The following is a 112,499-nucleotide window of genomic DNA, read 5'->3' on the forward strand; positions in this document are numbered from 1 at the left end:
CTCGTCCACGACGCCCACAACCCCAGCCCCACCACCGCGTTCGCCCTCTCCCGCCTCGCCGACGCCGACACCCTCCACCACACCCCCATCGGCGTACTGCGCAGCGTCGAAAGACCCGTCTACGACACCCTCATGTCCGACCAACTCGACACCGCCATCGAACAACACGGCAAGGGAGACCTCAGTACCCTCCTCGCCGGCAACGACACCTGGACCGTGATCGGCTGATCCGCCGTCACTCCTGATCGCCGGGGCCCGGAACCGACTGGTTCCGGGCTTCGTCGTATGCCGCACGCGCCGACTCGACCTCGTCCACCTGCCGCTCGGACCAGCGGGCCAGCGCCCAGACCTGGTCGGCGGCCTCCTTGCCGAGCGGGGTGAGCGAGTAGTCCACGCGGGGCGGGATCACCGGCTTCGCGTCCCGGTGCACGAAACCGTCGCGCTCCAGCGTCTGGAGGGTCTGGGCCAGCATCTTCTCGCTGACGCCCCCGACCTCGCGGCGCAGTTCGCTGAACCGGTAGGAGCGTTCCAGCAGGACGGCCAGCACGAGCACGCCCCACCGGCTGGTGATGTGTTCCAGGACCAGCCGCGAGGGGCAGTTCTGCTGGTTGACGTCCGGGCGCCTGCCGCCCACTTCGTCCAGGATGCTTACCTTCATGCCAGTACCTTACTTCAAAGTGGGTACTTTCCTACAGTTAGTACCGCCCCTATGGTGAGTGTCGTTCCCCACGCATCAGCACCACCAGGAGAGACCCCCATGAGCATCGTCGTCACCGGAGCCACCGGACAACTCGGCCGCCTCGTCATCGAGCAGCTGCTCACCACGGTCCCGGCGGACCGGATCGCCGCCGTCGTCCGCAGCAAGGAGAAGGCCGCCCCCCTCGCCGCCCGCGGCATCGAGATCCGGATCGCCGACTACGACCGGCCCGAGACCCTCGCCGACGCCTTCCGGGCCGGCGACCGGGTACTGCTGGTCTCCGGCAGCGAGATCGGCCGGCGGGTGGCGCAGCACACCGCCGTGATCGCCGCCGCCAGGGCGGCGGGCGTCGCGCAGCTCGCGTACACCGGTGTGCTGGGCGGCCCGGACGCGGACTTCCAGCTGGCTGCCGAGCACAAGGTGACGGAGCAGCTGATCCTCGACTCGGAACTCCCGTACACCTTCCTGCGCAACGGCTGGTACACCGAGAACTACACGGCGAACCTCGGGCCCGTCCTGGAGCACGGGGCCGTCGTCGCCAATGCGGGTGACGGCCGCATCGCCTCCGCCTCGCGCGACGACCTCGCCGCCGCCGCGGCGGCCGTACTGACCGGCGAGGGCCACCTCGGTGCCGCGTACGAGCTGGGCGGCGACGTCGCCTGGTCCCTGGCCGAGTACGCCGCCGTGGTCGCCGCCGCGACCGGCAAGGAGATCACGTACACGAACGTGCCCGCCGCCACGCACCGGGAGATCCTCGTGGGTGCCGGGCTGCCCGAGGGCCTCGCGGCGATCCTCGTCGACGTCGACGAGGCGATCGGGCGCGGACTCCTCGCCGGTACCAGCGGTGACCTGGCCCGTCTGATCGGCCGGCCGACGACTCCGCTCGCCGTGACGGTGGCGGCCGCGGTCTCCGCCGGGTGACGGCCGACGGTAGCCGTGTCACGAGCGTTTCCGTGAGACGGCTATGACACAGGGCCTTTCCGGCGCTACCGTCGTGCAGTCGGCCGCTCGCCGACGCAGGAGCGCCGGGAGGGCCCGTGGAGGGGAAGAACGAACAGCGGGCAGGCCTGCTGTACGGAATCGGCGCGTACGGGATGTGGGGCCTCGTGCCCCTGTTCTGGCCGCTGTTGCAGCCGTCCGGAGCGATGGAGATCCTCGCCCACCGGATGGTCTGGTCGCTGGGTGTCGTGGGCATCGCGCTGCTCGCCCTGCGCCGGTGGGCCTGGATCGGCGCACTGCTCAGGCAGCCCGCGAAGGTCGGCCTCATAGCGATTGCCGCGACGGTCATCTCCGTCAACTGGGGCATCTACATCTGGTCCGTCAACAACGGCCACGTCGTCGAGGCGTCGCTCGGCTACTTCATCAATCCGCTGGTCACGATCGCCATGGGTGTCCTGCTGCTCGGTGAGCGGCTGCGGCCCGTGCAGTGGACCGCGGTGGCGACCGGTTTCGCCGCGGTGCTGGTCCTGGCGATCGGCTACGGGCAGCCGCCCTGGGTCTCGCTGGCCCTGGCCTTCTCCTTCGCGACGTACGGCCTGGTGAAGAAGAAGGTCAACATGGGCGGCCTGGAATCGCTGGCCGCCGAGACCGCTGTGCTGTTCGTGCCCGCGCTCTCGTTCCTCCTGTGGCTCGCCGCGCGGGGCGACACGACGTTCCTGGCCGGAGGCGCGGGACACGGGGCCCTCCTCGCCGCGACGGGCCTCGTGACGGCGATCCCGCTCGTCTGCTTCGGTGCGGCGGCGATCCGGGTGCCGCTGTCCGTGCTCGGTCTGCTGCAGTACCTGGCGCCGGTCTTCCAGTTCGGGCTCGGCATCCTGTACTTCCACGAGGCGATGCCGCCCGAGCGGTGGGCCGGATTCGCTCTGGTCTGGGTGGCGCTCATGCTGCTGACCTGGGACGCGCTGCGGACGGCACGACGGACACGGGCCGAGGCGCTGCGCCTGGCCGTCCTGGCCGCGGAGGCCGGGGCGCCGGTGGGCACGAGTGCCGCTCCGGCCCCGGACGCGGTGCCCGGCACGACGCCGGGGACATCTGCCGCCGGTACGGATTCGGGTGCGGCGGCCGCGGAACGGGCACCGGCCTCCTGACCGGGTGGGCCAGGTGGATCCGGTACCCGCGCCGCTCCGCCGCGCCGGGCCGGGTCAGGCCCCGACTTCTTCGGTGGCCCTCGGCTCCCCTGCGAACTCCGGTGCGGCGGCTCCGTCCGCAGGGCCGGCCTTCCGCCTCCCCGCACGCAGGCCGTACGCCGTGATCAGCGCGCCCAGCACCACCATCACCACCGGCACCACCAGTGCCGCACGGAAGGCCGTCAGCGTGGCGGCGGCCGATCCGTCCGTTCCGGCCGAGACGGCGCCGTACACCGCGGTCACGGCCGAGATGCCGACCGCCGAGCCGAACTGCGTCGAGGTGTGCAGCAGTCCTCCCGCCAGCCCCTGCTCGGCGTCGGGCACGCCGTCGGTCGCGGCGATCGACAATGGACCGTACGCCAGCGCGAAGGCGGTTCCGGTGAGGATCAGGGTCGGGAACATCGCGAGGTACGTCCAGTCGAGCCCGATCGGCAGGAACAGCCCGTACGAGGCGATGGCGAGCACGAAACCGCCCAGGATCACCCGTGCGTTGCCGAAGCGGTCGACCAGGCGCGGGGTCAGGGTCGGGGCCAGGACCGCGTCGACACCCATCACCACGAGGGCCAGCGCGGTCTGCAGCGAGGACCAGCCGCGCAGCTCCTGGAGGTACAGGGTCACCACGAACTGGAAGCCGAAGAAGGAGCCCACGAAGAGGAGCGCCCCGAGGTCGGCGCGGATCATGGACGCCCTGCGCAGCATCGCGAGCCTGACGAGCGGGGCGGACGCCCGTCGTTCGATCAGGACGAAGAGCCCGGCCAGGAGCAGTCCGGCCGCGAAGACACCGGCCGGCAGCGCCCAGCCCTCGGCCGCGTGCTCCAGGCGCACGATCGCGAAGGCCAGGAGCAGCATCGCGCCCGCCGCCGCCGCGGCCCCCGGCAGGTCGAAGCCGCCGGTGCGCTCGGGCCTGGGCTCGACGGGGACCGTACGGACGGCCGCGAGCAGGATTCCCGCGGCGAGCAGCACGGGCGCGAAGAACACCCAGCGCCAGCCGAGCTGGGTGAGGAGACCGCCGATGACCAGTCCGAGCGAGAAGCCGCCGGCCGCTGTGCCGGCGAAGACCAGCAGGGCCTTGTTGCGCTGCGGCCCCTCCTCGTACGACGTGGTGATCAGCGACATGGCCGCGGGGGTCATGAAGGCGGCGGCGACGCCGGTGACGAAGCGGGCCACGATCAGCATCCAGCCTTCGGTGGCCAGGCCCCCGAGTCCGGAGAAGAGCAGGAACACGGTGAGCCAGACGAGGAACATCCGGCGTCTGCCGAGCAGGTCGGCCGCGCGGCCACCGAGGAGGGTGAAGCCGGCGTAGCCGAGGACGTAGGCGCTCATCACCCATGCCGCGGTGCCTGTCGACAGGTCCAGATCGGCCCTGATGGACGGGACGGCCACGGCGAGCATGGCGACGTCGATGCCCTCCAGGAAGATCGTGCCGCACAGGACGAGCAGCAGGGCCCAGGCGCGGGCGGACAGTGCGGGTGCGGTGCGTGCGGCGACAGACACAGGAATCCCCTTGTCGTGGTCCGGAGTACTGCGAAGCCCCGAGGGCGTGGAGCGGCACGGGACAGGTGCGGTTACGAACAGGAGGGTCGGTTCCCTCTTGTAACCACGAGAATCGTGCGCCACCATGAGGCTTCATGGAAGAAGGCACTTCGAAGTCACCGAGGCACCCTGAAGGCACCGTGACCACGCTCCCGCCGGAGCCGCATACGGCGGCAGGCGATCCCGACCCCTTCCAGTGGGACACCCGCGAGGGCTGCGAGGTGCGGCAGATCCTGGACCGGGTCGCCGACAAGTGGTCCCTGCTGGTGATCGCACTGCTCGACCGCCGCAAGCTCCGCTTCACCCAGCTGAAGCGGGAGATCGACGGCATCAGCCAGCGGATGCTGACCGTCACCCTGCGCCAGCTGGAGCGCGACGGACTCATCGAGCGGACGGTCCACCCGGTGGTACCGCCCAAGGTGGAGTACGAGCTCACACCTCTCGGCGGCACGCTGCACACCACGATCCGCACCCTGGTGACCTGGACCGAGGAGCACCAGGACGAGATCGCGGCAGCCCGAGCGGGCTACGACGCACGCGTCGCCCTGGAGTAACGCCAGGAGTCCTCCGTCCCGATCATGGCGTCGGACCGGGTGGGTGTGGCATGCATGGTGGACGGCACACGCAAAGGCTGATTGAGTGCCCGGGATGGGGACGATTCTGGGGGACATGAGGCACGTTCAGTGGCATGAGCTGCGCCATGCGGGCGGCTCCGCCTCCCAAGTCCCCGGCATGCTGTCGCGGATCGCCTGGGGCGACAGCGAGTCCGCCGAGGACGCGCTGAGCGACCTGGGTCAGTGGATCGGCGCTCTGGCCGTCTTCGACTCGACGGTCGCCACGGTGCCGTTCCTGTGGGAGCTCGCCGCGACGCAGTCGGTGAAGGACCGCGTCGGTGTGCTCGGACTGCTGCAGACGATCCTCGCCCACGGGCACACGCACCACCCGGAGTGGACGAGGGACGCCCACCTGGCCGTCCTGGCGGGCCGGACGACGGCCCTGCGGCTCACCGGCGACGGAGATCCAGCGGTCCGCGAGTCCGCCCAGGAGCTGCTGACCGCGCTCGACCGGCACGTCTGCAGGACCTGCCCGCCCGAGTAGGACCGGTCAGCCGAGCGCGGTCGCGACCCGGTCCATCACGTGCTGCCAGTGGGCGCGCCGCTCCTCGCGTTCCTCCGCGCTCGCCAGACGCTCCTCGTGGAAGCGGAGTACCGCCTTGTCCTGCGGGCTGGGCGACACCGTGACCTGGACCGTCGTGGAACCATGGGTCAGCCGGATGCGGTTGCCCGGGTGGTAGCTGCGGATCTCACCCTCGACCCCGCCGGCCGTGCGGTACGGGGCACCCTTCTCGGTGGGCAGCGGTGACGCGGAGCCGAGCCACAGGGCCACGCCCTCGTCGCCGGCGATGAACTCCCAGACGGCCGAAGCGGTCCTGGGCAGGGTCCTGGAAACGCCGATCTCCCACCCGGCGTCCTGTGTGAGTCCGGTCGGCATCATGCCTCTCCCTTCACTCCCCGGCGTCGCCGGGTTCCGTCTGACGGGCGCGGTGCGCCCGTACCTTGTGGCGGTTTCCGCAGCGGCCCATCGCGCACCAGCGCCGCCTTCCGGGGCGGGAGGTGTCGACGAAGTGCAGGGCGCACCCGTGGGCCTCGCACTCCCGGATCCGGGAGGCGTACGGCCCCGTGAACAGCTCCACGGCGTCCCGGGCGACCGTCGACAGGAGTGCCGTGCCGGTTGCCCCCGGGGCCCACTCCCGGCTGCCGCCGGCCGTCATCAGGGCCGCCAGCGGGGGCTCGGCGGCGGCCGCGTTCACCACGTCCGTGTCGGCCGGTGCGAGGGCCAGGCCCTTCGCGCGGGCCTGGGTCATCCGCCAGAGCGCCCCGCGCAGTCCATGGGCGCGGGCCAGTTCCGCCTCGCCGACCAGGAGCACCAGGCCGCCGGGCAGCCGGCTCTCACCGGCCCACCGGACCAGGTCGGCGGGCTCGTGCAGCGTTTCGTAGTGCCAGGGCACGCCACCCGGATCACTGGTGAGCAGCAGCTCCAGGCACAGGGCGCCCGGATCGAACCGGTACGAACGGCCCTGCCGCGTACGGAGGATCAGCCCCGGTTCCGGCGTGCCTGTTGCCGACGCAGTCATGTAACCACTATAAACGGTTTCCATGACCCTGCACTGGAAAGTCGTCATCGATGCCCAGGACCCACATGCCCAGGCCGACTTCTGGGCCGAGACGCTGGGGTACGCGGTGGAGGACCACAGCGCCCTGATCGAGGAACTGCTCGGTTTCGGGTCGGTGGACGAGTCCCTCACGACCGAGTCGCACGGGCGCCGGGCCTGGCGCGACCTCGCCGCCGTGCGGCACCCCGACGAACCCTTCGAGGAGAAGAGCGGCATGGGCCTCGGGCGCCGGCTGCTCTTCCAGCGCGTTCCGGAGCCGAAGACGGTGAAGAACCGCCTCCACCTGGACGTGCACACGCCCCCGGGACAGCGCGAGGCGGAGGTGGAACGGCTGGTGGGGCTGGGCGCGGGCGTGCTGCGCACCGTCGACGAACCCTCCGGGTCCTGGCAGGTGCTCGTCGACCCGGAAGGCAACGAATTCTGCGTCCAGTGAGGGAGCTGACCGTCCGCGCAGGTCAGCGGGGTACGGCCGGAAGCCGATCTCCCTAGGCTGACCCCCATGCTGACGCCACCCGCCTACACCCTTGTCGCCACGGATCTGGACGGCACCCTCCTGCGCCCCGACGACACCGTGAGCCCTCGCTCCCGGGCCGCCCTCGCCCGCGCCGCATCCGCCGGTGCGCGGCATCTGATCGTCACGGGCCGCCCGGTGCCGGGCATACGCGGCCTGCTCGCGGACCTGGGCTACGAAGGCCTCGTGGTCTGCGGGCAGGGCACACAGGTGTACGACGCCGGGTCGGCCCGCATGCTGAGCTCGGTGACGCTCGACCGGGAGCTCGCCGACACCGCACTCGGCAAGATCGAGGCGGAGGTCGGACCGGTCTTCGCCGCGGTGGACCAGGACGGCACCGAAGGCCGGACCCTGATCGAGCCGGGCTACCGCATGCCCCACCCCTCGCTCCCCGCACAGCGGGCGCAGCGCCGCGGCGAGCTGTGGGCTGCACCGATCATCAAGGTCCTGGTGCGTCACGCGGAGCTGACGGACGACGAGCTGGCCGCGGCCGCCCGTGGGGTCGTGGGGAATCTGGCGACCGTCACGATGGCGGGGCCGGGCACGGTGGAGCTGGCTCCGTACGGCGTGGACAAGGGCACGGGGCTCGCGCTGGCGGCCGAGGCGCTGGGCTGTGACACCGCCGGCGCGGTGGCGTTCGGCGACATGCCCAACGACCTGCCGATGTTCCGTCGTTCGGGCCACCGCGTGGCGATGGCCAACGCCCACGCCGAGCTGAAGGCGGCGGCGGACGAGGTGACCCTGTCGAACCAGGACGACGGCGTCGCGGCCGTCCTGGAGCGGTTGTTCGGCTGAGCTTCCCTTCGAGCTTCCCTTCGGATGAGCGCCGATTGCATGCGCATGCATATAATGCAGACGCAGGTAACAGTCGCACGCAGTCGACCGGGGGTCCATCATGGCCACGCGCAGCTTCCTCTTCCTGCTCGGCAGCAGCCGCGCCGGCGGCAACACCGAGACGCTCGCCCGGCTCGCCGCCGAGCAGCTCCCGGCCGACGCCGAACAGCGCTGGCTGCACCTGCGGGACCTGCCGCTGCCGGATTTCGAGGACCTGCGGCACGCGGACGGCGAGCACCTGCCCCCGACCGGGCACGCCGCGACCCTGCTGGAGGCCACGCTCGCCGCCACCGACGTGGTCATCGCCTCACCGCTGTACTGGTACTCGGTCTCCACCTCCACCAAGCGCTACCTGGACCACTGGTCGGGCTGGCTGAGGCTGCCCGACGCCGACTTCGAGCAGCGGATGGCCGGCAAGACCCTGTGGGGGATCACGGCACTCGCGGACGCGGATCCGGCCGTCGCCGAGCCGCTGACGGGGACGCTGAGGATCTCCGGTCGGTACCTGGGGATGCGGTGGGGCGGGGTGCTGCTGGGCAACGGCAGCGGGCCCGGTGACGTCCTGTCCGACACCGCGGCGCTGACCCGGGCCAAGACCTTCTTCAGCTGACGCGATCCGGACCGGGCCCCTCGGCTTCCGGACCCTCGGGGCCGGGACCGCCCGGCACCACCCCCTCCGCGCCGCCGCCTGCCGCACCGGCCTGTCCCGCCGCACTCCCGGCGCCCAGCGACCGCAGGACGTGGGCCACCAGTGCGGCGACCGTCGCGTCGTCCTGTGGCGGCTTGCGCAGCACATGGCGGTAGTAGACGGGGCCGTAGAGCATTTCCACGGCCAGCGGCAGATCGGCGTCGGCCGGAACCTGCCCCTGTTCCTGGGCGCTGCGCAGCCGCCCCACGGCCCGCTCGAAACGCGGGTCGACCAGCTGCTCCCTGACCGCCACCGCGAGGGCGTCGTCATGGTGCATCTCGGAGAGGATCCCGGCGTAGGCGGGGCCGTACGGCGGCGAGGACAGCAGCTTCACCGCGCTGTTGATGTGGGTCCGGAGATCGGCCGCGATGTCACCGGTGTCGACGAACGGCGTCGCACCGACGAGCGCCTCGGTGAAGGCTTCGAGGAGCACCGCGCTCTTCGACGGCCACCAGCGGTAGATCGTCTTCTTGCTCACCCCGGCGCGGGCGGCGATGGCCTCGACGGTGACCCGCCCGTACCCCTTCTCCGTGCACAGCTCCAGAGCCGCGTCCAGAGTCGCCCGTCGTGATCGCTCACTGCGGCGCAGGGAACTCGGCGATGTGATCATTCGGTGAGCATAGGGGGATTCGGTCCACTGCTTGTTGACAGCCCGTCGCCAGAAGTCGAACAATGACCTGGAAGAAACGGAACGTACCGTGTCGCGACGTTCCGTGCTTCTCACCGTTCGTGCCGTTTGCGCCGCGACGAGCCGATCGGGGGACGGCTCGACCGGCCGACGGCGCGGACGGTCCCCGGTGAGCCGCCTTCAGACAGTGATGTCCTTCGTGGTGAATCGCGCCCAGGCCGCCGACCCGAACACCGCCGCGTACGCCCCCTGCAGCCCGAGGTTCCTGGCCATCTCGTCCCAGTAGACGGGGTCGCGCAGCAGGTCCGTGAAGGACATCCAGTAGTGCGGGAACAGATACGGGTGGATCCCGTCCAGCTGCGGCATCGCATCCAGGATCTGAACGGTGATCAGCACCCCCACGGTGGCCGCCATCGCCGCGATCCCGCTGTTGGTGAGCGTCGAGACGAACAGGCCGAGTGCCGCGAACCCCGTCAGTGACACCGCCACCGCCACCGCGATCAGGCCGGCCCGCACGAGTCCTTCGCCGAAGCCGATCCGGGTCCCCGAGATCGTCGTGACCTCGCCGACGGGGAAGAGCAGCGCACCCACCGCGAGTGCTGATGCCGCCACGACCAGCGTCGCGACCAGGCAGAACGCCAGCACCGACGCGTACTTCGCGAGCAGCAGCCGGGTCCGGCCCGCCGGGGCGACCAGAAGGTAACGCAGGGTGCCGCCGCTCGCCTCACCCGCGACGGAGTCGCCGGCGACGACCCCGACCGCCATCGGGAGGAAGACGGGGAGCGTCGCGGACAGGGCCGCGAAGACCAGGAAGAGGCCGTTGTTGGTGACCTGGGCGAGGAACGCGGGCCCGCCGCCCCCGCCGCCGGGGCCCGACGAGGAGCCGTCGCTCGTCTCGATCCTGACGGCGATCCCGATGAGCACGGGTACGGCCGCCAGCACACCGAGCAGGGCCAGGGTGCGCCGGCGGCGCAGTGCGATGCCGAGTTCGGAGCGGAGGATCCCCAGCGTCCACAGCGGGCGCGGTGCGCGGGGCGCGGCCGCCGTGGTGAGTTCAGCCTGCGACATCGAATCCCTCTCCGGTGAGTGCGACGAAGGCGTCTTCGAGGGAGGCCCGTTCGACGCCGAAGGACCGTACACGGACTCCGCCGCGCACCAGGGCGGCGTTGAGGTCCGCCAGTTCGACCTCGCCCGGCGGCACGTCCGCGGTGACCCGGTCGCCGTCGCTCAGGAGACCTCCCACCCCGTGCTCCCGGAGGATGCGGGCGGCGGCGCCCGGGTCGGGAGTGGTGACGGAGAGCCGGCCGCGGGCGCCCGCCGCGAGGTCGGCGACAGGGCCCTGCGTGAGGAGCCGCCCGCGGGCCATCACCGCGGCATGCGTACAGACCTGTTCGATCTCGTCGAGCAGGTGGGAGGAGAGGAAGACGGTGGTGCCCTCGGCCGCGAGCTCGCGGATCAGGGAGCGGATCTCCCGCATGCCCTGCGGATCGAGACCGTTGGTCGGCTCGTCCAGGACGAGCAGTCTGCGGGGCTGGAGCAGCGCGGCGGCGAGCCCGAGGCGCTGCTTCATGCCGAGCGAGTACGCCTTGGCCTTCTTGCCGGCCGCGGCGCCGAGGCCGACCCGGTCCAGGGCACTGTCGACGCGGGCGCGGCGGGTGCGCGGATCGGCCGACGGGTCGACGGAGTCGTACCGCCGGAGGTTGTCACGGCCGCTCAGGAACCCGTACGGCGCGGGCCCTTCGATCAGGGCGCCGACCTGCGGCAGCACGGTGCGGGAGGCGGCGGGCATGGGTCTGCCGAGGACGTGTGCGGTGCCCGACGTCGGGTCGATGAGGCCCATGAGCATCCGGATGGTGGTGGTCTTGCCCGAGCCGTTGGGACCGAGGAAGCCGAAGACGCTGCCGCCGGGGACGCTGAGGTCGAGACCGTCCACGGCGAGCTGGCCACCGCGGTAGCGCTTGGTGAGGCCGCGGGTCTCGATCACCGGGGCCGGCCCCGGTCCGGCACCCGCCTCCACCGTCCCGGCCGCTGTGTCGGTCATGCGCACTCCCGGTCCTTCCCGCTCGCCGCCGTGGGGCTGCCGTCCGTGAACGGGCCGCCCCGCCGTACGGAGCGTACGGCGGGGCGGCGCGCAGGGCGTGTACTACTTGGCGGTGTTGGCCACCTTCACCAGCGCGTCCTTGGTGACCGCGCCGACGTAGACCTTGCCGTCGTCCGTCACCAGGGCGTTGACCAGGCGCGTCTTGAAGACCGTGCCCGAGCCGAAGTCGCCGGTGACCTTGTCGCCGAGGGCGTCCAGGAACTGCATGGCACCCTCCGGTACGTCACCGGATCCGGAGCCTTCCGTGGGAAGTCCCGCGAGGCCCTTGCCGCCGGGGGTGTCGATCACGGCGACGGCGTTCCAGCCCTCGCCGATGACGTTGAGGCCCTTGAAGCCCTCCAGCTCCGCAAGGTCCTCCGGAACCTTGTCCGCCTTGGCGTTCTTCTCCGCCTCGGCCTGCAGCTCGTCGGCCTCGGTCACCTTCGCGCCCTTGGGCGGGGTGAAGGAGAAGGAGGACGCGTCGGGCTTGCTGAAGTCGACCTTCGTGAAGCCGGCGTCGATCGCGGCCTTGCCGCCACTGCTGGGCGACAGGGTGAACTTCAGCGGTACGCCGTTCTCGGCGTCCACCGCGATCCGGATGGAGCCGATCGTCGAACCGGACTGCTTGGGCTTGATCAGCAGCTGGTACGCGTCGCGCCCCGCCACCTGCGCCGTGCCGTCGACCGTGACCGACGTGGTGTCACCCACGGCGGCGAGTGCTTCCTCGGCCAGCTCCTTCGGCGTGGCCGGGACGCCGGCGGGTGCCTTGTGCTCCTTGGCCTTCCCGCCCGCGCGGTCGCCCTGCCCGTCCTGCGCGTGGTACGCCTCGTCGGACTCGCTGTCGTACGCCCAGACGTCGTCCCCGTTGTGGACGATGCTGTACTCGGAGGCCTCGCCGAGGATCGACAGGCGCTGCTTGTCGGGGCCGTCGGCCGCCACCCGCAGCGTGTGCGTCCCGGAGGCGAGCTCCATCAGCTTCGCTTCCGGCGCGGCGCTCGAGGTGCTCTCGCCCCCCTTGTCCGTACCGGTCGCGCCCTGGGCGAAGGATTCCGCGAGTCCGCCGAAGGACGGGATGCCGAGGTCGGTGCTGACCTTCACCGTGCCGGAGAGCTGCTCCTCGTCCGATGCGGCGATCTTCTCGATGAGTTCCTGCGCGGTGATCTTCGGCAGCTCCGGGTCCCCGGAGCTCGCGAGCGCCGGGACGAGTCCGATCGTCGCTGCGGCCACCCCCGCCACTGCGACGGGAACGATGTAGCGTGCGGCCTTCCTGCGGCCCACGACAGTGCCCGTGGCCTCGCCGTTGGTCTCTGCGCTGTCGTTCGGTGCCATGTGTGCCCTACCTCCGTGGTCGGCGGCTTCCGTCCGGTTGCACTCTGTCCACTCCCTGCCGCCATTCTCACCCGATGTGGTCAGGAGTGGTTGTTCTCCATCTGACCAAATCGGGCGCCGGCATGCGTCAGCCCGCGGGAGCAACTGCGCCTACCCCTCCGGTATGACACCGAGGGGTCCTGGGTCCGCCATCCAGTAGGGGTCGGGCCGGGTCCGGCGTCAGCCCGCGCGGTGCACCACGGCGTCGCAGAGCTCTTCGAGCGCGGCCTTCGCGTAGCACTCGGGCAGCGGAGCCAGGGTCGCCCGCGCCTCCTGTGCGTAGCGGACGGTGTCCCGCCGCGCCTGCTCCAGCGCGGGGTGGGCGCGCAGCCTGCCCAGTGCCTCCGCGAGCCGGTCGTCGTCGCCGAGGTCGCCGTCAAGGAGCGCGACGAGCTCCACGTCGTCCGGCTTGCCGTCGGCCGCCGCCTGCGCGCGCAGATGGAGCACCGGGAGGGTGGGGATGCCTTCGCGCAGGTCCGTGCCGGGCGTCTTGCCCGACTCGTGGGAGTCGGAGGCGATGTCGAGTACGTCGTCGGCGAGCTGGAAGGCGATGCCGAGCCGCTCACCGTACTGGGTGAGGATGTCCACGACCGATTCGTCCGCGCCGGCCATCATGGCGCCGAACCGTCCGGAGACGGCGACCAGTGAGCCGGTCTTGCCGCCGAGCACGTCCATGTAGTGGTCGACCGGGTCACGGCCGTCGCGCGGGCCCGCGGTCTCCAGGATCTGGCCGGTGACCAGCCGTTCGAACGCCTCCGCCTGGATGCGTACGGCCTCGGGTCCGAGGTCGGCCAGGATGTGCGAGGCGCGGGCGAAGAGGAAGTCGCCCGTCAGGACGGCGACGGAGTTGCCCCAGCGGGTGTTCGCGCTGTCCACCCCGCGGCGTACGTCCGCCTCGTCCATCACGTCGTCGTGGTACAGCGTCGCCAGGTGCGTCAGTTCGACGACCACGGCCGAGGGAACGACCCCCGGCGCGTCCGGGTCACCGAACTGGGACGCCAGCATCACCAGCAGCGGACGGAACCGCTTGCCCCCCGCGCTCACGAGGTGCTGCGCGGCCTCCGTGATGAACGGGACCTCGCTCTTGGTGGCATCCAGCAGCCCCGCCTCGACAGCGGCCAAACCGGTCTGGACATCGGCCTCAAGAGCCTGGTCCCGCACGCGCAGTCCGAACGGCCCGACGACGGTCACGAGGGGATCTCCTGTCTGCTGACGATCACACGGAATGTCGATGTGTCGCTGTCCTCACTCAACTCAGCGTATCCGGTCGCCTTTGGATCAACGTGGGCGCCTTCCCGCCATCGCCGGTATGTTCGGGATCAGGTCATACGATCAGGAGTTGCCGCTTTGTCCCACACCGCGACCGACGTCGAGCCGGCCCAGCCGCCGCCCGGGGACGACCACGCCTTCTTCGGCCATCCGCGGGGTCTGATGACCCTGTCCGGGCTGGAGGTCTGGGAGCGGTTCTCGTTCCTCGGGATGCAGGCCATCCTGGTCCTCTTCTTCGCCGACACGGTCGCGAACGGCGGCATGGGCATGAACCCGGGCACCGCCGCCTCGGTGTCCGCCGCCTACGGCACGCTGGTCTATCTGGTGTCCGTCGCGGGCGGCTGGCTGGCCGACCGGATCCTCGGTTCGTACCGCGCCGTCCTGTACGGCGGCATCCTCATCGCGTGCGGCCACTACGCGATGGCCGTGCCGACCGCCACGATGACGTGGGTGGGCCTCGGCCTGATCAGCGCGGGAACGGGCCTGCTCAAGCCGAACGTGGCCTCCATGGTCGGCAAGCTCTACGCCACCGAGGACCAGCGCCGCGACGCCGGGTTCGCCCTGTACTACATGGCCATCAACATCGGCGCCTTCGCCGGTCCGCTGGTCACCGGCTGGCTCGGCGAGCACGCGAGCTGGCACTGGGGCTTCTCGGCCGCCGCGTTCGGCATGACGCTCGGCCTCATCCAGTACGTGCTGGGCCGGCGTCATCTGGCCGGGCGGAAGCGCGCGGCGGAGTACGCCCTGGCGCCCGGTCCCATGCGCCGCGCGGTGCTGACGATCGCGGCCGGAGTCGTCGTGGTCGCCCTGGTGGCGACGGCCCTCGCGCTGTCCGGGTGGCTGACCATGGACCGCTTCGTCGACGTGCTCACCCTGGTGTCGGTGATCACGCCCGTCGTGTACTTCGTGGTGATGTTCCGGAGCCCCCGGGTGACCCCGGAGGAACGCGGCAGGCTGCGGCCGTACGTGGTGCTCTTCCTGGCGTCCGTCGTCTTCAACTTCATCCTCTTCCAGGCGTACTCGACGATGATGCTGCTCGCCTCGACCAACGCCCGTACGGAAATCTTCGGCTTCCACTTCCCGGCGAGCTGGTACGCCTCCGCGCTGGGCGCCTTCGAGGTCGCCCTGGCGCCCGTCGTGGCGGCGGTCTGGGCCCGGATGGGTCCGCGCCAGCCGCACGCCTCGAACAAGATCGCTTTCGGGGTGATCCTCGGCGGTCTGTCGTTCCTCCTGATGGTCCTGCCGACTTCCGGGCACGCCGACGACACCTACCGGATGGCCGCCTGGTGGATCGTCGGCTCCTACCTGCTCCTCGGACTCGGCGACGTCCTGCTGGAGACCTCCGGCATGTCGGCCACCACGAAGCTCGCCCCGAAGGCGTACGCCAGCCAGACGATGGCGTTGTGGTTCCTGTCCCTGGCCCTCGCCAACGGCATCCAGGCACAGATCGTGAAGCTGTACGGCGAGGTCTCCAACCCCGCCTACTTCGGTGTCAATGGCGCAATCGCGGTGGCGGCCGGTGTGGCCGTCCTCGCCGCCGCTCCCTGGCTCAAGCGCACCATGCACCCCGTCCACTGAGGGACCGCCATGCAGATCCGCACCGAATTCCCGTACGAGACGACCCACGAGGACCTCTACATCCCGCTGTCGGACGGCACCCAGCTGTACGCGCGGATCTGGCGGCCGGTCACCGACGAACCGGTGCCCGCGCTGCTGGAGTACCTGCCCTACCGGCTGAGCGACTGGACGGCCCCGCGCGACTGGCAGCGCCACCCCTGGTACGCGGGCCACGGCTACGCCTCCGTACGGGTCGATGTGCGCGGGCACGGCAACAGCGAGGGCATGCCGGGCGACGAGTACGACGCGACGGAGCTCGCCGACGGGGTGGCCGTCGTGCACTGGCTCGCCCAGCAGGAGTGGTGCTCGGGCCGGGTGGGCATGTTCGGCATCTCCTGGGGCGGCTTCAACTCCCTCCAGATCGCCGCCCTGGCGCCGGAGCCCCTGAAGGCGGTCGTCACCGTCTGCTCGGCGGACGACCGCTACGACAACGACGTGCACTACATGGGCGGCTCCGTCCTCGCCGTCGACATGCACGCCTGGGCCGCCACCATGCTGGCCTTCGTCTCCCGTCCGCCCGACCCGGCGGACGTCGGCGACGACTGGAGGGACATGTGGCTGAAGCGGCTCGAGGCCGTCGATCCGTTCATCCACACGTGGCTGGCGCACCAGACCCGTGACGACTACTGGAAGCACGGCAGCGTCTGCGAGGACTACGGCGCCGTCAAGGCCCACGTCCTCGCGGTCGGCGGCTGGCACGACCCGTACCGCGACACCGTCCTGCGGCTCGTCGAGCATCTGGACCCGGCGAAGGTGCGCGGGCTGATCGGCCCCTGGTCGCACCAGTACCCGGACCGGGGGCTGCCTCCGGGGCCCGCGATCGGCTTCCTGCAGGAGACCCTGCGCTGGTGGGACCAGCACCTCAAGGACAAGGACACCGGGGTGATGAACGAGCCCCTGCTGAGGTCCTGGATCAGCGGTTCACACCCTCCCGCGACGGTCTACGAGACGCTTCCCGGCCGCTGGGTCGGCGACGCGGACTGGCCGTCGGAGAACGTCGCGCCGGTGGCGTACGCCCTCCAGGGCGGCCCGCAGACCGTCCGCTCGCCGCAGCAGACCGGGCTGGACGCGGGCCGCTTCTTCCCCTTCGGCAACGACGCCGACCTGCCGCCCGACCAGCGCGGCGAGGACGCCAGGTCGGTGTGCTTCGAGTTCCCCGTCCAGGAGGCTCCCATCGAGATCCTCGGCCGGCCCCGGGTGAAGCTCCGCATCCGGATGGACGTGCCGCGCGGCCAGGCGATCGCCCGGCTCTGCGATGTGGCCCCGGACGGCGCCTCGACCCTGGTCACCCGGGGCGTGCTGAACCTGGCGGCACGCCACGGGCGCGACCGGTCGGAGGACTGGCCCGTCGGGGAGACCGAGGACGTGACCTTCGAGCTGAACGGCATCGGGCACACGTTCCCGCCCGGCCACCGGATCAGGCTCGCCGTCTCGTCCTCGTACTGGCCGTGGATCTGGCCTCAGGCCGGCTCGGACGGCTTCACGCTCGACGCGGACGGCAGCCTCGTCGAACTCCCGGTGCGCAGGCACACCGAGGACCCGGCGATCAGCTTCGGCGAACCGGAGCAGGCGGAGCCGCTCGGTGTCGTCTTTCCGGTCACGCTCGACGAGGAGCGCCCGGAGCGTCTGGTGGTCCGTGACGTGGCCAAGGGCGAATGGCGCCTCGAGGTCGACCCGCGCTACGGCGGTACGCGTGTCTACCCGGACGGGCTGGAGTTCACCGAGGACGCGGTCGAGACGTACACGATCCGCGAGGACGACCCGCTCTCGGCCGCCGCCCGTTCGGACTGGAAGATCCGGCTGCACCGGCCGGAGATGTCCTGGGACGTGAGGATCGAGTCGCGTTCGGAGACGAGCGCGGACGACGACGACTTCATCACGTCCAACGAGGTGGTGTGCAGGGACGGCGACGAGATCGTCTTCCACCGGACCTGGGAGAAGAGGATCCCGCGCACGGCGGGATGAAGGCGACGGCCATACAGGAGTACGACGGAACTTTCCGGGCATTACGCATAGTTGAGACACTGCCGCCGGGTGCCACCGCCGACGTAACGTGTCCCCCAAGCGACCTGGAAAGCGAGGCAGCAACAGATGCCCGAGAGCAGCCCGCTCGATCTGGCCGAGGGCGACCCCTTCGGTCCGCACAACCTTCCGTACGGAGTGTTCTCCACCCCCGAACACCCGGACGACCGCAGGGTCGGCGTCCGCATCGGCGCCCATGTGCTGGACGCCGGGGCAGCCGCGCACGCGCTCGGCTCCCCGTACGCCCAGCTGCTCGCCAGGCCCAGCCTGATGCCGCTCCTCGCGGCAGGCCGCACCGCCTGGCGGGACGTGCGCCGCGCGCTCACCGCCTGGGTCACGGTCCCGGCGCACCGCCCGGACATAGAGCCCCTGCTCCACCCGGTGGACACGGTGACGATGCACCTGCCGTACGAGGTCGCGGACTACGTCGACTTCTACGCCAGCGAGCACCACGCCACCAACGTCGGGCGGATCTTCCGGCCCGACGGTGCAGCCCTCACCCCCAACTGGAAGCACCTGCCGATCGGTTACCACGGGCGGGCCGGCACGGTCGTCGTCTCCGGTACCGAGGTGGTGCGTCCCTCCGGTCAGCGCAAGGCGCCCACCGACCCGGCCCCCGTCTTCGGCCCTTCGGTGAAGCTGGACATCGAGGCCGAGGTCGGTTTCGTCGTCGGCGTCCCCTCGCAGCAGGGCGCCCCGGTCGCGCTCGCCGACTTCCGCGAGCACGTGTTCGGTCTCTGCCTGCTCAACGACTGGTCGGCGCGGGACATCCAGGCCTGGGAGTACGTGCCGCTCGGCCCGTTCCTCGGCAAGTCCTTCGCCACCTCCGTATCGGCGTGGGTGACCCCGCTGGAGGCCCTGGACGCGGCCCGGACCGCTCCGCCCGCCCGGGACTTCGAGCTGCTCCCCTATCTGGACGACGCGGACGACGAGGAGCCCGGCGGCTTCGACATCCGGATCTCGGTCGGGATCAACGGACATCCGGTCTCCGAGCCGCCGTTCTCCTCCATGTACTGGACGGCGGCGCAGCAGCTGGCCCAGATGACGGTGAACGGCGCCTCGCTGCGCACGGGTGACCTGTACGGCTCCGGAACCGTCAGCGGTGCCGAGCCCGGCGAGCGCGGCTCCCTGCTCGAACTCACCTGGAACGGCCGCGACCCGCTGGACCTGCCCGAGGGCAAGCGGACGTTCCTGGAGGACGGCGACACGGTCACCCTGACCGCGTGGGCCCCCGGGCCGCACGGCACGCGTGTCGGCCTCGGCGAGGTCACCGGCCGGATCGTGCCCGCCGCGTGAACGACCGGCCGACGCTCCCCGAGGAACTGCTGCTGCTCGCGCTGGACCCCGTGCGCGGCAAGCCGCTGTGCCGGGGCAGGTCCCTGGAGTACGGCCTGGCCGGGGCCGTCCTGGCCGAGCTGGAGCTCCAGGGGCGGATCACCGAGGAGCGCGGCCGGGTGCATGTGGCGAATCCGCTGGACCCGCCGGACCCGCTGCTCGCGGTGTTCCTGCGCAGCCTGCCGGCGCCGGCCAAGAGCCGGTTCGGCGGGGGCGTGCCGGCCAGGGGCTGGGTCCGGCATGCCGGGCGGCAGGCCGAGGGCCTCTATCTCGACGCGCTGGTGCAGCGCGGCATCCTGCGCAGGGAGACCCGCCGCTTCCTCGGCCTGCTGCCCTACCACCGCCACCTCCCCGGCCCCGGAGGCCTGTCGGCGCACATACGGGAACACTTCGCGGCGGCCTGCGGGGCGGGCTTCCCCGACCGCCGCGACAGGCTGCTGGCGGCTCTCGCCGCGGCGGTCGAGCTGCCGTCGGCGGTCAGGCAGGGCGACCGGCGGACCCGTTCGGCCGTGCGGGCGCTGGCCCGCGAGGAGTGGCCGGCCCTGGCGGTGCACCGCAACGTGCGTCAGGACAAAGCCGGCCGGAACGGCGGCGGAGGCATCAGCGGGGGTGGAGGCGGGGGCGGGGGCGGCGACTGACGCCCCGGGTGTCCGAGTAGTGGTCGTCCCGGGTGGCAGATCTTCGTCTCCCTGGAGGAAAACCACAGGTCACGGCCTTGCGTCCCGTGGCTCGAAGTGGCGCAACACTGCGGCAACACCATCGCGGGGACCCCGTCGGTATGGTCCAGCGCATGCCAGCCGATCGTATCCGTGAGCACACCGTGCCCGTCGCCGCCGCCCGCCGGCGCCGGCTGCGCGCGGACCATGCCCGGCTGCTGGCCGACCTGCTGCGCCACCAGGTGCGCACAGGCGGCTTTCCCGGCGGCGTACTGCCGTTCGAGGACACCATCGGGGCCGACTACCGCGTCTCCCGCAACACCGTCCGCCAGGCGCTGGACCTGCTGCGCGCGGAAGGGCTGGTGGAACGCCAGCCCGGCGTCGGCACCGTCGTCGTCAGCGAGAAGTACTCGCACGGCCTGGACCGGCTCCAAGGTCTGGCCGAGACCCTGCACGAGCACGGCCGGGTCACCAACGAGGTCCGCACCGTCGGCCCCGTGCCCGCCCCCGGACCCGTCGCGCGGCGGCTCGGGATCGCCGAGCACACCGACGTCCTCTACATCGAGCGGCGCCGGCTGCTGAACGGCCTGCCGCTGTCCCTCGACCTCACGTACATCCCGATGGACATCGGCGCCGGGCTGCTGGGCTGCGACCTGGAGAACACCGATGTCTTCCGGCTGCTGGAATCCCTGACGGGCCAGGCGCTCGGCACGGCCGAGATCACCCTGGAGGCCGTCAACGCCGACGCGCACTCCGCCGCCGTCCTGGAGACCCCGCACGGCGCCGCCGTCCTGATGCTGGAACGCCTCACCCATCTCTGTGACGGGCGGCCCGTGGACCTGGAGTTCATCCGGTTCCGCGGTGACCGCATCACCATGAGCGGCCTGCTGCACAGGTCCGACTGAGACCCCTTCCTCCCCTTCTTTCCTGGAGACCGCCATGCCTCTGGCGCCCCAGCGGGCCGACGTGCCCGTGACCATCGACGAGTCGAAGTGCATCGACGGCTGCACCCTCTGCGTCGACATGTGTCCTCTCGACTCCCTGGCCATCAACCCGGACAGCGGCAAGGCGTTCATGCACGTCGACGAGTGCTGGTACTGCGGCCCGTGCGCGGCCCGGTGTCCCACCGACGCCGTCACGGTCAACATGCCCTACCTCCTCCGGTGAAAGGCCCCTCCTCCCATGCTGCGACGCACGGTAATCCGCGCCGGCGCCCTGCTCACCGCCGCCACTCTCGTCCCGCTCACCGCGGGCTGCGGCGGCGAAGCGAGCGCGGGTGACAGCGACACGGTCACGGTGACCGTCGGCTATCAGTCCAGGACCATCAACACCGTCACCGCGGGCACCCTCCTGCGCTCGCTCGGCTACTTCGAGGACGAGCTGCGGGCCCGCGGAGAACGGGACGGCGTCACGTACAGGGTGAAGTGGCAGGACTACGCGACCGGCGCGCCGATCACCGCGCAGATGACCGCGGGAAAGATCGACATCGGCTCGATGGGTGACTTCCCGCTGCTGATCAACGCGGCCCGCGGCAAGCAGCTGAACCGCCCCACCAAGCTCGTCTCGGTCACCGGGTACAACCTGCGCGGCGGCCTCAACACCGTGGTGACCGCCCCCGGTTCGGACCTCGACTCGCTGGAGGACCTGCGCGGCAAGAAGGTCTCCACGAGTGTCGGGTCGGCCGCCGACGGAACGCTCGTACGCGCCCTCCAGCAGGCAGGAATCGATCCGGAGAAGGACATCCGCAAGCTCAACCAGCAGCCTGCTGTGGGCGCTTCGGCGCTCCAGGCCGGCAGCGCGGACGCCCTCTCGCAGTTCGTGGCCTGGCCCGGGCTGCTGGCCTTCCAGGGCCGGGCGAAGGCCCTCTACGACGGGGCGGAGCTCAATCTCCCGACCTTCCACGGGGTCACCGTCCGTGAGGAGTTCGCGAAGAAGCGGCCCGCCGTGCTGGAGGACTTCCTGCGGGCGCAGGGCCGGGCGACCGACTATCTGCACGACCACCCGGTGGCGTCGTCCGAGTCGGTCGCGAAGGCCACCGGACTGCCGGCCGAGGTCGTGCACCTCTACAACGGCTCCCAAGGCATCGCGACGTTCGACACCACCGTGAAACCGGCGCTGGTCGCGGCGCTCGAGAAGGACGTCCCCGTCCTGCGCTCGGCGAAGCTGGTCGGCGATGTGGACGTGGACGCCTTCGTCGACGAGCAGTACGTGAAGCGGGTGTACGGCTCCGCCTACGCGAAGGCGCGGGCGGCCGGTCCGCCCGCCGCACGCGGCGGTGAGGTCTGGCTGAAGGGCAAGGACACCACGTCGGCGTTCGCCACCCCCGTCGAGGTCCTGCGGTTCGCCGCCGCGCACCCGGGGCAGGTCCGCGCCGCGTACGTCCCCGACGCGACGACCGGGACACTGTGGTTCGCGGACCGGGCGGTCTGGGTGTCCCAGGGCGACGCCTTGCGGCCGTACGTCACCGGATCCGCGGCCCGCGCCGACGTCGCCGCGCACCCCGGCGCACGGATCGTCCCGTACGCCACCGCGCTCGACCGGGCCAGCGCCTCATGAGCGGCCGGTGGTCGATCGTGCTGCGGGCCCTGTCGCTGGTGGCCGCCCTGGGCATCTGGCAACTGCTGACCGCCTTCGACATCAACCTGTGGCTGCGCTTCGAGCAGTTCCCGACGGTGATCGATGTGGCGCGCGCCTTCGGCGGCCGGCTCGGCAGCGACGCGTACTGGCAGGACCTCACCGACAGCCTGACCCGGATCATCACCGGCTTCGCCCTGGCCGCCGTCCTGGGCATCACGGTCGGCACGGCCGTCGCCCGCTCCCGGCTGGCCTCCGATCTGCTGGGCCCGGTCCTCGAAGTGATCCGCCCGGTCCCGGCCATCGCGCTGGTGCCGGTGGCGATCCTGCTCTTCCCCAGCAACGAGCAGGGAATCGTCTTCATCACGTGCACCGCCGCGTTCTTCCCGGTCATGGTCTCCACCCGGCACGCGGTGCGCGCCCTCACACCGGTGTGGGAGGAGACCGTCCTGACGATGGGCGGCGGCCGGTGGCGGATCCTCGGCTCCGTCGTCCTGCCCGGCGCGCTCCCCGGCATCCTGGGCGGGCTCTCCGTCGGCATCGGGGTGTCGTGGATCTGTGTGATCTCCGCCGAGATGATCTCCGGCGAGTACGGGGTGGGGTACCGCACCTGGCAGGACTACACGGTCGTCGACTACCCGGGCGTCTTCGTCGGCATGGCCACGATCGGCCTGCTCGGCTGGATCACCTCGACGGCGGTGGAACTGCTGGGCCGCCGGCTCACACGGTGGCTGCCGCGTACGGAGAACCGTCCCCCGTCCCCCGTACGGCACCGGCCCCGGGCCGTACCCCCGCCGGCTGCCGTGCCGGCCCCCCTGGCGAAGGAGCGGGTGCACCCGTGACCACCACCACGTCCCCGGGCGTCCGGCTCACCTTGCGCGGCGCCGTGCTCGGCCGGGTGGGAGCACCCGTCCTGGAGCACATCGACCTCGATGTCGTACCCGGTGAGATCCTCGCCGTCGTCGGCCCGTCCGGCTGCGGCAAGTCCACCCTCCTGCGCACCCTCGCCGGGCTGCTGCCCGCGCTCGGCGGCGAGGTCACCCAGGACGGCGAGGCGATCACCGCACCGCACGCCGAGCGTGCCCTCGTCTTCCAGGACGACGCGCTGCTGCCGTGGCGCACGGTGCGTGCCAATGTCGAACTGCCCCTCGCCATCCGGGGCGTGGGCCGCGCCGAGCGCAGGCGGCGGGCCGAGTCCTGGCTCGCCCGGGTCGGCCTGGACGGCCACGGGGCGAAGCTTCCGCACCGCATCTCGGGCGGCCAGCGTCAGCGTGTGCAGCTGGCCCGCGCGCTGGCGGCCGACCCGCGCGCGGTCCTGATGGACGAGCCCTTCGGCGCGCTCGACGCCCAGACCAGGGCAGGAATGCAGCAGCTGCTCGTCGACGTCCTGCACGGCACGGGCGCCACGGTCGTCTTCGTCACGCACGACGTGGACGAGGCGCTGTTCCTCGGCGACCGGGTGGCGCTGCTGCCCACCGGGCGCGTCCTGGACGTACCGCGTCCGCGCGAGCGCGCCGCGCATTCCGACCCGGCGACCGTCGCGCTGCGCCGCGAGGTCCTCGAATCGCTCACTCCCACCCACTGAAAGGCATGACCGTGCAGATCCCCGCCCTCGCCGACGCCGAGGAACTCTCCTGCGACGTACTGGTCGTCGGGGGCGGCACGGCCGGCACCATGGCGGCCCTCACCGCCGCGGAGCACGGCGCGTCCGTCGTGCTGCTGGAGAAGGCGCACGTCCGGCACTCGGGCGCCCTCGCCATGGGCATGGACGGCGTCAACAACGCCGTGATCCCGGGCCGGGCCGAACCCGACGACTACGTGGCCGAGATCACCCGTGCCAACGACGGCATCGTCGACCAGTCCACCGTCCGCCGGACCGCGGAGCTCGGCTTCCCGATGGTGCAGCGGCTGGAGTCGTACGGGGTGAAGTTCGAGAAGGACGAGCACGGGGAGTACGCCGTCCGCCAGGTGCACCGCTCCGGTGCGTACGTGCTGCCGATGCCCGAGGGCAAGGACGTCAAGAAGGTCCTGTACCGGCAGTTGCGGCGCCGCGAGATGCGGGAGCGGATCCGGATCGAGAACCGGGTGATGCCGGTCCGGATCCTCACCGGTGACGACGGCCGGGCGATCGGGGCGGCGGGCTTCAACACCCGTACGGGAGCGTTCGTCACGGTCCGCGCCGGCGCCGTCGTCCTGGCCACCGGGCCGTGCGGACGGCTCGGACTGCCGGCGTCCGGCTACCTCTACGGGACGTACGAGAACCCGACCAACGCCGGGGACGGCTATGCCATGGCGTACCACGCGGGCGCCGAGCTGACCGGGATCGAGTGCTTCCAGATCAACCCGCTGATCAAGGACTACAACGGTCCGGCCTGCGCCTACGTCGCCAATCCGTTCGGCGGCTACCAGGTGAACCGGCACGGCGAACGCTTCGTCGACTCCGACTACTGGTCGGGGCAGATGATGGCCGAGTTCGCGGCGGAGGTCGCCTCCGACCGGGGGCCGGTGTACCTGAAGCTGAGCCACCTCCCCGAGGAGTCCGTCAGCGCGCTGGAGGGCATCCTGCACACCACGGAACGGCCCACTCGCGGCACGTTCCACGCGAACCGGGGCCACGACTACCGCACCCACGACATCGAGATGCACATCTCCGAGATCGGCCTGTGCGGCGGCCATTCGGCCTCCGGCGTCCGGGTCGACGACCACGCCCGCACGACGGTGCCGCGCCTGTACGCCGCCGGGGACCTGGCCTGCGTCCCGCACAACTACATGATCGGCGCGTTCGTCTTCGGTGACCTCGCCGGCGCCGATGCCTCGCAGTTCACGGCGTACGAGGGCGAACTGCCCGCCGAGCAGCTGCGCGAGGCGCACGAACTGATCTACCGGCCGCTGCACAACCCCGAGGGGCCGCCGCAGCCGCAGGTCGAGTACAAGCTGCGCCGCTTCGTGAACGACTACGTGGCCCCGCCCAAGTCGGGAGCGCGGCTCTCGCTCGCGCTGGAGGCGTTCGAGCGGATGCGGACCGACATCGCGGAGATGGGCGCGACGACCCCGCACGAGCTGATGCGGTGCGCCGAGGTGAGCTTCATCCGGGACTGCGCGGAGATGGCGGCGCGCTCCTCCCTGGCCCGCACGGAGTCCCGCTGGGGCCTGTACCACGAGCGTACGGACCATCCCGAGCGGGACGACGCGGACTGGTTCCACCACCTGGACCTGCGCAAGTCCGCTTCGGGCGCGATGGAGTTCACGGCCCGGCCGGTGGCTCCCTACCTCGTGCCCGTGGAGGGCTTCGCCCCGGTGGGCGGGGCCTCGCGCGAGATCGGCGAAGTGGCGGCGGAGCAGGTGGCCACGGCGGGCCGGCGGGACGTGGCCCCGTCGTCCGGCGCCCGGTCCGATGGGGCCGCTGCGGCCTCCGCCGCTGTCCCGGCGCCTTCCGGCCCGTCCCCCCGGATCCTGGAACTCCTCGCGCTCGCCGACGACCAGCCGGACCTGCCGGTACTCGCCCCGTACCTGGCCGACGCGGACCCGGCGGTCCGGCGGGCGGCCGTGGCCGCCCTCACCGAGTCGACGCCGAAGGGCGCCGGTCCGGCGCTGGCCGGGACGCTCGCCGACCCGGCACCGTCGGTGCGGGCGGCGGCCGCCGCCTCCCTGCGGGAGCTGGTCGAGGTGCTGCCTGCCGAACCGGCCCTGCGCGCACCGCTGGTGACGGCACTCGGCTCGGACGACCCCGTCGTACGGGCCACCGCGCTGGACACCCTGCGGGCGCTGCGGCTGGGGGACGCGGACCTGTACGCGCGCACGCTCGGCGACCCGGTCATCGACGTGCGGCTGCACACCGTCCGGGCTCTCGTCTCGGTGGACGCGGTGGAGGTCCTGGCGTCGGCCGCGGCAGATCCGTCGCGCGAGGTCCGGGTGGCCGTGGCGAAGGGGCTGGCCGCCACGCACTCCCCCGCCCCGGAGCCGCTCACCCCGCTGCTGGAGGACGGGGACGCGCTGGTCCGCGCCGCCGCCCTGTCCGCGCTGGCGGCGACGGGGTGCCCTGCGCCGTACGCCGCGAGGGCGACCGAGGCCCTGGTGGATCCTGCCTGGCAGGTCCGCGCGGGAGCGGCGACGGCGCTCTCCTCGGCGGACCCGGATGCCGCGGTCACCCCGCTGGCCGGGGCCCTGGGCGACCCGAACGCCGACGTGCGGAAGGCGGCGGTGCTGGCGCTGCTCCACCACACGGCCCACGACGCGGCCCGGGAGGCCCTGGCCGGAGTCCTCACCGACCCGGACGCGGACGTGCGCGCCTACGCGGCGAGGGGTGCGGTGGTCAATGACGCGTGAGTCGTGCACACGTGCGGGTGGGCTTGATCCGGTTGTCGGCGGATGCTGGACGAGCCCAGCCCGTCAGCCCGCGAGACTCCTTCGTGTGACTCCTCCCCGCCCTGAAGGGCGGGGCTTCTCGTTATGCCGTGTTGGCGTTGCGACGGACCAGCCCGGCCCGTAGAACGTTGAGTGCCCCGACGAGGTCGGCGTGCGCGGCGTGGCCGCAGCCGACGCAGTGGAACTTCTCCTGTGTGGGCCGGTTCTCCTTCGTGGTGTGCCCGCATTTGGGACACCGCCGGGAGGTGTTGCGGGGGTCCACGGCCATCACTTCCCGCCCGGCACTCTCAGCCTTTGCGTTCAGGATCGTTAGGAACACCCCCCATCCGGCATCAGCGATCGAACGGTTCAACCCGGCCTTGGCCGCTGCCCCGTTGGACAGAAACACGCCCGGACTATCAGGGTCGGGCCTCGGTGCGGGAGCCTTGCTCATGTTGCGGATCTTCAGGTCTTCGTGCGCGATGAAGTCATGCTCACGAACCAGCGTCAACGCGGTCTTGTGTGCGTGGTCGAGCCGTCGTCGCCGCACGTTGCCGTGCAGAGCCGCAACCTTCTCCACCGCCCGCTGATGGTTGCGGGTGCGGTCCTTGGCCCTGCACCGGGGGAACCGGGACAGCGCCCGCTGCGCGGCCTCCAGCTTGGCGGCGGCCCTGCGGGCGTGGCGCGGGTTGGGGATGTGCGTGCCGTCGGAGTCGGTGAGGAACGAGGCGATACCGAGATCGACGCCGATGACGGAACCGGTCGCGAGCTGGAGCCGGCCACCGGGGCCTACACCTCCACCGGGATCTTCCACGACCGCATGAAGGTCTCCGTCCCCTTCGAGATCGATCTCGACCTCACCGCCATCACCCCGCGCCGCCGGGCGACGCCGGAGTAGACCCGTCGCCGCCCGTCACGCGCTCACTCGAACTCGGGCGGTTCCTCGTCCCAGCCGAAGTGCGTGTCCGTGTCCTGCTCCGCCCGTGCCGACTGCTCCGCCCGCACCGCCCGCACCGCCCGCACCGCCCGCACCGGCTCGGCGGTACGCGCGGCTTCCGGCCGCGGCGCGACCGCGGCCGGCCGGCTCGCCGGTTCCGGCACGGCGGGGGCAGGGTCCGTGTCGGCGCCCGGCTCCGCGTCCCCCAGGCCGGCCAGTACCTCCAGGACGCCCTCGCCGTACGTCGCCAGCTTCTTCTCGCCCAGGCCGCTGATCCCGCCCAGCTCCGCGAGCGAACCGGGGCGGAGCGCGGCGATCTCCCGCAGCGTCGCGTCGTGGAAGATCACGTACGCCGGGAGGCCCAGCTCCTTCGCCTGGGCGCCGCGCCAGGCGCGCAGCGCCTCGAAGACCGGGACGGCCTCCGCCGGCAGGTCCGCCACGGCGGCGGCCGACTTGCCCTTGCGCTCGCCCCTCCCCGACTTGGCCGTCGGCTTCTTCGGCTCCTTGCGCAGCAGTACCTCGCGCTCCCGGCCGAGCACGGAACCGCTCTCCTCGGTCAGCACCAGCGTGCCGTACTCGCCCTCGACGGCGAGCAGCCCCTGGGCCAGCAGCTGGCGCACCACACCACGCCACTCCGCCTCGGCCAGCTCCTCACCGATACCGAAGACCGAGAGCTGGTCGTGGTCGAACTGGATGATCTTCGCGGTCTTGCGGCCCAGCAGGATGTCGATGATCTGGCCGGCCCCGAACTTCTGCCCGCGCTCACGCTTCAGCCGGACGACGGTGGACAGCAGCTTCTGCGCGACCACCGTGCCGTCCCAGGTCTCGGGCGGGGTGAGGCAGGTGTCGCAGTTGCCGCAGCTTTCGGAACCGGGCTCCTGGCCGAAGTACGTCAGGAGCTGGGCGCGGCGGCACCGGACGGTCTCGCAGAGCGCCAGCATCGAGTCGAGGTGCGCGGCGGCCCGGCGCCGGAACGCCTCGTCACCCTCGCCGCCCTGGATCAGCTTGCGCTGCTGGATGACGTCCTGGAGTCCGTACGCCATCCAGGCCGTGGAGGGCGCACCGTCACGGCCCGCGCGGCCCGTCTCCTGGTAGTAGCCCTCGACGGACTTCGGCAGGTCGAGGTGGGCGACGAAGCGCACGTCGGGCTTGTCGATGCCCATGCCGAAGGCAATGGTCGCGACGACGACCAGGCCCTCCTCCCGCAGGAAGCGCGACTGGTGCTCGGCGCGCATCGACGCGTCCAGGCCCGCGTGGTACGGCACGGCCTCGATGCCGTTGCGGCAGAGGTACTCGGCGGTCTTCTCCGTCGAATTGCGCGAGAGGCAGTAGACGATGCCCGCGTCCCCGGGGTGCTCCTCCTGGAGGAAGGTGAGCAGCTGCTTCTTCGGGTCGGACTTCCCCACGACGCGGTACTGGATGTTGGGCCGGTCGAAGCCGGCCACGAAGTGCCTGGCCTCGGGCATGCCCAGGCGCCGCGTGATCTCCTGGTGCGTCGCTTCGGTCGCCGTGGCCGTGAGCGCGATGCGCGGTACGTCGGGCCAGCGCTCGCCCAGGACGGACAGGGCCAGGTAGTCGGGGCGGAAGTCGTGGCCCCACTGGGCGACGCAGTGCGCCTCGTCGATCGCGAAGACGGAGATCTCACCGCGGGCGAGCAGCGCGAGGGTGGAGTCCAGGCGCAGCCGCTCCGGGGCCAGGTACAGCAGGTCGAGCTCGCCCGCCAGGAACTGGGCCTCCATCGAGCGGCGCTCGTCGAAGTCCTGCGTGGAGTTCATGAAGCCGGCCCGGACCCCGAGCGCGCGCAGGGCGTCCACCTGGTCCTGCATGAGCGCGATCAGCGGAGAGATCACGATGCCGGTACCCGGCCTGACCAGGGCGGGGATCTGGTAGCAGAGGGACTTGCCGCCGCCGGTGGGCATGAGCACGACCGCGTCGCCGCCGGCGACCACGTGGTCGATCACCGCACCCTGCTCGCCGCGGAACGCCTCGTACCCGAACACCCGGTGCAGCGTCTGCTGCGCGGCACTCTCGGTCGTCACACTCATCGTCCCGTTCCGCCCGTCCGTGCCGTCCGTGTCGCTGTCCATCCGTCCACAGCAACCATAGGCGCCACGTACGACAACGCCGGACGGGCTTGACTTCCAGGGCCCGTCCGGCGTTGTGGCAGCGCTTCTCACACGGTTACCGCACGAAGACTCCCGCCTGGCTCGCGAGGTCCAGGAAGTACTGCGGGGCCAGGCCCAGCACCAGGGTGACCGCGACGCCGACCGCGATCGTCGTCATCGTCAGCGGGGACGGGACGGCGACCGTGGGGCCGTCGGCCTTCGGCTCGCTGAAGAACATCAGGACGATGACGCGGATGTAGAAGAACGCGGCGATGGCCGACGAGATCACACCGACCACGACCAGGCCGCCCGCACCGTTGTCCGCCGCCGCCTTGAAGACGGCGAACTTGCCGGAGAAGCCCGACGTGAGCGGAATGCCGGCGAAGGACAGCAGGAACACGGCGAAGACCGCCGCCGTCAGCGGCGAGCGCCGGCCGAGGCCGGCCCATTGCGACAGATGCGTCGCCTCGCCCCCGGCGTCGCGCACCAGGGTGACGACGGCGAAGGCGCCGACGGTCACGAAGGAGTAGACGCCGAGGTAGAAGAGGACCGAGGAGATGCCCTCCGGACTGGCCGCGATGACACCCGCGAGGATGAAGCCCGCGTGCGCGATCGAGGAGTAGGCCAGCAGCCGCTTGATGTCGGTCTGGGTGATCGCGACGATCGCCCCGCCCAGCATCGTGACGATCGCGACGCCCCACATGACGGGGCGCAGGTCCCAGGTGAGTCCCGGCAGCACCACGTACAGCAGGCGCAGCAGAGCACCGAACGCGGCGACCTTCGTCGCGGCGGCCATGAAGCCCGTCACCGGTGTCGGCGCACCCTGGTACACGTCCGGGGTCCACATGTGGAACGGGACCGCGCCGACCTTGAACAGCAGGCCCATGAGGATCATCGCGCCGCCGATGAGCAGCAGCACGTCGTTGCCCATCGTGTCCGCGAGCGCCGGGTCGATCTCCTGGACGGTGCCGTCCACGACGTTCGCGATACCGGCGTACGAGACGGTGCCCGCGTATCCGTAGAGGAGGGCGATCCCGAAGAGCAGGAACGCCGAGGAGAAGGCCCCGAGCAGGAAGTACTTCACCGCGGCCTCCTGCGACATCAGCCGCTTGCGGCGGGCGACGGCACACAGGAGGTAGAGCGGGAGGGAGAAGACCTCGAGCGCGATGAAGAGGGTCAGCAGGTCGTTGGCGGCCGGGAAGACCAGCATGCCCGCGACGGAGAAGAGGACCAGCGGAAAGACCTCGGTCGTGGTGAACCCGGCCTTGACCGCGGCCTTCTCGCCGTCACTCCCGGGTACCGAACCGGCCTGTGCGGCGAAGGAGTCCACGCGGTTGCCGTGGGAGGCGGGGTCCAGGCGCCGCTCGGCGAAGGTGAAGACCGAGACCATCGAGACGAGCAGGATGGTGCCTTGCAGGAACAGGGCGGGGCCGTCGACGGCGATGGCGCCCATCGCGGCGATCTGCGCGTTCTTCCCCGCGTACCCGTCGGCCGCGAGCCCCAGGACCGCGGCGAACGCGGCACCGAGGGCCACGACCGTCAGGAAGACCTGCGTGGTGTAGCGGGCCCTGCGCGGGACGAATGCCTCCACCAGGATGCCCAGGACGGCGACGCCGATCACGATCAGGACGGGCGCCAGTTGGGCGTACTCGATGGTCGGCGCGGTGAACTTGTCTCCCGCGGCAGCCGTTGTCACCCCGCCGCCCGCCGTCGTCCACAGGCTGTGGACAGCTGTTGCGCTCACTTGGCGGCCTCCACCTCGGGCTGGGGGTCCTTCTTCTGTACGTCGTGCATGGTGTGCTGCACCGCCGGGTTGACGACGTCCGTGAGCGGCTTCGGGAAGACACCCAGGAAGATCAGCAGGGCGATCAGCGGCAGGGCGACCGCCAGTTCACGGACCTTGAGGTCCGGCATGCTCCGGACCGACTCCGCGACCGGGCCCGTCATCGTCCGCTGGTAGAGGACGAGGACGTAGAGCGCGGCGAGCACGATGCCGAGGGTCGCGATGATGCCGACCACCGGGTACGCGCTGAACGCGCCGACCAGGACGAGGAACTCACTGACGAACGGGGCGAGGCCGGGCAGCGAGAGCGTGGCGAGACCGCCGATGAGGAACGTCCCCGCCAGCACCGGAGCCACCTTCTGCACCCCGCCGTAGTCGGCGATGAGCCGCGAGCCGCGCCGCGTGATGAGGAATCCGGCGACCAGCATCAGCGCGGCCGTCGAGAGCCCGTGGTTGACCATGTAGAGCGTGGCGCCCGACTGGCCCTGGCTCGTCATCGCGAAGATGCCGAGCACGATGAAGCCGAAGTGCGAGATCGACGCGTAGGCGATGAGCCGCTTGATGTCGCGCTGGCCGACGGCGAGGAGCGCCCCGTAGATGATGGAGATCAGCGCCAGGACGAGAATCACCGGCGTCGCCCACTTGCTGGCCTCCGGGAACAGCTGGAGGCAGAAGCGGAGCATCGCGAAGGTGCCGACCTTGTCGACGACCGCGGTGATCAGGACGGCCACCGGGGTGGTCGCCTCGCCCATGGCGTTGGGCAGCCAGGTGTGCAGCGGCCACAGCGGGGCCTTCACCGCGAAGGCGAAGAAGAAGCCGAGGAACAACCACCGCTCGGTGCTGCTCGCCATCTCCAGCGAGCCGTTGGCCCGGGCCTCGGCGATCTCGGAGAGCGAGAAGCTCCCCGCGACCACGTAGAGCCCGATGACGGCGGCCAGCATGATGAGCCCGCCGGCCAGGTTGTAGAGGAGGAACTTCACGGCCGCGTAGCTGCGTTGCGTCGCCGCGTTCTCGTCGCTGCCCGTGTGCGCCCGGTCCCCGAAGCCGCCGATGAGGAAGTACATCGGGATGAGCATGGCTTCGAAGAGGATGTAGAAGAGGAAGACGTCGGTGGCCTCGAAGGAGAGGATCACCATCGCTTCGACCATCAGGATGAGCGCGAAGAAGCCCTGGGTGGGCCTCCAGCGGGAGGACTTCGTCTCCAGGGGGTCGGCGTCGTGCCAGCCGGCCAGGATGACGAAGGGGATCAGAAGCGCGGTGAGCGCGAGGAGCGCCACCCCGATGCCGTCGACGCCCAGCTCGTACCGGACACCGAAGTCCTTGATCCAGGCGTGCGATTCGGTCAGCTGGTAGCGGTCGCCGCCCGGTTCGAAGCGGGCGAACACGATGCCCGCGAGGACGAGCGTGCCGAGCGAGACGATCAGCGCGAGCCATTTGGCCGCGGTGCGCTGTGCGGCGGGGACGGCGGCGCAGGCGATCGCGCCGATCGCCGGGAGTGCCGCCGTCGCTGTCAGGAGGGGAAAGGACATGTGATCAGACCGCCCTCATCAGCAGGGTTGCGGCGATGAGGACCGCCGCACCGCCGAACATCGAGACCGCGTAGGAGCGGGCATAGCCGTTCTGCAGCTTGCGCAGCCGGCCGGAGAGCCCGCCCATCGAGGCGGCCGTGCCGTTGACGACGCCGTCGACCAGGGTGTGGTCGACGTAGACCAGGGAGCGGGTGAGGTGCTCGCCGCCGCGGACCAGGACCACATGGTTGAAGTCGTCCTGGTAGAGGTCGCGGCGGGCGGCCCTGGTGAGCAGCGAGCCGCGCGGGGCGACGACGGGGACGGGCCTGCGCCCGTACAGGAACCAGGCGATGGCGACACCGATGACGAGCACCACCATGGTGGCGGCGGTGACGGTGGTCGCGCTGACCGGCGCGTGTCCGTGGTCGTGTCCGGTGACGGGATCCAGCCAGTGCATGAACCGGTCGCCGATGGAGAAGAAGCCTCCGGCGAAGACCGACCCGAAGGCCAGCACGATCATCGGAATCGTCATCGACTTCGGTGACTCGTGCGGGTGCGGGTCGTGGCCCTCCGCATCGGGCTGCCAGCGCTTCTCGCCGAAGAACGTCATCAGCATCACCCGCGTCATGTAGAACGCGGTGATCGCGGCGCCGAGCAGGGCGACGGAGCCGAGGATCCAGCCCTCCGTGCCGCCCTTCGCGAAGGCCGCCTCGATGATCTTGTCCTTGGAGAAGAAGCCGGACAAGCCCGGGAAGCCGATGATCGCGAGGTAGCCGAGGCCGAAGGTGATGAAGGTGACCGGCATGTACGTCCGCAGGCCGCCGTACTTCCGCATGTCGACCTCGTCGTTCATGCCGTGCATGACCGAACCGGCGCCGAGGAAGAGACCGGCCTTGAAGAAGCCGTGCGTCACCAGGTGCATGATCGCGAAGACATAGCCGATGGGGCCGAGACCCGCGGCCAGGATCATGTAGCCGATCTGCGACATCGTCGACCCGGCGAGGGCCTTCTTGATGTCGTCCTTGGCGCAACCGACGATCGCACCGAAGAGGAGCGTGACCGCACCGACGACCACGACGGCCAGCTGGGCGTCGGGCGCCGCGTTGAAGATCGCGCCGGAGCGGACGATGAGGTAGACGCCCGCGGTCACCATGGTGGCGGCGTGGATGAGGGCGGAGACCGGGGTCGGGCCCTCCATCGCGTCGCCGAGCCAGGACTGCAGCGGCACCTGGGCGGACTTGCCGCAGGCCGCGAGGAGCAGCATGAGGCCGATCGCGGTCAGCTTGCCCTCGCTCGCCCCGTCGGCCGCGGCGAACACCGGTCCGAAGGCGAAGGTGCCGAAGGTGGTGAACATCAGCATGATCGCGATCGACAGGCCCATGTCGCCGACCCTGTTGACCAGGAAGGCCTTCTTGGCGGCGGTCGCCGCGCTGGGCTTGTGCTGCCAGAAGCCGATGAGCAGGTACGACGCCAGACCGACGCCCTCCCACCCGACGTACAGGAGCAGGTAGTTGTCGGCGATGACCAGCAGGAGCATCGCCGCGAGGAACAGGTTCAGATAGCCGAAGAAGCGGCGGCGGCGCTCGTCGTGCTCCATGTAGCCGATCGAGTAGATGTGGATCAGCGTGCCCACACCCGTGATCAGCAGGACGAACGTCATCGACAGCTGGTCGAGCTGGAAGGCCACATCGGCCTGGAAGCCCTCGACGGGAATCCAGCTGTACAGCATCTGGTGCAGGGCGCGGTCGTCGACGCCCTTGCCCAGCATGTCGATGAACAGCACCACACCGACGACGAAGGCCGCGGCGGAGAACAGCGTGCCGAGCCAATGGCCGGCCCGGTCGAGCCTGCGGCCCCCGCACAGCAGGACCACTGCTCCGAGCAGGGGCGCCGCGACGAGCAGCGCAATCAGGTTTTCCACGATTCCGACCCCTTACAGCTTCATCAGGCTGGCGTCGTCGACCGAGGCCGAGTGGCGGGAACGGAACAGCGACACGATGATCGCGAGCCCGACGACGACCTCAGCGGCGGCGACGACCATCGTGAAGAAGGCGATGATCTGGCCGTCGAGGTTTCCGTGCATCCGGGAGAACGCGACGAACGCGAGGTTGCAGGCGTTGAGCATCAGCTCCACGCACATGAACACCACGATCGCGTTCCGCCTGATCAGGACACCGGAGGCACCGATCGTGAACAAAAGGGCCGCGAGGTAGAGGTAGTTGACCGGATTCACTTGGCGACCTCCTCCCCTTCTTCTTCGTGGTCACGGCCCAGCCGCTCCCCTGAGCGCTGTTCCAGCGCCTTGAGGTCGGCGAGCGACTCGGCCGACACGTCCCGGATCTGGCCGCGCCGGCGCAGCGTCTGCATGACGGTGAGCTCGGATGCGGTGCCGTCCGGGAGCAGCCCGGCGATGTCCACCGCGTTGTGCCGGGCGTAGACGCCCGGGGCGGGAAGCGGCGGAAGGTGGTTGCCGCGCACCCGGTCCTCGGACATCTCCCGCTGCGTCTTGGCGCTTTCGGTGCGCTCGCGGTGCGTCAGGAGCATCGCGCCGACGGTCGCGGTGATCAGCAGGGCGCCCGTGATCTCGAACGCGAAGACGTACTTGGTGAAGATGAGGTTGGCGAGGCCCTCGACGTTTCCGCCGTGCTTGGCGTTCGCCGCGCCGAGGCCGTTGAAGCTGGCCAGGGAGGCCTGGCCGATACCGGCGATCAGCAGGACGCCGAAGCCGAGTCCGCATCCGGCGGCCAGCCAGCGCTGGCCCCTGATGGTCTCCTTCAGCGAGTCGGCCGCCGTGACACCGACGAGCATGACCACGAAGAGGAACAGCATCATGATCGCGCCGGTGTAGACGACGACCTGGACGATGCCCAGGAAGTAGGCGCCGTTGGCGAGGTAGAAGACCGCCAGCACGATCATGGTGCCGGCGAGCGACAGTGCGCTGTGCACCGCCTTCTTCATCAGGACGGTGGAGAGCGCCCCGACGACGGCGACGGTGCCGAGCAGCCAGAACTGGACTTCCTCGGGAGTGGAGGTCGTGGAGGCCGCGACGGCCAGACCGGAGGTCATGCGTCCACCTCCTTGTCGACTTCACCCTTGGAGACGGCGGTCTGGCGTTCCGTGCCGGGTGCGGCCTCGCTCACCAGGCCTCGGTAGTAGTCCTGCTCGTCCATGCCGGGGAAGATCGCGTGCGGGCTGTCGACCATGCCCTCCTCCAGCCCCGCGAGCAGCTCGTCCTTGGTGTAGATGAGGCTCTCGCGGGTGGTGTTGGCGAGCTCGAACTCGTTCGTCATCGTGAGCGCCCGGGTGGGGCACGCCTCGATGCAGAGCCCGCACAGGATGCAGCGCGCGTAGTTGATCTGGTAGACGCGGCCGTAGCGCTCCCCCGGGGAGTAGCGCTCCTCCTCGGTGTTGTCCGCGCCCTCCACGTAGATGGCGTCCGCCGGACACGCCCAGGCGCACAGCTCGCAGCCGACGCACTTCTCCAGGCCGTCGGGGTGACGGTTGAGCTGGTGCCGGCCGTGGAAGCGCGGCGCCGTCACCTTCGGCGTCTCCGGGTACTGCTCGGTCAGCCGCTTCTTGAACATGGCCTTGAAGGTCACGCCGAAGCCGGCCACAGGATTCTGGAACTTCTCCCCTGAGGGTTCTGATGACTCAGACACCGTCAGCCTCCTTTCCGTCACTCGCGTGCTCGTCACTCTGAGTATCGGGTCCGCCACTGACAACGAGCTCCCGCTCACGGCGCGGCCTGCGGCGCGGTACCGGCGGCAGGCTCTGGCCGGGCAGCGGCGGTACCGGGAATCCGCCCGCCATCGGGTCGAACGCCGGCTCGGGCTCGGCAGCCGCTTCAACTTCCTTCGCCTTGCGGTCGCGGAAGATGTCGACGACGAAGGAGATCAGCAGGATCGCGATCACGGCCCCCGCGACGTACAGCACGATCTTCGAGAAGTCGTAGCCCTCGTTGCGCAGCGCCCTGACCGTGGCCACCAGCATCAGCCAGACCACGGAGACCGGGATCAGGACCTTCCAGCCGAGCTTCATCAGCTGGTCGTAGCGGACCCTGGGCAGGGTGCCGCGCAGCCAGATGAAGAAGAACAGCAGCAGCTGGACCTTGATGACGAACCAGAGCATCGGCCACCAGCCGTGGTTCGCGCCCTCCCAGAAGGTGCTGATCGGGTACGGAGCCCGCCAGCCGCCCAGGAACAGGGTCACGGAGACCGCGGAGACGGTGACCATGTTGACGTACTCGGCGAGCATGAACATCGCGAACTTGATCGAGGAGTACTCGGTGTTGAAGCCGCCGACGAGGTCGCCCTCGGACTCCGGCATGTCGAACGGGGCGCGGTTGGTCTCCCCGACCATCGTGACGACGTAGATGATGAAGGAGACCGGCAGCAGGATGATGAACCAACGGTCCTCCTGCGCCTCCACGATCTTCGAGGTCGACATCGACCCGGAGTAGAGGAACACCGAGGCGAAGGCGGCACCCATCGCGATCTCGTAGCTGATCATCTGGGCGCAGGAGCGCAGACCGCCGAGCAGCGGGTACGTCGATCCGGAGGACCAGCCGGCCAGCACGATGCCGTAGATGCCGACGGAGGCAACCGCGAGGATGTACAGCATCGCGATCGGCAGGTCGGTCAGCTGCATCGTCGTGCGCTGGCCGAAGATCGAGACCTCGTTGCCCGACGGGCCGAACGGGATCACCGCGATCGCCATGAACGCCGGTGCGGCGGCGATGATCGGGGCCAGCACGTAGACGACCTTGTCGGCCCGCTTGACGATGACGTCTTCCTTCAGCATCAGCTTGATGCCGTCGGCGAGCGACTGGAGCATGCCCCAGGGGCCGTGCCGGTTCGGGCCGATGCGCAGCTGCATCCAGGCGACGACCTTGCGCTCCCACACGATGGAGAAGAGCACGGTCACCATCAGGAACGCGAAGCAGAAGACCGCCTTGACGACGACGAGCCACCACGGGTCCGTGCCGAACATCGAGAGGTCCTCGGCGGCGAGTACGGCGCCGTTCGGTGCCGCGGCGAGTTGAGCGAGGCCAGTCACGCTCGCACCTCCGGTGTCTCTGCGGGGCTTCCGGCGGCCGGACCGATCCGGACCAGTCCGCCCGGCTGTACTCCGGTGTCGGCGGGAACGCCCCGGCCGACGGAGTTGAGGGGCACCCACACCACCCGGTCCGGCATGTCGGTGACCGCCAGCGGGAGTTCGGTGGTGCCGGCGGGTCCGGTGACGGCCAGCAGGTCGCCGTCCTTCACTCCGGTCTCGGCCGCGGTGGCGGCGGAGAGCCGTGCGACGGCCGCGTGCCGGGTACCGGCCAGTGCCTCGTCGCCCTCCTGCAGCCGGCCCCGGTCGAGCAGCATCCGGTGGCCCGCGAGTACGGCTTCGCCGTCACCGGCCCCGGGCACCGGCCGGGACGTCGCCCGCGGGTCCTCGGCGTGGGTGCCCTGCCAGCCGCCGAGGCGGTCGAGTTCGCGCCGCGCCGCCCTCAGGTCCGGCAGGGCGAGGTGCACATCGAGCGCGTCGGCCAGCATGTGCAGGACCCGTGCGTCGGTCGGGCAGAGTGTGCGCGGCAGCTGCTCGGGCTTGAGCGCGGCTTCGAACATCCGCGCCCTGCCCTCCCAGTTGAGGAACGTGCCGGGCTTCTCCGCGACTGCGGCGACGGGGAGGACCACGTCGGCCCGCTCGGTGACCGCGCCGGGGCGCAGTTCCAGCGAGACCAGGAAGCCGACCTCGTCCAGCGCCCGGAGGGCACGGGCCGGGTCGGGCAGGTCCTCGGGGTCCACGCCTGCGACCAGCAGCGCGGCCAGCTCGCCGGTGGCCGCGGCCTCGACGATCTGGCCGGTGTCGCGGCCGAAACGGGTGGGGAGTTCGGCGACGCCCCAGACGGACGCCACCTCCTCCCTGGCCCGCGGGTCGGTCGCCGGACGGCCGCCGGGCAGCAGCGACGGGAGCGCGCCCGCCTCCACCGCGCCGCGTTCGCCGGCCCGTCGCGGGATCCACACGAGCGTGGCTCCGGTGGCGGCGGCCGTCCGTACGACGGCGGTCAGTGCTCCGGGGACACCGGAGAGCCGTTCGCCCACCACGATCAGGGAACCTTCACCGCGCAGCGCCTCGGCGGCGAGGGCTCCGTCACCCTCCAGTCCGACGCCGCCCGCGAGTGCGTCCAGCCACTCGGTCTCGGTACCGGGGGCGGCGGGGAGGAGGGTGCCGCCCGCCTTCTCCAGTCCGCGCGTGGCGTGCGAGGCGAGCGCGAACGTCCGCTGCCCGTGCTTGCGGTGGGCCTTGCGCAGCCGCAGGAAGACGCCGGGCGCCTCCTCCTCGGACTCGAAGCCGGCCAGCAAGACCGCCGGGGCCTTCTCCAGCGAGGTGTACGTGACTCCGCTGCCGTCCAGGTCGCGCCCGCGTCCGGCCACCCGCGCGGCCAGGAAGTCGGCTTCCTCGCTGCTGTGGATCCGGGCGCGGAAGTCGATGTCGTTGGTGCCGAGGGCGATCCGCGCGAACTTGCTGTAGGCGTAGGCGTCCTCGACGGTGAGCCGGCCACCGGTGAGGACACCGGTCCGGCCGCGGGCGGCCGCGAGTCCGGCTGCCGCGACCGCCAGTGCCTCGGGCCAGCTCGCCGCTTCGAGTACACCGTCCGCGTTGCGGACGAGCGGAGTGGTGAGCCGGTCACGCTGCTGGGCGTAGCGGAATCCGAAGCGGCCCTTGTCGCAGAGCCATTCCTCGTTGACCTCGGGGTCGTTGGAGGCGAGCCGCCGCATGACCTTGCCCCGGCGGTGGTCGGTGCGGGTCGCGCAGCCGCCCGCGCAGTGCTCGCACACCGACGGCGTCGACACCAGGTCGAAGGGCCGGGAGCGGAAGCGGTACGCCGCCGAGGTGAGCGCTCCGACGGGGCAGATCTGGATGGTGTTGCCGGAGAAGTACGACTCGAAGGGGTCGCCCTGCCCGGTACCGACCTGCTGGAGCGCGCCACGCTCGATGAGTTCGATCATCGGGTCGCCCGCCACCTGGTTGGAGAACCGGGTGCAGCGCGCGCAGAGCACGCACCGCTCGCGGTCCAGCAGCACCTGGGTGGAGATCGGGACGGGCTTCTCGAAGGTGCGCTTCTTCCCGTCGAAGCGGGAGTCGGTGCCGCCGTGCGACATCGCCTGGTTCTGCAGGGGGCATTCGCCGCCCTTGTCGCAGACCGGGCAGTCCAGCGGGTGGTTGATGAGCAGGAGCTCCATCACACCCTTCTGGGCCTTCTCCGCGACGGGCGAGGTGATCTGCGACTTCACGACCATGCCGTCGGTGCACGTGATGGTGCAGGACGCCATCGGCTTGCGCTGGCCCTCGACCTCGACGATGCACTGCCGGCAGGCGCCGGCAGGGTCGAGGAGCGGGTGGTCGCAGAAGCGCGGGATCTCGATGCCGAGCAGCTCGGCGGCCCGGATGACCAGGGTGCCCTTGGGGACGCTGATCTCGATGCCGTCGATGGTCAGCGTGACCAGGTCCTCGGGCGGGATGGCCGCCTCGCCGCCCCCGGAGGGCGCACTCGTGGTGACTGTCATGCGTTCACCCCCCGGTGAGCGTTCTTGTCGTCTTTGTCGTCGGCCCAGAGGGTCGACTTGGCGGGATCGAAGGGGCAGCCCTTGCCCGTGATGTGCTGCTCGTACTCCTCGCGGAAGTACTTGAGCGAGGAGAAGATCGGCGAGGCGGCGCCGTCGCCGAGGGCGCAGAAGGACTTGCCGTTGATGTTGTCGGCGATGTCGTTCAGCTTGTCGAGGTCGGCCATCTCGCCCTTGCCGGCCTCGATGTCGCGGAGCAGCTGGACGAGCCAGTAGGTGCCCTCGCGGCACGGCGTGCACTTGCCGCAGGACTCGTGGGCGTAGAACTCGGTCCAGCGGGTGACGGCCCGCACCACGCAGGTGGTCTCGTCGAAGCACTGCAGCGCCTTGGTGCCGAGCATGGAGCCGGCGGCGCCGACGCCCTCGTAGTCCAGCGGGACGTCGAGGTGTTCCTCGGTGAACATCGGGGTGGAGGAGCCGCCTGGGGTCCAGAACTTGAGGCGGTGTCCGGCCCGGATGCCGCCGCTCATGTCGAGCAGCTGGCGCAGGGTGATGCCGAGCGGAGCCTCGTACTGGCCGGGGCCGGTGACGTGTCCGCTGAGCGAGTACAGCGTGAAGCCCGGGGACTTCTCGCTGCCCATCGACTTGAACCAGTCCTTGCCCTTGTTCAGGATCGCGGGAACCGAGGCGATGGACTCGACGTTGTTCACCACAGTGGGACAGGCGTACAGACCGGCGACCGCGGGGAAGGGGGGACGCAGCCGGGGCTGGCCGCGGCGTCCTTCCAGCGAGTCGAGCAGCGCGGTTTCCTCACCGCAGATGTACGCACCGGCACCGGCGTGCACGGTGAGTTCCAGGTCGAGCCCCGAACCCAGGACGTCCTTCCCCAGATAACCCGCCTCGTACGCCTCACGTACGGCTTCGTGCAGCCTCCGCAGCACGGGGACGACTTCACCGCGCAGATAGATGAAGGCATGCGACGACCTGATCGCGTAACAGGCGATCACGATGCCCTCGATGAGGCTGTGCGGGTTCGCGAAGAGCAGCGGGATGTCCTTGCAGGTTCCCGGCTCCGACTCGTCGGCGTTGACGACGAGGTAGTGCGGCTTGCCGTCGCCCTGCGGGATGAACTGCCACTTCATCCCGGTGGGGAAGCCGGCACCGCCGCGCCCGCGCAGACCGGAGTCCTTGACGTACGCGATGAGGTCGTCCGGCGACATGGCCAGCGCCTTGCGCAGACCCTCGTAGCCCTCGTGACGCCGGTAGGTCTCCAGCGTCCAGGACTCCGGCTCGTCCCAGAAGGCGGAGAGGACCGGTGCCAGGAGCTTCTCCGGGCTGGTCCCGTTCTTGTCGATCTCGGCTGCCAAGGTCATCACTCCCCCTCCTCGGCTGCGGGCCCGGCCGGGTGCTCCGGGTCGGAGGCCGAGGTCTGCTGCGGCGCGTCGTGCGAGCTGAGGTGCTCGGCACCCTTCTGCGGCTGGTCGCCCGGGGCCTCGCCCCGCGGGGCGACGACGCGCGGCTGCGGGGCGGCCTCGCCCTTGGCCAGCTTCAGTCCTGCCAGTGAGGCGGCACCCGCTCCGCCGGTCGCCGCGACGGCACCGGGGCGCTCGTCGGGGAAGCCGGCCAGGATGCGGGCGGTCTCCTTGTACGTGCACAGGGGGGCGCCCCGGGTGGGTTCGACGGTCCGGCCGGCGATCAGGTCGTCGACGAGCTGCGTCGCGCTCTCCGGCGTCTGGTTGTCGAAGAACTCCCAGTTGACCATCACGACGGGCGCGAAGTCGCAGGCCGCGTTGCACTCGATGTGCTCGAGGGTGACCTTGCCGTCCTCGGTCGTCTCGTCGTTGCCGACGCCGAGGTGGTCCTTGAGCCGGTCGAAGATGGCGTCGCCGCCCATGACCGCGCACAGGGTGTTGGTGCAGACCCCGACCTGGTAGTCGCCGCTCGGGCGCCGCCGGTACATCGAGTAGAAGGTGGCGACCGCGGTGACCTCCGCGGTGGTGAGGCCGAGCAGTTCGGCGCAGAACGTCATGCCCGTACGGGAGACGTACCCCTCCTCGGACTGCACGAGGTGCAGCAGCGGCAGCAGCGCGGAGCGGCTTCCGGGGTAGCGGGCGATCACCTCCTTCGCGTCCGCTTCGAGCCGGGTGCGTACCTCGGCCGGGTAGGCGGGGGCGGGGAGCTGCGGCATCCCCAGGCTGACTTCTTGGTTGGATGCGGTCACCGGTCGACGCCTCCCATCACGGGGTCGATGGACGCGACAGCGACGATGACGTCGGCGACCTGGCCGCCCTCGCACATCGCCGCCATGGCCTGCAGGTTGGTGAAGGACGGGTCGCGGAAGTGGACCCGGAAGGGGCGGGTGCCCCCGTCCGAGACGGCGTGCACGCCGAGCTCGCCCTTGGGGGACTCTATGGCCGTGTACGTCTGTCCGGCCGGGACTCGGAAGCCCTCGGTCACCAGCTTGAAGTGGTGGATCAGGGCCTCCATGGAGGTGCCCATGATCTTCTTGATGTGGTCGAGCGAGTTGCCGAGTCCGTCGGGTCCGAGCGCGAGCTGCGCGGGCCAGGCGATCTTCTTGTCGGCGACCATGACCGGGCCCGGCTCCAGCCGGTCCAGGCACTGCTCGACGATCCTGAGCGACTGGCGCATCTCCTCGAGGCGGATGAGGAAGCGGCCGTAGGCGTCGCAGGTGTCCGCGGTGGGCACGTCGAACTCGTAGTTCTCGTAGCCGCAGTACGGGTCGCTCTTGCGCAGGTCGTGCGGGAGTCCGGCGGACCTCAGGACCGGGCCGGTGGCGCCGAGCGCCATGCAGCCGGTCAGGTCGAGGTAGCCGACGTCCTGCATGCGTGCCTTGAAGATGGGGTTGCCGGTCGCGAGCTTGTCGTACTCCGGCAGGTTCTTCTTCATGGTCTTGATGAACTCGCGGATCTGGTCCACCGCGCCCGGGGGCAGGTCCTGCGCCAGGCCGCCGGGCCGGATGAACGCGTGGTTCATCCGGAGGCCGGTGATCAGCTCGAAGAGATCGAGAACGAGTTCACGATCACGGAAGCCGTAGATCATGATCGTCGTGGCGCCGAGCTCCATGCCGCCGGTGGCGATGCACACCAGGTGCGAGGAGATCCGGTTGAGCTCCATCAGGAGCACGCGCAGGACGGTGGCCCGGTCGGGGATCTGGTCCTCGATACCGAGGAGCTTCTCCGTCCCGAGGCAGTACGCCGCCTCGTTGAAGAACGGGGTCAGGTAGTCCATGCGCGTGACGAAGGTGGTGCCCTGTGTCCAGTTCCGGAACTCGAGGTTCTTCTCGATGCCGGTGTGGAGATAGCCGATGCCGCAACGGGCCTCGGTGACGGTCTCGCCGTCGATCTCCAGGATCAGCCGCAGCACGCCGTGCGTGGACGGGTGCTGGGGGCCCATGTTGACGATGATGCGTTCGTCGTCCGCCTTGGCCGCGGACTCGACGACCTCGTCCCAGTCGCCGCCGGTGACTGTATATACAGTCCCCTCGGTCGTGGCACGGGGTGTTGCACGGGGAGTGGTCATCAGCTGTACGACCTCCGCTGGTCCGGAGCCGGGATCTGGGCGCCCTTGTACTCGACGGCGATGCCGCCGAGCGGATAGTCCTTGCGCTGCGGGAAGCCCTGCCAGTCGTCCGGCATCATGATCCGGGTGAGGGCGGGGTGCCCGTCGAAGATCAGGCCGAAGAAGTCGTAGGTCTCGCGCTCGTGCCAGTCGTTGGTCGGGTAGACCGCGACGAGGGACGGGATGTGCGGATCACTGTCCGGGGCGGACACCTCGAGGCGGATCAGCCGCCCGTGGGTGAGCGACCTCAGGTGGTAGACCGCGTGCAGCTCGCGGCCCTTGTCCCCGAGGTAGTGCACGCCGCTGACGCCCGTACAGAGCTCGAACCTCAGGGCGGGGTCGTCGCGCAGGGTGCGTGCCACGGTGAGCAGATGCTCGCGGGCGATGTGGAAGGTGACTTCGCCCCGGTCGACGACCGTCTTCTCGATGGCGTTGGCGGGCAGCAGGTCCTGTTCCTCCAGGGCCCCTTCCAGCTCGTCGGCCACTTCGTCGAACCAGCCGCCGTAGGGACGCGACGAGGCACCCGGCAGGGTCACGGTGCGGACGAGTCCGCCGTAGCCCGAGGTGTCGCCGCCGTTGTTGGCCCCGAACATGCCCGTGCGTACGCCGATGACCTCGCCGGTCTCGTCGCGCGGTGCGGGCACCTGTCCGCTGTTCGTGTTCTGCTCGTCGCTCACCGCAGCAGCCCCTTCATCTCGATCAGGGGGAGTGCCTTGAGGGCCGCCTCCTCCGCCTCGCGGGCGGCCTCCTCCGCGTTGACCCCGAGCTTGGAGCCCTGGATCTTCTGGTGGAGTTTGAGGATGGCGTCGATCAGCATCTCGGGACGCGGCGGGCACCCCGGCAAATAGATATCAACCGGCACAATGTGATCAACACCCTGCACAATGGCGTAATTGTTGAACATACCGCCCGATGATGCGCAAACCCCCATGGAGATGACCCACTTGGGGCTCGGCATCTGGTCGTAGACCTGCCTCAGGACGGGCGCCATCTTCTGGCTGACCCGTCCCGCGACGATCATCAGATCCGCCTGCCGCGGCGATCCGCGGAAGACCTCCATCCCGAAACGGGCCAGGTCGTACCGCCCGGCTCCGGTCGTCATCATCTCGATGGCGCAGCAGGCGAGGCCGAAGGTGGCAGGGAAGACGGACGACTTCCGTACCCAGCCGGCGGCCTGCTCGACAGTGGTCAGCACAAAGCCGCTTGGCAGCTTCTCTTCGAGTCCCATGGTGTGCCCCTCAGCCCCTCAGTCCCATTCCAGGCCGCCCCGGCGCCACACATACGCGTAGGCGACGAAGACGGTGAGCACGAAGAGCAGCATCTCGACGAGCCCGAAGATCCCCAGGGCGTCGAAGGTGACCGCCCAGGGATAGAGGAAGACGATCTCGATGTCGAAGACGATGAACAGCATCGCCGTCAGGTAGTACTTGATCGGGAACCGGCCGCCTCCGGCTGGAGTGGGGGTGGGTTCGATACCGCACTCGTACGCTTCCAGCTTTGCTCGGTTGTACCGCTTTGGCCCGACAAGCGTGGCCATGACCACGGAGAAGATCGCAAAGCCTGCCCCGAGGGCGCCGAGCACGAGGATGGGCGCGTAGGCATTCACGCTCCTCGCTCCTTCCAGTCGTCCTTGACCGTTGGACCGCATCGGGCGACCGGCTCGCCACCTCACCAAGATCGTGCACATGTGAGGCAGTTCACAAGCCCGACTGCCCCGCATCCTATGCCTGCCGTCCTGTGATCTGCGACACGGGGTACGTCACCGTCTTTGTGATCTCCACCACCTGACGAACGATCATGAAGTCGGATGAGCGGTGATCTTCGTACGCGAAGCGGCCGAGTAGCTACCAGACGTGACATCCGGTGGCGTTACCGCTGGTCAAAGGCGTGTGGCTCTATCAATCGACGGCCATGACAAGCAAATTGGCGATGGACGCACCGCCGGTGATATAGGAATCGACCCCATCCGGCAGCCACCCGGACGTGGAGCCCGGGGGACCGATGTGGACAATGCGCACGCATTCACGAACTTCCGGACGCACGGCCCCCGAACAGAGTGCTGACCGCCGACGGACCGCGAACGGGACACCGACGGACCTCCGACCGAAGACCGCCGGACGAACGGACGGGTCGCTGTGATCGCGTGCGAGATACAGCGGATCGCGAGCGCGACACCAGGGATCGCGAGCGGGCCGTCGACGAACCGCCCCGGGGCGCCGACCCGGCACCGACCGGACCCGGATCAAACGGACATGACTCCCCAATAGGTCATGAAGCCGGAAGGGGCCGGCCGATCCCTTCCCCCACTCGGGACGCGGTCGCGCGGTTGCCTCTCACGCAAGAGTCATGCTGTGACCTGCATCACTCCACCAACGCTTCAACAAAAGCGGGCTTGGCCATCGGTGTGAACGGATGGTAAGCGACGGGCAATTCGGGCGTATTGCTGAAACTCCGTGATCACGGCCGCAATGACGGGTGCCCGGTTTGCCCGTTACGGCGTCAATAAGGGCCTCAAATAAGCGGATTCACAGATTCCGAACGTAACTGTGTCGCAACACACGTTTCTTGATGGGACCCCTACAGCCCTGATAGCGCTAGTACCCATGTCCCACACCGCTCACATACCCAGCCACCGGAAGCCCCGCCAAAGCGCCTCCAAGACGGCACTGCGCGCCGGAGTTGCCGGTGGCGTCCTCAGCACCATCGCGGTCGCAGGTGCCGCCGGCCCGGCGCAGGCCGAGCCGGTGACCCAGACCATCGAGATGCCCACCATCACCGCCGGGCTCTCCACCACCGTCGCCGCGTCCGCCCAGGCCACGCAGCAGGTCGCCCTCGACCTCGAGACGCAGGCCAACGAGGACGCGGCAGCGGCCACCGCGGCCAAGACCGCCAAGAAGGCCAAGGCCGAGGCGATCCGCAAGGCAGAGGCCAAGAAGAAGGCCGAGGCGGCCGCCAAGGCCAAGGCGGAGGCCGCCGAGCGCGCCTCCCGCACCTCCGAGCGCACCACGCTCAGCGCCTCCTCGGGTTCTTCGGCCTCCCCCTCCTACTCGTCGAACGCCACGGGCTCCGCGGCGTCCGTCGTCGCGTTCGCGCAGTCGCAGATCGGCGACGCGTACGTCTCCGGTGGCACCGGCCCGAACTCGTGGGACTGCTCGGGCCTCGTCCAGGCCGCGTTCCGCACGGTGGGCGTGGACCTGCCGCGTGTCTCGCAGAGCCAGTCGACGGCCGGAACCCAGGTCTCGCTCAGCAACCTGCAGCCCGGCGACATCCTGTACTGGGGCGGCGCGGGCAGCGCGTACCACGTCGGGATCTACGTGGGCGGCGGCCAGTTCGTCGGTGCGCAGAACTCCAGCACCGGTGTGGTGCAGAAGTCCCTGGACTACGACCCGCCGTCGGGCGCGGTCCGCGTTCTCTGATTCACAAGCTCCGGTGGACCGGACACCTGGGTACGGCCGCGGGCCGTCACTCCCCCGCTCGGGAGTGGCGGCCCGCGGGCGTGCGCGCGTGCACGTCGTCGGCGTGCGCGCCTGCCACGTCGTCGGTGTGCGGACGCGCCGCGTCGGCGTGCGCACCTGCCACGTCGGTGTGCGGGTGCCCGTCAGCGCGAGGCGGCCGGCATGTCCGCCTCCGCGTCCGTCACGGCGTCCTCGGGCCTGCGCTGCGACGGCACCCGGGGCGACTCCCGCACGGCCGCCTCGCGGCGCAGGAGCCACACACCGGCCACGCACGTGAGGCCCGCCAGTACGAAGCCGTACACGGGGGTCGAGCCGGAGGGCTGCGTCTCGAACACGAGCGCCGCCGACAGCACGGTCACCACGTTGCGGATCCGGCCGTCGTACGCGGTGGCGGCGAGCACGGCCGTACCCCACAGCAGGTACCACGGCTGCACCATCGGGGAGAGGGCCACGAGGGTCACCAGGGCCACTCCCAGGGCATGGACCGGTTCCGTACGGCCGGCCGCGGAGCGCCACGCGAGGCGGGCGATCAGGGCGAGGGCCACCAGCAGACCCAGGTTCTGCACGGCGGACTTCACCGGGTCCGGGTCGGTGCCGACGGTCAGCCGCAGCAGTTCGCCGAGTCCGAGGCCGAGGTCGCTGCTGGCCGACAGCGCGGTGTGTATGCGCCCGGCGACGCCCTGGGTGCCCAGCCAGCCGAAGCCCGTGCCGCCCAGGAGCGTCACCAGGGCCACGATCGCCCCGGCGACGAGTCCGGGCGCCAGCAGCCCCTTCGCCGCCCGGCGTACGACGGACCCGGTCGCCGCCCGGCCCACGACGACGCCGACGAACAACAGCGCCACGGCCGCCGGGGACTTCACCATCATGGCCAGGCCGATGAGCGCGGCGCCGGTGATCCACCGACCGCGCAGGGCGAGCACCGCGCCCGCCAGCATGAGGCCGGTCATCAGTCCGTCGTTGTGCATGCCGCCGACGACGTGCAGGAGCAGCAGCGGGTTGAGCGCACCCAGCCGGAGGGCCGCGCTCTCGCTGCGGCCGTGCTCCCGGGCGAGGTGCCGCAGGCCCCATACGATCAGCGCCAGCGCGCCCAGGGCGATGATCCGCATGCCCAGCACGGCGGGGACGATCGTTCCGCCCGTCGCCCATGCGACGCCCCGCGCGAGGATGAGGAAGAACGGACCGTACGGGGCCGGGGTGTCGGTCCAGTGGCCGCCGACGCTCGCCGCGGCGTCGCCGCCCGGCCCGGCGGGGTCGAGTACCGACGGCCCGGCGCTGTAGACGTCGTGGCCTTCGAGGACCATCGCCCCCTGGGCTATGTAGCTGTAGACGTCGGCACTGTGGAGCGGTGGGGCCAGGACGAGCGGGGCAGCCCAGCAGACGAGAGTGCGGAGCGTGTGGCGTACGGAGGCCCCGGCCCTGCCGTACTGCCACCAGGCGACCACGAGCAGGGTGAGCCCGCCGTACGCCAGGAAGTGGCCCACCGCACCGGCCGCGGCCCCGTGCGGCACCCACAGCCCCCACGGGTCGCGGGCCGGCAGTGTGCCGACGGCCCAGCCTCCGAGGGCGACCGCCGCCGATCCGGCCGTACCCAGCCGACGGCACGCGCCGGCGCTCCACTCCCCCTTGGCCCGCATGGTGCGCAACCTACACCGGGCCCGCGGCCGGCCACAGGGTCCGGGTCACACCCCCGGAGCACCTCTGTTCAGGCTTTCGGCGCGACTTTCGAGAGCCCGTTGATGATGCGGTCCATCGCGTCGCCGCCTGTGGGGTCGGTGAGGTTGGCGAGCATCTTCAGCGTGAACTTCATCAGGAGGGGGTGGGTCAGTCCGCGCTGGGTGGCGATCTTCATGATCTTCGGGTTGCCGATCAGCTTCACGAAGGCGCGGCCCATCGTGTAGTAGCCGCCGTAGGTCTCCTTCAGCACCTTCGGGTAGTTGTTCAGGGCCAGTTCGCGCTGGGCGGGGGTCGCACGGGCGTGGGCCTGGACGATGACGTCCGCAGCGATCTGGCCCGACTCCATGGCGTACGCGATGCCCTCGCCGTTGAAGGGGTTGATCATGCCGCCCGCGTCACCGACGAGCAGCAGGCCCTTGGTGTAGTGCGGCTGGCGGTTGAAGGCCATCGGGAGCGCGGCGCCGCGGATGGGCATCGTCATGTTCTCCGGGGTGTAGCCCCAGTCCTCCGGCATGGAGGCGCACCAGGCCTTGAGCACCTCGCGCCAGTCGAGCTCCTTGAAGGCGGAGGAGGAGTTGAGGATGCCGAGGCCGACGTTGGACGTGCCGTCGCCCATCCCGAAGATCCAGCCGTAGCCGGGCAGCAGGCGGTCCTCGGCGCCGCGCCGGTCCCACAACTCCAGCCAGGACTCCAGGTAGTCGTCGTCGTGGCGGGGCGAGGTGAAGTACGTACGCACCGCGACGCCCATCGGGCGGTCCTCGCGGCGGTGCAGGCCCATGGCGAGGGAGAGCCGGGTGGAGTTGCCGTCGGCGGCGACGACGAGGGGGGCGTGGAAGGTGACCGGGGTCTTCTCCTCGCCGACCTTGGCGGTCACGCCGGTGATGCGTCCGGTGCGCTCGTCGAGGATGGGCGCACCGACGTTGCAGCGCTCGTGCAGCCGCGCGCCCGCCTTCTGCGCCTGGCGGGCCAGCGTCTCGTCGAAGTCGTCGCGCTTGCGGACCAGCCCGTAGTCCGGGAAGGAGGCGAGTTCCGGCCAGTCCAGCTGGAGGCGGACACCGCCGCCGATGATGCGCAGACCCTTGTTGCGCAGCCAGCCGGCCTCTTCGGAGATGTCGATGCCCATGGACACGAGCTGCTTGGTCGCGCGCGGGGTGAGGCCGTCGCCGCAGACCTTCTCCCTCGGGAACGCCGTCTTCTCCAGCAGGAGTACGTCGAGTCCGGCCTTGGCGAGGTAGTACGCCGTCGTGGAGCCGGCTGGGCCCGCCCCGACGACGATCACGTCCGCGCTGTGTTCGGAGAGGGGCTGCTCGGTCACGGTCGGATCTCCCGAAGACTCGAAATCGCGTGCCGCGCGGCACCGGTCGCGTGCAGTCTATGGGTGCCCTGCCGGGGCGGTCCCGGCGGCCGGGCCGGGCCGTCCGGAGCCCGGACCGCAGGTACCGGGTTCAGTCGCGCACACCCCGGTGCAGGGCCACCACACCACCGGTGAGGTTGCGCCAGGCGACCTTCGACCAGCCGGCCTTCTGCAGCCTGGCGGCGAGGCCCGCCTGGTCGGGCCAGGCGCGGATCGACTCGGCGAGGTACACGTACGCGTCCGGGTTGGTGCACACGGTGCGGGCGACCGGCGGCAGTGCCCGCATCAGGTACTCGCTGTAGACCCTGCGGAACGGCGCCCACGTCGGCTGCGAGAACTCGCAGATCACGACCCGGCCGCCGGGCTTGGTCACCCGGTACAGCTCGCGCAGCGCCTGGTCGGTGTCCTGGATGTTGCGCAGCCCGAAGGAGATCGTGACGGCGTCGAACGTCTCGTCCTTGAAGGGGAGTTTCGTACCGTCGCCCGCGGTGAACGGCATCCACGGGTGACGCTCCTTGCCGACCCGCAGCATCCCGATCGAGAAGTCGCAGGGCACCACGTAGGCGCCCGCCCGGGCGAAGGGCTGCGAGGAGGTGGCGGTTCCGGCGGCCAGGTCGAGGATCTTCTGCGCCGGGCGCGCGTCCACCGCCTTCGCGACCTCCTTGCGCCAGAGCCTGGCCTGCCCGAGGGAGATGACGTCGTTGGTGAGGTCGTAGTTCGCCGCCACGTCGTCGAACATCGAGGCGACTTCGTGCGGCTGCTTGTCCAGGGATGCTCGGGTCACCCTCCCATTCAAGCAGCCCCGGTGCCGACGCCTCACGGCGGCGTGAACCGCTTCAACCTTTTGGGCCCGGCGGCACTCAGTTACAGGGTGAGACCACCGAGAACCGGAGAGAGGAGGCAGATGTCCACCGTCCACAGCCCGGATTCCGCCGGCTCCACGAGCTTCGAGGAATTCGCCCGGGCGAGCCAGCGCCGTCTGTACCGGACGGCGTACCTGCTCTGCGGTGACGCGGAGAGTGCCCGCGATCTGACCCAGACGACGCTGGCGAAACTGTTCCAGCACTGGAGACGGGCGAGCACCGCCCAGTACCCGGAGGCCTATGCGCGCACCGTGCTGACGCGCACCTATCTCGCGGAGCGCCGACGCCGGCTCCGCGATCTCCTGGCCCACACCCGCGTCGACACCCCGCGCGCCGCCGTCGGTCCGGAGCTGACGGTGACGCTGCTGGCCGCACTGGCCGAACTCCCGCCGCGGGCACGGGCGATGGTCGTGCTGCGCTACTGGGAGGACCTGAGCGTCGAGTCCGTCGCCGAACTCCTGAGGTGCAGCGAGTCCACGGTCAAGAGCCAGTGTTCGCGATCGCTGGCGCGGCTGCGGGAGCAGTTGGGGCCGGCCCACGTCTACACCACCGAGAGCTGAGGATCCCCGATGAGCAACGATGTTTCCCTGGTCAGGGAAGCGATGGAGCGTACGGTCGACGATCTGCCGCCGCTGCCCGACCTGGTTCCGGCAGCCGTCCTGCTGGGGCGACGGCGCCGGGCACGGGCGAGGGTGACGGTGGCGGCGAGCGCCCTGGGGGTGGCCGGGCTGGCGGTGCTCGGGGCCGTCGCGCTGCCGGGTGGCGGCACGGAGGCCGGTGTCGCGGCCACCGGTACGGTCCCCCCGGCCCCGTACCGCACGCCCGTCCATGTGGAGGCGACCTCGGGCGAGGCGGAGGAAGGAAGCCTGAACGGTCTGTCCGGCGCCGAGCGGAAGCGGTTCGAGGAGTTCCAGCAGTGGGCGGCGACCGTGCTGGACGGGGCGCTGCCGGACGCGGTCGGGACGATCCGTCCGCTCGACTCCTCCGTCGTCGCCTACCAGGGGGAGAAGGACGGGGACGTGTTCCGTGTGACGTTCACGGTGCGGCCGGACGACGGTGTGGCCGCCGGGCCCTGCACGAGCGTTCCGGAGAAGGGGATGACGTGCGAGACGTTGGAACTGGAGGCCGGTATCGGGACGAGGATCCGGGTCGGCGCCTCGGGCTCGATGGAGACGAACGCCACCTCGATGACGTTCACCTACGGGGGCAGTGACGTCCGGCTGGAGATCTCTCCGGACGAGCGGACGGGGAGGTCCGCACCGGTGACCTCGCAGCAACTCCTCGACGGGGTACGGGAGAGCGGGCTGCTGGACGTCGTGCGGTACGCGGACGAGCACCCGCTGCTCGAGAAGCAGGTGAGCGTCCGGGGCGGCTGATCCGGCCTGCGGGGCCGAGGTCCCGCAGGCGATCCCCGACGGCCACCCGTCACGGACAGACGGACGGACACACCGTGAACACGCACACAGGACACCGAATACGGAGCGCTGCCCCCACTCGCCGCCCGCCGGGAGCGCCGGCTCCCGGCCGGCCCCCGCGGTCCCGGCAGCGGGCCCGCGCACGACGAAGACGCAGACAGAAGCGCTCGCTGGGCTTTCTGGCGGCCTTCGCCGGCACCGTCACGTCGGTGTTCCTCTACCTGAACCATCCCTGGCAGCAACCCGCCCCGCCGACCGCTGCTCCGGGCCCGCCGCCTGCGGTCACACCGGCCCCGTCCCTCCTCGCGAAGACTCCCGAAGCCTCGGACAGCCCCCGAGCCGCGGCTTCGCCCCGTTCCCCCGAGCCCTCCCCGAGCGCGCGGACGTCCCGTCCGCCGAACGTACCCGAGTCCGGCCCGGGCACCTTCACGGTCGCCCAGGAGGGTGTCACGGCCGCGGGCAGCGGCCACCCCTACCGCGTCGAGGTGGAGAACGGCAGCGGCGTCGATCCCGACCTGGCCGCCGAGGACGTCGCCGCGATCCTCACCGACCCACGCGGCTGGAGCAGAGGAGGAACCCGCTCCTTCCGCCAGGTGAACGACAGTTCGGCCGGCCTGGTGATCCGTATCGGGACCCCGGACACGACCGACCGGCTGTGCGGCACCTTCGACCTGCACACCCGCGGTGAGCTCAACTGCCGCGGCGACAAGGACGTCATGGTCAACCTGCGGCGCTGGCAGCTCGGTTCACCGACGTTCGACGGTTCACCGGCCGAGTACCGGGCACTGATCATCAACCACGAGGTCGGCCACTGGCTGGGCCACGGCCACGAGACCTGCCCGGGCCCCGGACGCCGGGCTCCGGCGATGATGCAGCAGATCAAGGGCCTGAAGGGATGCGTGTCGAACGCCTGGCCCTACACCTCGGACGGAAAGTACCTGGGCGGTCCGTCCGTCCGCTGACCCCTCGTACGGCGCGGGCCGTCAGGAGCTGCGGAAGACCAGGCGCCCGCCGAGCACGGTCGCGACACAGCTGCCCGCGCCCACCGTGGCCAGCTCCGCCGTGTCGCGCACGTCGAACACCGCCAGGTCGGCGCCGCCGCCGATGACCGGCGGGCCGCCGGGCGCATCCGCCGGCCCTCGTGTCCCGGCGAGCGGATCGAGGGACACGGGTTGGCTCGCGTCCCCCTCGGCGGGTGCGTGGACGCGTAGTCCGGAGCGCATGACGGCGGTGCGCACCGCGGGCCGTGTGAAGGTCCCGGCGACGGCGGTCGTGCCGTGCCGGAGCATCCGCTGCAGACCGCGCCTGGCACTCGCGCCCCACCGGGCGTCGTCCATCCCGAGTGCGGCGACCGCGTCGCCGGTCAGCGGGACGGTGCCCAGTTCGTCCGCCTCGCGCGGGTCGGGGTGGTAGGCGGCCTCCAGCAGGGCCGTCGCCGTGACGTTCACCAGACCCGGCGTGATGAGGCCGGACCAGCGCCGCACCCTGGCCTGCGGGAAGGCCGCGGTGACGTCCCCGTACGAGCCCACGGAGACGACGAAGCCGCCGTCCACGGCCACGGAATCCACCCCTTCCGGGGCGCCGAGGACCGCGTCGGCGGCATGGATCGTCAGCACGGTGGAGCTAGTTGGCGTCGAGGAGCTTCAGCTCCGGGTGGGCCGTGCCGCCGGCGATCGCCGTGGACGAGATGTGCGAGACGACCCGCTCGTCGACCGGGTCGTTCGCCGGGTCGTCGTGGACGACGAGGTGCTCGTACGTCGTGGCGCGCTGCGCCGGCACCCGGCCCGCCTTGCGGATCAGGTCGATGATCTCCAGGCGGTTCGAGCGGTGCCTGGCGCCGGCCGAGGAGACGACGTTCTCCTCCAGCATGATCGAGCCGAGGTCGTCCGCGCCGTAGTGCAGCGACAACTGGCCGACCTCCTTGCCGGTGGTCAGCCAGGAGCCCTGGATGTGGGCGACGTTGTCGAGGAAGAGCCGGGAGATGGCGATCATCCGCAGGTACTCGAAGAGCGTGGCCTGCGTCTGGCCCTTCAGCTTGTTGTTCTCCGGCTGGTATGTGTACGGGATGAAGGCACGGAAGCCACCCGTCCGGTCCTGTACGTCGCGGATCATCCGCAGGTGCTCGATGCGCTCGGCGTTGGTCTCGCCGGTGCCCATCAGCATCGTGGAGGTGGACTCGACACCGAGGCCGTGGGCGATCTCCATGATCTCCAGCCAGCGCTCGCCCGACTCCTTGAGCGGAGCGATCGCGGTGCGCGGCCGGGCCGGCAGCAGCTCGGCGCCCGCACCGGCGAAGGAGTCGAGGCCGGCGGCGTGGATCCGCTGGATGGCCTCCTCGGCCGAGACGCCTGAGATGCGCGCCATGTGCTCGATCTCGGAGGCGCCCAGCGAGTGGATGACCAGCTGCGGGAACGCCTTCTTGATCGCGGAGAAGTGCTCCTCGTAGTACTCGACGCCGTAGTCCGGGTGGTGACCGCCCTGGAACATGATCTGCGTACCGCCCAGCTCGACGGTCTCCGCGCAGCGGCGCAGGATGTCGTCGAGATCGCGGGACCAGCCCTTGGCGGTGTCCTTGGGCGCTGCGTAGAAGGCGCAGAACTTGCAGGCCGTGACACACACGTTGGTGTAGTTGATGTTGCGCTCGATGATGTACGTCGCGATGTGCTCCGTGCCCGCGTAGCGACGGCGGCGTGCCGTATCGGCCGCCACCCCCAGTGCGTGCAGCGGTGCCGACCGGTACAGGTCGAGCGCCTCCTCCGGGGAGATCCGCCCGCCTTCGGCGGCGCGGTCGAGGACGGGCTGGAGGTCGGCCTTCTCGGTCACCGGGCTGTCACCTTTCGGCGGTTTCTCTACGGATCCACGGACCGATCCAGCCTACGCCAGCCCCTTCCGGAGTCAGGCGTCGGACCGGGTCAGCGTGCCCTTCGGGGTGCCGGCGGCCTCCTCCTCGGAGCGATAGCCGAGCCTGTCGCCGGCAAGGGTGAAGACCAGATCGGCATCGCCGCCGGTGCACAGGGCGCTGTCGGCGTTGTCCGGGTCGGTGCGTTCCCGGATCCTCACCTCCGTGGCCGTACCGGAGACGAGCCGGCCGATGCCCTTGCACTCGACGGTCGTTCCGAGCACATCGAGCCGGTGCGAGAGGCGGACCACGTCCTGGCCCTTCCTCCCTTCGGTGAAGACGGCGGTGACGGTGCCGTGCGGCAGACCGCTGCGTTCGGTGGTGGGCCCCTGCCAGGTGCCCGCGAACGTCTTGGGCAGCGTGCTCACCGGACTGTCGCCCCGGGCGGTCGGTTCCGGTGCGGTCGTCCCCGGGCTCTTCGACTGGGTGGCGGCCGGGGGTTTCGCGGCTCCGTCGTTGTGGCTGTCGGCGCCTCCGTCGCCCTGCAGCAGGTCCTGGAGCATGCCCGTGCCGAGCGTCACCGCGGCGAGTGCTCCGGCCACGGCCAGCGCGACGGTGCAGCTCACCCGCCGCCCCCGGCCCGCCCCGGGCCGTGAGTCGACGCTCATGCCGACGGCGACGCGGCCGCCGGATCCGCGCTGCCCGGGCACGCCGGTCCTGTCACCGCTGTCCGTACCGGCCGGACTCCCCCTGCCGGTCGTGCCGTCGGATCCGCCGGTGCGCGGCGGCAGGGACGGCGGGGGTGGTGCGAGCGGCGGGCCGAACGTGCCGAGCGCCGCGTTTCCCAGTGACGCGCTGCTGAACGGCACCGGGCCCGACTGGACCGGGGCTTCCTGCGGCTCCAGGTCGAGCAGTGCCACCGCGGCCCTGCTGACCTCGCGCACCAGGGAGTTCGGCAGCCAGCCCGCCGTCACCAGCGCGGCGGCACCGCCCGGCGCGAGCCTGCGGGCCAGCTCCGCCGGGGCCGGCCGGTCAGCGGGGTTCTTCGCGAGACACCCGGCCACCAGTTCGCGCAGTTCGCCCTCCAGGTCGCCCAGTTCGGGTTCCTCGTGCACCACCTTGTAGAGGAGTACGGCGGACGAGTCGCCCGCGAAGGGGGCGTTGCCGGTCGCCGCGTACGCGAGGACAGCCCCGAGCGAGAAGACGTCGGCCGCTCCGGAGATGTCCAGGCCCCGGATCTGTTCCGGCGCCATGTAGCCGGGCGAGCCGACCGAGACCCCGGTGGAGGTGAGGGAGACCGTCGCGCCGAGGGCACGGGCGATCCCGAAGTCGATCAGCCGCGGGCCGTCGAGTGCCAGAAGGACGTTGGACGGTTTCACGTCCCGGTGGATGAGGCCGTGGGCGTGCACGGCGTCGAGCGCCTCACCGAGGCCGGCTCCCAGGGTCCGTACCGCGTACTCGGGCAGCGGGCCGTGCCGGGTGACCGCGTCCGACAGCGGCGGGCCGGCGACGTAACCGGTGGCCACCCAGGGCACCGGCGCGTCCGGGTCGGCATCCAGGACCGGTGCCGTCCACTGCGCTCCGAGCCGTCGGGCCGCTTCGACCTCGCGCCGGAATCTGGCACGGAACTGCTCGTCGAGGGCGAAGTGGGGGTGGACGACCTTGACGGCCACGGTGCGTCCGCCCGCGCTGCGGCCCAGATAGACGCGGCCCATGCCGCCGGCCCCGAGCCGGCCGATGAGCCGGTAGGCGCCGATGCTGTGCGGTTCGCCGGCTTCCAGCGGCTGCATACGGTCTCCCCCTGTGGACCTTTGGGACTCCCGACCGCAGCCTAGGGCGCACAGGTCATGCGGTCACTGAGAACCCTTCTGCCGATTTCGCCCCTAAGGGCACGAAGGGCGGTTTTCGCCACCGCGAAAGGCGCGAATACGTCGTTCATCCGCGCGATACCGGGAGGCAGGCCGGAGGCGTTCCGGGGTATGTCCGCTATTCGGCATCGGATGCACAGGGCGGGCCCCCGCCCATTCGCCCCTTTACCGGAAGGGAATGCCGACGGAGGCCGTCGCGCGAGGAGACCGATAAACAGCCGGACGGGCCCGGGAAGGTACGGGATTCACCTGTTCCCGCACCATTCCCGTCGTGTCCGGGTCAGCCGCCGAACAGCTCGACCGTCACGTCCGCGGGGAAGCCGGTCGTCGGCCCCGTCCTGCGGGCGAACTCGCGCACCCCGGCCAGCTGGTCCGGGCCGAAGCGGAAGTCGAGGGTCGTGAAGTAGCGCTCCAGCACCTCGGCGTCGAACGCCTCCCAGCGCGCCGCCTGCTCGGCCACCTTCGTGACCTCCTCCAGCGAGACGTCACGCGAGGCCAGGAACGCCTCGTGCACCTTCTCCACGTAGAGGGGGTGGGAGGCCAGGTAGTCCTTGCGGACCGCCCAGACCGCGAAGACGAACGGCAGCCCCGTCCACTCCTTCCACATCCGGCCCAGGTCGTGGACCTGCAGCCCGAGCCGCGGGGCGTCGTGCAGGTTGGCGCGCAGCGCGGCGTCGCCGATCAGCACGGCCGCGTCGGCCTCCTGCATCATCAGGCCGAGATCGGGCGGGCAGGTGTAGTAGTCGGGCGTGACTCCGAAGCGCTCCGCGAGCAGCAGCTGGGCGAGCCGTACGGAGGTGCGGGAGGTCGAGCCGAGCGCCACCCGGGCCCCGTCGAGCCGGTCGAGCGGGAGCTGCGAGACGATCACGCACGACATCACGGGCCCGTCGCAGCCGACCGCGATGTCGGGGAGGGCGACCAGGTCGTCGGCGTTGCGCAGGAACTCGACCAGGGTGACCGGACCGATGTCGAGGTCGCCCCTGATCAGCTGCTCACTGAGTCTCTCCGGGGTGTCCTTCGAGAGCTCCAGATCGAGCAGGGTTCCCGTCCGTGCCAGGCCCCAGTAGAGGGGAAGGCAGTTGAGGAACTGGATGTGGCCGACGCGCGGCCTGCTGCGACGGTCGTCGCCTTCTACGGGAGAGACGGTTGAATTGTCCACATCGCGAGGCTAGACCTGTGCCCCCGGGCGGGCACCATCGGGGCGCCCGGACCGCTCCCCGAGCCCTCTCGGGCACCCCCTTCGGACCCCTCTCCGCCGCCTCGGGCGGGCGTCTGCCAAACATCCCAGCGAGGTGATCTTTCCCTCTACCGCTCCCCGCAGACTGCGTGCTAGGCTCGCCCGCAAGTTGCAGTTTGGTTTCCCTTGCAGTACAGAGCCTGCGGAGCATGTAACCCGCAGGCTTTTGTAGTTTTCAGACTTGTTTGCAGGTTCTGGAGCAGGGCAACCCTTTGGCCCAAGGAGGGCTTATGGCTACCGGAACCGTCAAGTGGTTCAACGCTGAAAAGGGCTTCGGCTTCATCGCCCAGGACGGCGGCGGCCCGGATGTCTTCGTTCACTATTCCGCGATCAACGCGTCCGGGTTCCGCTCCCTCGAGGAGAACCAGGTCGTGAACTTCGACGTCACTCAGGGACCCAAGGGTCCGCAGGCTGAGAACGTCACCCCGGCCTAGTTGCCCGGGTCGGCCGATCGCGGCCGGCTAGCAGTACCCAAGGAGCCCCGCTCCCCCGCCCCGGCGGAGGAGCGGGGCTCCTGCCTTTTGCCACCGGACCGATGCCGTGCCGCCGCGACGCCATCGGTTCCGCACCCGGCCGGCGTACCGCGGGCACTCCACCCGACGCGGTGTCACTTGTCCGAAAAGGCCGTCGTCCCCGAATCGTTGTCGAGGCCTTGTGCAGAGCCTCACCCATTGCTGACGAGTCCGCCCGTAACAAGGCAGACTGTTGAGCGCGATACCAGCGCCACGGAACAGAGCACGATCGGCAGGACCGGCGGGGCAAGCAGGACAGGGGGCATCAATGGACCGCGACGACGGACCTCGTGTGCGCGTTCCGGAGCAGCGCGCTCCGCAAGGACGGGCGGTCGGCACCGATCTGCGCTTCGCCGTGCTGGGTCCCGTACGTGCCTGGCGCGACGGAGAGGCCCTGGCGTCCGGATCGCCCCAGCAACGGGCCCTGCTGGCCGCGCTGCTCCTGCGCGACGGCCGCACGGCCACCGCCGCCGAGCTCATCGACGCCCTCTGGGGCGACGACCCTCCCTCACAGGCCCTCGCCGCGGTACGGACGTACGCGTCCCGGCTCCGCAAGATCCTGGGCCAGGACACCCTGGTCAGCGAGTCGGGCGGCTATGCGATCCGGATCAGCCGCGAGGCGCTCGACCTCACGCTCGCGCAGGACCTGGCCGCCGGGGCGGAGAAGGCGCGCGGCGGCGGGGACCGCTGCCAGGCACGCACCCTGATCAACAAGCTGCTCGGGCTGTGGGACGGCGAGGCGCTCGCTTCGGTGCCCGGCCCGTACGCGGAGAACCAGCGCACCAGTCTGGAGGAGTGGCGTCTCCAGCTCACCGAGACCCGGCTCGACCTGGACCTGGAGGTCGGCTGCCACGCCGAGGCGGTCTCGGAGCTGACCGCGCTCACCGCCGCGCACCCGCTGCGCGAGCGGCTGCGCGAGCTGCTGATGGTCGCCCTGTACCGCAGCGGCCGCCAGGCCGAGGCACTCGCGGTGTACGCCGACACCCGGCGGCTGCTCGCCGAGGAACTGGGCGTCGACCCGCGCCCCGAGCTGGCCCAGCTCCAGCAGCGCATCCTCCAGGCCGACGAGGAACTGGCCCGCCCCCCGGCCGACGAACCGGCCCCGGCAGCCGTACCGGTCCGCCCCGCCCAGCTCCCGGCCACCGTCCCGGACTTCACGGGCCGCGCCCCCTTCGTGACCGAGCTGAGTGACCGGCTCGCCACCGCCGAGGGCTCCGTCATGGCCGTCTCCGCGCTGGCCGGCATCGGCGGCGTCGGCAAGACGACGCTGGCCGTGCACGTCGCCCACCAGGCCCGCCCGCACTTCCCCGACGGCCAGCTGTACGTGGACCTCCAGGGCGCGGGCGCGAGAGCCGCCGAACCCGAGACGGTCCTGGGGGCGTTCCTGCGCGCTCTGGGCACCCCCGATTCCGCGATCCCGGACTCCCTGGACGAGCGTGCCGCCCTGTACCGCTCCACCCTGGACGGCCGGCGCATCCTGGTGCTCCTGGACAACGCCCACGACGCGGCCCAGATCCGCCCCCTGCTCCCCGGCACGGCCGGCTGCGCGGCGCTGGTCACCAGCCGGGTCCGCATGGTCGACCTGGCGGGCGCGCACCTGGTGGACCTGGACGTGATGTCCCCCGAGGAGGCCCTGCAGCTCTTCACCCGCATCGTCGGCGACGAACGCGTCACCTCCGAGCGCGAGGCCGCCCTCGACGTGGTCGCCGCGTGCGGGTTCCTGCCCCTGGCCATCCGTATCGCCGCGTCCCGGCTGGCGGCCCGCCGCACCTGGACGGTCTCGGTGCTGGCCTCGAAGCTCGCCGACGAACGCCGCAGGCTGGACGAGCTCCAGGCGGGCGACCTCGCGGTGAAGGCCACCTTCGAGCTCGGCTACGGCCAGCTGGAACCGCAGCAGGCCCGCGCCTTCCGCCTCCTGGGCCTGGCGGACGGCCCGGACATCTCCCTCGCGGCCGCCGCGGCCCTGCTGAACCTGGAGATCCACGCGGCCGAGGATCTCCTGGAGGCCCTGGTCGACACGAGTCTCCTGGAGTCGGCGGCCCCGGGCCGCTACCGCTACCACGACCTGGTACGCCTCTACGCGCGTGCGTGCGCGGAACGCGACGAGCAGCCGCCGGCGGGCAGGGAGCTGGCGCTGTCGCGGCTGCTGGACTTCTATCTGGCGACGGCGGCGGGGGTGTACGCGCTGGAGCGCCCGGGGGAGCGGGTGCTCGAGCACTTCTCGCGCACCGAGTACCCCGGCCTCACCTTCCGGGTCCGCGAGACCGCCCTGGACTGGCTCTTCTCGGAATCCAGCGGACTGCTTGCCTGCGCCCGCCAGTCGGCCGGATCCGGCATGCCCCGGCGGGCCTCCGACCTGCTGATGGCCGTGGTCGACCTGGGTGAATCCGGTGCGAACTCGCACCAGTTCGCCACTGCGGCCAAAGCGGTGAGCGAGGCCGCCCGGGCGGCGGGAGACGCCCGGGCCGAAGGCCGTGCCCGCACGATGCTGACCCATGTCCTGAGCGTCTCCGGACGGTTCGCCGAGGCGGAGACCGAGGCCAGGCGCGCTCTCGATCTCGGCAGGCTCGCCGATGACCCGGTCTCGCTGGGGCAGGTCCCGAACCAACGGGGCATCGTCGCCCTCTACGAGAACCGGCACACCGACGCCGAGGCCCACCTGACGCAGGCGCTGGCCGCTTTCCGCGCCGACGCCAACAAGCCGGGCGAGGCATCGGCCCTGTGCAACCTGTCCCGGGTCCACCTGGCCACGGGGCGCACGGCAAGTGCGGTGGATCTCGCCCAGCAGGGCGTCGGCATCTACGAGGCGGACGCCTCGGGCCTGGCCCTGCGCCTCGCCAACGGTAAGTACGCCCTGGGACTGGCGCTCACCGGTTCGGGCCGGACGGGCCTCGCCCAGCAGGCGCTCACCGAGGCCATGGCCGTATTCCGCGACAGCCGCCAGCAGTTGTGGCACGGAATGACCCTGTTCCGGCTGGCCGAGCTGCACCTCGCCATTCGCCAGCCGGCTCACGCGGCGTCACATGCGGAGCAGGCACTGGTGATCCTGCGGGGCATCGGCGGCGAGTGGCGGCGGGCCAACGTCCTCACCGCGCTGGGACGCGGGCTGGCGGGCATAGGGCAGACCGACCGGGCACAGGTCTGCTGGAACGAGGCTCTGACGATCTTCGACGACCTGGGGTCGCCCGAGGCCGAGTCGGTACGCGCCCTGCTGGACCCGGCACCGGTTGCCAGGGCTTCCTGACCGGCGTTCATCAATCGTTTATCGCGCCACGGCACTCTCTTACTCATCGATCCGTCGCGTCGGGGGGCAGACGGATTGCCGAGTGGCCACACCACTAAGGTGAACGGCCCTGGAAGGCCCGCCCGGCGATCCACGGGGGAACCGCCGGGCGGGCCCATCCATCCGCTGTCAGACCTTTTCAGGAGTTGAACCTCATGGCCGACAAGAGCGACATCCTCAAGCCGACGGACGCGCACGCCACCGGCGAGGAGATCACCACTCAGGACGCCCACGCCACGGGCTCGCCGCTCAAGCCGGCGGACGCGCACGCCACGGGTGGGGACATCACCACCCTGGACGCCCACGCCACGGGCTCGCCGCTCAAGCCGGCGGACGCGCACGCCACCGGCGAGCCGGCCAACTAGACCTCACCCGCACGGGGAGCGGCCGCGGCGGCGCGGAGGGGGTGCCGTCGCGGCCGCTGCATGTCCGCGGACAGGACGTCAGTAGCGCAGCTCCGCCGTGACCAGGCAGCGCTTCACCCGGGAGACCGTCCGCGGGCTGTCCATGCGGACGGTCAGGGTCTCGGCCTGGTCGTAGTCGAGATCGACCGTGGCCTCGCCCGTGTCGACGGTGTTGCCGCTCGCGTCGAGGAACGTCACGTCGACGTCGTACGTGTGTGAGCCCGTCGCCGTCGACCGGATCTCGACCGTCGACGTGGTGACCGCCTTGCGCTTGCCCTTGCGGGGCTGGGCACAACGGATGACCCGGACGTCGGGGGCGTCCGTCGCGGTCGCGGCGGGGGTCGGCGTGGAGTAGGTGGAGCCGCCGGACGAACCGCTCGACGAGCTGTCGTAGTCATCGTCGTCGTAGTCGTGGTAACCGCCGTTGCTCTTCTTCGAGTTGGAGCAGCCGCCGCCCGAACTGCTGCTCTTGCCGCTGCGGCTCTTCCCGCCCTTGCCGCCGCTGCTGGAGGTCGAGAATCCGGTGAGTGCGAGCACCACCACGACCAGTACCGCCGCGAACCTCATACGTCGCCGCATCATCGATGCCGCCCCCCTTTGTCTGTTGTCGGCCGTCCACGTCCGTCGCACAGCCGCGCGACACCGTAACGCACAGCTTTCCCGCCGCGGACCCTCAGTCGGTCATGACCCTGTCACGGTCTGGCAATGGTCTCCGATGGCACGGGTGAAGGGCCGGGCGTAGCGTCGAGCCCGAGAGCGGTGTGCCCGCGCACAGGCCCGGGAGGCTGACGATGATCCGCAATGTTCTCGGCTCCGTCCTTGCTCTCCTCGGGGCGGCTGCCGCAGTCCAGAGCCCCTTCCAGAGCTGGTACGACGGCCGCCTCGGGCGGGACTACCGCATCCAGGACCTGTTCGAGGGCATCACCACGGCGTCATCGGCCGTGCTGACATCGATCCTGCTGCCGTTCCTCTTCGCCGCCCTGGTGACCCTGGTGGGCGTGGTGCTCCGCTCACGCTGGGTGGTCGCCGCGGCGGGCCTGATCGTTCTCGGCTTCACCGTGCTGTGGATGGTCCGCCAGGGACAGGCGACGGGCAGCCTGACCGTGGGCGGCGACGGGTCCGGGCTCCGCATGGGTGTGGCGCAGGCGGCCGCGGGCGGTGTGCTGCTCCTGCTGGGCGCCCTGGTGATGTCGGGGCGGCCGCGGGCAGTACGGGCACGGCACGACGACCTCGACCCCTACCCCGTACCGCCGGACGACCGTCCGGACACCTGGCCTCCCACGCAGGAGCCGGGGATGTCGGCGCAGACGACGCCGTGGCCGGAGCCGGAGGCGCACCCGTACACGGGGCCCGGGTCCGGCCAGCACCGCGGCCGGTCCGACGAGGACACCGCCCCGTATCCGGTCCAGGACGAGGACGACGACCGCCGTCCCCCGCCGCACCCGTGAGACGCCCGTGAGGCGTCCCGGGGCTCCGTCCGGGTGACTACGTCCGTGCCGCCCGGCTCCCCGTCCCCGTTCCCTTCAGCGCGTCCAGTGCGTACACGCACCGGTCCTTGCTGCACGCGTAGACGACACCCGCCTGCGCGACCGGTGAGCCCGTGATCTCGCCGCCGGTGGCGAGCTTCCAGCGCAGCTGGCCGCCCGCCGCGTCCAGGGTGTAGAGCACGTGGTCCGCCGAGCCGAAGTGGACCCGGCCGTCCGCGACCACCGGTGCGCCGACCACCTCGCCGCCCGCCGCGAACCGCCACTTCGGCGTGCCGGTCACCGCGTCCAGCGTGTACAGCGCGCTGCCACTGCCGACGTGCACGTTCCCCGCCGTGACCAGCACGGGTTCGATGGACTGCCGGGCTTCCGTCGCGATCCGCCACCGGTCCTTGCCGGTCGACGCGTCGAGCGCGTACACGGTGCCGAGATAGTCGGCGAGGTACACCCCGCCCCCGGTGACCGCGGGGCCGGGCGCGAAGGCGGGCGGCGACAGGAAGGCGGCCGGCGACTCGAAGTGCCAGCGCACCCGGCCCGACACCGTGTCCACGGCCAGCACCCGGGTTCCCGCGGCGACGTACACGAAGCCGTCCGGCGCCGGGGTCACCCGCACCGGCACACCGCCGCAGGAGGCCGCGTCGCCGATGGGGTAGGACCACCGCTCCGCGCCGGTCCGGGCGTCGACGGCCCGCAGCCGGGCGTCCTGCCAGAGGTAGACCGTGCCGTCGTGGATCACCGGACCGGCCTCCGGCGTCTCGAAGTCGGTCTGGACGCCCCGGGCCTCCCACAGCTTCTCGCCGCTGGACGCCTCCCACGCCTGCACCCCGCCGCCGCGCGTCCCGGTCAGGACGGTGCCGCGGTCGGCCTTCAGCGCGTACACCCACGCATCCGTCTGCAGCCGCCACCGCTCGGCGCCGGTCGCCGCGTCCAGCGCGTACAGGGACGGACCGTCCGAGGCATGGATCCTGCCCCCGTCGACGGCCATGGCCCAGGCCACGTCCCTCGTCTTGAACTGGCGGCGCCCGTTGCCCACGTCCAGCGCGTGGACCTCGAACGACGTCACGTACAGCAGATCGCCGACCACGACGGGCGTGCCCCACACATCGTTCGACATGCGGAAACGCCACGGCCGCCAGCGGTCCGGCGCCGCGTCCGGGGCGGGCGACGGGGCAGGCACAGGGGCCGTGGGCGCGGTCCCGCCGGTCGCTCCGTTCAGCCCTGCGGGCGGGCGCACCCAGCCGGTGGCCGGGTCCGCGTGCGCGGCGGCCGCACCCCGTACGTCCACCGGGCGGGGGCCGGGACCGATCGGCACCTTCGTGCCGGGCAGCCGTACCGGGCCGCCGTCGGGCGCGGGCGTCATCGGGGACGGCGCGGGCGCGGTGCGTACGTCGCCGCCGCGCCAGGCACCGTCCCAGTCGGCGCCGGGCGGCGGCGGGCCGGGCTGCTGGGGCGGCGCGACCACGGGAGCGGGCACGGCGGCGGTGCGGCCGCCGCCCCTCCGCTGCTCGATCATCGCGGTCGCCACGGTCGGCAGCCACGCAGACGCCGTACCGCTGTCGTCACTGCCGGAGGCGAACAGGTGCGGGGCGAGCTGGGCCTGCAGATCGGCCGGGCTGGGCCGCCGTGTCGCGTCCATCTGCATGCAGGACTCGATCAGCGGACGCAGGTCGTCGGGCAGCCCTTCCGTGTCGGGCCCCTCCCTCAGCAGCATGAACACGGTCTCGACGGGATTCGCCCCGTGGAAGGGCGCATGCCCCGTCGCCGCGAAGACCAGCGTCGAACCGAGCGAGAACACGTCGCTCGCCCCCGTCACGCTGCGCGAGTCGCGGGCCTGCTCCGGAGACATGTACGCGGGAGTGCCCACCGCGACGTTGGTCATGGTCAGCCGGGTGTTGGAGACGCCTGACGCGATACCGAAGTCGATCACCCGCGGCCCGTCCTCGACCACGAGCACATTGGACGGCTTCAGGTCCCGGTGGACCAGTCCGGCCCCGTGGATCGACTGGAGGGCCTCCGCGATGCCGGCGGCCAGCCACCGCACGGCCTGCGTCGGCATCGGCCCGCACTCACTCACTATCTCCTCGAGCGAGGGGGCGGGGACGTAGGCGGTGGCCAGCCACGGCACTGCCGCACGCGGATCGGCGTCGACGACTGCGGCGGTGTAGAAGCCGCTCACCGCGCGGGCGGCCTCCACCTCACGCGTGAAACGGACCCGGAACAGCTGGTCCTCGGCCAATTCCGTGCGCACCGTCTTGATCGCCACCCGCCGGCCCGACGCCGAGCGCGCGAGATAGACCAGCCCCATGCCGCCGGCCCCGAGTCGTCCCAGCACCTCGAACGGGCCGATCCGCCTCGGGTCATGCTGCGTCAGCTGCTCCACCACTTGCCTGCCACCTCCCCGTACGGACCTCAGGAACAGAAGCCCGCGAAATCCCGCCCCGTGCAGCGTCTCACCACTGGGCACCACCTGGCGGTGCGCACCCTGATTCTTCCTGGCTCAGGCCCCGGTTGCGAACCCGGGGGCGGATCGGGGTGTCTTGTGGCACTCCACCCCTTTCAGGACAGCCGGGGCAACGGCTACGGCAACAGCTCGGTCGGCTGCAGTACCGCGAACGCGGCGCCCTGGTCGTCCTGGAGAACCGCCATGCGCCCGTACGGGATGTCGAACGGCGGAGCCGAGATCCGGCCACCCAGGCGGGCAGCGGTCTCGACGGTACGGACGCAGTCGGCTACGGCGAAGTAGTTGAGGAAGTAACTGGGCATCATCTCGGGGAACGCGTCCGTGATGACGCTCCGTCCGCCGATCGCGGTGTCCGGCCCCGGATCACTGCCGGCCGGGGACCACATGCGGAAGTCCGTACCGAGCACGTCGCTGTCGTCGCCCCCGCCCTCGGGCTCGTCGAGGTCCGTGCCCTGGAAGCCGAAGACCTCCTCGTAGAAGGCGTCCACGCTCTCCGGCCGGCGGGTGTAGACCTCGGTCCAGCAGAAGGATCCCGGCTCGTTCTGCTTCTCGAAGCCGGCCCGGTCCCCCGCCTGCCACAGCCCGAAGACCCCGCCGCCCGGATCGGCCGCCTGGGCGAGGACACCGGCCCGTCCGGCCCGCACGGGTTCGGTGATCACCTGGCCACCGGCCTCACGGATCCCTGCGACGGTGGCGAGGATGTCGTCGGTGGCGAAGTAGACGCCCCAGGTGGTCGGCATGCGGCCGTCCTGCTTGGCGGCGAGCGCGGCGACGAGCTTGCCGTCGCTGAAGGCGTCGGCGAAGGGCATGCCGTCGCCGGCCCGGAAGGTCCAGCCGAAGAGCCCGCCGTAGAAGCGCTTGCCGGCTTCGAGGTCGGACAGCTGCACATCCACCCAGCACGGCGCGGATTGCGCGAATACGGCCATGGGCCCGGGTCCTTCCGTAGCGGTGACGCCCGTCACAGTCAACGTAACGTCGGGCGCCGTGAGGCGCGCCCCGAGCGTCCCGACACGTCTGAATAGAACGTTCGCCCGAATCGTGAAGGTTCTGCGCCCCTCGTGGACGAAAGTTGTCCACCGAAGTTATCCACAGGCTGTTGATAAGACCGTCGCACCGGAACATCCCATCGCGCCGGCATCTGCGGTTCACCTTCGCCCGGCACTCCCGCACCCACCCCGGATCACCCTCCCGCGAACCGGTCCCGCCCCTGCGAAAAAGCGCCGTGCACCCCGTCCGCACTGGGGCGTTCCCCATTTGCAGTCGGTCAAATCGCGCTCCGATCACCCCTCGGTAAGCTGACGGCATGACAGGACAAGTACGCACCGTCGACGGCCGCGTGGCTGGTCGGCGCGGTCAGGCGACGCGGCAGAAGCTGCTCGACTGCCTCAGCGAGATGCTCAGCTCCTCGCCGTACCGGGACGTCAAAGTCATCGACGTGGCCCGGAAGGCGGGGACTTCACCCGCGACCTTCTACCAGTACTTCCCCGACGTCGAAGGCGCCGTCCTCGAAGTCGCCGAGGAAATGGCCAAGGAAGGTGCCGGCCTGACCGAACTGGTCGCGGGCCGCTCCTGGGTCGGCAAGGCCGGCTGGCAGACGTCCGAAGAACTCGTCGAGGGATTCCTCGACTTCTGGCGGCGCAACGACGCGATCCTCCGCGTCGTCGACCTCGGTGCGGCCGAGGGCGACAAGCGGTTCAACAAGATCCGCATGAAGATCCTGAACTCGGTCACCAACTCCCTGACGGATTCGGTCAAGGAGCTCCAGTCCAAGGGCAAGGTCGACAAGGACGTCAGCCCCGCCGCGGTGGCGGGCTCCATGGTCGTGATGCTGGCCGCGGTCGCCTCGCACCAGAAGGGCTTCACCACCTGGGGCGTGAAGCAGGCCGAACTCCGTCCGAACCTCGCCCTGTTGGTACACCTCGGCATCACCGGCAAGAAGCCGGTCAGGTAGGCGCCGGCCAGGACCCCCCACACACGCCGGGCACCCGCGGTCACCCCGTGGCGCCCCACGTCCTGTCTCACCGACGGCGGACCACTCCCCACGTGGTCCGCCGTCGGCGTTCCCGCACCCACTGGGCGGACGGCACCGGGAGGCTGTGGAATGGATCCATGAACGATGCGCAGAAGGCCTTCCGCGACCTGCTCCACACCCAGCGCGTCTGGGACGTCACCCTCCCCGGCTTCGACCCGTCCACCGCACCCGCCGATCCCCTCACCCTCTTCCACACCTGGTTCGCCGAGGCCGTGGCCGCCGGGCAGACGGAGCCGCACACCCTGACGCTGGCGACCGTGGACGCCGAGGGCCGGCCCGACGTGCGGACGCTGATGCTGCACGACGCGGACGAGCGCGGCTGGCACTTCGCCACCCACTCCACCAGTGAGAAGGGCCGCCAGCTCGCGGCCCGCCCGCACGCGGCCCTCAACTTCTACTGGCCCGCACAGGGGCGCCAGATCCGGGTACGGGGCACGGTCACCCCCGTGGGCCGTGCGGAGAGCCTGGCCGATCTGCACGCCCGGTCGACCGGCGCGCTGGCTGCCGCGCTGACCGGTTCGCAGAGCGAGGTGCTCGCCTCGTACGAGGACCTCGTCCGGGCTTCCGAGGCCGCCTGGGAACGCGCCCGGGCCGAGCCGGACGCGGAGTCGGAGACCTGGACGCGCTACGTGGTCGAGCCCCACGAGGCGGAGTTCTTCCAGGGCGACGCGCAGCGGCGGCACGTACGGCTGCGCTACCGCCGGGAGGCCGGCGGCACCTGGACCCGCGAACTGCTCTGGCCGTAGTCACCACACCGTGAACGCGTGTGTGCAGGCACAGCCGGATTCGGCCCCCGAGCGCACAACAGCCACGCATCCGTGATCAATTCGCAACCGATTCCGGTCTTGACCGAGACCCATCAAGAAAACGCCGGATTACGCTCCGAACCATGTCAGACAGCACCTCCACCGCCGGTGGCCCCGTTCTCCCCTCCTCCATCGACCGCACCGACGACCGGCCGGTCTACGTGATCGGCGGCGGGCCGGGCGGCCTCGCCGTCGCAGCGACCCTGCGGGAACAGGGGGTACGGGCCGTGGTGCTGGAGAAGTCCGGCGGTGTCGGGGCGTCCTGGCGCCGCCACTACGACCGGCTGCACCTCCACACCACCCGGCGCTGGTCGGCCCTGCCGGGACTGCCGATGCCGCGCCGGTTCGGACGCTGGGTCGCACGCGAGGACATGGTGCGCTACCTGGAGAAGTACGCCGAACACCACGAGCTGGAGGTGGTGACCGGCGTCGAGGTGAACCGGATCGACCCGGCCGCCGACGGAACCGGCTGGCAGCTGACCGCGACCGGCGGCCGGGTTCTGACCGGACGGGCCGTCGTCGTGGCCACCGGCTTCAACCACACCCCGCGGACACCGGACTGGCCCGGCGCGGACACCTTCACCGGCGAACTGACGCACGCCGCGGAGTACCGCAACCCGGCTCCGTACGCGGGCCGGGACGTCCTCGTCGCCGGCATCGGCAACACGGGGGCGGAGATCGCCGTGGACCTCGTGGAGGGCGGCGCCTCCCGGGTACGGATCGCGGTGCGCACCACGCCGCACATCGTGCGCCGCTCGACGGCGGGCTGGCCCGCGCAGGCGACCGCCGTCCTGGTCCGCAGGCTGCCGGTCCGGCTGGTCGACCGCGCCGGGGACCTGATGTGCCGCATCTCCGTCCCCGACCTCTCCGGACAGGGTCTGCCCCGACCGGAGACGGGCCTGTACTCCCGGGTCAAGGAGGGCGCGATCCCGGTCCAGGACGTCGGCCTGATCGACGCGGTGAAGCGCGGCCGGGTGGTCCCCGTGGCGGCCGTCGAGTCCTTCGACGAGGACACGGTGGTGCTCGCCGACGGAACCCGGATCACCCCGGACGTGGTGATCGCGGCGACCGGGTACCGGCGGGCCCTGGAGGACCTGGTGGGCCACCTCGGCGTACTGGACGCCCGCGGCCGCCCCGTGGCGCACGGCGCCCGGACCCCGCGGCAGGCACCCGGCCTCTACTTCACCGGGTTCACCAATCCCATCAGCGGCAACCTCCGCGAAATGGCCCTGGACGCCCGGAAGATCGCCGGGCGACTGGCCCGCACGCGCTGACCCGGGCAGCCGGCCCGCCCACGGGATCCCGCCTCAGCCGACGGTCGCGCCCTTCAGCGCGCCGTCGGCCGGCCTCCGCCGGATCACCAACGCCATCAGCGCCGCCGACGCGCAGAGCGCCCCCGACGCGACCCAGACCACGTCGTACGAACCGAACACGTCCCGTGCGACGCCGCCCAGGAACGCCACCAGAGCGGCGCCCACCTGGTGCGAGGCCAGGACCCAGCCGAAGACGATCGCGCTGTCCTCGCCGTAGTGCTCGCGGCACAGGGCCAGGGTCGGCGGGACCGTGGCGACCCAGTCCAGACCGTAGAAGACGATGAAGAAGATCATCGGCGGGTGCACCGTCGGTGCCATCAGCAGCGGCAGGAACAGCAGCGAGACGCCCCGCAGCGCGTAGTAGACGGCGAGCAGCCTGCGGGCGTCGAACCGGTCCGTGAGCAAGCCGCTGACGATCGTCCCGATGATGTCGAAGATCCCGATGACCGCCAGCAGCGAGGCAGCCGCGGTGATCTCCATGCCGTGGTCCATGGCCGAGGGCACGAAATGGGTGCCGACCAGGCCGTTGGTGGAGGCGCCGCAGATCGCGAACGAGCCCGCCAGCAGCCAGAACGGCCCCGTGCGTGCCGCGTCGAGCAGGACGCGAACGGTACGGCTCGCCGCACCCGTCGCGGGAGCCGGCTTCTCCACGTACTTCCCGCCGTACGGGGCGAGGCCGACATCGGCCGGGTGGTCGCGCATCAGGAGCCAGACGAACGGGACGACGACGAGCGCGGCGAGTGCGACCGTCACCGAGGCCGGGCGCCAGCCGTGCTTGTCGACGATCCAGGCGCAGAGCGGGAGGAAGACCAGCTGGCCGGAGGCCCCGGCCGCCGTCAGGATGCCGGTGACCAGGCCCCGGCGGGTGACGAACCAGCGGTTGGTGACGGTCGCCGAGAAGGCCATGCCCATCGAGCCGGTGCCCAGCCCGACGAGGAGCCCCCAATAGAGCATCAGTTGCCAGGACGCCGTCATCCAGACGCTCGCCAGCGCCCCGGTGGCCACCGCGCTCAACGCGACCACCACGACACGGCGGATGCCGAACCGGTCCATCAGCGCGGCGGCGAACGGCGCGGTCAGCCCGTACAGCGCCATGTCGATCGAGACGGCGAGGGAGATCTCCCCGAACGACCAGCCGAACTTCGAGTGGAGGGGGTTGATGAGGAGGCCGGGCAGGGAGTTGAAAGCGGCCCCACCGATGATCGTCACGAAGGTGACGGCGGCCACGATCCAGGCCCGGTGGACGCGCGGGCGGGAGGAACGGCGGGGCGCGGCGGCGGGAGTGGTCCGACGGTCGTCGTCCCTGGCGGCGCTTTCGGTTGTCTGTGTCACGCAGTCAGCATCCGGGGGCCGCGACCCCCGTACGAGTGGCTGGGCAGACACCCTTCGCAGGGATCGGGCCACCGCACGCTTCGCAGCGATCGGGCCACCGTCTCCGTACGGTCAGGCGCCGAACCTGTTCCGGTACGCGGTATGCACGGCCCACGCCAGGGCCGCTCCCACCACGTACCAGAACAGGTCCGGGGCGTTGAACGTCGAGCCCAGCACCAGCCGGGCCACCGCGCTCCGTTCGGACAGCTCCGCCGGCACCCCCGTCAGCTGCGCCGCTTCGACCGCCCAGCTGAACGCGAGGGCCGATCCCGCAGCCGTCAGTGGCCGCACGCGGGGCACGAGGAACAGGACGAGGGCGTGGACCAGTACGGTGTACAGCGCGTCCCCCGCGTACTTCGCGAGATCGCCGCCCGCCACGGACCGCACACCGAGCCCCGCCGCCACCGTCATGAGAGCTGCCGCCGCGGCCACCGCCCGGGAACCTGCCACCGAGGGAATGAACGCAGGGCCTGCCGACTTTTCCTTCACGTCGAGGACACCTATCAGCTCAGGGTCCCGGCAAGCCAGCCCGTGGGAGAGGAATCCGCATGCCGCACCGCGTCGTCGTACTCGCCCTCGACGGGCTGCTCCCCTTCGAACTGGGCATTCCCCAGCGGATCTTCGGCCGTTCGCTGAGCGCCGACCCCCTCGACAAGGGCCGGAAGCTGTACGACGTCGTGACCTGCTCCGTCCGCCCGCCGGGCCCGGTCGCCACCGACGCGGACTTCAGCATCGTCGTCGAGCACGGCCCCGAGGCCCTGGCCACCGCGGACACGGTCGTCGTCCCCGCCTCGTACGAGCTCGGCCCGGTGTACTCGGAGGGCAGGCTCACCGACGAGCTCGCCGCCGCGTTCGCGCACGTCCGGCCGGGTACGCGGATGGTCTCCATCTGCACGGGGGGCTACGTACTGGCCGCCGCCGGATACCTCGACGGCCGCCCCGCCACCACGCACTGGTCGGCCGCCGACCACTTCCAGCGGCTCTTCCCGAACGTCCGCGTCGATCCGGACGTCCTGTTCGTCGACGACGGCGACGTCCTGACGTCCGCAGGGGTCGCCGCCGGAATCGACCTCTGCCTGCACATCGTGCGCCGTGACCACGGCAGTGCCGTCGCCAACGACGTGGCCCGCCGCACCGTCGTCCCTCCGCACCGCGACGGGGGCCAGGCCCAGTACATCCAGCGGCCCGTCCCCGAGACACAGTTCGCGACGACGACGGGCGCGCGTGCCTGGGCGCTCGCCAGGCTCGAGCAGCCGATCCTGCTCCGCGACCTGGCGCACCAGGAGTCGATGAGCGTGCGGACGTTCACCCGCCGCTTCCGTGAGGAGGTCGGCATCAGTCCGGGCCAGTGGCTCACCCAGCAGCGGGTGGAGCGGGCCCGGCAGCTGCTGGAATCCACCGACCTGTCGGTCGACCGGGTGGCACGGGACGCGGGGTTCGGTACGGCCACGTCCCTGCGGCAGCATGTCCAGGCGTCGCTGGGGGTGTCGCCGACGGTGTACCGGCGGACGTTCCGCTCGACGGTCCCCGGGCAGGGGCGCTAGAGCACGCCGCCGTCCTCAGAGATGGGCCCGTCGTGCGAGGTCGCCCGACTGTTCCTGGATCACCGGGACCATCACGGGGCCACCTCGGTCGACCTCGCACCAGATCCGCTTCCCGGCGCCCTCCGGCAGCCAGCCCCAGCGGTCCGCCAGGCCGTCGACCAGCTCCAGGCCACGGCCGTTGGTGTCCTCGCCCTCGGCGTGACGCGGCTGAGGAGGACAGCAGCTGGTGTCGGCCACCTCGACGCGCACCGTCCCGGTCGATCCCGAGGAGCCGAACAGCATCCGCAGCACGGCCGGGCAGCCCGTGTGGACCACCGCGTTCGTGACGAGCTCCGAGATCAGCAGGATGAGCGTCTCGGCGAGCGGCTCGTCGTCCTCCATTCCGGACCCGACCAGCCGCGACCGCGCCCATCTGCGGGCCCGCCCCACCTCTGCGGGATCCGGCCCGACCTCCAGCTGAACCTGAAGCACCTGCACCGCTCACACCATCCGAACCGGCGGACACATCGCCTCGCGCCTCCTCAGGGTCACGGAACGTGACTCCCCTGCGAGACAGCATGGTTGACGTACAGTCACCGCAACAAGCGCTTCGGGCATATTCCAGCGCGAAGGAGTACGCGTGGTGCATACTGTGCGACGCACGCTGCGGAGAGTCGAACAGGAGCGCGTCGGCGTCGAGGGAGCTGACTCCCCGGCAGGCCCGGCGCATCTCCGCGGGTCACGAGCAGGGCACCGTTCCCGGCCCGGAGCAGCCGCACAGGCCACATCCGGATCCCCTGGTTCCAGAACCACTCGCATCCAACGGAGCGTACCCGAGCCGGGTGACCGACTCCGCCCGGTGACGAGTCGGACCAGGACACAACCTCGTATCGGCTGCGCTGCGTCACACCGCACCATGCCGCCCGCGCACTCCCGCTCCGTCCCCCACCAGCCCGGGACCCCCGGCCGGCCCACCGCGGTCGTTGCGGCGGGCCGAGCGCGAACTGCTCGTGCGGTTGGGCGTGTTGAGCGGAGGTCCTACGCGTCCGGCTCGATCACGGTGAAGTACGCCGCGAACGCGGCCACCGCGTCCGATTCGGCGATCCGGCCGTCCCCGTCGGCGTCCAGGCTCCGGGCCGCGACGCCCGCGACCGCGTCCTCTGCGCCAAGGACCCGCAGGGCCCGCTCCACGGCCGCCACAGGGGCGGACCCCGAGCCGGTGGTCTCCACGCCGTCGGCGACGGCGATCGCCGCGCGCAGGAACGGGCGGGCGATCTCCGCGAAGCGCTCGGGGCTGTCACGCAGCCGCTTCACGGCCCCGCCCACGAACTCCTCACGGGTGACCCGCTGGTCCCCGTCGACATCGGCGATGCCCGCCATGCCCTGCCAGAATGCCTCGGCGCCCGTGTAGAGGGCCTGCCCCTTGTCGCAGCGTGCCGTCGTACCGAATTCGGTGAGCAGACGGGATGCCGCGGCGTTGAAATCGGCGCGATCGATGTAGCCGTTGCCGTCCTGGTCGAAGGCGGCGAAACGGTGCGCGATCTTGCGCTCGTACTCTGCGCTGTCCATGCGGGGAGCGTACGACGCCGAACGGCGTCACGTGTCACTAAAGCCCTCAGCCGGTGTGACAACCTGGTCCTCACTCGAAAGGTCACGCCGTGAGGGGCTGGGATTCCTCGTCCGTGGCGGCCTCGGCGTCGGGGTAGACCTCGAAGAGGCGGCGCACTCCCAGGGCGCCGAGCACCTTGTTGACGTGCGAGCCGTCCTCGGCGCCCCGGGCAGGGAGGATCAGCCGCAGCCGGCCGCCGCAGGACTTCATCAGGCGGCGTGAGGCGATCAGCACGCCGACACCGCTGGAGTCGCAGAAGAGGACGCCCGAGAGGTCGAGGACCACGTCGTGCTGCCCCTCGGCCACCGCCCCGTGGACGGACTGGCGTACGACGGGTGAGGTCACCAGATCGAGTTCGCCCCGGATCCGCAGCACGGTCCACTCGCCCTGCTCGGTCTCGTCCACCTTCAGCGTCACGCGACTGGGCCTCTCGTTCCGGGGGATCCCGAGGATGCGGAAGTTTCCGTTCCTCCTCGCGGCTGCCCCCGTACGGCGCCCGCGAAACACCGGCCTGGTCACCGGACCGGCGCGGGTTTCAGCCAGAAATGATCACTTGAAGTCCGTTTACGCTGCCCGAAAACGGCAACGCGTGACGTATTCCCTATCATCCGGCGCCAATCGAGGGACGTACTTGGCGGAAAGGTGCGTGCGCATCCGACGGCGCGCACTACATTCGTCGTGACGAGGGGCACAGGGCTGGGGGCTCGATGGCGAAGGACGCACCACCCCGCTGGGACCGCCGGATGCAACAGCGGCTGGCGCGCGGCGAGGCGGCGGCTCTCGGCGAGCTCTACGACCGGTTCGCGGCGCTCATCCACAGCCAGGCCCACCGGATGCTCGACGACGAGGACGCCGCGGACGTGGTGACCCGCGAGGTGTTCGGCCACGTCTGGGAGAACCCCGACGCGTACGACCCCAAACAGGGCTCGATGAGGTCCTGGGTGACCCGCCTCACCCATAACCGCTCCGTGCACTGGCTGCGCAGGGCGCACGACGTCGACGACGGGACCGGTTCCGACGGCGAGGACGGCACCCTGTCCGCCGAGGAGCTGGAACAGCGGGTGCGCAGGGCCACGGCAGCGGCCCGTGCCGACTACATCGTCGCGTCGATGCCCGCGTCGCTGCGCGCCGCGCTGGAGCTCGCGTACATCCAGCGCCGGGACTACCGGCAGACCGCGGCCGACCTCGGTGTCACCGGCGACGAGGCCCGGCGCCGGCTGCGCCTGGGGCTGCAACTGCTCTCCACGGCGAACACCCGCCCGCTGGAGGGCTTCTCGCCACCCGGATACGGGCGGGCCCTGTGACCGGGGGCACCGGCGGGAACGGCCGCGACGGGGAGAACCTGGGCGCGCGGCGCATACCCGGACCACGGGCCGCCGCGGACGACAGCGAGGACCTCACGGCGATGACTCCCGTGGAGCCCGGTCCTCCGGTCCTCTCCCACAAGGTGCTCAAGTCCCTTCTCGGCGCCTGGGCCCTGGCCGCCTGTTCGGCCGAGGAGACCGCAGCGGTCGAGGACCACCTCACCGTGTGCGCCCCCTGCGCGGAGGAGGCGCTGCGGCTGCGCGACGCGGTGGGGCTCCTGCACAGCGACGTCAGTCTGGACCTGGATCCGATGCTCCGGGCGAGGGTCCTGGAGGGCTGTCTGGGCCGCCGCCCGGCCAGGATCCCGGTCCCGGCGTGGGCCGCTCCCTACGACGCGGAGACCGCCAGGCTCGACGCCCTGCTCCGCGACTTCGGCGACTCCGAGTGGCATGCGCCGGTCCGGCTGAAGTGGTTCGAGGATGAGCGCCAGGTCAACCGCAAGACGACGGTGGCCGGGGTGATCGCCCATCTGATGGCCGTGGACGGCCTGGTCTCCACGGCTCTCGGGCTCGACGACCCGCTCGGAACAGGTGTGAAGCCCCTGTCGCCGACCGAGCGCACCGAAACGTATTGGTCAGCCGCTTTCAGGCCGCCCACGCGGGCCGTCCGGGAACCGTGGCGGGACCAGAGCCACACCCTCATCCGTACGGTGTCCTTCGCCGGCCGCGGTGTCGCGGAGCAGTCCGTTCCGTACGGCGACTTCGCCCTCCCGCTGCAGGACTCGCTCCTGGAGCGGGCCTTCGAGTGCTGGGTGCACGGCGGCGACATCGCGGACGCGGTGGACTACCCGTACGAGCCGCCCGCCGCCGCCCATCTCCACCGGATGATCGACCTGGCGGCCCGGCTGCTGCCCGCCACCCTCGCGGGCCGCCGTCGCGCCGGGCTGGCCGCGCCCGCCCGGCAGCTGGTCACGGCCGGGTCCCCGGGCCGGTCCCTCCACCTGGAGGTCGAGGGCCGGGGCGGTGGCAACTGGTACATCGCGCTCGACTCGCCGGCCGCCGTCGGCTCCCCCGACCACACGGTCGCGCAGGTCGCCCTCGACGGCGTGGAGTTCTGCCGGCTGGTCGCCGGACATGTCCCGCCGGTGGAAGCCGCGGCAGGACAGGAGGGCGACCGCGAGGCGATCCGCGACGTCCTGTTCGCCGCGGCGTCCCTCAGCCGGCTGTGAGCCCCGTCATGCGAAGACCACCGTACGGCGGCCGTTGAGCAGGATGCGCCGCTCGGCGTGCCACTTGACCGCGCGCGCCAGCGCCTGGCACTCCACGTCGCGACCGACGGCGACGAGCTGGTCCGGCGTGACACCGTGCCCCACGCGCTCGACCTCCTGCTCGATGATCGGCCCCTCGTCGAGGTCGGCGGTCACGTAGTGCGCCGTCGCACCGATCAGCTTCACACCGCGCGCATGGGCCTGGTGGTACGGCTTCGCGCCCTTGAAGCTCGGCAGGAAGGAGTGGTGGATGTTGATGATCCGGCCGCTCAGCTGCTTGCAGAGGTCGTCGGAGAGCACCTGCATATAGCGGGCCAGGACGACCAGTTCGACGTTCTCACCGCGTACGAGTTCGAGGAGCTGCGCCTCGGCGTCCGCCTTGTTCTCCCTGGACACGGGGATGTGCCGGAACGGAATGCCGTACGAGGCGACGAGCTCGGCGAAGTCCGTGTGGTTGGAGACGACGGCCACGATCTCGACCGGAAGCGCCCCGATGCCGGACCGGAAGAGCAGGTCGTTGAGGCAGTGCCCGAACTTGCTGACCATCAGCACGACCCGCATGCGGTCGGAGGAACGGTGTATCTGCCAGTCCATCCGGAACGAGTCGCCGATCGCGGCGAAGCCGGCCCGCAGCTTGTCCACGTCCACCGTGACGTCCGCGGAGAAGTGGACCCTCATGAAGAAGAGACCTGTGTCGTGGTCGCCGAACTGCTGGCTGTCCTCGATGTTGCAGCCGGTCATGAAGAGATAGCTCGACACGGCGTGCACGATGCCCTGTTTGTCAGGGCACGAGAGTGTGAGGACGTACTGCTCGGCAAAGGCGTCCGAGGCAGCGGCGGGGGCGGATTCGGCAGGCTGCGGCGCGGTCATTCCCGTAGGGTGCCACACCCTTCCCGGGTCAGGCCGATCTGGTCATGATGCGGAGCACGTCCAGGGAACGCGGCGGAATGTCCGGGTCCTCCGCGTCGTTCGTGGCGAGCATCACATGGGCTTCGCGAGCGGCCGCGACAGCGTCGGGCCAGCCCTGGTGCTCCAGGTAGACGGAGACGGGAGCATCCGCGCCGACCTGGTGCATGATGCGCAGCACCCGCAGCGCGGCGACGTCCACGAGGGCGGCCTCGGCCGAGTCGCGGAAGATCGTCCCGACGTACTTCTCGGCGGACCAGTTGTCCAGCCAGGTGTCCTCGACCAGGCGGTACACGGCGTCGGTGACGTCGCCGTACCCCTCCCGGCCGGCCAGCCAGCACTCGTGGTGGAAGGCGGGGTCGGAGAGCATGTGCAGCGCCGAGCGCACATTGCTGCGCCAGCGCCACCACGGCATGTCGTTGAGCGGCATGTCGCCCATGGTGGAGGAGCGACGGCCGCGACGGGAAGTGTTCTCCGAACCTTGCTGCACGGTTGTCGATCGTACGTTCCCTCCGCCCGCGTGCACACAGCCCCCCGCAATTCATCTCGACGTCACCGAGCGTTGAACGGAGCACACTGCGGCGTTACCCCGGGCGCGGAAAAGTTCATGTCCATGACCGGATGGCGACGCCTCACCTCCCCCCGCCCCTACAGAATCCTCACGTGTACGGCGGCGGCAGGGGCGCTGCTGATATCCGGCTGCGGGGTGATCCCTGGAGCCTCGGGGGGCTCCAGGGAGCCCGTCACCGTCATGACCTGGGCCCCCGACGCGGCCGGGGCCGACTCGGTGAACATGGCGGGCATGCCGGCCATGGCGAGGACCTACGGCCGCTGGATCGACGAGCAGGGCGGGATCGACGGGCACGAGCTGCGGGTGATCACCTGCAACGAGGACGACACCTCGCGCGGCGCGGCGAAGTGCGCCCGGCGTGCGGTCGACGAGAACGCGGTCGCGGTCGTCGGCTCGTACAGCAGGTACGGCCGCTCCTTCCTCGCTCCCCTGGAGGCCGCCGGGATTCCGTACATCGGCGGCTACGGTGCCTCGGCCGACGAGTTCGTCAGCTATCTCTCCTACCCGGTCAACGGCGGCCAGTCGGCCCTGCTCGCGGGCAACGGGCAGCAGTTGGCGGCCACGTGCGACCGGGTTTCCCTCGTACGGCCCGACTCGCTGGTCGGTGACGGCATGCCCTCGCTCCTCGACTCGAGCCTCACCGAGGCCGACCGGCCCGCGTCCTACGACATCAGGGCTCCCGAGGGGGCCACGTCGTACGACTCGCAGGCGTCCAAGGCTCTCCAGCAGGCGGCCGACGGCTGTGTGACCGCGGTGCTGGGCACGCGCACGGAGACGTTCTTCGACTCGTTCCGCCGCCTCGAGCCGGAGGGCAGCGACGTCCGCATCTCCTCCGTGCTCGGCAGCGTCGGGCAGCCTCTCATCGACCGTACGGGCGGCCGGAACAGCCCGTTCGAGGGCGCGTACGTCACCGGCTGGTACCCGGACTCGGGCGATGCCCGCTGGGACGAGATGCGGGAGGTGATCCGGAAGTACGCCTTCGGCGACAACCGGATCGACCCCGAGGACACCGGCGTGCAGACGACGTGGATCGCGTACACCGCGCTCAGGAAGGTCATCGAGGCGATGGACCGGCCGGAGATCACGGCGAGCAGCCTCGCGGTCAGCCTCAACCGGGGCGCCGAGGTGGACACCGGCGGCCTGACGCCGGTCCTGCGCTGGCGCTGGTCGGACATGATCGGCTCACGCGAATATCCGCGCATCGTCAACAGGCAGGTGACGTTCCAGGTGGTACGTGACGGGCGCCTAGTCGCCCAGAAGAAGGGCTTCGTGGACGTCACGGAGACTCTGATGGATGCGCGCCGGATGTTCTGACGCACGGCCGACGGGCCCCGGCCGAGGAGCCGGGGCCCGAGGGACCGCCTGTCAGAGCTGGGTGGGGGCGCGCTTGGTCAGGCCGTACTTCTGGGCGATGGAGTTCCAGAGCTTGGAAGCCTCACGCTTCGCGAGGGTGGCCTCGCCGCTGGACGCGTCGGCCTTGGCCTTCTCGTCGGTCGACTTGGCGCTGCCGCCCTTGCAGACCTTCTTGTTCTTCGCCTGGCCGGCCCACGCGGCGTAGTGGTCATCGGCCTCCGCGGACGCCTGCCAGGCCTTCGTCAGCGAGGACTTCAGCTCCGCGTTGTCCGGCAGCTGGTCGACGGAGAGCCCTTCGAGCCGGGTCACCAGGTCGCGGCGCTGCGCCGCGGCGCCCTTGAGATCGGCGGCCGCCTGGTCCAGCGCCCGGCAGCTCTTGATCTTCTCCACGGCGCCGATCACCGCCGCACGGCTGTTGTTGCTGTCGGCGAGCAGCTTGTCCAGCGCCTGGGCCTGCGGCTCCGCCGGATCGGCCGCCTTCGCGGTCGGATCCCCGGCGGCGGGTGAACTCTGCGAGGCGACCGGCTGCTTGTCGTCCTTGCCGCCCTCGTCGCCGCCGCTCATCAGCGCACCCGCACCGAGCCCGATGACGGCACAGCCGACGACGACCGCGGCGATCAGCTTGATGTGCGAGGACGGTCCGCGCCGCGCCCCGCGCCCTTGGTGCTCCGGCGGCTCCTGCGCGCCCTGCATGCCCGGCTGGAACGCCTGCGGGGCCTGCGGCGGCTGCCCGTGCGCGCCCTCGTAGGGCCGGCCGGGCTGCTGGTGACGCGGCTGCTGCTGCCCGGCGTCGAAGCGGGGCATCTGCTGCGTGGCGCCCGCGGGCTCCTCGCTGCGGAACAGGCTGTCGAACTCCGCGGGCGGCTGCCGGTCCCCCGGGGCACCGGGCCGTATGCCGTACGGAGCTCCGCCGGGAACCGGCGGTATGTACTGGGTCGCGTCCGCGTCGCCCGCCTGGGCGGGCTGCGGCGTCTGCCCCAGGTACTGGGTGGACTCGGCCGGACGCTCGGGCGGCAGACCGCCGGGACCGGGTCCCCCGGGGACGGGTGCGATGTACTGCGTGGCGTCCGCGTCCCCGCCCGCTCCCCTTCCGGGTACGGCCTCCGGCGGCAGGGGCTGCGCGTACGGCTGCTGGTACGGGTCCTGCTGGTACGGGTCCTGCCGGTGCGCGTACGGGTCCTGCGGGGCGGCGTACTGCTGCTGCTGGGGCTGGTACTGCCCGTGCTGCGGTGCGTACGCGCCCGGCTGGTGCTGCTCCGGCGGGAGCTGCCCCGGGGCCGGGCCGTCCTGGTGCGCGTCCTGGGGCCCCCAGGGCTGGCCCCACGGCTGCCCGCCCGCGGGGGCGACCTGGTCGGCCGCCGGGCCTCCTGCGGGCCCCCCTGCGGTCCAGGGGGCACCGCCCTCTGCGGGCAGCACGACACCTTCGTGCGCGGGCCGTACAGCAGGGAGCTGCCGTTCGTCACCCTGTCCGCTCTGCGTCACCGGGACTCCTACGTGTGAACCTATGGAATCGTCGGCTCACGCTATCGGGTGGCTGCCACCCCACGCCAAGCGCCCGAGAGCGCTCACCACCCCTTCACACAGCCGGTAACACGCAGCCCGCCTCCGGCGCTGTTCTCGGCCGACTCGGACAATCGGCAGCTCAGGCGGCCTGAAGCTCCATCCGGGCGCCGAACTCCCGGACCGCGGAAGTCTCCCCGTACGGCAGGAGCCGCTGCTTGAGGTCATCGAGATATTCAGCACCCCGGCTGGAGCGTACGGTGCCCAGGAGCTCCATCGCCCGCAGCCCCGTGTGGCACGCCTGCTCGACCTCGCGCTGCTGGACCTGCGCGGTGGCCAGCAGCACCAGCCCGATCCCCCGGCGGCGGGTACGGGACGCGGGGAGGGCCGCCAGGGCCTCCTTCGCCCTGCGTGCGGCCGGCTCCGCCTGCCCGAGGTCGCGGTGGCAGTGCGCCAGCTCGTCCGCGAGGTAGGCCGCGTCGAAGTGGGCGATCCAGGACGGGTCGTCGCCGGTGTCGGGGTTCGCCTGCTCCAGCGCCGCCAACGCCCGGCCCGCCACCACCTGGCAGGTACGGGCATCCCCCATCAGCGCGTGCCCCCGGGCCTCCGCCGCGTGGAACATCGCCTCCGCGCGCGGCGTCACCCGGCCTCGCGCACCCTCCTGCGCCGCCCGTGCCAGCTGCGCGATCTCGCGCGGATTGCCGAGCTGGGCCGCGAGATGGCTCATCGACGCGGCCAGCACATAGCCGCCGTAGGCCCGGTCGCCCGCGGCCTGGGCGAGGCGCAGCGCCTGGATGTAGTAGCGCTGGGCCAGTCCCGGCTGGCCGGTGTCGACCGCCATGTACCCGGCGAGTTCGGTGAGCCGCGCGGCCGCCCCGAACAGCTCCCGGCCGACGGACTCGCGGTACGCCCCCGAAAGGAGCCCCGACACCACGCTGTTGAGGTAGTGCACGAGGACAGGTCGCACGTGTCCGCTGCCGAAGCGGTGGTCCAGGTCGACGAGCGCGGCCGTCATCGCCCGCACCGCCTCCACGTCCGGCATGCCCACCCGGGCCCCGGCCGTCCGCGCCACCTGCGGGTCGGCGCCCGTGATCAGCCAGTCGCGGCTGGGTTCGACCAGCGCCGAGGCGGCCACGGCCGACCCGGACAGCATGTCGCGGCGCCCCACGTCGCTGCGCCACAACTCGCAGACCTGCTCGATCGCACCGAGCACGGTGGGCGCGAACTGCAGGCCGACGCCCGAGGCCAGGTTCTTGCCGTTGGCCATGCCGATCTCGTCGATCGTGACCGTACGGCCGAGCTTGCGGCCGAGCGCCTCGGCGATGATTCCCGGTGCCCTGCCGCGCGGTTGCTGCCCGCGCAGCCAGCGGGCAACGGAGGTCTTGTCGTAGCGGAGGTCGAGTCCGCGCTCCGTCCCGACCATGTTGACGCGGCGTGCGAGGCCCGCGTTGGAACAGGCGGCTTCCTGGATGAGCGTCTGGAGCCGTTCGTTCGGCTGACGGGCGACGAGAGGCCTGGCTGCCATGTTTCCCCCTGAGACCGCAGTGATCAATGAAGGGATCACTGCCCGGCACATACACAAGAAATGCGCATATTCATCTGCATTGGGTACGAGCAGTAGCGAGTTGGCACAGTCCTGCAGTGGTTACCCGCACATCGGTGCACTGCCTCACGCGCGCCCCCGTCCATGCCTCCGTGCGCCCCATATGCAGGATCGATCCGCCGTGTCCCGCCGCGCCACGCCCGTAACCCCAGGTGGCGGCGGTAGTTGTGTTCTTCGTGGAAGAGCCCATCGGAGTGACGGAAGCCGCACAGGTCCCCCAACAGCGAGGTGAACAGCTGCTCGACGCCGCAGCACGGTACGCGGAGGAGCGGCACTGGGACGTGTTCCCCGGCACCTGGCTCGAAGCGGTGGAGGGGATGGAGCGCTGCTCGTGCGGTGACGCCGGCTGCCCCTCCCCCGGAGCCCATCCCACCCGGCCCGACTGGGCCGGGCAGGCCACCGGCAGCGCCGCGGCCGCACGCCGGATGTGGGCCGAGCACCCGAAGTCCTCGGTGCTCCTGCCGACGGGGCGCGCCTTCGACGCACTCGACGTCCCGGAGTCCGCCGGGTTCCTGGCCCTGGCCCGGATGGAGCGGATGGACGTCACCCTCGGCCCGGTGACCTGTACCCCCGACCGCCGCATGCTGTTCTTCGTCCTGCCCGGCGCCGCCGCCAAGGCACCCGATCTGGCGGGGCACCTGGGCTGGGACGCCGCGGCGATCGACCTCGTGGGCCGGGGCGAGGGCCACTACGTGGCCGGGCCGCCGACCCGCGTCGGCGGGCGCGGTGCCGTTCAGTGGGCCCGCCGCCCGACCCACACCAACCGGTGGCTGCCCGACGTGGCGGAGCTCATCAGCCCCCTCGCCTACGCCTGCGCACGGGAGGCCGCCGACGCCCGGACACGCCTTTCGTAGGGTGTCCCCACGAGCGGGGATACCGAAAGGCAGTGGCATGCCGGACCATGCGGACACGGACAGCGAAACCGTAACGGACAACGCGGACATCTCTGGCGCGTCGGTGGGCGCGCCCGCTGTGCGGGTACAGGGGCTGTGGAAGCGGTTCGGCGAACAGATCGCGGTCGCCGGGATCGATCTGGAGCTGCCCGCAGGCAAGTTCGTGGGCCTGGTGGGCCCCAACGGCGCGGGCAAGACCACGACGCTCTCGATGGTGACCGGGCTGCTCAGGCCGGACATGGGGAGGATCGAGGTCGCCGGGCACGACGTCTGGCGGGACCCGGTCGCGGTGAAGGCCAGGATCGGGGTGCTCCCCGAGGGGCTGCGGCTCTTCGAGCGGCTCTCGGGGCGCGAACTCCTCGCGTACATGGGGCGGTTGCGTGGTCTGCCGGGCGTCGAGGTCGACAAGCGGGCCACCCAGCTGCTCGACGTGCTCGATCTGGCGGGCGCCCAGCACAAGCTGGTCGTGGACTACTCGACCGGGATGCGCAAGAAGATCGGCCTGGCGGCCGCACTGCTGCACAACCCCGAAGTACTCTTCCTCGACGAGCCGTTCGAGGGCGTCGACCCGGTGTCGGCGCAGACCATTCGCGGGGTGCTGGAGCGCTACACGCGCTCCGGCGCGACCGTCGTCTTCTCCAGCCATGTGATGGAGCTCGTCGAGTCGCTCTGCGACTGGGTGGCCGTCATGGCGGCGGGCCGGATCCGGGCCCACGGCACGCTGGCCGAGGTGCGCGGCGACGCGTCCTCGCTGCAGGACGCGTTCCTCGAACTGGTCGGCGCGGGAAGCCGGGACACCGGGGAGACCCTGGACTGGCTGGGCGGCACACGATGACCGTCCTCGACGCCCCCGTGGGGTCCACCGTCCCGGCCGTAGGGGGCCATGGCCTCGTACCCGTCTTCGTCCAGCTCAAGCTGACGTTGCTGCGCAACGGCCTGCGCCAGTCGTCCGGGCGGCGGGCCGCCTACGTCACGTCCCTCGTCGTCACCGTGCTGCTCGCCGTGGGCCAGGTGATCGGACTGGTCGCGCTGCGCGGCCACGCCCAGGCGGAGACCCTCGTGGTGCTGATGACCGCGGTGGTGGCGCTCGGCTGGGCGGTGATGCCGCTGTTCTTCCCGAGCGGCGACGAGACCCTCGACCCGAGCCGGCTGGTCATGCTTCCGCTGCGGCCCCGCCCGCTGATCGGGGCGCTGCTGGTGGCGTCGCTGATCGGTATCGGACCGCTCTTCACACTCGCCCTGGCCCTCGGCTCGGTGATCGCCGTGGCACGGGGCGCGGCGGCGGTGGTGACCGCGGTCGTCGCCGTACCGCTGACGCTGCTGGTCTGCGTGGCGCTGGCCCGGTCCGTCGCCACGGCCAACATCCGCCTGCTGACCTCCCGCAAGGGCCGCGATCTCGCGGTGCTCAGTGGGCTGGTGATCGGGGTGGGCATCCAGTTCGTCAACTTCGGTGCGCAACGCCTGGGCCGGGCGGGCGGACTGTCCCAGCTCGAACCGCTCGCGGACGTGGTGCGCTGGCTGCCTCCGGCCTCGGCACTCGGCGCGGTGGGGTCCGCGTCCGAGGGGGCGTACGGGACGGCGGTCGCGCAGCTGCTGCTCTCCGTGCTGGCCCTGGGTGCGCTGGGGTGGCTGTGGCAGCGGAGCCTGGTGAAGCTGATGACGTCACCGGACGGTTCCACGATCGCCGCCGCGGCGCCGGCCTCCGAACGGTCCGGAGGAGGCCGCTCCGGACTCTTCGCACTGCTTCCCGAGGGGCGTACGGGGACGGTGATGGAGCGGAGCCTGCGGTACATCGCACGGGATCCGAAGACCAAGGCGACCTGGGTGACGGCGCTGGCGGTCGGTCTGATCGTGCCGGTGCTCAACGCGGTGCAGGGGGCCGGCTCGGTCTACCTGGCCTCTTTCGCCGCGGGCATGCTCGGCATGCAGATGTACAACCAGTTCGGGCAGGACACCTCCGCCTTCTGGATGGTGGCGCAGACGATCTCCTCGACCCGGGACGCCTACCTCGAACTGCGGGCGCGGGCGCTGGCGCTGCTGCTGATCACCCTGCCGTACACGGTCCTGGTGAACGTCGTGACGGCGGCCGTGCTCGGGGACTGGGCGACGATGCCTGCGGCCATGGGGCTGTCGTTCGCCCTGCTGGGCGGGATGCTCGCGGTGGGGGCCATGGCCTCGGCGCTGTTCCCGTACTCGATCCCGCAGGACGGTGCGTTCAAGAACGTGGCGCCGGGACAGGGAGGGCTGGCCTGGATCTCCATCCTCGGCGGGATGGTGGTGGCCGGGCTGCTCTGCGGACCCGTGATCGGTCTGACGATCTGGCTGCACACAGCCGATCTGCTGGACCTGCTGTGGCTGATGCTGCCGGTGGGCACGGTGTACGGGGGGCTCATCGGGTGGCTGGGGGTACGGCTGGCCGCGCCCCGCACGGCGGACCGGCTCCCGGAGATCCTGACCGCGGTCAGCAAGGGCTGAGGGGCCGGGCCCGCCGGAGCTGCCGGCCGTCAGGGGCTGACAGAGCTGCCGGCCGTCAGGGGCTGACGGGCTCCCTGTCGTCCCGGAAGTCCTCGGCGAGCTGCTCCAGGAACGGCTCCACCGCCGTGCGCCAGCCCCCCGGCTGGTCGTAGTGGACGAGGTGGCCGGCATCGGCCACCTCCGCGTACTGCCCGCGCGGCAGGACGCGGACCATTTCCTGGGCCTCGGCCCGGCCGAGCTCGCCGTCGAGGCCGCGCAGGACCAGGGCGGGGCACTGGACCTGCGCCAGCTCCTCCCAGTGGGCGTCGTAGACCCAGGTCGCCCGGGACCGGAGCATCTGGCGGCGGGAGAAGACGGGGCGCCAGCCGTCGGACCGCTCGGCCATCACCTCGGCGAAGAACTCACCGCGGGAGGGGTTGGGCCGCTCCACCCAGGGATCGTCCTCACCGAACCACTTCCGTACGTCGGCGAGGGTCGCGAAGGGGACCGGCCACGCGTCGAACCAGTCCTCCCACTCCCGCTGGGAGGCGGCCCCGAGCGCGGAGGCCCGCATGTCGCAGATGATCAGGGCCTTGACGAGATCGGGGCGCTTGGCCGCGAGCTGCCACGCGGTGAGGGCACCCATCGAATGTCCGATGAGGGTGACGGGTGCGAGACCGAGCTGTTCGATCGCCGCCTCGGCGTCGGCGACGTACGCGTCACGGGTGTACGGGCCCTCGGCCGGCTTCTCACTGCGGCCGTGCCCGCGCTGGTCGAGGCCGATGGGACGGTGCCGCTCGGAGAGCCAGCGGGCGGTGGAGGCCCAGTGCGTGGCGCGTCCCATCAGCCCGTGCAGCAATAAGATCCCGGGGGCGCGCTCGGCCTCCGCACGCCCTTTGGGCGGATCGGCGAAATCCCAGGCGGCAAGGCGTACGCCGTCGGATCCGGTCACATCAACGCGCCGCACCATAGGTTCTGGCACCCCCTTCTGGTCCTCGATCACCGTGTGGTCGCCTCCGCCAGACTATCGAACCTTTATTCGAAAATCGGGTTCCGACTCGTAACACCCCACGTTTGAGTGACAGCCCTCCAGGATTGACGCCCGCGCCTGCGGGGAGACCTTCTGCGGGAAGCGGACCGCTCGGGGACAGGGGTCCGCGGGGACTGACCTTGAGAGCTCGGGGCTCCGGGTCAGCGCAGGGGAGGACCGGCCCCGGCGCCCTCGGGCGCCGGGGCCTTCCACCGTTACGGAACAGATCGGCCCGCGCTCGCACGGAGCCGGCGGGGCACGCCACCCGGGCCGTCCGGCCGTCAGGGCGTCCGGGAGCGCGGCAGCCACCTCGCGGTGCACATGCCAGTACGACGGGCGCATTCCCTGCTCCCTCCCCGACCGCGCGGCAGGCTCTGCCGACACCCTCAGGTCATATGCCTGGCCACAGCCTGGCACGCGATTCGCCCGGGCGCTGCGATTCCGGACGGAAAACAGAAAGCGGGCTTAACCGGTCCACTTCTGCACGTGCATCTGCATCCGCGACTGCAATCGCAGGCCGCCGCGGCCCTACCCGCCGAGGCCCTGAAGAGGCCCCGGCGAAGCCTTGGTCAGGCCCTAACGCTTGGCCACGAAGACGTGCGAGGCGACCTCGGAGTCCAGCTCCGCCGCCTCACCACTGGAACCGACCAGCACACCGCCGGGCGACTCCGTCACGCTGACCACCGAGCCGGGCTGCACGCCCGCCCGTCGCAGCGTGTACATCAGCTGGGCGTCCGTCTGGATCGGCTCACCGATCCGGCGCACCACCACGGTCTTGCCCTCCGTGCCCGGGTCGAGATCGGACAGGCTCACCATTCCCTCGTCCAGGAAAGGATCGGCCTCCGCCTGCTCGCCCAGCTCCTCCAGACCCGGGATCGGATTCCCGTACGGCGACTCCGTCGGGTGCCGCAGCAGCTCCAGCACCCGGCGCTCCACGGCCTCGCTCATCACGTGCTCCCAGCGACAGGCCTCGGCGTGGACCTGCTCCCACTCCAGGCCGATCACGTCGACGAGCAGGCACTCGGCGAGCCGGTGCTTGCGCATCACGCGCGTCGCGAGGCGGCGCCCCTCGTCGGTCAGTTCCAGGTGGCGGTCGCCCGCGACCTGGACGAGCCCGTCCCGCTCCATGCGCGCCACCGTCTGGCTGACCGTCGGACCGCTCTGGTCCAGCCGCTCCGCGATCCGGGCGCGCATCGGGACCACGCCTTCCTCTTCGAGCTCGAGGATGGTGCGGAGATACATCTCCGTCGTATCGATCAGTCCGGACATACGTGCCCCTCGATGCTGTGACATGAAGTCGTCGTGCGATGGCCCTGCACCAATTCTGACGCATAGGACCGGCAACCGTGCCGCCGCGGCGGCAGCCGGTGCATCGGAGCGGTATTGACAGCCCACTGGTCCAGACCGCAACGTGATCCGCGGCACGGACACCCAACCCGTAGGAAAGGCCTCCTCGATGAGCGACAACAAGCTCGCCGGTCAGTTCTTCGACGCAGCGATCGGCCTGTTGGAGCGAGTGCGCGACGAGGAGTCCGCCGCCATCGCGGCCGCCGGTGCCGCGATCGCCGACACGGTCGCCGCGGGCGGGCGGCTCTTCGCCTTCGGAGCGGGGCACTCCTCCCTCGCCGCGCAGGACGTCGTCTACCGGGCGGGCGGATTCGCCCTGATGAACCTGCTGGCCGTCCCGGGCACCGTCGGCGTCGACGTCATGCCGGCCACGCTCGGCTCCGCGCTGGAGCGTGTGGACGGTCTCGCGGGTGCCGTGCTCGACTCCAGCCCCGCGACGTCCGGCGACCTCCTCGTGATCATCTCTCTGTCCGGGCGCAACGCACTGCCCGTGGAGATGGCGCAGAACGCCCGGGCGCTCGGGCTGACGGTCATCGGCGTCACCTCGGTCGCGTACGCGACGGGCACCAGGTCCCGGCACAGCTCGGGGGGATTCCTGCGGGACCACTGCGACATCGTGCTCGACAGCAAGATCTCGATCGGCGACGCGGAACTGACGGCGGACGGGATCGAGGCGCCGTTCGCGCCCGCGTCGACGGTCGTCACCAGTGCGCTGATGCAGGCGATGATGGCCACCGCCGCGGAGGAGCTGGTGGCCCGGGGGATCGAGCCGCCGCTCCTGCGGTCGGGGAACGTGGACGGCGGGCACGAGTGGAACGGGCGCGTGATGCGGGAGTACGGGGACCGGATCTTCTACCGGCACTGAGCGGCCCGGAGCGGCCCGGATCTGCACCCCGGACCGGGTGCACGGTTCCGCCCCTCAGACGCCGGACGGGCCCGTACCGCCGGAACCGCCGACGCCGGAATCACCCTGGCCCGCTGTCAGGCGGGCCAGGTCCACCGCCGAGGCGACCCGGACCGCCACACTCTCCGCGTACATCGCGTCCGGGCGCTCGAAGGCGCTGCGGCTCCCCGAGCGCAGGAACGTCACCACGCCCAGCGTCCTCCCCCGGCTCCGCAGCACCGCGCACAGCGCGTGGACCGCATCCCGCGGCCACTGCCGCTCCACCGCCCACTCCTCGCCCGCCCCGGTCCGCGCGCTGGCCCGTACCGAGCCCGTACGCTCCACCGCCTGCAGGGCAGGGTGTCCCGGCCCGTACCGCGCCGGGATCGAGCCGCCCGACACCGGCAGGCACGGGCCCGGCGCGTCGGCCGGCGTCGCCGCGGCCCGCACCAGCCGCTCCCCCGCCAGCAGATCGACCACCACATGGTCGGCGAACCCGGCCAGGGCGTAGTCCAGCGAGGAGGTCGCCGCCTCCATGGGGTCCTCGCACTCGGCCGCCTGGCGGGCCGCCCGGTGCAGCTGGTTCGACCGGAAGCGCACCCGGTCCGCCTCCTGCTCCGCGAGCTTCGCCGCCGTCACGTCCCGGAACAGCCAGCCGACCCCCAGCGGGACCGGTTCCTCGGCCAGGGGCGACGCCAGGCGCAGGAACCCGCTGCGCCAGCAGCGCCGCCGGTCGCCCTCGGCCGTCCTGAGCGTCACCCACAGCTCCGCGGGCGCGGGCGGCGCCCCTTCGGCGAGCACATGCTGCAGCGCGCCCTCCAGGTCCTCCACCCCCTGGACGACCAACTCGCCCAGCGGACGTCCCAGCAGCGCCGTACGCCCGCCTCCCAGCGCCCGTGCGGCGTAGGAGTTGACGACGGTCGGCCGCAGATCGACATCGACGAGGACGACACCCCACGACGCGTCCTCGAGCAACGCCTCGCTCAACGCGATGGACCGCTCCAGGTCGATCTGCGCGTGCACCTCGCTGAACGCGCAGTACACGCCGGCCGGCTTCCCGCCCTCGCCGCGCACTCCGGAGGACTGCGTCCGTACGAGCACCCGCCCGCCGTCCTTGCGCAGCAGCGCGAACTCGTGGACCTGCCGTCCGGGGGCGTCCATGGCGGACATCAGCCGCCCCTGCACGTCGCCCGCGTCCGCGCTGCGCACCGCCCATCCGGCGAATCCGCTCCGTCCCACGGCTTCCCCGGCGGACCAGCCGAGGATCCGCTCGGCCTCACGGTTCCAGTGGGTGATCGTGCCGTGCGCGTCGAACGCGCAGAGCGCGGCGTCCATCCCGTCGAGCAGCGCCGCGAGCAGCTGGGACCCGGGGATCGCAGCCGTGCGGGGCTCGCGCCCGGGGTCCGGTTCGGGGTCCTCGTCGGGTCCGAGCGCGTCGGTGGTTCCACTGCTCCTGGAAGCACTCACTCCGTACCCCCCGCACGTCTCTGCATGTCTGCGCACGTCAGACCCTCATTGAACTCGAACGCGACAGGGGACACAGCGCCTTCCGGAGAATTGACCGGCCCTGGCCTCCCCGCGATCTCCTCAACGACCCTCTTCGAGCCAGAACGAGCAGATCCGCCTGCATCCGACGGCCCGCACACGTCCCGGGAAAAACTTTTCACCTCACCTGCAACCTCGGGGTGGGTCGCACGTCTATCCCCATGAAGGCAGCGAAACGGCCGACAGCACCGGGGGACCGGAACGAGAGCCGCTGAAGCCTCATAAAAGCCGGATACACCGTCCAGGGGGATTCACATCATGCAGACGCACCTTTCGTCCCGCTTTGCCGTCCGCTCCTCGGTCATTGCCGCTGCGGTGCTGCTCTCCGTCGTCGCTCCTGTGGCCGTCGCCGGTACAGCCGTCGCGCAGCAGGCGGGCACCTTCGCCTCCGCCACCGCCGAGCCGGCTCCGCGTATCGACAGCGTGCGGAAGGTGGACACCTTCGTCTACGGCGAGCGCGTCCGCTTCGCCGCCAAGATCACGAACCCGTCCGACCGGCCGGTCACCGGCGACCAGCAGACGCTCGTCACCTTCGCCTACGGAAAGCACGTCAACGCGGCGCTCGAGCCCATCCGGGCCGACAAGTCCCTGGTAGTCCTCGAGCAGAGCACGGCCGACGGCATCCGACGGGTCGCTCTCGGAACGGCTGCGGACGGTTCCCTGCAGGCCCTGGTCCAGATCGGCAAGGGGAAGCCGATCGCCCCGGGCGCCACGATCACCGAGGACTTCTACCTGACCGTCTCGCCGTCCGTGCCCGCCGAGGTCGGCATGGGTGAGTTCTCCCTCGGCTCCGACGCGGAGCCCACGGGCCGCAGGACCATCGGTTTCTCCATGAGCCGCAACGCCGTGAAGGACAAGTCCGTCGTCACCGGGGTGAACGGCACACCGGAACTGACCACCGGTGGCAAGCCTGTCGAGTTCGACGTCGCCATCACCAAGGGCTCCTCGAGCGAAGGCGGGTACGGCTCGGAGTTCTTCTTCGTCCACACCGATTCCGGTGACCTGGACCCGCAGCACGTAACGGTCGAGCGCCGTGACGCCAAGGGCAAGTGGGTTGCGGTGCGGGCCGGCAAGCAGGACCAGTCCGTCTTCGGCGTCCTCGGCGAGGGCAACCGCAAGCCCGGCGAGACCCACACCTACACGCTCCGGCTGAGCCTGACCCGGTACTTCCCCGAGGGTGCGGACCACGGCACGTTCATCGTGGGCAGTGAGGGGGCGAACACGTCCTTCGGCTTCGACGTGCGGCACCAGGGCAACTCCACCACCGACCCCGATGTCAGCCGTGAGCTGGCCATCACCGTCGACGGCGTCCAGGGCGTCACACCGCTGAAGGCCGGGGGCGCCGCCGAGGAGTTCACCGCCACCGTCATCAACAAGGGCGACATCACGCAGAAGCCGCACGTGCTGCTGGAGATCACCGACCATGACGTCAAGCGCCGTATGGCCGCCGGTGAGGTCCGTATCGAGCAGTACTCGCCGACGGCGAAGAGCTGGGCAGCCGCACCCGGCCTGCGCCCTTCGACGGAGGACGGCCACCTGATGGCGACCGTCACCCCCGAGGGACCGACCCTGGCGCCGGGCGCAGAGGTCACCTACAAGCTGCGGGTGTCCGCCACCTCCGCGATGAAGGCGAAGGCGTTCACCGTCGACATCGAGGCGAGGGCGGAACTCTCCTCCACCCGCAAGCGCCTCCCCTTCCGCCTCGACTCAGCAGCTCCGCAGGCGTCCACCTCGGCATCCCCGGCTGCACCCACCGGCAGGACGGCGCAGACCCTGGACGGCGAGATGGCGAAGACCGGGGGCGGCAGCTCGACGCCGCTGCTGATCGGCGCCGCCGGAGTCCTCGTCGCCATCGGCGCGGGCGGTCTGCTGATGGCCCGTCGCCGCGCACTGTGATCTGGAGTAGCCTGCCGGGGCTGAAGATCACGGGGGTGGGGATCGCCGGGTCGCGCAGCACGAAACCCGCGTGGTCCCGGAGGTCCTGCCACCATGATCATCTCTCTCTCGCCACCCTGGTCATCTGCCCGGGCACCTTGGTGGCGAACGCTCTTCGCGTTCCTGCCGGACTCCCCGCCGGGCCGCGCGGCAAAAACCTCACGGCCCCGGTTCCGGCTGCTGGGCGACGGCCGCGAACAGCAGGACGCACCCCGGCTGTCGGTCACCGACCTGTACCACTCGCACCGGCTGGCGATGGTGCGCCTCGCGATCCTGCTGGTCGACGACCAGCAGTCGGCGGAGGACGTCGTCCAGGACGCTTTCATCGCGCTCTACAAGCGGCACGGGGACCGGATGGACGACGTGGACAACGCGCTCGGCTATCTGCGTACCTCGGTGGTGAACACCGCCCGCTCGGTCCTGCGCCGTCGCAGGACCGCCCGCGAGTACGTGCCTCCCCATGAGGCCGACGCCGCGTCGGCCGAGGATCACGTCCTGTTGAGCGACGAACACCGCCGGGTGCTCGCCGCCTTGCAGGAACTGACCACCCGCCAGCGCGAGGTGCTGGTGCTGAGGTACTGGTCGGACCTGAGCGAGGCGCGGATAGCCGAGACCCTGGGGCTGTCCAAGGGGGCGGTGAAGTCCACGGCGAGCCGCGCACTGGACGCCTTGGAACGGGTCATGAAGGCCCAGGAGCGGGGCTGAGGGAAGGATGGCGGATCCGATGAACGAGCCAGGCCGGCACGAAGCGCCGCACGACGAACCGTCCTCCCTGACCGAAACGGAGGACCTGCTCGTACGCGCCCTGTCGGCCCGTGCCGAGCAGATCACACACCACTCGCTGCGGCCCGGCAGCCCGCCCGTGGGCAGCTGGACCGCCCGGGGCCGGGGCCCGCTGGTGCTGGCGCTGGCGGCAGGCGTGGTTTCCGTGGCCCTGGTGGGAGGTGCGGCGATGACACTGACCGACCGCTCCGGGAAGCAGTCGGACGTTGCCGTCTCCCCCACCACGGGAGTGACGGCTCCGCCCCCGCTCTCCCCCTCGCACACACCGTCCTCACCGTCCACCGGCGCAACGCCGGTGGTCCCTCCGCCGGACGAGGGCACCACCCCGGCGAGCCGGACGGTCACGGTGACCTACGGTCCGGCGAGGGACAGCTTCTCCCTGCGGACGGGCGGGGCCGTACGGACACTCACCGCCACCGTCAACAACAACGTGGGCACCACCGTCGAAGCGGCGACCGACATCCTGACCGTGACCGCCGAAGGTGGAATCCTGCGGCCCGGAGATGTCCGCGTGGCGGTCCAGAACGACGACGTGTGGAAGCCGGCCGGCAGCGCCGACGGCGCCACCTACACGGCGGAACTGGCCAGCGGCCGCCTCGCCGAGGACGCCGAACGCACCCACCGTGTCCGTATCTCGCTGTCCTCCGACTTCCCGGCGGGTATCACCGGTCTGCAGATCTCCCTCTTCAGCGACGGCGGCAGCGAGGCGCTGACGCTGTCCTGACGAAACCGTTGCCGCGGACGCGGGATTCCACCCCCGATAAATCGCTTGTGTGCCGCCCGGACGGGTTCCTATGGTGAAACCACACGCGAAAGGAGGTGTTCCGGAAGTGATTTCTTTTCGGACTCGTGAGGTGACTGCGGGCTGACGCCCGTTGTCGCGCTCTTTGCAGTGCAGGCCGGTCGCCGGCCAGTCCCAAGCAGTCACCGACCCGCAGGCTCGCCGGTAAGTCCGGCCGGCTCCTCCGCAAGGAGGGACCAGAGCCTGCGGGTTTCTGCGTGTCCGGGCCCCCGTGGGCCCGGGGTCCTACGGGCAGAGCCGCTCCACGGTCCAGTCCTCGCCCTCGCGTACGTACCGCAGCCGGTCGTGCAGCCGGTTCTCGCGGCCCTGCCAGAACTCGATCGTGTCGGGTACGACGCGGAAGCCGCCCCACTGCGGGGGTGCCGGGACCTTCTCGCCCTCCGGGTAGCGGGCGTCCAGCTCCTCGTAGCGCCTCACCAGCTCCTCGCGGGAGCCGATCACCGCGGACTGCTCGCTCGCCCAGGCGCCGAGCTGGGAGCCGTGCGGGCGGGTGCGGAAGTAGGCGACCGTCTCCTCGCGGCCGACGCGGACCGCGGTGCCGGTGACGATGACCTGGCGGGCCAGCGGGTGCCAGGGGAAGAGCAGCGAGACGTGGTGGTTCGCGGTCAGCTCGCGGCCCTTGCGGGAGCCGTAATGGGTGAAGAAGACGAAGCCGCGGTCGTCGTAGTGCTTCAGCAGCACCGTGCGGGAGGACGGCCGCCCCTCGGGCGTGGCCGTGGAGACCACCATCGCGTTGGGCTCGTGGAGTGCGCCGCCCCCGGCGACCTGGCGGAACCACTGGGCGAACTGGTCCATCGGATCGGCGGCGAGGTCCTTCTCGGTGAAGTCCTCGGAACGGTACTGCTCGCGCATCGCGGCCGGATCGGTGGTGCAATCGGAGGCAGAGGCGCGAGAGGAGGCGGAAGCGGAGGACGGAGTGGCATCAGCTGTGGGCACGGGGCCATCCTGCCGCAGCGGGCAGGTGTTCCCTGCGGGCAGGGGCGCGACCGCCGGACCGCGAGCCGGGAGGCTGTGCCGGATGTCACCCTTCCCCGCACCGTGGGTACCCGCCAGTATCGTGGAGAGGCCTTCGTGGCCGTCACGCAGCCGCCGAGCCGAGGGAGCCGCCCGATGTCCGACTTCGTACCCGGACTTGAAGGAGTCGTCGCGTTCGAGACGGAGATCGCCGAGCCCGACAAGGAAGGCGGATCGCTCCGCTACCGCGGCGTCGACATCGAGGACCTCGTCGGCCATGTGTCGTTCGGCAACGTCTGGGGTCTGCTGGTCGACGGGGCGTTCAACCCCGGCCTGCCGCCCGCCGAACCGTTCCCGATCCCCGTGCACTCCGGCGACATCCGTGTCGACGTGCAGTCCGCGCTCGCCATGCTGGCGCCCGTGTGGGGGCTCAAACCGCTGCTCGACATCGACGTGGAGACCGCGCGGAACGACCTGGCGCGGGCCGCGGTGATGGCCCTGTCGTACGTGGCCCAGTCGGCGCGCGGCCAGGGGCTGCCGATGGTTCCGCAGAGCGAGATCGACAAGGCGCAGTCCGTGGTGGAACGGTTCATGATCCGCTGGCGCGGTGAGCCGGACCCCAAGCACGTGAAGGCGGTCGACGCCTACTGGACCTCGGCGGCCGAGCACGGCATGAACGCCTCGACGTTCACCGCCCGCGTCATCGCGTCGACCGGCGCGGACGTGTCGGCCGCGCTGTCGGGAGCGGTGGGCGCGATGTCGGGTCCGCTGCACGGTGGTGCCCCGTCCCGGGTGCTCGGCATGATCGAGGAGATCGAGCGGACCGGCGACGCCACGGCGTACGTGAAGCAGGCCCTGGACAAGGGCGAACGGCTGATGGGCTTCGGCCACCGTGTCTACCGCGCCGAGGACCCGCGGGCCCGCGTCCTGCGGCGTACGGCGCGGGAGCTGGCGGCCCCGCGCTTCGAGGTGGCGGAGGCGCTGGAGAAGGCCGCTCTGGAGGAGCTGCACGCCAGGCGCCCGGACCGGGTGCTGGCGACGAACGTCGAGTTCTGGGCGGCCATCGTGCTGGACTTCGCGGAGGTCCCGGCGCACATGTTCACGTCGATGTTCAGCTGCGCCCGTACGGCGGGCTGGTCGGCGCACATCCTGGAGCAGAAGCGGACGGGCCGGCTGGTGCGCCCCTCGGCGACGTACATCGGCCCGGGCACGCGCAATCCGCGGGAGATCCCGGGGTACGAGCAGCTCGCCGACCTGGGGAACTGACCGTCACCTGCGTCGGGGCCCTCCGCGCGGGGGCCCCTCAACCGCCCTGCACACCATGACAGTTGCTCGACGGAGCCATCGCTGATCACGACGTTAAAGTGGCCGGCATGAGCCACACAGCGCTGAACGACGCCACCTTGCACTACGACGACGAGGGGCCTTCGGACGGACTTCCGGTCGTCCTCGTCCACGGCCATCCGTTCAACCGCACCATGTGGGCGCCGTCCGTCAGGGCGCTGACCGCGGCCGGGTACCGCGTGATCACCCCTGATCTGCGCGGTTACGGCGAGAGCAGCGTCACGCCCGGCAAGGTCTTCCTCTCCCGTTTCGCGGACGACATCGCCGCCCTCCTCGACCACCTGGGCGTGGAACGTGCGGTCATCGGCGGAGTGTCCATGGGCGGCCAGATCGCCATGGAGTTCCAGCTCCGCCACCCGCCGCGGGCGCTGGCCCTGGTGCTGTCCGACACCTCCGCGCCCGCCGAGACCGAGGAGGGCAAGGACGTCCGCAACCGCCTGGCCGACCGGCTGCTGGCCGAGGGCATGGGCGGTTACGCGGCCGAGGTGATCGACAAGATGCTCGCCCCGTACAACGTGGTCGCCCTGCCGGATGTGGCGGCACACGTCCAGGGCATGATGCGGGCCACCGACCCGGAGGGCGCCGCAGCCGCTCTGCGGGGGCGGGCCGAACGCCCCGACTACCGCGACACCCTCGCCGCCGTCGAGGTACCGGTCCTGATCGTGGTGGGCGCGGACGACGTCTACACCCCGGTCAGCAGCGCCGAGGACATCCGCCGCCTCGTCCCCCACGCCACGCTGACGGTCATCGACCGGGCGGGCCACCTGCCGGGGGTCGAGCAGCCGGAACTGTTCAACGCGGCGCTACTGGACTTCCTCGACGCGCAGGTCGCCGGCGGCGCCTGAGCGGCCCAGTGCCTCGTCCAGCAGGACCGCCCACTGGGCCACCACCCTGCGGCGTCGGGTTGTGTCGTCGGTCAGCAGGTTGGCGAGGCCGAGGCCGCGGGCCATGTCGAGGAGGCCCTGGACCGTTTCGCGGACTCCGGGGCGGTTCTCGTCGGCGCCGAGGAGTTCGACGGCGATGCGGTGGGTCTCGCGGCCGACGCGGGCTTCGAGTTCGGTGACGCGGGGGCGGAGCTGCTCCTCGTTGGACGCGGCGACCCAGAGCTGCAGCGCGGCGCGGAAGAGCGGCCCCGTGTAGAGGTCGACGATGGCGGCGAGCACCGCCGGGCGGCCCTGCACGGGCAGGGCGCGCAGGGCGGCGGAGCGTTCCTCGGCGACGTACTCGACGGCACCGGTGAACAGGTCCTCGCGCGTGGGGAAGTGGTGCTGGGCGGCTCCGCGCGACACCCCCGCGCGTTCGGCGACGACGGAGACGGTGGAGCCTGCCCAGCCGTGTTCGGCGAGGCAGGCCACCGCGGCTTCCAGCAGCCGTTGACGGGTGGCGCGGCTGCGGTCCTGCTTGGGTGTCGTGGGGGTCACAGCAGCCATGCGGGGTCCCGTCGTTCGAGGAAGGCCGTCATCCCCTCCCGTGCCTCGGCGGAGGCGAACAGGGCCGCCGAGCGGGCGATGAGGTCTTCTGCGTGCTGGTCGAAACTCCTCCGCACAGTAGCCGTGACCAGCTCCTTCGAGGCGGCCAGCCCCTGGGGCGACGCCCTGCGCAGTCCGTCCAGTACCGGTACGAGCGCCTTGTCCACGTCCTCGGCGGCGAGGCTCACGAGGCCGATCCGCGCGGCTTCCGCCGCGTCGAAGCGTTCCCCGGTGAGGTAGTAGCGGGATGCCGCGCGGGGTTCCAGGCGGGGCAGCAGGGGCAGGGAGATGACGGCCGGGGCGAGGCCGAGGCGTGATTCGGTGAGCGCGAAGGAGGAGTCGGGGCCCGCGACGGAGATGTCGCAGGCGCCGAGCAGCCCGAGCCCGCCGGCCCTGACGTGCCCGGTGACCCGGGCGACGACCGGTTTGGGCAGGGTGACGATGCGCCGCATGAGGGCGACGAAGGCGTGCGGGTCGGCCGGTGCGGTGAGGTCGGCGCCCGCGCAGAACGTGTTGCCGGTGTGGGTGAGGATCACCGCCCGTACGGTGTCGTCCGCCGCGCAGTCGTCGAGTGCCCCGGCCAGTGCGGCCACGAGCCGTGCGCTCAGGGCGTTGCGGTTGGCCGGGGAGTCGAGCGTGAGGGTGGTGATGCCCCGCTCGTGGGCACGTTCCGCAAGGGTCATCGCTGTTTCTCCCGGTCGCGCAGTTCCCGTCGGAGGATCTTGCCGGAGGCCGCGCGGGGTACGGCCTCGATGAATTCGACCCGTCGGACCTTCTTGTACGGGGCGACGTGCCCGGCGACGTACGCCATGACGTCGTCGGCGGTGAGGTCCGGGGCGGCCGGCTGACGTACGACGTAGGCCTTGGGGACCTCGTTGCCCTCGGCGTCGTACACCCCGATGACGGCGGCGTCCGCGACGGACTCGTGGGTCAGGAGCAGGGCCTCCAGGTCAGCGGGTGCGACCTGGTAGCCCTTGTACTTGATCAGTTCCTTCACCCGGTCGACGACGTGCAGCCAGCCGTCGGCGTCGACACGGCCGACGTCCCCGGTGTGCACCCAGCCGTCCGCGTCGATCATCTCGGCGGTGGCTTCGGGGCGTCCGAGGTAGCCCTTCATCACCTGGGGGCCGCGGATGAGGATCTCGCCGTCGGTGCCGGTCCCGACGTCCTTGCCGGGGTCCTCGATCGACACGATCCGCATCTCGGTGCTGGGCAGCAGCTTCCCGACGGCGCCGGGCGGCGGGTTCTCGGCGTCCAGCGGCACGACGTGCGTGCCGGGCGAGAGTTCCGTCATGCCGTAGGCCTGGCGTACGGGCGGCAGGCCGAGGCGGGCCGAGCACGCGGCGGCGAGTTCGGCGTCCAGGGGGGCGGCGGCGCTGACGATGTACCGCAGCGAGGACAGGTCGTAGTTGCCGACGGCCGGGTGCTTGGCGAGGGCCAGGACGATGGGCGGGGCCACGTACAGCCCGCTGATGCGGTGCTCCTGGATGGCGCCGAGGAACTGGTCGAGGTCGAAGCGGGGCAGGACGACGACCGTGGCCCCGCAGCGCAGGGGGACGTTCATCAGGGCGGTCAGCCCGTAGATGTGGAAGAAGGGGAGGACGGCCAGGATGCTGTCGCCGGGTCCCATGGGGATGAAGGGGCGCAGCTGCTCCAGGTTGGTGCCGATGGAGCGGTGGGTGAGCATCACGCCCTTGGGGGTGCCGGTGGTCCCGGAGGAGTACGGGAGGGCGGCGATGTCCTCGGCGGGGTCGAACGCGATCTCGGGTTCCGGGGCGGTGGAGCCCAGCATGTCGAGTACGGAGGTGTGTCCGTCGGCCTGGTCGCAGACGAAGATCTCCTGGATGCCGCCCGCGAGTTCGGCCGCCTGACGGGCCACGTCGAGGAACGGCGACACGGTGACGATCCAGCGGGCGGCGGAGTCCTTCAGCTGCTTGGCGAACTCCTCCGCCGTGGCGAGCGGGTGGACGGTGGTGACGGAGGCTCCGGCGCGTGTGGCCCCGTAGAACACCGGGGGGTAGGCGATCGTGTTGGGGCTGTGCAGGGCGAGGACGTCGCCCTTGCGGAGTCCCGCTCCGGCGAGGTGGGCGGCGATGCGGCGGTGGAACGTGTCGAGCTGGCCGTAGGTGACGGAGAGGCCGTTCGTGCCGTCGATCAGGGCGACGGTGTCGCCGAACGCGGCGGCGTCGCCCAGTACCGCTTCGTGGATGGGTGTGTCGAGGGCCGGAACTTCTGCGTACTCGCTGCGGAACACCATGGCGGTCCCCTGTCGTCGCGGTGCGGCGGGCACGGCGCCCCGTTCCGAGGAGCGGGGGGCGCCGTGCGGGTGTGAAGAGTCAGAATCGCCCCTGCCGTGCGGAATGGGGAGACCCTGGACCGAAGCGTCCTCAGTACGACTTCGGCAGTCCCAGCGACTGGTGGGAGACGTAGTTCAGGATCATCTCCCGGCTGACGGGCGCGATGCGGGCCACGCGTGCCGCCGTGATCAGGGAGGCGAGGCCGTACTCGCGGGTGAGGCCGTTGCCGCCGAGGGTGTGTACGGCCTGGTCGACAGCCTTCACACAGGCTTCGCCGGCCGCGTACTTGGCCATGTTGGCGGCCTCGCCGGCGCCGGTGTCGTCGCCCTCGTCGTACAGCCGGGCCGCCTTCTGCATCATGAGCCGGGCCAGTTCCAGCTCGATGTGGGCGATGGCGAGGGGGTGCGCGATGGCCTGGTGGGAGCCGATCGGCGCCTTCCACACCTGGCGGGTGCGCGCGTACTCGACGGCCTTGCCGAGCGCGTACCGCCCCATCCCGATACCGAACGCGGCCGTCATGATCCGCTCGGGGTTGAGCCCGGCGAACAGTTGGAGCAGCCCGGCGTCCTGGTCGCCCACGAGTGCGTCGGACGGCAGCCGTACGTCGTCGAGGGTCAGCTCGAACTGCTTCTCCGGTGCGTGGAGATCCATGTCGATCTGCGCGCGCCCGAAGCCGGGGGTGTCGCGCGGGACGATGAAGAGGCAGGGCTTGAGCGTGCCGGTCCGCGCGTCCTCGGTGCGCCCGACGATGAGGGTGGCGTCCGCGATGTCGACGCCGGAGACGAAGACCTTGCGGCCGGTGAGCAGCCAGTCGGCGTCCTCGCCGGTGCCGTCCCGGCGGGCCGTGGTGGTGATGCGGTGGGAGTTGGACCCGGCGTCGGGTTCGGTGATGCCGAAGGCCATGGTGAGGCTGCCGTCGGCGAGGCCGGGCAGCCACTGCCGCTTCTGGCTCTCCGTGCCGAAGCGGGCTATGACCGTGCCGCAGATGGCGGGCGAGACGACCATCATCAGCAGGGGTGATCCGGCGGCGCCGAGCTCCTCCAGGACGATGGAGAGTTCGGCCATGCCGCCGCCTCCGCCGCCGTACTCCTCGGGGAGGTTGACGCCGAGGTAGCCGAGTTTGGCGGCGTCGCTCCACAGCTCGTGGGGGTGGGAGCCCTCGCGGATCACGGAGGTCATGTAGTCGCGCCCGTAGCGCGTGCCGAGGGCGGCGACGGCGGCGCGCAGCGCCTTGTGCTCTTCGGTTTCGAGGACGGTGCTCATGCGTTCTCCTCCGGTGCGGCGGATCCCGTGTCTGCGGGTTCGGTGACGACGGCGAGCAGGGCGCCGACCTCGACCTGGAGGCCGGGGGCGGCGTGGAGCACGGTGAGGGTGCCGGAGGCAGGGGCGAGGATGCGGTGCTCCATCTTCATCGCCTCCAGCCAGATCAGCGGCTGTCCGGCCTCGACGGCCACGCCCGGCTCGAGCCCGTCCGCGAGGCGGACGACGGTGCCGGGCATGGGTGCGAGCAGGGAGCCGGGTTCGGTGCGTTCGGTGGGGTCGGTGAAGCGGGGCAGGGCGGTGAAGGTGTACGAGCCGCGGTCGCCGTCCACGTACACGCGCCCGTCGTGTTCGGCGACGGCGAAGTGCCGGGTGACGCCGCCGGTTTCGAGGCGGACGCGGCCGGGTGCGGCGGAGACGACGCGTTCGCCGGATTCCGGCCGGAGTCCGTCGCGCCCGGTCCGGTAGGTGATCTCGTGCTCGCTGCCGTCGGGTTCGCCGCGGTAGCTCCTGGCCTGGGGCTGCGAGGCGACGTTGCGCCAGGAGCCGAGGCGGGCGGGGCCCGAGGCGGGCCGGTCGGCGGCCCGGGCGAGGGCGGCCGCGGTCGCGGCGAGGCGCTGCTCCCCCGCACCGGGTCCGGGGGTGAGGGCGGCGAGGTGCCGGTCGTAGAAGCCGGTGTCCGGCCGGGCGCCGGTGAAGTCGGGGTGGCGCAGGGACCGTACGAGCAGGTCCCGGTTGGTGACCGGCCCGTGGATGCGGGCGCGTTCGAGGGCGCGGGCGAGGAGGCGTACGGCTTCGGTACGGGTCGGCGCGTGCGCGATGACCTTGGCGAGCATCGGGTCGTAGTGCACCCCGACGGTGTCGCCGCCGGTGTATCCCGTGTCGAGGCGCAGTCCGGGCTCGTCCGGCACGTCCAGGGCGTGGAGTGTGCCGGTCTGCGGCTGCCAGCCGGCGGCGGGGTCCTCGGCGTACAGCCGGGCCTCGACGGCGTGCCCGTGCGGCTCGGGGGGTGTCGTGGCGGGCAGCGGTTCGCCCTCCGCGACCCGGAGTTGCAGGGCGACGAGGTCGAGCCCGTACACCGCTTCCGTGACGGGGTGTTCGACCTGGAGGCGGGTGTTCATCTCCAGGAAGTACGGGCGTCCCTCGGCCGATACGAGGAACTCGACGGTCCCCGCGCCCCGGTAGCCCACCGTCTGCGCCGCCGCGACGGCCGCGTCGTGCAGCCGCTGCCGCAGCGCGTCGTCGAGGCCGGGCGCGGGGGCCTCCTCGATGACCTTCTGGTGGCGGCGCTGGAGCGAGCAGTCGCGGGTGCCGAGCGCCCACACCGTTCCCCGGTCGTCCGCCATGACCTGGACCTCGACGTGCCGGCCGCGTTCGACGTACGGCTCGGCGAAGACCTCGCCGTCCCCGAAGGCCGAGGCGGCCTCCGCGGATGCCGCGGTCAACTCACCGGGCAGGTGCTTGAGTTCCCGTACGATCCGCATCCCGCGTCCGCCGCCGCCCGCCGCCGCCTTGAGCAGCAGCGGAAGGTCCTCGGCGGTGGCGCTTCCCGGGTCGACGGGGGCGAGGAGGGGGACCTCCGCGGCGGCCATCAGTTCCTTGGCCCGGGTCTTGGACGCCATCAGCTCGATGGCCTTCACCGGCGGCCCCACCCATACGAGGCCCGCGTCCTGCACGGCCTGGGCGAACCCTGCGTTCTCGGAGAGGAAGCCGTACCCGGGGTGCACGGCGTCGGCGCCCGCCGCGAGGGCCGCGGCGACGACGAGGTCGCCGCGCAGGTACGTATCGGCGGGTGCGGCGCCCGGGAGGCGCACAGCGGTGTCGGCCTCCCGCACGTGCAGGGCTCCGGCGTCCGCGTCCGAGTACACGGCGACGGTGGAGATGCCCAGTTCGCGGCAGGTGCGGAAGATCCGGCAGGCGATCTCGCCGCGGTTGGCGACAAGGAGAGTGGTGATCATCTGTGCCTCACATCCGGAAGATGCCGAAGCCGCCGCGGGCGCCCTCGACCGGTGCCGTGTGGATCGCGGACAGGCACATCCCGAGGACGGTCCTGGTGTCGCGCGGGTCGATGACCCCGTCGTCGTAGAGCCGCCCCGACAGGAACATGGGCAGCGACTCCGACTCGATCTGCTGCTCCACCATGGCGCGCAGTCCCGCGTCGGCCTCGTCGTCGTAGGGCAGGCCCTTCGCGGCGGAGGAGGCGCGGGCGACGATCGACAGGACGCCGGCGAGCTGCTGGGGGCCCATGACGGCGGACTTGCTGCTGGGCCAGGCGAACAGGAAGCGCGGGTCGTAGGCGCGGCCGCACATGCCGTAGTGGCCGGCGCCGTAGGAGGCGCCCATCAGCACGGACAGGTGCGGGACCTTCGAGTTCGACACCGCGTTGATCATCATCGCGCCGTGCTTGATGATGCCGCCCTGCTCGTACTCCTTGCCGACCATGTAGCCGGTGGTGTTGTGCAGGAACAGGAGCGGGATGTCGCGCTGGTTGGCGAGCTGGATGAACTGCGCGGCCTTCTGCGACTCCTCGCTGAACAGCACGCCCTGGGCGTTGGCGAGGATGCCGACCGGATAGCCGTGCAGCCGTGCCCAGCCGGTGACCAGACTCGTCCCGTAGAGCGGCTTGAACGCGTCGAAGTCCGATCCGTCGACGAGCCGGGCGATGACCTCGCGCGGGTCGAAGGGGACCTTGAGGTCGCCCGGGATGATCCCGACGAGTTCGTCCTCGTCGTACTTCGGAGGCTCCGCGGGCCCCGGATCGGCGTGCGCCTTGCGCCAGTTGAGGCGGGCGACGATCCGCCGGGCCTGGCGCAGCGCGTCGTGCTCGTCGAGTGCGAAGTGGTCGGCGAGCCCGGACGTGCGGGCGTGCATCTCGGCGCCGCCGAGCGACTCGTCGTCGCTCTCCTCGCCGGTGGCCATCTTCACCAGGGGCGGGCCGCCGAGGAAGACCTTCGACTGCTCCTTGATCATGACGGTGTGGTCGGACATGCCGGGGACGTACGCGCCACCGGCGGTGGAGTTCCCGAAGACGACGGCGACGGTGGGGATCCCGGCCGCCGACAGCCGGGTGAGGTCGCGGAACAGCGCGCCCCCCGGGATGAAGATCTCCTTCTGCGAGGGCAGATCCGCCCCGCCCGACTCGACCAGGCTGATGCAGGGCAGCCGGTTGGCGAAGGCGATCTCGTTCGCGCGCAGGGCCTTCTTGAGCGTCCACGGGTTGGAGGCGCCGCCGCGTACGGTCGGGTCGTTGGCGGTGATCAGGCACTCGACGCCCTCCACCACCCCGATCCCGGTGACGAGGGAGGCGCCGACTGCGTAGTCGCTGCCCCAGGCGGCGAGCGGGGACAGTTCCAGGAACGGGGTGTCCGGGTCGACCAGCAGCTCGATCCGCTCGCGGGCCAGCAGCTTGCCGCGCTTCCTGTGCCGTGCCACGTACTTCTCGCCGCCGCCCGCCAGGGCCTTGGCGTGCTCGGTGTCGAGCTCGGCGAGCTTCGCGAGCATGGCCTCGCGGTGGGCGGCGTATTCGGGCCCGGCGGTGTCGAGTGCGGTGGGCAGGACGGTCATGCGGTCACCTCCGGTTCTTCCAGGAGCGCTGCGGGGACGGGGAGATGGCGGGACCGCAGCCACTCCCCCACCGCCTTGGCCTGCGGATCGAAGCGGGCCTGCGCGGCGACGCCCTCGCCGAGGAGGCCGTGGACGACGAAGTTCAGGGCCCGCAGGTTCGGCAGGACATGGCGTACGACGGTGAGCCCGGCGGTCTCCGGGAGCAGTTCCTGGAAGCGCGCGACGGTCAGCTCGTGGGCCAGCCACCGCCACGCGTCCTCGCTCCGTACCCAGACACCCACGTTGGCGTCACCGCCCTTGTCGCCGCTGCGGGCTCCGGCGACGCGGCCGAGCGGTGCGGAGCGGGTGGGGCCGGACGGCAGCGGCTCCGGGAGCCCGGGTTCCTCGACCGCTTCGAGCGCCCGGGTCCGTACGGCCGGGGGTACGGCCTCCCGTTCCCCGTCCGGCAGGACGGCGACGTGCCGGACCTCCTCGGCCGGTACGTACTCGGCCTCGAACACGCCGTAGGGCGCGCCCTTCCCGGGCGGGGCGGTCACGTGGAAGCCGGGGTAGCTGCCGAGCGCCAGCTCGACGGCCGCCCCGGACACCGCGCGCCCGACCGCTTCCGCGTCCTGGTCGCGGACGACGAGCCGCAGCAGGGCGCTGGCGGTCTCCTCGCTCGCGGCGTCGGCCCGGTCGGTGCGGGCCAGCTCCCATCGCACCTCGGCGGGCCGCCGCCCGCCGCGGGCCAGGGCGTCGGCGAACTGGTCCTGCACGAGCTGCGCCTTGGCCTCGATGTCGAGCCCGGTCAGCACGAAGACGACCTCGTTGCGCCAGCCGCCGAGCCGGTTGAGCCCGACCTTGAGCGTGGGCGGCGGCGCCTCGCCCCGCACCCCGGAGATCCGTACGCGGTCCGGCCCGTCCTGTGTCAGCCGGACGGTGTCGAGCCGGGCGGTGACGTCCGGTCCGGCGTACCGGGCCCCGCCGGTCTCGTACAGCAACTGGGCGGTGACGGTGCCGAGGTCGACGACGCCGCCCGTACCGTCGTGCTTGGTGATGACGCTCGACCCGTCCTGATGGATCTCGGCGAGCGGAAACCCGGGCCTGCGTACGTCGTGCTCGCCGAAGAACGCGTAGTTCCCGCCGGTGGCCTGGGTCCCGCACTCCAGTACGTGCCCGGCAACGACGGCCCCGGCGAGTGCGTCGTGGTCCTCGTCGCCCCAGCCGAAGTGGGCGGCGGCGGGCCCGGTGACGAGGGCGGCGTCGGTGACGCGTCCGGTGACGACGATGTCGGCCCCGGCACGCAGGCAGGCGGCGATCCCGGCGCCGCCGAGGTAGGCGTTGGCGGTGAGGAATCCGTCGGGCACGGGCCTGTTGTCGCCCTCGACGTGTGCGACGCGCACGGGCACGCCCACCCTGTCGGCCAACTCCCTCACGGCGTCGGCGAGCCCGGCCGGATTGAGCCCTCCGGCGTTGGTGACGATCTTCACACCGCGCTCGTGGGCGAGCCCGAGGCCCTCCTCCAACTGCCGCAGGAAGGTGGACGCGTACCCGCGTCCGGGGTCCTTGAGCCGGCTGCGCCCCAGGATCAGCATGGTGAGCTCGGCGAGGTAGTCCCCGGTCAGGACGTCGAGGGGACCGCCCGTGAGCATCTCGCGTACGGCGTCGAAGCGGTCGCCGTAGAAGCCGGAGGCGTTGCCGATGCGCAGCGGCCGCGTCATCGGTCCCCCTGCCGGGGGCGCCCGGGACCGGCGGGCCCGGCGAAGGCCTGCGCGATGTCCAGCCACCGCTCGGCGTCGGCTCCCACGGCGTGCAGGGCGAGGTCGTCGCGGTGGGCGCGCTGGGTGACGAGCAGGCAGAAGTCGAGCAGGGTCCCGGTCACGCGCTGCGCGGCGCCCTCGGGCCCGTAGGCGACCAACTCGCCGTCCGGTCCCTCCAGTTCCACCCGGAAGGGCTCACCGGGCGGCTGTTCGCCGCGCACGAAGTAGGCGTAGTCCCGGGCCCGCACCCCGATCCTGGCCACGTGCCGCAGCCGCGGGGTCGGCTTCCTCGTCACGCCGAGGGCGTCGGCGACGTCCTGGCCGTGCGCCCAGGTCTCCATGAGCCGCGCGGTCGCCATCGAGGCGACGCTCATGGGCGGCCCGTACCAGGGGAATCTGGTCCCGGCGGGTGCCTCGCGCAGCGCCGTGTGCAGCTCCGCCCTGCCCTCCCGCCACTGTACGAGCAGGGCGTCGGGCGGCAGGAGCGTCACCCTCTCGGCGGCGGCCTCGTCGACGAAGGTCTCAGGGTCGGCGACCGCCCTGTCGACCTCGGCGGCGAAGGCGTCGGGCTCGGTGACGGCGATCAGCGCGACCTCGTCGGTCCAGTTCAGGTGGGCGATCTGATGGGCGACGGTCCACCCGTCGGCGGGCGTCGGCCCGGCCCAGCCCTCCGCGCTCAGTCCGGCTACCAGTAGGTCGAGTTCGTCGCTCTCCTGACGCAGGTCGTCGAGTACGGCGACGGTCACGGCCGATGCATCGGACACGGTGCGCTCCCTGGGGGCGTGGCGGTGTGCCCCGGAGCATGCCAGCGCCCCAGAAAACAAGCAAGCATGCTTGCATTATTTTTTTACGGGGACGCGATCCCGGGATCCACGGTGTCCACGGGCGCTTCAGGCCCCTCCGTCCGCCCGGTAGCCGGGGACGGACGGCCAGCGCACGGTCAGCACCACGGACTCCTCCTCCGCGTACCAGGAGTGGTCGACACCCCGGCCCCACACGACGTAGTCACCCTGCCGGGCGAGCAGCACGCTCCGCCCGGGCAACTCCACACGGAACCGGCCGCTGATGAGGACCAGCAGGGCCGTGCGCACCTCGCCGGTCACCCAGCGGGCCCGCTCGTCGCCGCGCGGATGCACACCCCACTTGATCTCCAGTTCCTCACTTCGCCGGGGGTCGCCGGCGTCCTTGAAATGGCCGAGCAGCCATCCCCGGTCGAGTGCCGCGTCCCGGCCCGCGTTGCCCACGTACACGCTGTCGTTCATGGCCCCGGAACGTAGCCGACGGCCCAAGGACCGGATGAGCGGGCCTGTGGCGACGCGGCCGGTCGGCGCAGGGCCCGAGGCAGGCAGTCGGCCGAACCGCCCGCATTCCGGGCGGCGCGATCAGGTGCCCTACGTATGGCAGGTGGTAATCTGTGAGCATGATAAAGACGACGGTGTACCTCCCGGAGGACCTGGAAGTACGGCTGGATGCCGAGTCGTCCGCCACCGGGATCAGCAAGGCCGAGCTCATCAGGCGGGGCATCGCGCTGCTCCTCGAGAACGCCGAGCGCCCCAAGGGGACCCGCAGTCTTCCGGTCTTCGACAGTGGGCGCCCGCTCAGCCCCGAGGCGATGGACGACAGCGTCTACGAGCACATCAAGGAACGAACGGCACGCCGTTGATCATCGTCGCCGACACGTCCGCCCTGTACGCCGCCTTCGATGCGGCGCAGCCCGAGCATCCCGAGGCTGCGGGGATCCTCGAGCACGAGAGGCTCGCCATCTCACCTCTCGTCGTCACCGAACTGGATCACCTGGTGCACCGGGATCTGGGCTTCCCTGCTGCGATGCAGGTGATGGAGGCGCTGAACTCCCGCATGGCGGACGGACAGTACAGGCTGGCCGAACTGAAGCCCGCGGACCTCGGCGCGGCCCATCAGGTGCGTCGGAAGTACGAGGGGCTGAGACTGGACCTCGCGGACGCGGTGGGCGTCGTCCTCGCCGACCGGTACAGGACCGACCGCATCTTCACCCTCGACCAGCGGGACTTCCGGGCCATCACCCCTCTGACGCCCGGCTTCACCGCGTTCCGCATCCTGCCCGTCGACGCCTGAGCCCGCGCCTACTCCGTGCGGTCGCCCTCGGCCTGCGAGGGTTCGGTCCGTGGAACGTCCGGGTGGACTTCGGAGGCCCGGCTGCCCCCGGCGGGTTCGTCGCGATCGCCCTCGGCCTGCGAGGGGGTGTGCGCGTACAGCCCGTCGTACTCATCGGTTGCCTTGGCGGATCCCATGGGCGGGCCCCCTTCCTCAGTTCCCTTCCATGGTCCCTCTGCGCGACGCGGCGCGCACCGCACCCATGCTGGCGCCGATGACCAGGGCGATGGCCAGGGCATCGGTCGTGGAGAGCGCCTGGTCGAGGATGAGGAAGCCCGCCGTGGCGGCGATGGCGGGTTCCAGACTCATCAGGATCGCGAAGGTGGGGGCGGGCAGACGGCGCAGGGCCATGAGTTCCAGGGTGTACGGGAGGACCGAGCTCAGTACGGCCACGGCCGCGCCCAGGGCCAGCGTGGAGGGCACCAGGAGTTTCGAGCCGGCCTCCATGATGCCGAGCGGGAGCGTGAGGACCGCCGCGACGACCATGGCCAGGGCCAGGCCGTCAGCCTGCGGGAAGCGGCGGCCGGTGCGTGCGCTGAAGATGATGTACGCCGCCCACATCGCGCCCGCCCCCAGGGCGTACGCCGCTCCGACCGGGTCCAGGCGGTCGAAGCCTCCGCCGCTGAGCAGGAAGACGCCGCCCAGGGCCAGGCCCGCCCAGACGAAGTTGACCAGGCGGCGGGACGCGACGACGGAGAGGACCAGGGGACCCAGCACCTCGAGGGTGACGGCGGCGCCCAGCGGGATGCGGTCGGCGGCCTGGTAGAAGAGCGTGTTCATGCCGCCCATCGCGATGCCGAACGCCACGACCGTGCCCCAGTCGGCCCGCGAGTGCCCGCGCAGCTTCGGGCGGCAGACGACCAGCAGGAGGAGGGCGGCGGCTGCCAGGCGCAGCGTGACCACGCCGAGTGCGCCCGCCTTCGGCATGAGCAGGACCGCGACCGCCGCGCCGAACTGCACGGAGAGCCCGCCCGCGACCACCAGCGCGACCGGCCCCAGAGCCGCCTTGCGGGCGGCGGAGCGGCCGCGGCCGGGCTCGTCGAGCGCGGACACCGCCTCCGGTACGGCGACGGCTGCGGCCGGCTCTGCGGCACTGCGCTGGTCGTTCACCTGGGAGACCTTTCAAAAGTTCAGTGAAGTGCACTAGCGGGTCCACAATAAAGCACTGCCCGCGCCGACCTCACTCCCTCACCGTAGAGACGCGCGCGCCTCGCGTGAAATGCCGATTGCGCTCCCGTTATGCTCCCCACGCATGAGCACAGGACAGGGCAGTGGCGAGGGCGGCGGACGCGGTGTCGAGCTCCGGCACCTCCGGGCCTTCCTCGCGATCGCGGAGGAGGGAAGCGTCACCCGGGCCGCCTCCAGGCTCCGGCTCACCCAGCCCGTCGTCTCCCGGACGCTCGCGGCCCTGGAGAGGCATCTGGGCGTCCGGCTCGTCGACCGCTCCACACACCATCTCGCCCTCACCGCCGAGGGCGTCCTCTTCCGGGACAAGGCCGCCGCCGCGGTCGGCGCCTTCGACGAGGCCGTCGACGCCGGACGGCTGCGCCACTGGCCGCTGCGGCTCGGGCACGCATGGTCGGCGTTCGGCCCCTACACCACACCCCTGCTGCGGACCTGGCAGCAGCGCCACCCGCAGACCCCGCTCGAACTGCTGCGGATCGACGACCGCACGGCCGGTCTGACCCGTGGCGAGGTCGACGCGGCGCTCCTGCGGGGGCCGGTGGACGCGCCGGGGCTCGTCACCGAGCTGCTGTTCACCGAGGACCGGGTCGCGGCCGTCGCCGCCGACGGTCCGCTCGCCGCCCGCCGGTCGCTGTCACTCGCCGATCTGGCCGGCGGTGCCGTCGTCCTGAACACGGTCTCCGGCACCACCACACTCGGCCTGTGGCCCCCGCACGCGCGGCCGGTCTCCACGCTCACCGTCGCCAACACCGACGACTGGCTCACCGCCATCGCCGCGGGACGCGGGGCGGGCGTCTCCGGGGCGTCCACCGCCGACATGCACCCGCACACCGGGGTCGCGTACCGGCCGCTGGACGACGCCCCGCCGCTGCCCGTCCTGCTGGCCAGGCGGGACGGCCCCGGCCACCCGGCCCTGCCGCACCTGGCCGCGCTCGCCCGGGAAATCGTCGAACG

At 71.2% G+C, this 112,499-nt stretch carries 102 protein-coding genes and 3 pseudogenes (1 of these 105 running past the window's edge); 46 read left to right on the top strand and 59 right to left on the bottom strand.

The window, feature by feature from the left end:
- Positions 1-228 (top strand): annotated as a pseudogene (locus tag ABZS61_RS24260) (2-oxoacid:ferredoxin oxidoreductase subunit beta); the annotation flags it as partial.
- Positions 229-235: 7 nt separating this feature from the next.
- Here the strand turns inward: ABZS61_RS24260 and ABZS61_RS24265 are convergent.
- Entirely contained in the window at positions 236-658 is a 423-nt protein-coding gene (locus ABZS61_RS24265) for a helix-turn-helix domain-containing protein (protein ID WP_356424945.1), read from the bottom strand.
- A gap of 99 nt (positions 659-757) precedes the next feature.
- Here ABZS61_RS24265 and ABZS61_RS24270 point away from each other — a divergent pair, with 99 nt between their 5' ends.
- Positions 758-1,618, top strand: a complete 861-nt coding sequence (locus ABZS61_RS24270; RefSeq protein ID WP_356424948.1) for an SDR family oxidoreductase — start codon at positions 758-760, stop codon at positions 1,616-1,618.
- A 116-nt stretch (positions 1,619-1,734) separates the two neighbouring features.
- A complete protein-coding gene (rarD, locus tag ABZS61_RS24275) occupies positions 1,735-2,784 on the top strand; it encodes an EamA family transporter RarD (RefSeq protein WP_356424951.1) in 1,050 nt (349 codons plus the stop codon).
- Between the two features lie 54 nt (positions 2,785-2,838).
- Here the strand turns inward: rarD and ABZS61_RS24280 are convergent, their stop codons facing one another.
- Positions 2,839-4,287, bottom strand: coding sequence for an MFS transporter (locus ABZS61_RS24280; protein WP_356425484.1), 1,449 nt, complete (start codon positions 4,285-4,287; stop codon positions 2,839-2,841).
- A 164-nt stretch (positions 4,288-4,451) separates the two neighbouring features.
- On the opposite strand from ABZS61_RS24280, the gene ABZS61_RS24285 reads away from it, so the two are divergent.
- The gene (locus ABZS61_RS24285) at positions 4,452-4,910 is read left to right on the top strand and encodes a helix-turn-helix domain-containing protein (RefSeq protein WP_356424954.1); all 459 of its coding nucleotides are present in this window, start codon (positions 4,452-4,454) and stop codon (positions 4,908-4,910) included.
- Between the two features lie 94 nt (positions 4,911-5,004).
- Positions 5,005-5,454 (top strand): hypothetical protein, encoded by a 450-nt coding sequence (locus ABZS61_RS24290; RefSeq protein ID WP_356424957.1) that lies wholly within the window; start codon positions 5,005-5,007, stop codon positions 5,452-5,454.
- A gap of 6 nt (positions 5,455-5,460) precedes the next feature.
- Here ABZS61_RS24290 and ABZS61_RS24295 read toward each other — a convergent pair whose 3' ends face one another.
- A complete protein-coding gene (locus tag ABZS61_RS24295; protein ID WP_356424960.1) occupies positions 5,461-5,847 on the bottom strand; it encodes an SRPBCC domain-containing protein in 387 nt (128 codons plus the stop codon).
- 13 nt (positions 5,848-5,860) lie between these two features.
- Entirely contained in the window at positions 5,861-6,490 is a 630-nt protein-coding gene (locus ABZS61_RS24300) for an ABATE domain-containing protein (protein ID WP_356424963.1), read from the bottom strand.
- 22 nt (positions 6,491-6,512) lie between these two features.
- On the opposite strand from ABZS61_RS24300, the gene ABZS61_RS24305 reads away from it, so the two are divergent.
- The 3 genes from ABZS61_RS24305 (at position 6,513) to ABZS61_RS24315 (ending at position 8,484) form a co-directional block, all read left to right on the top strand.
- A complete protein-coding gene (locus ABZS61_RS24305) occupies positions 6,513-6,962 on the top strand; it encodes a VOC family protein (RefSeq protein WP_356424966.1) in 450 nt (149 codons plus the stop codon).
- A 66-nt stretch (positions 6,963-7,028) separates the two neighbouring features.
- Complete coding sequence (locus ABZS61_RS24310) at positions 7,029-7,835, top strand: HAD family hydrolase (RefSeq protein WP_356424969.1); 807 nt, start codon at positions 7,029-7,031, stop codon at positions 7,833-7,835.
- A gap of 100 nt (positions 7,836-7,935) precedes the next feature.
- Entirely contained in the window at positions 7,936-8,484 is a 549-nt protein-coding gene (locus ABZS61_RS24315; protein WP_356424972.1) for an NAD(P)H-dependent oxidoreductase, read from the top strand.
- Here ABZS61_RS24315 and ABZS61_RS24320 read toward each other — a convergent pair.
- From ABZS61_RS24320 to ABZS61_RS24340, 5 genes are all read right to left on the bottom strand, one after another.
- A complete protein-coding gene (locus tag ABZS61_RS24320) occupies positions 8,477-9,172 on the bottom strand; it encodes a TetR/AcrR family transcriptional regulator (RefSeq protein ID WP_356424975.1) in 696 nt (231 codons plus the stop codon). The genes ABZS61_RS24315 and ABZS61_RS24320 overlap by 8 nt on opposite strands.
- 198 nt (positions 9,173-9,370) lie before the next feature.
- Positions 9,371-10,258 carry an ABC transporter permease gene (locus tag ABZS61_RS24325; protein WP_356424978.1) on the bottom strand — a complete coding sequence of 296 codons (888 nt, stop codon included), beginning with the start codon at positions 10,256-10,258 and terminating at the stop codon, positions 9,371-9,373.
- The gene (locus ABZS61_RS24330) at positions 10,245-11,231 is read right to left on the bottom strand and encodes an ABC transporter ATP-binding protein (protein ID WP_356424981.1); all 987 of its coding nucleotides are present in this window, start codon (positions 11,229-11,231) and stop codon (positions 10,245-10,247) included. Before ABZS61_RS24330 ends, ABZS61_RS24325 begins: the two co-directional genes overlap by 14 nt.
- Before the next feature lie 102 nt (positions 11,232-11,333).
- Positions 11,334-12,599, bottom strand: coding sequence for a DUF2092 domain-containing protein (locus ABZS61_RS24335; RefSeq protein WP_356424984.1), 1,266 nt, complete (start codon positions 12,597-12,599; stop codon positions 11,334-11,336).
- 219 nt (positions 12,600-12,818) lie between these two features.
- Positions 12,819-13,829 carry a polyprenyl synthetase family protein gene (locus tag ABZS61_RS24340; RefSeq protein WP_356424986.1) on the bottom strand — a complete coding sequence of 337 codons (1,011 nt, stop codon included), beginning with the start codon at positions 13,827-13,829 and terminating at the stop codon, positions 12,819-12,821.
- 156 nt (positions 13,830-13,985) lie between these two features.
- Here ABZS61_RS24340 and ABZS61_RS24345 point away from each other — a divergent pair, with 156 nt between their 5' ends.
- The 10 genes from ABZS61_RS24345 to ABZS61_RS24390 all read left to right on the top strand — a co-directional run bounded on the left by ABZS61_RS24345 (position 13,986) and on the right by ABZS61_RS24390 (position 26,437).
- Positions 13,986-15,485 carry a peptide MFS transporter gene (locus tag ABZS61_RS24345; RefSeq protein WP_356424989.1) on the top strand — a complete coding sequence of 500 codons (1,500 nt, stop codon included), beginning with the start codon at positions 13,986-13,988 and terminating at the stop codon, positions 15,483-15,485.
- Positions 15,486-15,494: 9 nt separating this feature from the next.
- A complete protein-coding gene (locus ABZS61_RS24350; protein ID WP_356424992.1) occupies positions 15,495-17,489 on the top strand; it encodes a CocE/NonD family hydrolase in 1,995 nt (664 codons plus the stop codon).
- A gap of 126 nt (positions 17,490-17,615) precedes the next feature.
- Positions 17,616-18,842: a fumarylacetoacetase gene (gene fahA, locus ABZS61_RS24355; RefSeq protein WP_356424996.1), complete on the top strand. Its 1,227-nt coding sequence runs from the start codon at positions 17,616-17,618 to the stop codon at positions 18,840-18,842.
- Positions 18,839-19,519 (top strand): GPP34 family phosphoprotein, encoded by a 681-nt coding sequence (locus ABZS61_RS24360; protein ID WP_356424999.1) that lies wholly within the window; start codon positions 18,839-18,841, stop codon positions 19,517-19,519. Before fahA ends, ABZS61_RS24360 begins: the two co-directional genes overlap by 4 nt.
- Before the next feature lie 152 nt (positions 19,520-19,671).
- The gene (locus ABZS61_RS24365) at positions 19,672-20,442 is read left to right on the top strand and encodes a GntR family transcriptional regulator (RefSeq protein WP_356425002.1); all 771 of its coding nucleotides are present in this window, start codon (positions 19,672-19,674) and stop codon (positions 20,440-20,442) included.
- 34 nt (positions 20,443-20,476) lie between these two features.
- Complete coding sequence (locus tag ABZS61_RS24370) at positions 20,477-20,704, top strand: ferredoxin family protein (protein WP_266533934.1); 228 nt, start codon at positions 20,477-20,479, stop codon at positions 20,702-20,704.
- Between the two features lie 18 nt (positions 20,705-20,722).
- Positions 20,723-22,093, top strand: coding sequence for an ABC transporter substrate-binding protein (locus tag ABZS61_RS24375; protein ID WP_356425487.1), 1,371 nt, complete (start codon positions 20,723-20,725; stop codon positions 22,091-22,093).
- Positions 22,090-22,953: an ABC transporter permease gene (locus ABZS61_RS24380; protein ID WP_356425006.1), complete on the top strand. Its 864-nt coding sequence runs from the start codon at positions 22,090-22,092 to the stop codon at positions 22,951-22,953. The genes ABZS61_RS24375 and ABZS61_RS24380 overlap by 4 nt, the downstream gene beginning before the upstream one ends.
- Positions 22,950-23,696 carry an ABC transporter ATP-binding protein gene (locus tag ABZS61_RS24385; RefSeq protein ID WP_356425009.1) on the top strand — a complete coding sequence of 249 codons (747 nt, stop codon included), beginning with the start codon at positions 22,950-22,952 and terminating at the stop codon, positions 23,694-23,696. The genes ABZS61_RS24380 and ABZS61_RS24385 overlap by 4 nt, the downstream gene beginning before the upstream one ends.
- A 5-nt stretch (positions 23,697-23,701) precedes the next feature.
- Positions 23,702-26,437, top strand: coding sequence for a fumarate reductase/succinate dehydrogenase flavoprotein subunit (locus tag ABZS61_RS24390; RefSeq protein ID WP_356425012.1), 2,736 nt, complete (start codon positions 23,702-23,704; stop codon positions 26,435-26,437).
- Between the two features lie 121 nt (positions 26,438-26,558).
- On the opposite strand, the pseudogene ABZS61_RS24395 reads toward ABZS61_RS24390, so the two are convergent.
- Positions 26,559-27,218, bottom strand: a pseudogene (locus tag ABZS61_RS24395) (transposase); the annotation flags it as partial.
- 3 nt (positions 27,219-27,221) lie between these two features.
- Between ABZS61_RS24395 and ABZS61_RS24400 the strand changes: the two are divergent.
- Positions 27,222-27,353 (top strand): annotated as a pseudogene (locus ABZS61_RS24400) (Uma2 family endonuclease); the annotation flags it as partial.
- Positions 27,354-27,376: 23 nt separating this feature from the next.
- Here the strand turns inward: ABZS61_RS24400 and recQ are convergent.
- The 15 genes from recQ to ABZS61_RS24475 all read right to left on the bottom strand — a co-directional run bounded on the left by recQ (position 27,377) and on the right by ABZS61_RS24475 (position 45,526).
- Positions 27,377-29,437 (bottom strand): DNA helicase RecQ, encoded by a 2,061-nt coding sequence (recQ, locus tag ABZS61_RS24405; RefSeq protein ID WP_356425490.1) that lies wholly within the window; start codon positions 29,435-29,437, stop codon positions 27,377-27,379.
- 136 nt (positions 29,438-29,573) lie between these two features.
- The gene (nuoN, locus tag ABZS61_RS24410) at positions 29,574-31,241 is read right to left on the bottom strand and encodes an NADH-quinone oxidoreductase subunit NuoN (RefSeq protein ID WP_356425015.1); all 1,668 of its coding nucleotides are present in this window, start codon (positions 31,239-31,241) and stop codon (positions 29,574-29,576) included.
- The gene (locus ABZS61_RS24415; RefSeq protein ID WP_356425018.1) at positions 31,238-32,809 is read right to left on the bottom strand and encodes an NADH-quinone oxidoreductase subunit M; all 1,572 of its coding nucleotides are present in this window, start codon (positions 32,807-32,809) and stop codon (positions 31,238-31,240) included. Before ABZS61_RS24415 ends, nuoN begins: the two co-directional genes overlap by 4 nt.
- A gap of 4 nt (positions 32,810-32,813) precedes the next feature.
- Positions 32,814-34,709, bottom strand: a complete 1,896-nt coding sequence (gene nuoL / locus ABZS61_RS24420) for an NADH-quinone oxidoreductase subunit L (RefSeq protein WP_356425021.1) — start codon at positions 34,707-34,709, stop codon at positions 32,814-32,816.
- 12 nt (positions 34,710-34,721) lie between these two features.
- The gene (nuoK, locus tag ABZS61_RS24425; protein ID WP_307539564.1) at positions 34,722-35,021 is read right to left on the bottom strand and encodes an NADH-quinone oxidoreductase subunit NuoK; all 300 of its coding nucleotides are present in this window, start codon (positions 35,019-35,021) and stop codon (positions 34,722-34,724) included.
- Positions 35,018-35,854 (bottom strand): NADH-quinone oxidoreductase subunit J, encoded by an 837-nt coding sequence (locus ABZS61_RS24430; RefSeq protein WP_356425025.1) that lies wholly within the window; start codon positions 35,852-35,854, stop codon positions 35,018-35,020. Before ABZS61_RS24430 ends, nuoK begins: the two co-directional genes overlap by 4 nt.
- The gene (gene nuoI / locus ABZS61_RS24435) at positions 35,851-36,447 is read right to left on the bottom strand and encodes an NADH-quinone oxidoreductase subunit NuoI (protein ID WP_356425028.1); all 597 of its coding nucleotides are present in this window, start codon (positions 36,445-36,447) and stop codon (positions 35,851-35,853) included. Before nuoI ends, ABZS61_RS24430 begins: the two co-directional genes overlap by 4 nt.
- Positions 36,440-37,843, bottom strand: a complete 1,404-nt coding sequence (gene nuoH, locus ABZS61_RS24440) for an NADH-quinone oxidoreductase subunit NuoH (protein ID WP_356425030.1) — start codon at positions 37,841-37,843, stop codon at positions 36,440-36,442. The genes nuoI and nuoH overlap by 8 nt, the downstream gene beginning before the upstream one ends.
- Positions 37,840-40,344: an NADH-quinone oxidoreductase subunit G gene (locus tag ABZS61_RS24445; RefSeq protein ID WP_356425033.1), complete on the bottom strand. Its 2,505-nt coding sequence runs from the start codon at positions 40,342-40,344 to the stop codon at positions 37,840-37,842. The genes nuoH and ABZS61_RS24445 overlap by 4 nt, the downstream gene beginning before the upstream one ends.
- Complete coding sequence (gene nuoF, locus ABZS61_RS24450) at positions 40,341-41,714, bottom strand: NADH-quinone oxidoreductase subunit NuoF (protein WP_356425036.1); 1,374 nt, start codon at positions 41,712-41,714, stop codon at positions 40,341-40,343. The genes ABZS61_RS24445 and nuoF overlap by 4 nt, the downstream gene beginning before the upstream one ends.
- The gene (nuoE, locus tag ABZS61_RS24455; RefSeq protein WP_356425493.1) at positions 41,714-42,529 is read right to left on the bottom strand and encodes an NADH-quinone oxidoreductase subunit NuoE; all 816 of its coding nucleotides are present in this window, start codon (positions 42,527-42,529) and stop codon (positions 41,714-41,716) included. Before nuoE ends, nuoF begins: the two co-directional genes overlap by 1 nt.
- 29 nt (positions 42,530-42,558) lie before the next feature.
- Positions 42,559-43,881: an NADH-quinone oxidoreductase subunit D gene (locus ABZS61_RS24460; RefSeq protein ID WP_356425039.1), complete on the bottom strand. Its 1,323-nt coding sequence runs from the start codon at positions 43,879-43,881 to the stop codon at positions 42,559-42,561.
- Entirely contained in the window at positions 43,881-44,597 is a 717-nt protein-coding gene (locus ABZS61_RS24465; protein ID WP_356425042.1) for an NADH-quinone oxidoreductase subunit C, read from the bottom strand. Before ABZS61_RS24465 ends, ABZS61_RS24460 begins: the two co-directional genes overlap by 1 nt.
- On the bottom strand, positions 44,594-45,148 hold the full coding sequence (locus ABZS61_RS24470; protein ID WP_014154689.1) for an NADH-quinone oxidoreductase subunit B: 555 nt from the start codon (positions 45,146-45,148) through the stop codon (positions 44,594-44,596). Before ABZS61_RS24470 ends, ABZS61_RS24465 begins: the two co-directional genes overlap by 4 nt.
- A gap of 18 nt (positions 45,149-45,166) precedes the next feature.
- Positions 45,167-45,526 carry an NADH-quinone oxidoreductase subunit A gene (locus ABZS61_RS24475; RefSeq protein ID WP_030678082.1) on the bottom strand — a complete coding sequence of 120 codons (360 nt, stop codon included), beginning with the start codon at positions 45,524-45,526 and terminating at the stop codon, positions 45,167-45,169.
- Between the two features lie 997 nt (positions 45,527-46,523).
- On the opposite strand from ABZS61_RS24475, the gene ABZS61_RS24480 reads away from it, so the two are divergent.
- The gene (locus ABZS61_RS24480; protein ID WP_356425045.1) at positions 46,524-47,336 is read left to right on the top strand and encodes a C40 family peptidase; all 813 of its coding nucleotides are present in this window, start codon (positions 46,524-46,526) and stop codon (positions 47,334-47,336) included.
- Positions 47,337-47,518: 182 nt separating this feature from the next.
- Here ABZS61_RS24480 and mptB read toward each other — a convergent pair whose 3' ends face one another.
- From mptB to ABZS61_RS24495, 3 genes are all read right to left on the bottom strand, one after another.
- Positions 47,519-49,009: a polyprenol phosphomannose-dependent alpha 1,6 mannosyltransferase MptB gene (mptB, locus tag ABZS61_RS24485; protein ID WP_356425048.1), complete on the bottom strand. Its 1,491-nt coding sequence runs from the start codon at positions 49,007-49,009 to the stop codon at positions 47,519-47,521.
- A gap of 68 nt (positions 49,010-49,077) precedes the next feature.
- Entirely contained in the window at positions 49,078-50,364 is a 1,287-nt protein-coding gene (locus tag ABZS61_RS24490; RefSeq protein ID WP_329208451.1) for a geranylgeranyl reductase family protein, read from the bottom strand.
- Positions 50,365-50,494: 130 nt separating this feature from the next.
- Positions 50,495-51,187, bottom strand: a complete 693-nt coding sequence (locus ABZS61_RS24495) for a demethylmenaquinone methyltransferase (protein WP_356425051.1) — start codon at positions 51,185-51,187, stop codon at positions 50,495-50,497.
- A gap of 120 nt (positions 51,188-51,307) precedes the next feature.
- On the opposite strand from ABZS61_RS24495, the gene ABZS61_RS24500 reads away from it, so the two are divergent.
- The 3 genes from ABZS61_RS24500 (at position 51,308) to ABZS61_RS24510 (ending at position 53,643) form a co-directional block, all read left to right on the top strand.
- Positions 51,308-51,826: a SigE family RNA polymerase sigma factor gene (locus ABZS61_RS24500; RefSeq protein WP_356425054.1), complete on the top strand. Its 519-nt coding sequence runs from the start codon at positions 51,308-51,310 to the stop codon at positions 51,824-51,826.
- A 9-nt stretch (positions 51,827-51,835) separates the two neighbouring features.
- Positions 51,836-52,642 (top strand): hypothetical protein, encoded by an 807-nt coding sequence (locus ABZS61_RS24505; RefSeq protein ID WP_356425057.1) that lies wholly within the window; start codon positions 51,836-51,838, stop codon positions 52,640-52,642.
- A 248-nt stretch (positions 52,643-52,890) separates the two neighbouring features.
- Complete coding sequence (locus tag ABZS61_RS24510) at positions 52,891-53,643, top strand: DUF3152 domain-containing protein (protein WP_356425060.1); 753 nt, start codon at positions 52,891-52,893, stop codon at positions 53,641-53,643.
- 21 nt (positions 53,644-53,664) lie between these two features.
- Here the strand turns inward: ABZS61_RS24510 and ABZS61_RS24515 are convergent, their stop codons facing one another.
- From ABZS61_RS24515 to ABZS61_RS24530, 4 genes are all read right to left on the bottom strand, one after another.
- Complete coding sequence (locus ABZS61_RS24515) at positions 53,665-54,297, bottom strand: hypothetical protein (protein ID WP_356425062.1); 633 nt, start codon at positions 54,295-54,297, stop codon at positions 53,665-53,667.
- A gap of 7 nt (positions 54,298-54,304) precedes the next feature.
- Complete coding sequence (gene mqnC, locus ABZS61_RS24520) at positions 54,305-55,504, bottom strand: cyclic dehypoxanthinyl futalosine synthase (RefSeq protein ID WP_356425065.1); 1,200 nt, start codon at positions 55,502-55,504, stop codon at positions 54,305-54,307.
- Positions 55,505-55,576: 72 nt separating this feature from the next.
- Positions 55,577-57,310, bottom strand: coding sequence for a serine/threonine-protein kinase (locus tag ABZS61_RS24525; protein WP_356425068.1), 1,734 nt, complete (start codon positions 57,308-57,310; stop codon positions 55,577-55,579).
- 358 nt (positions 57,311-57,668) lie between these two features.
- A complete protein-coding gene (locus tag ABZS61_RS24530; RefSeq protein ID WP_356425071.1) occupies positions 57,669-58,547 on the bottom strand; it encodes a menaquinone biosynthesis protein in 879 nt (292 codons plus the stop codon).
- 308 nt (positions 58,548-58,855) lie between these two features.
- Between ABZS61_RS24530 and ABZS61_RS24535 the strand changes: the two genes are divergently transcribed.
- From ABZS61_RS24535 to ABZS61_RS24545, 3 genes are all read left to right on the top strand, one after another.
- Complete coding sequence (locus tag ABZS61_RS24535; protein ID WP_003967102.1) at positions 58,856-59,059, top strand: cold-shock protein; 204 nt, start codon at positions 58,856-58,858, stop codon at positions 59,057-59,059.
- Between the two features lie 346 nt (positions 59,060-59,405).
- Positions 59,406-62,381, top strand: coding sequence for a BTAD domain-containing putative transcriptional regulator (locus tag ABZS61_RS24540; protein ID WP_356425074.1), 2,976 nt, complete (start codon positions 59,406-59,408; stop codon positions 62,379-62,381).
- A 194-nt stretch (positions 62,382-62,575) separates the two neighbouring features.
- On the top strand, positions 62,576-62,785 hold the full coding sequence (locus ABZS61_RS24545) for a hypothetical protein (protein ID WP_356425077.1): 210 nt from the start codon (positions 62,576-62,578) through the stop codon (positions 62,783-62,785).
- Positions 62,786-62,863: 78 nt separating this feature from the next.
- On the opposite strand, the gene ABZS61_RS24550 is transcribed toward ABZS61_RS24545, so the two are convergent.
- Positions 62,864-63,406 (bottom strand): hypothetical protein, encoded by a 543-nt coding sequence (locus ABZS61_RS24550; RefSeq protein WP_356425080.1) that lies wholly within the window; start codon positions 63,404-63,406, stop codon positions 62,864-62,866.
- A gap of 209 nt (positions 63,407-63,615) precedes the next feature.
- On the opposite strand from ABZS61_RS24550, the gene ABZS61_RS24555 reads away from it, so the two are divergent.
- On the top strand, positions 63,616-64,272 hold the full coding sequence (locus ABZS61_RS24555) for a hypothetical protein (RefSeq protein ID WP_356425083.1): 657 nt from the start codon (positions 63,616-63,618) through the stop codon (positions 64,270-64,272).
- Positions 64,273-64,309: 37 nt separating this feature from the next.
- On the opposite strand, the gene ABZS61_RS24560 is transcribed toward ABZS61_RS24555, so the two are convergent.
- Together ABZS61_RS24560 and ABZS61_RS24565 are read right to left on the bottom strand one after the other, a co-directional pair.
- Positions 64,310-66,691, bottom strand: coding sequence for a PQQ-binding-like beta-propeller repeat protein (locus tag ABZS61_RS24560; RefSeq protein ID WP_356425085.1), 2,382 nt, complete (start codon positions 66,689-66,691; stop codon positions 64,310-64,312).
- Positions 66,692-66,885: 194 nt separating this feature from the next.
- Entirely contained in the window at positions 66,886-67,695 is an 810-nt protein-coding gene (locus tag ABZS61_RS24565; RefSeq protein ID WP_356425088.1) for a VOC family protein, read from the bottom strand.
- Between the two features lie 377 nt (positions 67,696-68,072).
- Between ABZS61_RS24565 and ABZS61_RS24570 the strand changes: the two genes are divergently transcribed.
- The 3 genes from ABZS61_RS24570 (at position 68,073) to ABZS61_RS24580 (ending at position 70,881) form a co-directional block, all read left to right on the top strand.
- The gene (locus ABZS61_RS24570; RefSeq protein ID WP_356425091.1) at positions 68,073-68,720 is read left to right on the top strand and encodes a TetR family transcriptional regulator; all 648 of its coding nucleotides are present in this window, start codon (positions 68,073-68,075) and stop codon (positions 68,718-68,720) included.
- 158 nt (positions 68,721-68,878) lie between these two features.
- Positions 68,879-69,547, top strand: a complete 669-nt coding sequence (locus ABZS61_RS24575) for a pyridoxal 5'-phosphate synthase (protein ID WP_356425093.1) — start codon at positions 68,879-68,881, stop codon at positions 69,545-69,547.
- A gap of 143 nt (positions 69,548-69,690) precedes the next feature.
- On the top strand, positions 69,691-70,881 hold the full coding sequence (locus ABZS61_RS24580) for an NAD(P)/FAD-dependent oxidoreductase (RefSeq protein ID WP_356425096.1): 1,191 nt from the start codon (positions 69,691-69,693) through the stop codon (positions 70,879-70,881).
- A 33-nt stretch (positions 70,882-70,914) separates the two neighbouring features.
- On the opposite strand, the gene ABZS61_RS24585 is transcribed toward ABZS61_RS24580, so the two are convergent.
- Both ABZS61_RS24585 and ABZS61_RS24590 read right to left on the bottom strand, forming a co-directional pair.
- Positions 70,915-72,252, bottom strand: a complete 1,338-nt coding sequence (locus ABZS61_RS24585) for an MFS transporter (protein WP_356425099.1) — start codon at positions 72,250-72,252, stop codon at positions 70,915-70,917.
- Between the two features lie 111 nt (positions 72,253-72,363).
- The gene (locus ABZS61_RS24590; protein WP_356425496.1) at positions 72,364-72,702 is read right to left on the bottom strand and encodes a DUF2809 domain-containing protein; all 339 of its coding nucleotides are present in this window, start codon (positions 72,700-72,702) and stop codon (positions 72,364-72,366) included.
- 137 nt (positions 72,703-72,839) lie between these two features.
- Here ABZS61_RS24590 and ABZS61_RS24595 point away from each other — a divergent pair, with 137 nt between their 5' ends.
- Positions 72,840-73,835, top strand: coding sequence for a helix-turn-helix domain-containing protein (locus tag ABZS61_RS24595; RefSeq protein ID WP_356425102.1), 996 nt, complete (start codon positions 72,840-72,842; stop codon positions 73,833-73,835).
- Between the two features lie 15 nt (positions 73,836-73,850).
- On the opposite strand, the gene ABZS61_RS24600 is transcribed toward ABZS61_RS24595, so the two are convergent.
- From ABZS61_RS24600 to ABZS61_RS24610, 3 genes are all read right to left on the bottom strand, one after another.
- Positions 73,851-74,312 (bottom strand): ATP-binding protein, encoded by a 462-nt coding sequence (locus ABZS61_RS24600; protein ID WP_356425104.1) that lies wholly within the window; start codon positions 74,310-74,312, stop codon positions 73,851-73,853.
- A gap of 540 nt (positions 74,313-74,852) precedes the next feature.
- Positions 74,853-75,383 carry an EF-hand domain-containing protein gene (locus tag ABZS61_RS24605; protein ID WP_356425107.1) on the bottom strand — a complete coding sequence of 177 codons (531 nt, stop codon included), beginning with the start codon at positions 75,381-75,383 and terminating at the stop codon, positions 74,853-74,855.
- Between the two features lie 82 nt (positions 75,384-75,465).
- Positions 75,466-75,840, bottom strand: coding sequence for an STAS domain-containing protein (locus ABZS61_RS24610; RefSeq protein ID WP_356425109.1), 375 nt, complete (start codon positions 75,838-75,840; stop codon positions 75,466-75,468).
- A gap of 290 nt (positions 75,841-76,130) precedes the next feature.
- Between ABZS61_RS24610 and ABZS61_RS24615 the strand changes: the two genes are divergently transcribed.
- Together ABZS61_RS24615 and ABZS61_RS24620 are read left to right on the top strand one after the other, a co-directional pair.
- Positions 76,131-76,727 (top strand): sigma-70 family RNA polymerase sigma factor, encoded by a 597-nt coding sequence (locus tag ABZS61_RS24615; RefSeq protein WP_356425112.1) that lies wholly within the window; start codon positions 76,131-76,133, stop codon positions 76,725-76,727.
- Entirely contained in the window at positions 76,724-77,956 is a 1,233-nt protein-coding gene (locus ABZS61_RS24620) for a zf-HC2 domain-containing protein (protein ID WP_356425115.1), read from the top strand. Before ABZS61_RS24615 ends, ABZS61_RS24620 begins: the two co-directional genes overlap by 4 nt.
- Positions 77,957-77,962: 6 nt before the next feature.
- Here ABZS61_RS24620 and purU read toward each other — a convergent pair whose 3' ends face one another.
- Entirely contained in the window at positions 77,963-78,865 is a 903-nt protein-coding gene (gene purU / locus ABZS61_RS24625) for a formyltetrahydrofolate deformylase (protein WP_356425118.1), read from the bottom strand.
- A gap of 28 nt (positions 78,866-78,893) precedes the next feature.
- Positions 78,894-79,340, bottom strand: a complete 447-nt coding sequence (locus tag ABZS61_RS24630; protein ID WP_356425499.1) for a hypothetical protein — start codon at positions 79,338-79,340, stop codon at positions 78,894-78,896.
- A 174-nt stretch (positions 79,341-79,514) separates the two neighbouring features.
- Between ABZS61_RS24630 and ABZS61_RS24635 the strand changes: the two genes are divergently transcribed.
- Positions 79,515-80,786, top strand: coding sequence for an ABC transporter substrate-binding protein (locus tag ABZS61_RS24635; protein WP_356425120.1), 1,272 nt, complete (start codon positions 79,515-79,517; stop codon positions 80,784-80,786).
- A 51-nt stretch (positions 80,787-80,837) separates the two neighbouring features.
- Here the strand turns inward: ABZS61_RS24635 and ABZS61_RS24640 are convergent, their stop codons facing one another.
- Positions 80,838-82,307 carry a hypothetical protein gene (locus tag ABZS61_RS24640; protein ID WP_356425123.1) on the bottom strand — a complete coding sequence of 490 codons (1,470 nt, stop codon included), beginning with the start codon at positions 82,305-82,307 and terminating at the stop codon, positions 80,838-80,840.
- Between the two features lie 160 nt (positions 82,308-82,467).
- Positions 82,468-83,850: a transcriptional regulator gene (locus tag ABZS61_RS24645; RefSeq protein ID WP_356425126.1), complete on the bottom strand. Its 1,383-nt coding sequence runs from the start codon at positions 83,848-83,850 to the stop codon at positions 82,468-82,470.
- A gap of 245 nt (positions 83,851-84,095) precedes the next feature.
- On the opposite strand from ABZS61_RS24645, the gene ABZS61_RS24650 reads away from it, so the two are divergent.
- From ABZS61_RS24650 to ABZS61_RS24660, 3 genes are read left to right on the top strand one after another with little or no spacing between them, the layout of a single operon-like run.
- Positions 84,096-84,782: a bifunctional DNA primase/polymerase gene (locus ABZS61_RS24650; protein ID WP_356425129.1), complete on the top strand. Its 687-nt coding sequence runs from the start codon at positions 84,096-84,098 to the stop codon at positions 84,780-84,782.
- A gap of 37 nt (positions 84,783-84,819) precedes the next feature.
- Complete coding sequence (locus ABZS61_RS24655) at positions 84,820-85,656, top strand: ABC transporter ATP-binding protein (RefSeq protein ID WP_356425132.1); 837 nt, start codon at positions 84,820-84,822, stop codon at positions 85,654-85,656.
- The gene (locus ABZS61_RS24660; protein ID WP_356425135.1) at positions 85,653-87,296 is read left to right on the top strand and encodes a transporter; all 1,644 of its coding nucleotides are present in this window, start codon (positions 85,653-85,655) and stop codon (positions 87,294-87,296) included. The genes ABZS61_RS24655 and ABZS61_RS24660 overlap by 4 nt, the downstream gene beginning before the upstream one ends.
- 55 nt (positions 87,297-87,351) lie before the next feature.
- Here ABZS61_RS24660 and ABZS61_RS24665 read toward each other — a convergent pair whose 3' ends face one another.
- Positions 87,352-88,245 (bottom strand): alpha/beta hydrolase, encoded by an 894-nt coding sequence (locus tag ABZS61_RS24665; RefSeq protein WP_356425137.1) that lies wholly within the window; start codon positions 88,243-88,245, stop codon positions 87,352-87,354.
- 636 nt (positions 88,246-88,881) lie between these two features.
- On the bottom strand, positions 88,882-89,574 hold the full coding sequence (locus ABZS61_RS24670; protein WP_356425140.1) for a metal-dependent transcriptional regulator: 693 nt from the start codon (positions 89,572-89,574) through the stop codon (positions 88,882-88,884).
- 187 nt (positions 89,575-89,761) lie between these two features.
- On the opposite strand from ABZS61_RS24670, the gene ABZS61_RS24675 reads away from it, so the two are divergent.
- Entirely contained in the window at positions 89,762-90,517 is a 756-nt protein-coding gene (locus tag ABZS61_RS24675) for an SIS domain-containing protein (protein WP_356425143.1), read from the top strand.
- A 54-nt stretch (positions 90,518-90,571) separates the two neighbouring features.
- Here the strand turns inward: ABZS61_RS24675 and ABZS61_RS24680 are convergent, their stop codons facing one another.
- The gene (locus tag ABZS61_RS24680; protein ID WP_356425146.1) at positions 90,572-92,002 is read right to left on the bottom strand and encodes a PAS domain-containing protein; all 1,431 of its coding nucleotides are present in this window, start codon (positions 92,000-92,002) and stop codon (positions 90,572-90,574) included.
- A 336-nt stretch (positions 92,003-92,338) separates the two neighbouring features.
- Here ABZS61_RS24680 and ABZS61_RS24685 point away from each other — a divergent pair, with 336 nt between their 5' ends.
- The 3 genes from ABZS61_RS24685 (at position 92,339) to ABZS61_RS24695 (ending at position 95,522) form a co-directional block, all read left to right on the top strand.
- On the top strand, positions 92,339-93,976 hold the full coding sequence (locus ABZS61_RS24685; protein WP_356425148.1) for an LAETG motif-containing sortase-dependent surface protein: 1,638 nt from the start codon (positions 92,339-92,341) through the stop codon (positions 93,974-93,976).
- Positions 93,977-94,069: 93 nt separating this feature from the next.
- Positions 94,070-94,720, top strand: coding sequence for a SigE family RNA polymerase sigma factor (locus ABZS61_RS24690; protein WP_356425151.1), 651 nt, complete (start codon positions 94,070-94,072; stop codon positions 94,718-94,720).
- 19 nt (positions 94,721-94,739) lie between these two features.
- Positions 94,740-95,522 carry a hypothetical protein gene (locus ABZS61_RS24695; protein WP_356425154.1) on the top strand — a complete coding sequence of 261 codons (783 nt, stop codon included), beginning with the start codon at positions 94,740-94,742 and terminating at the stop codon, positions 95,520-95,522.
- A gap of 303 nt (positions 95,523-95,825) precedes the next feature.
- Here ABZS61_RS24695 and pdxH read toward each other — a convergent pair whose 3' ends face one another.
- Positions 95,826-96,452: a pyridoxamine 5'-phosphate oxidase gene (pdxH, locus tag ABZS61_RS24700; RefSeq protein ID WP_356425501.1), complete on the bottom strand. Its 627-nt coding sequence runs from the start codon at positions 96,450-96,452 to the stop codon at positions 95,826-95,828.
- Between the two features lie 258 nt (positions 96,453-96,710).
- Here pdxH and ABZS61_RS24705 point away from each other — a divergent pair, with 258 nt between their 5' ends.
- Complete coding sequence (locus ABZS61_RS24705; protein ID WP_356425157.1) at positions 96,711-97,820, top strand: citrate synthase 2; 1,110 nt, start codon at positions 96,711-96,713, stop codon at positions 97,818-97,820.
- A 107-nt stretch (positions 97,821-97,927) separates the two neighbouring features.
- Positions 97,928-98,743, top strand: coding sequence for an alpha/beta fold hydrolase (locus ABZS61_RS24710; RefSeq protein WP_356425161.1), 816 nt, complete (start codon positions 97,928-97,930; stop codon positions 98,741-98,743).
- On the opposite strand, the gene ABZS61_RS24715 is transcribed toward ABZS61_RS24710, so the two are convergent.
- The 9 genes from ABZS61_RS24715 to ABZS61_RS24755 form a co-directional block, all read right to left on the bottom strand.
- Positions 98,702-99,328, bottom strand: a complete 627-nt coding sequence (locus tag ABZS61_RS24715) for a TetR/AcrR family transcriptional regulator (RefSeq protein WP_356425163.1) — start codon at positions 99,326-99,328, stop codon at positions 98,702-98,704. The two genes, ABZS61_RS24710 and ABZS61_RS24715, sit on opposite strands and share 42 nt — an antisense overlap.
- Positions 99,316-100,050 carry an enoyl-CoA hydratase family protein gene (locus ABZS61_RS24720; RefSeq protein ID WP_356425166.1) on the bottom strand — a complete coding sequence of 245 codons (735 nt, stop codon included), beginning with the start codon at positions 100,048-100,050 and terminating at the stop codon, positions 99,316-99,318. The genes ABZS61_RS24715 and ABZS61_RS24720 overlap by 13 nt, the downstream gene beginning before the upstream one ends.
- On the bottom strand, positions 100,047-101,624 hold the full coding sequence (locus tag ABZS61_RS24725; RefSeq protein WP_356425169.1) for a 4-coumarate--CoA ligase family protein: 1,578 nt from the start codon (positions 101,622-101,624) through the stop codon (positions 100,047-100,049). The genes ABZS61_RS24720 and ABZS61_RS24725 overlap by 4 nt, the downstream gene beginning before the upstream one ends.
- 130 nt (positions 101,625-101,754) lie before the next feature.
- Complete coding sequence (locus ABZS61_RS24730) at positions 101,755-102,927, bottom strand: acyl-CoA dehydrogenase family protein (protein ID WP_356425171.1); 1,173 nt, start codon at positions 102,925-102,927, stop codon at positions 101,755-101,757.
- A complete protein-coding gene (locus tag ABZS61_RS24735; protein WP_356425174.1) occupies positions 102,924-104,882 on the bottom strand; it encodes a biotin carboxylase N-terminal domain-containing protein in 1,959 nt (652 codons plus the stop codon). The genes ABZS61_RS24730 and ABZS61_RS24735 overlap by 4 nt, the downstream gene beginning before the upstream one ends.
- Before the next feature lie 7 nt (positions 104,883-104,889).
- The gene (locus ABZS61_RS24740) at positions 104,890-106,488 is read right to left on the bottom strand and encodes a carboxyl transferase domain-containing protein (RefSeq protein ID WP_356425177.1); all 1,599 of its coding nucleotides are present in this window, start codon (positions 106,486-106,488) and stop codon (positions 104,890-104,892) included.
- Positions 106,485-108,188 carry an acyclic terpene utilization AtuA family protein gene (locus ABZS61_RS24745; RefSeq protein WP_356425180.1) on the bottom strand — a complete coding sequence of 568 codons (1,704 nt, stop codon included), beginning with the start codon at positions 108,186-108,188 and terminating at the stop codon, positions 106,485-106,487. Before ABZS61_RS24745 ends, ABZS61_RS24740 begins: the two co-directional genes overlap by 4 nt.
- Positions 108,185-108,991 carry a TIGR03084 family metal-binding protein gene (locus ABZS61_RS24750; protein ID WP_356425183.1) on the bottom strand — a complete coding sequence of 269 codons (807 nt, stop codon included), beginning with the start codon at positions 108,989-108,991 and terminating at the stop codon, positions 108,185-108,187. Before ABZS61_RS24750 ends, ABZS61_RS24745 begins: the two co-directional genes overlap by 4 nt.
- A 126-nt stretch (positions 108,992-109,117) precedes the next feature.
- On the bottom strand, positions 109,118-109,489 hold the full coding sequence (locus tag ABZS61_RS24755) for a signal peptidase I (RefSeq protein ID WP_356425186.1): 372 nt from the start codon (positions 109,487-109,489) through the stop codon (positions 109,118-109,120).
- 158 nt (positions 109,490-109,647) lie between these two features.
- Here ABZS61_RS24755 and ABZS61_RS24760 point away from each other — a divergent pair, with 158 nt between their 5' ends.
- Together ABZS61_RS24760 and ABZS61_RS24765 are read left to right on the top strand one after the other, a co-directional pair.
- Positions 109,648-109,890, top strand: a complete 243-nt coding sequence (locus tag ABZS61_RS24760; RefSeq protein ID WP_356425189.1) for a CopG family transcriptional regulator — start codon at positions 109,648-109,650, stop codon at positions 109,888-109,890.
- The gene (locus ABZS61_RS24765) at positions 109,887-110,321 is read left to right on the top strand and encodes a PIN domain-containing protein (protein ID WP_356425192.1); all 435 of its coding nucleotides are present in this window, start codon (positions 109,887-109,889) and stop codon (positions 110,319-110,321) included. The genes ABZS61_RS24760 and ABZS61_RS24765 overlap by 4 nt, the downstream gene beginning before the upstream one ends.
- A gap of 8 nt (positions 110,322-110,329) precedes the next feature.
- Here ABZS61_RS24765 and ABZS61_RS24770 read toward each other — a convergent pair whose 3' ends face one another.
- Both ABZS61_RS24770 and ABZS61_RS24775 read right to left on the bottom strand, forming a co-directional pair.
- Complete coding sequence (locus ABZS61_RS24770; RefSeq protein ID WP_356425195.1) at positions 110,330-110,497, bottom strand: hypothetical protein; 168 nt, start codon at positions 110,495-110,497, stop codon at positions 110,330-110,332.
- Positions 110,498-110,513: 16 nt separating this feature from the next.
- On the bottom strand, positions 110,514-111,470 hold the full coding sequence (locus tag ABZS61_RS24775) for an EamA family transporter (RefSeq protein WP_356425197.1): 957 nt from the start codon (positions 111,468-111,470) through the stop codon (positions 110,514-110,516).
- Between the two features lie 142 nt (positions 111,471-111,612).
- On the opposite strand from ABZS61_RS24775, the gene ABZS61_RS24780 reads away from it, so the two are divergent.
- Positions 111,613-112,499, top strand: the 5' portion of a protein-coding gene (locus ABZS61_RS24780; RefSeq protein ID WP_356425200.1) for a LysR family transcriptional regulator. Its footprint extends 10 nt past the window's final position; 887 of the gene's 897 nt are visible here — the first part of the coding sequence; its start codon is at positions 111,613-111,615; its stop codon lies off the right edge, out of view.

The organism is Streptomyces sp. NPDC005566 (assembly GCF_040605575.1).
Classification (GTDB): domain Bacteria; phylum Actinomycetota; class Actinomycetes; order Streptomycetales; family Streptomycetaceae; genus Streptomyces.

What these genes read in the sequence shown, in the direction of transcription:
- ABZS61_RS24265 (WP_356424945.1), bottom strand. Translation starts at nt 658, where the DNA reads ATGAAGGTAAGCATCCTGGACGAAGTGGGCGGCAGGCGCCCGGACGTC.
- ABZS61_RS24270 (WP_356424948.1), top strand. Translation starts at nt 758, where the DNA reads ATGAGCATCGTCGTCACCGGAGCCACCGGACAACTCGGCCGCCTCGTC.
- ABZS61_RS24285 (WP_356424954.1), top strand. Translation starts at nt 4,452, where the DNA reads ATGGAAGAAGGCACTTCGAAGTCACCGAGGCACCCTGAAGGCACCGTG.
- ABZS61_RS24290 (WP_356424957.1), top strand. Translation starts at nt 5,005, where the DNA reads ATGGGGACGATTCTGGGGGACATGAGGCACGTTCAGTGGCATGAGCTG.
- ABZS61_RS24295 (WP_356424960.1), bottom strand. Translation starts at nt 5,847, where the DNA reads ATGCCGACCGGACTCACACAGGACGCCGGGTGGGAGATCGGCGTTTCC.
- ABZS61_RS24300 (WP_356424963.1), bottom strand. Translation starts at nt 6,490, where the DNA reads ATGACTGCGTCGGCAACAGGCACGCCGGAACCGGGGCTGATCCTCCGT.
- ABZS61_RS24305 (WP_356424966.1), top strand. Translation starts at nt 6,513, where the DNA reads ATGACCCTGCACTGGAAAGTCGTCATCGATGCCCAGGACCCACATGCC.
- ABZS61_RS24310 (WP_356424969.1), top strand. Translation starts at nt 7,029, where the DNA reads ATGCTGACGCCACCCGCCTACACCCTTGTCGCCACGGATCTGGACGGC.
- ABZS61_RS24315 (WP_356424972.1), top strand. Translation starts at nt 7,936, where the DNA reads ATGGCCACGCGCAGCTTCCTCTTCCTGCTCGGCAGCAGCCGCGCCGGC.
- ABZS61_RS24320 (WP_356424975.1), bottom strand. Translation starts at nt 9,172, where the DNA reads ATGATCACATCGCCGAGTTCCCTGCGCCGCAGTGAGCGATCACGACGG.
- ABZS61_RS24325 (WP_356424978.1), bottom strand. Translation starts at nt 10,258, where the DNA reads ATGTCGCAGGCTGAACTCACCACGGCGGCCGCGCCCCGCGCACCGCGC.
- ABZS61_RS24330 (WP_356424981.1), bottom strand. Translation starts at nt 11,231, where the DNA reads ATGACCGACACAGCGGCCGGGACGGTGGAGGCGGGTGCCGGACCGGGG.
- ABZS61_RS24335 (WP_356424984.1), bottom strand. Translation starts at nt 12,599, where the DNA reads ATGGCACCGAACGACAGCGCAGAGACCAACGGCGAGGCCACGGGCACT.
- ABZS61_RS24350 (WP_356424992.1), top strand. Translation starts at nt 15,495, where the DNA reads ATGCAGATCCGCACCGAATTCCCGTACGAGACGACCCACGAGGACCTC.
- fahA (WP_356424996.1), top strand. Translation starts at nt 17,616, where the DNA reads ATGCCCGAGAGCAGCCCGCTCGATCTGGCCGAGGGCGACCCCTTCGGT.
- ABZS61_RS24365 (WP_356425002.1), top strand. Translation starts at nt 19,672, where the DNA reads ATGCCAGCCGATCGTATCCGTGAGCACACCGTGCCCGTCGCCGCCGCC.
- ABZS61_RS24370 (WP_266533934.1), top strand. Translation starts at nt 20,477, where the DNA reads ATGCCTCTGGCGCCCCAGCGGGCCGACGTGCCCGTGACCATCGACGAG.
- ABZS61_RS24380 (WP_356425006.1), top strand. Translation starts at nt 22,090, where the DNA reads ATGAGCGGCCGGTGGTCGATCGTGCTGCGGGCCCTGTCGCTGGTGGCC.
- ABZS61_RS24390 (WP_356425012.1), top strand. Translation starts at nt 23,702, where the DNA reads ATGACCGTGCAGATCCCCGCCCTCGCCGACGCCGAGGAACTCTCCTGC.
- recQ (WP_356425490.1), bottom strand. Translation starts at nt 29,437, where the DNA reads ATGAGTGTGACGACCGAGAGTGCCGCGCAGCAGACGCTGCACCGGGTG.
- ABZS61_RS24415 (WP_356425018.1), bottom strand. Translation starts at nt 32,809, where the DNA reads ATGTCCTTTCCCCTCCTGACAGCGACGGCGGCACTCCCGGCGATCGGC.
- ABZS61_RS24430 (WP_356425025.1), bottom strand. Translation starts at nt 35,854, where the DNA reads ATGACCTCCGGTCTGGCCGTCGCGGCCTCCACGACCTCCACTCCCGAG.
- ABZS61_RS24445 (WP_356425033.1), bottom strand. Translation starts at nt 40,344, where the DNA reads ATGACAGTCACCACGAGTGCGCCCTCCGGGGGCGGCGAGGCGGCCATC.
- nuoF (WP_356425036.1), bottom strand. Translation starts at nt 41,714, where the DNA reads ATGACCTTGGCAGCCGAGATCGACAAGAACGGGACCAGCCCGGAGAAG.
- nuoE (WP_356425493.1), bottom strand. Translation starts at nt 42,529, where the DNA reads ATGCCGCAGCTCCCCGCCCCCGCCTACCCGGCCGAGGTACGCACCCGG.
- ABZS61_RS24460 (WP_356425039.1), bottom strand. Translation starts at nt 43,881, where the DNA reads ATGACCACTCCCCGTGCAACACCCCGTGCCACGACCGAGGGGACTGTA.
- ABZS61_RS24470 (WP_014154689.1), bottom strand. Translation starts at nt 45,148, where the DNA reads ATGGGACTCGAAGAGAAGCTGCCAAGCGGCTTTGTGCTGACCACTGTC.
- ABZS61_RS24480 (WP_356425045.1), top strand. Translation starts at nt 46,524, where the DNA reads ATGTCCCACACCGCTCACATACCCAGCCACCGGAAGCCCCGCCAAAGC.
- mptB (WP_356425048.1), bottom strand. Translation starts at nt 49,009, where the DNA reads ATGCGGGCCAAGGGGGAGTGGAGCGCCGGCGCGTGCCGTCGGCTGGGT.
- ABZS61_RS24500 (WP_356425054.1), top strand. Translation starts at nt 51,308, where the DNA reads ATGTCCACCGTCCACAGCCCGGATTCCGCCGGCTCCACGAGCTTCGAG.
- ABZS61_RS24505 (WP_356425057.1), top strand. Translation starts at nt 51,836, where the DNA reads ATGAGCAACGATGTTTCCCTGGTCAGGGAAGCGATGGAGCGTACGGTC.
- ABZS61_RS24525 (WP_356425068.1), bottom strand. Translation starts at nt 57,310, where the DNA reads ATGCAGCCGCTGGAAGCCGGCGAACCGCACAGCATCGGCGCCTACCGG.
- ABZS61_RS24535 (WP_003967102.1), top strand. Translation starts at nt 58,856, where the DNA reads ATGGCTACCGGAACCGTCAAGTGGTTCAACGCTGAAAAGGGCTTCGGC.
- ABZS61_RS24540 (WP_356425074.1), top strand. Translation starts at nt 59,406, where the DNA reads ATGGACCGCGACGACGGACCTCGTGTGCGCGTTCCGGAGCAGCGCGCT.
- ABZS61_RS24545 (WP_356425077.1), top strand. Translation starts at nt 62,576, where the DNA reads ATGGCCGACAAGAGCGACATCCTCAAGCCGACGGACGCGCACGCCACC.
- ABZS61_RS24550 (WP_356425080.1), bottom strand. Translation starts at nt 63,406, where the DNA reads ATGATGCGGCGACGTATGAGGTTCGCGGCGGTACTGGTCGTGGTGGTG.
- ABZS61_RS24555 (WP_356425083.1), top strand. Translation starts at nt 63,616, where the DNA reads ATGATCCGCAATGTTCTCGGCTCCGTCCTTGCTCTCCTCGGGGCGGCT.
- ABZS61_RS24565 (WP_356425088.1), bottom strand. Translation starts at nt 67,695, where the DNA reads ATGGCCGTATTCGCGCAATCCGCGCCGTGCTGGGTGGATGTGCAGCTG.
- ABZS61_RS24570 (WP_356425091.1), top strand. Translation starts at nt 68,073, where the DNA reads ATGACAGGACAAGTACGCACCGTCGACGGCCGCGTGGCTGGTCGGCGC.
- ABZS61_RS24575 (WP_356425093.1), top strand. Translation starts at nt 68,879, where the DNA reads ATGAACGATGCGCAGAAGGCCTTCCGCGACCTGCTCCACACCCAGCGC.
- ABZS61_RS24580 (WP_356425096.1), top strand. Translation starts at nt 69,691, where the DNA reads ATGTCAGACAGCACCTCCACCGCCGGTGGCCCCGTTCTCCCCTCCTCC.
- ABZS61_RS24590 (WP_356425496.1), bottom strand. Translation starts at nt 72,702, where the DNA reads ATGACGGTGGCGGCGGGGCTCGGTGTGCGGTCCGTGGCGGGCGGCGAT.
- ABZS61_RS24595 (WP_356425102.1), top strand. Translation starts at nt 72,840, where the DNA reads ATGCCGCACCGCGTCGTCGTACTCGCCCTCGACGGGCTGCTCCCCTTC.
- ABZS61_RS24605 (WP_356425107.1), bottom strand. Translation starts at nt 75,383, where the DNA reads ATGGACAGCGCAGAGTACGAGCGCAAGATCGCGCACCGTTTCGCCGCC.
- ABZS61_RS24615 (WP_356425112.1), top strand. Translation starts at nt 76,131, where the DNA reads ATGGCGAAGGACGCACCACCCCGCTGGGACCGCCGGATGCAACAGCGG.
- purU (WP_356425118.1), bottom strand. Translation starts at nt 78,865, where the DNA reads ATGACCGCGCCGCAGCCTGCCGAATCCGCCCCCGCCGCTGCCTCGGAC.
- ABZS61_RS24630 (WP_356425499.1), bottom strand. Translation starts at nt 79,340, where the DNA reads ATGGGCGACATGCCGCTCAACGACATGCCGTGGTGGCGCTGGCGCAGC.
- ABZS61_RS24635 (WP_356425120.1), top strand. Translation starts at nt 79,515, where the DNA reads ATGACCGGATGGCGACGCCTCACCTCCCCCCGCCCCTACAGAATCCTC.
- ABZS61_RS24645 (WP_356425126.1), bottom strand. Translation starts at nt 83,850, where the DNA reads ATGGCAGCCAGGCCTCTCGTCGCCCGTCAGCCGAACGAACGGCTCCAG.
- ABZS61_RS24655 (WP_356425132.1), top strand. Translation starts at nt 84,820, where the DNA reads ATGCCGGACCATGCGGACACGGACAGCGAAACCGTAACGGACAACGCG.
- ABZS61_RS24660 (WP_356425135.1), top strand. Translation starts at nt 85,653, where the DNA reads ATGACCGTCCTCGACGCCCCCGTGGGGTCCACCGTCCCGGCCGTAGGG.
- ABZS61_RS24665 (WP_356425137.1), bottom strand. Translation starts at nt 88,245, where the DNA reads ATGGTGCGGCGCGTTGATGTGACCGGATCCGACGGCGTACGCCTTGCC.
- ABZS61_RS24670 (WP_356425140.1), bottom strand. Translation starts at nt 89,574, where the DNA reads ATGTCCGGACTGATCGATACGACGGAGATGTATCTCCGCACCATCCTC.
- ABZS61_RS24675 (WP_356425143.1), top strand. Translation starts at nt 89,762, where the DNA reads ATGAGCGACAACAAGCTCGCCGGTCAGTTCTTCGACGCAGCGATCGGC.
- ABZS61_RS24685 (WP_356425148.1), top strand. Translation starts at nt 92,339, where the DNA reads ATGCAGACGCACCTTTCGTCCCGCTTTGCCGTCCGCTCCTCGGTCATT.
- ABZS61_RS24690 (WP_356425151.1), top strand. Translation starts at nt 94,070, where the DNA reads ATGATCATCTCTCTCTCGCCACCCTGGTCATCTGCCCGGGCACCTTGG.
- ABZS61_RS24695 (WP_356425154.1), top strand. Translation starts at nt 94,740, where the DNA reads ATGAACGAGCCAGGCCGGCACGAAGCGCCGCACGACGAACCGTCCTCC.
- pdxH (WP_356425501.1), bottom strand. Translation starts at nt 96,452, where the DNA reads ATGCGCGAGCAGTACCGTTCCGAGGACTTCACCGAGAAGGACCTCGCC.
- ABZS61_RS24705 (WP_356425157.1), top strand. Translation starts at nt 96,711, where the DNA reads ATGTCCGACTTCGTACCCGGACTTGAAGGAGTCGTCGCGTTCGAGACG.
- ABZS61_RS24710 (WP_356425161.1), top strand. Translation starts at nt 97,928, where the DNA reads ATGAGCCACACAGCGCTGAACGACGCCACCTTGCACTACGACGACGAG.
- ABZS61_RS24715 (WP_356425163.1), bottom strand. Translation starts at nt 99,328, where the DNA reads ATGGCTGCTGTGACCCCCACGACACCCAAGCAGGACCGCAGCCGCGCC.
- ABZS61_RS24720 (WP_356425166.1), bottom strand. Translation starts at nt 100,050, where the DNA reads ATGACCCTTGCGGAACGTGCCCACGAGCGGGGCATCACCACCCTCACG.
- ABZS61_RS24725 (WP_356425169.1), bottom strand. Translation starts at nt 101,624, where the DNA reads ATGGTGTTCCGCAGCGAGTACGCAGAAGTTCCGGCCCTCGACACACCC.
- ABZS61_RS24730 (WP_356425171.1), bottom strand. Translation starts at nt 102,927, where the DNA reads ATGAGCACCGTCCTCGAAACCGAAGAGCACAAGGCGCTGCGCGCCGCC.
- ABZS61_RS24735 (WP_356425174.1), bottom strand. Translation starts at nt 104,882, where the DNA reads ATGATCACCACTCTCCTTGTCGCCAACCGCGGCGAGATCGCCTGCCGG.
- ABZS61_RS24740 (WP_356425177.1), bottom strand. Translation starts at nt 106,488, where the DNA reads ATGACCGTCCTGCCCACCGCACTCGACACCGCCGGGCCCGAATACGCC.
- ABZS61_RS24745 (WP_356425180.1), bottom strand. Translation starts at nt 108,188, where the DNA reads ATGACGCGGCCGCTGCGCATCGGCAACGCCTCCGGCTTCTACGGCGAC.
- ABZS61_RS24755 (WP_356425186.1), bottom strand. Translation starts at nt 109,489, where the DNA reads ATGAACGACAGCGTGTACGTGGGCAACGCGGGCCGGGACGCGGCACTC.
- ABZS61_RS24760 (WP_356425189.1), top strand. Translation starts at nt 109,648, where the DNA reads ATGATAAAGACGACGGTGTACCTCCCGGAGGACCTGGAAGTACGGCTG.
- ABZS61_RS24770 (WP_356425195.1), bottom strand. Translation starts at nt 110,497, where the DNA reads ATGGGATCCGCCAAGGCAACCGATGAGTACGACGGGCTGTACGCGCAC.